This is a genomic window from Flavobacterium suaedae (genome assembly GCF_014642915.1).
Taxonomy (GTDB): Bacteria; Bacteroidota; Bacteroidia; order Flavobacteriales; family Flavobacteriaceae; genus Flavobacterium; species Flavobacterium suaedae.
In genome coordinates this window covers 115344-230686 of sequence record NZ_BMJE01000004.1, presented here as the reverse complement: position 1 = coordinate 230686, position 115343 = coordinate 115344, and the positions used below count along the sequence as shown (strand labels likewise).

The window sequence follows — 115343 nt, the reverse complement described above, 5'->3', positions numbered from 1 at the left end:
ACTTTAATTTTGACTATCAGGTAGCATTATTACAAGGGCAACTTGGCAAAACAGAATTAATGATTGAAAGCCTGCTTGATTATGCCTATAAAAATCAGCGTAACGTGCCTTTAATTCAAAACCAGCTATCCCGTTTTATGAACGAGGATAACCCCGAAGAGTTTAACAGGGCATTACGGAAAACATTACTTGTAAACGCCCAGAAGAATCAGGATATATTCTGGAACCAGTTTTTAAGCTGGTATTTTGTACAACAACGTGATTATGATAAAGCCTTCGCTCAGGAAAAAGCAATTTATAAACGAGACCCAAACAGCTTTTACACCATTGTTAGTTTAGGTCGCCTTGCAGTAGAAGAGGGTGAAAACGAAACCGCCCGAAAAATTATAAACTTTATACTGGAAAACACACAAGATGTAAGCCTGCAGGTACAATCGCAAACTGATTTATTAAGGCTGGATATTAATGATGCCGAACCTAAGGACTATCCTGCTATTAAAGAGCGTATCGATAATCTTATAAACCAATATGGTATAACGCCATATTCTTTAGGAATGCAGTTACTAAAAGCTGATTTTGAAGCCTTTGATTTAAAAGACAGTGAAGCAGGTATTGCAACACTTAATAAGAGCCTTGATTTATCGCTTAACAAATATCAGGAGGCAGAAGTAAAAATGAAGTTATCGGATATTCTTCTGTTAGAAGAAAAATTCAACAAAGCCATTATTTACTACACCCAGATAGAGCAAGATCTTAAAAATGATGCTGTAGGGCACGAAGCCAGCCTTAAAATAGCACAAAGCAGTTATTTTAAAGGTGATTTCGATTGGGCTTTAAAACAACTTAAAGTACTTAAATCATCATCATCGCAACTTATTGCTAACGATGCTTTAGAACTCTTTTTACTTATTAATGACAACACAGTTGAAGACAGTACCCAAACAGCACTAAAAAAGTTTGCCCGTGCTGACTTTAAACTTTATCAAAACAAAAAGGAAGAAGCTTTAAACGAATTTAAAAACCTTATAGCTACTGACAAGGAAACAGAAAGCATACAGGATGTTACCCGCCTGCGCATAGGTAAAATATACGAGGAAAAAGGAGAGTATAATCTTGCACTGCAATACTATCAGGAAATTATAGACAATTATGCCGAAGGTATTTATATTGATGAAGCACTGTTCTTTTCTGCCGAGATTTATAACAAAAAACTACAAGACCCCGAAAAGGCAAAACCGCTTTATGAAAAAGTACTGTTTGAACATGAAGACAGTATTTATTTCGTAGAATCGAGAAAAGAATTCCGAATACTTAGGGGCGACAGTAATACATAACAAAAAAACAAATAACGATAACACACAAAACGCTATGATAATATATAACGTTACTATAAATGTAGATGATACCATACACGAAGAATGGATGAAATGGATGCACGACAAACACATTCCTGAAATGCTTAAAACAGGAAAGTTTGTAAAAGCCAAAATGGTAAAAGTGCTGGTTGTAGAAGAAATGGGCGGTACTACCTATTCGGTACAATTTTTTGCTGAAAACAAGGAAAAACTGGAATCGTATTATAGCGAAGATGCTCCAAAAATGCGTGAAGAAGGCGTAAAACTATTCGGAGACAAAATGCTTGCCTTCCGTACAGAGTTAGAGCTTATAAAAGAGTTTGAATAACACATCGCTGCCCGAAGCCTGTAATGCTGCGGGTTTAAAAACACCATAAATACCATACAAATGGATAAAGTAAAGGCTAAAAAGCATTTGGGGCAGCATTTTCTTAAAGACGAAAATATTGCTAAAAACATAGCAGATACCCTCACACTGCAAGGCTATAACAAAGTACTGGAAATTGGTCCCGGCATGGGAGTACTCACCAAATACTTACTGGAAAAACCTGTAGAAACCTATGTTATAGAAATAGATGAGGAGTCTGTAGAATATTTACAGGCGCATTACTTAAAACTGCACGGTAAAATACTTTCAGAAGATTTTTTAAGGTACGACCTTAGCAAAACTTTTGGCAATGAACAAGTAGCCATTGCAGGAAACTTCCCGTACAATATATCTACCCAAATTGTATTTAAGGTACTGGAACTGCGTGACCAGATTCCTGAGTTTGCAGGAATGTTCCAAAAAGAAGTAGCAGAACGTATTTGCGAGAAAAAAGGGAGTAAAACCTATGGTATACTATCAGTATTAACACAGGCTTTTTACGAAGCTGAATACCTGTTTACCGTTCCCGAAAATGTGTTTATACCACCCCCAAAAGTAAAATCGGGGGTGTTACGGTTAAAACGCAAAGAAAACTACAAACTGGAATGTGATGAAAAATTACTTTTCAGGGTAGTTAAACTGGCTTTTAACCAACGCAGAAAAACACTGCGCAACAGTTTAAAAACACTAAATCTGGATGACAATTTAAAAGAAGATAGTATATTTGGGCTGCGCCCGGAACAGCTATCAACAGAAGACTTTATCGCGCTAACACAAAAAATCGCCGCCTATGGAGTTTAAGGTAAGTAGAGATTTTATTACCCAAATACAGCAGTATATAGAAGAGAATAACGAACAGGAGTTACAAAACCTCCTTAACGAGATTCACTATGCCGATATTGCCGAGATTATGGGTGAGCTGGAAGATTTCGAGTCCATATATATATTTAATATACTGGATAGCGAAAAAACAGCCGAAATCCTGCTTGAACTTAACGAAGAGGTCAGGGAAAAAATATTAAGAGAGCTATCTCCTAAAGAGATTGCAGAAGAGCTTGACGAGCTTAGTACCGATGATGCTGCCGATATTATTGCCGAACTTCCGCAAGACCGGAAGGAAGAGGTAATCTCGGAAATACTGGATGTAGAGCACGCGAAAGACATTGTAGACCTGTTGCGTTATGACGAAGATACCGCAGGGGGACTTATGGGTAAAGAGCTTGTAAAAGTTAACGAAAACTGGAATGTGCTTACCTGTGTAAAGGAAATGCGCGAACAGGCAGTAAACGTTCAGCGAGTACACTCTATTTATGTAGTAGATGATGAAAACAGGCTAAAAGGTCGTCTTTCATTAAAAGATTTACTTACTACATCTACCAAAACACCTATTGGCGATGTGTATATACCCCGTGTTGACTTTGTAAAAGTAAATACTCCTGATGTAGAGGTTGCGCGTATTATGCAGCGTTATGACCTTGAAGCCATACCGGTAGTTGATGAACTGGGCAGGCTGGTAGGGCGAATTACCATTGATGACATTGTAGACGTAATTAAAGAAGAAGCCGATAAGGATTACCAGTTAGCAGCAGGTATCTCGCAAGATGTAGAGGCAGATGACAGTATTTTGAACCTTACCCGTGCGCGTTTACCTTGGTTAGTACTAGCATTACTAGGGGGCTTTGTAACTGTTAGGGTTATGGGGCTTTTTGACGGCGCTATGGAAGAGCATGGCAACCTTTTTTACTTTACTCCGCTTATTGCTGCGATGGCAGGAAATGTAGGGGTACAATCTTCGGCTATTATTGTGCAGGGTCTTGCCAACAACACCCTTAGTGGTTCGTTATGGCAACGATTAATAAAAGAAATATCTCTTAGTCTATTAAACAGCTCTATACTTGCTATAATACTGGTTTTAGGAAGCCATTTCCTGCTTGGTGTAACGTATGATGTAGGTTTTACCGTAAGCATATCGCTAATATCAGTAATTGTTATAGCCTCACTTATAGGTACATTTGTACCTATCCTGCTTAATAAATTCGGTATAGATCCCGCTTTGGCTACAGGTCCTTTTATTACCACCAGTAACGATATTTGCGGTATATTAATCTATTTTTCTATTGCTAAAGCTATACTTGGGTTTTAGGTTAGTTAAAAAAAGTGACCTCTATTCGTTCTACTTTTTTATCCCGAATATAAATAAAAGCAAAGCCTTTACCTTCTGTAAATGAAATTTGATAGTAGTAATTATTATCAGGTTCGCTTAAAGGAGCGCCCCAGTTTCTGAATGTTGTGGAGCATGAATAAGTATCTAGTATTTTTTCTTCACTATCACCCACTCCTATATCTGCAACAGTAAGGTTAAATACTTCAGGGTAGGATATTTCATTATAGTGCATATTAATTTGGCTAAGTTTACCCGAATTTTCAAACTGCGCTTCTATATTATTAACCCAATATTCTTTTGAAACTGTTGCCGGTTTAAAAAAAAGCGAATCAGTTCTCACTAACTGAAATGGAGTCACTTCTTTTTCAAACTTTTTGCGGGTAAAATTATATACTGGCTTATCATTTATTCTTATGCGATTCACGGATATAGAATCATATTCACGAAGCGCTATTTCCTTTTTAAAATCTCTGGATAAAAATGCTCCGAATGTTTTATTTAAAACATCCTGCAGCAAGCTTTCATCATCATAATACTTCATCTGTTCATCAGGAAAAAATAATGCACAATTATCCTGAGTAGTATAAATAGTATCACGATAGTTATTTACCTGCACTATATACATATTAGGAATATACCCCCCTCTTCTTTCACCTTCTTTACAAATACATTCTTCAGCATACCAATTTTTTTTTGCCTGTTTTTTAAGCTGAAGTAGTTTATATACCGTTTCCGAGTCGTAAGACACCGAAGCCTGTATAACATTATTTACTGTAGTCTGCTTTTTTAAATCAGTTATAATATTACAGGGTGGAGAAAAATAATTACTACTTTGTGTACCGTATCTGTAGGCAATTACCTTGGTATTATCTTTAATATCTTGTGCCGAACACATGAGACTTATAAGACAGAAAAATAAAATATATTTCATAATATCAGTTAGTTAGTGGTTATTATAAAACTAATAATTTTATAAAATAGTATTCCCACTACCTTTCTTTAAATTTGTACACAACATAAACAACGCTACAAATGGACATAAACCCTAAAGACATAAAAATTCTGCATATAGACAGCAACCACCCTACCCTATGGAAGCAACTGGAAGAGGTAGGTTTTACTAATGAAGCTGATTACACTTCTACCAAAGAAGAAATTGAAGCGAAAATAGCAGGCTATAATGGTATTGTTATCCGTAGCCGATTTAAGATAGACAAAGCATTTATAGATAAAGCTACTAACCTGCAATTTATAGCTCGTGTAGGAGCAGGGTTAGAAAGCATAGACTGCGAGTATGCCGAACAAAAAAACATACACCTTATTGCTGCTCCCGAAGGCAACAGAAATGCTGTAGGGGAACAGGCATTAGGCATGCTACTGTCACTATTCAACAACCTTAACAAAGCTGACCGAGAAATTCGTGAGGGGAAGTGGATTCGTGAGAGTAACAGGGGTTATGAACTGGATGGCAAAACGGTAGGTATTATAGGCTACGGTAATATGGGGAAATCATTTGCTAAAAAGCTTCGTGGTTTTGATGTAGAGGTATTATGTTATGATATTACCCCAACGGTAGGCGATAACAACGCGAAACAAGTTTCACTTGAAGAGTTACAACGAAAAGCAGACGTAGTGAGCTTACACACGCCCTGGACGCCTGAAACGGACAAAATGGTAAACACTGCGTTTATCAATGCTTTTACAAAGCCTTTTTGGCTTATAAATACCGCCAGAGGTAAGAGTGTAGTAACCGAAGACTTAGTTACTGCATTAAAGTCTAAGAAGGTACTGGGAGCAGGGCTTGATGTCTTGGAGTATGAAAAACTATCGTTCGAAACACTGTTTACAGAAAATAACATTCCCGAAGCATTTCAATATTTACTCGATAGCGAAAATGTATTACTATCCCCACACATAGCAGGCTGGACTTTTGAAAGTCATGTTAAACTGGCTCAGGTAATAGTAGATAAAATAAAGGCTATTTATTTTGGTGATGCTCCTGACACTGAAGAAGAAAAACGAGTAACAGGCATAGGCGGAATATTCTTTAAAGCGGAAGACCCTGCTGGACTAAGGGAGTGGTATAAAAAACACTTAGGAATTAATACCGATAACTACGGCTGGTCTTTTTGGTGGAAAGATAAAAATGGAGATGACGGTATGACGCAGTGGTCTCCTTTTGCAACAGATACTGATTATTTTGAACCATCACAAAAACAATTTATGCAGAACCTTAGGGTACACAATCTTGACAACGTATTACAAAAGCTAAAAGAAGAGGGTATAACTATTGTTGGTGAACCACAGGCATACGATTACGGTAAATTCGGTTGGATTTTAGACCCCGAAGGAAATAAAATAGAACTGTGGGAGCCTATTGACAAGGCTTTTATTTAAACAAAAAATTAGATAAATAACATATACCAAACACCATGTTTTCATTTTTAAAAAAGAAGTCAACTGTAGGTATTCAATCTGTTCAACTACCTGACCTTGAATGGGAAAAAGCAGAAGAATCCTCATCAGTTATTAAATGGATATCACCTAACAAACAAGCTGTTACATCATTACACTATATTAAGCTGGCACCTGATTTACCTACTATTAAAAACGTTGATGAATTAAGGGATTTATACCGTAACCAACTTGGTGAAAAAGGAGGACTTATTCAGGTAGACATTGCTACTGTTCAAAACAAACCTGCTGTAAAAACTATCCTTAAAATTTTTCCTGAACCTAACAGGCTGGTATATACAGCATCATTAACCATACCCTTTGAAAGTTGCAGTTTTGTAGTGAGCGTTCAGGCAGTTGAAGTTGGCATTACAGGAATAAGAGAAACTACTGTTACAAGTAAGCTTTTAAAAGCGGGTGAGTTAACTGTAGTTGACAACAGTATTAAAAACTGGTTTAAAGACCCTTATAATCCTGAACAAACAAAAGGTTTCCTAATGAATGTAGCTGAGGATGAAAAATATGATACTGATTTCCCTGAACACCCTTTAACCTTGATAAGAAATCTTATTTCAAAAATTGAAAATGAGATAATACTTAAACCGGAACTGGATGAACTAAATCCGTTTGATAAGTAAAAAACAGAAATGACCTCAATTAAAAAGCCTAATATTTACAAGAACTTTTGGTTGATTATATAATTATTCTATTTCTCAGAAAACAAAAACAGTATTTATGAAAAAAATTTTTTCGTTACTATTATGTATCGTTCTGCAAAGTTTTTATGCGCAAAATCCAGAAGAATTACTTGTTAATGCCTATAAAGAAAATTCAACCGAAAAACTTGATTTATTTTTTAAGAAATGGGGTAACGATACAAAACCTATAAGTGAGACAGAGCTTAATAAATTTAATGACACTCTGAGAAATGCTTATAAAGTATTTACCGGTTTTTATGATCCCTATAATCTTGATGAAATTTGTCCGCCATCCGCATATTTAGCTGATATAGAAGATAACGCCTATAGAAAATCTAAATATTATATTGTTCAAAACTTTGCCAAAATATACTTTACCAAACAAATATATTATACTGACAGAGAAGTGGACTCTATAACAGCACATGAGGTAAATAAAAACTATATTAATGATACAATTACTAGAGATGAAAAACTCTCTTCTTTAAAAAAAGGAGGGAAGCTTGCCGAATATGTTAGAGAAGATTTTGGTCCTTATGGTTACTTTTATGTAAAACACTCCCAAGTCAATTTTTTTGACTCTATTACAAATTTCAGGCCTAAAATAAAAGGTAATATCAGTCCTGTCTATTTAAATAAAAAATATTATGATATTTTAATAAATTTTATGGGAGTTAATATGGATGATGAACGCCTTATCTATTATAACGATGATAACGAGTTTTGGGAACGATTTACTTTTTTAGGAAATAGCGTTATTATGTCGTGTGATGGAATATTAAAGTCAGACTTTAGACTCCTTACCTACCCAAGAGTTTACGCTATAGTTTTTGATGCTAATATGAAATATGCCAGATTATTTTTTAAAGTACGGGGACGGGCAGGGGAAGCCATAATGAGAAATAACAACGAAAATTGGGAGCTAATTTCAACAAGGTTAACTTGGGGAGCATAGAGATAAGTATCCTATAAAATTAAAAAAGCCCTTTCAATTGAAAGGGCTTTTTAGTGTAATTATAAATGAATTAATCAACCAAAATAATTATTCTGTTATCTTTCATTTCTAATGTACCGGACTTAATAGGTAAAACCAACTGCTTATCTTTAAGCTGAAGTTTAGAAGAGTAGTTTGCATCAGCAAAACTGTTTGCTTCTATTTTTACCGTACCCTCGTTTAATATAGAAACTATATTAGCGTGGTTATCCAGCATTTGAAATTCGCCATCTACACCCGGAACTGTTACTACTGTAACTTCTCCTTTAAACATGTGCCCTTCCGGCGATACTATTTCTAATAACATAGTTTAAATAGTTTTTGCGTTGCGTGTTGTGCATTATAAAACCACAACCCGTAACTATAAATATTACGCTTCAGCAAGCATTTTCTCACCTGCTTCAATTACATCCTGAATAGTACCTTTAAGGTTAAATGCAGCTTCCGGTAAGTGGTCAAGCTCACCATCAATAATCATATTAAATCCTTTAATAGTGTCTTTAATATCTACTAATACCCCAGGTATACCTGTAAACTGCTCTGCTACGTGGAATGGCTGAGAAAGGAAACGTTGTACACGACGTGCGCGGTGTACAGACTGCTTATCCTCTTCACTAAGTTCTTCCATACCAAGGATAGCAATAATATCCTGTAGCTCTTTATATTTTTGTAATATCTCTTTTACTCTTTGTGCACAGTTGTAATGCTCATTACCAAGAATCATTGGTGTAAGTATTCTTGAAGTAGAATCTAACGGGTCTACCGCAGGATATATACCAAGCTCGGCAATTTTACGAGAAAGTACTGTTGTTGCATCAAGGTGGGCAAACGTTGTTGCCGGCGCAGGGTCAGTAAGGTCATCCGCAGGTACGTAAACCGCCTGTACAGATGTAATAGAACCTTTTTTAGTTGATGTAATACGCTCCTGCATAGCACCCATTTCCGTAGCAAGTGTAGGTTGGTAACCTACCGCAGATGGCATACGACCAAGAAGAGCCGACACCTCTGAACCTGCCTGTGTAAAACGGAAAATGTTATCTACGAAGAAAAGTACATCTTTACCTTGTGCTTCTCCGGCACCATCACGGAAATATTCCGCAATTGTAAGACCTGAAAGCGCCACACGAGCACGTGCTCCTGGTGGTTCGTTCATCTGTCCGAATACGAAAGTTGCTTTAGACTCTCTCATCCCGGCTTTGTCAACTTTACTTAAGTCCCAACCTCCGTTTTCCATAGAGTGCATAAAGTCATCACCGTATTTAATAATACCAGACTCAAGCATCTCACGAAGAAGGTCGTTACCTTCACGTGTTCTTTCACCTACTCCTGCGAATACTGAAAGACCACCGTGACCTTTTGCAATATTGTTAATCAACTCCTGAATCAATACCGTTTTACCAACACCGGCACCACCGAATAGACCAATTTTACCTCCTTTTGCGTAAGGCTCAATAAGGTCAATTACTTTAATACCAGTAAATAAAACTTCTGATGAAGTTGATAAATCTTCAAATTTTGGTGCCTGACGGTGAATTGGTAAACCATTATCTCCATCTTTAGGAAGGTTTTCCATACCATCAATAGCATCACCAATAACGTTAAATAAACGTCCGTAAACGTCATTACCAATCGGCATTTGTATAGGGTTGCCTGTACCTACCGCTTCCTGACCTCTACTTAAACCGTCAGTAGAGTCCATTGAAATTGTACGAACAGTATTTTCACCCACGTGAGATTGTACTTCAAGTACCAGTTTAGTACCATCTTTTTTAGTAATCTCTAATGAATCATAAATTTTTGGAAGCTCAGCGTTTTGAGTGTCAAACACTACGTCTACAACCGGCCCGATAATCTGTGCAACTTTTCCTATTACTTTAGACATTGCTTACGTATTTATTAAACAGCTATTTAGTTGTGCGAAAAAACTATTTTTTTCTGAGCGCAAAGATAGTTGTTTCTTATTGATTTATGCAATATTAATTTTGCATTTTTTTTAATAAAAAAGCCCTTATGAGAAAAATCGCTAAAGTATTGTTATTTAAGGGATGTTTGTTTTGAGAAACTTATTTGTTTTACTTTTCTACTCTACAGCAAATTTTACTACCATAGCTTTAAAAAGAGAGCCTTGAAAATTATCGTCTTGAAAAGATGTCATACTTTTTGTTGGAATGGCTGAAAGTAAACTCATCATATTAAAAGAAAAGCCATCTATTTCTTTTACCTCCTTTACTTCAACTATATTTCCTAACTTTAAACCGGATAATGAGGCTATATATCCTGCCTTATCTTTAGCTTCATCAATTAATTTTTTCAGTAGCTTTCTTTCAAACTCTTTGTCACCTTCTCCCTCATATTGTATATTTCCCACTCTTGCACTTATGTAATCTAATACTTTAAGTTCATCTCTAAGTTTTTCAAGCCCCTCTAAACTATATACAGTTACAGTAAAATCATCATCAGGCACAAGGTGTACATAACCGGAATTTATTTCAAAACTAGAGTCGTCAGTTACTTTAAAGTCATACTTTTTTAATTTCAATAGCTTTTTTAATTCTGCTTTCTTTTCCTCTTTATAATTTTCAATAAAATCCTGATTGTAATTTCCTTCTTCATCAAAAACCCCTTGAGGGCTGTTAATACTTATTATATATTCAAACTTTATAGGTTTTAAAGTAATAGTGTCGCGAACTTCAACTTCAATAAACTTCTCTTGACTAAAAGAACCAAACGACACTAAAAAAGTAAATATAAGTAGTATTTTATTCATCATTGGGTAATTTTTATTTCGCTATAAATTTAATTCTAAAACCTTTTGAAAGGCTCCCTGTGTAATTTTCATTACTCCCCTTTTTTTGCTGTAATTTCAATAGCTCAGAATACATACCCATCATATTTGTCATAGGGTCATCATATTCATTAATTTCAGTTATCTCGATAATATCACCAACTTTTAAACCTGAATTAGCAGCCAGTACAGATGCTCTCATTTTAGCCTTATCTATAATTTTCTTGATAAGAAGTGCTTCTGCTTTTTCCTCATCAGCATATTTCAACACTGTTACCGAAGTATCTGCATAGTCTAAACCATCAACTAAATCTTTTAATTTTTGCATTTCTTCAATACCCTCAACAACTACTGTAAAGCCTTCTTTTTGAAGACCTCCAAACCTCCATCCAATCCCTAACAAACCTTCTTCTGAAGCCTGAAGAGGTTTAACCTCATACTTTTTTGATTCTAATTGACTTCAGTTCCTGAAGTTGATTCTCGGCAAGTTCTTCCTTAGCTAAATCATCTTGTTCTTTATCTACAAAACCAGAGAAAACTTCTTCCGGGTTAGTTTCTAAAAAAACATTACACTGGAATGTTTTAGGCTGTAATGTAATAGTATCTTTTACTGCTACTTCTATAAATTTAGTTTGAGCAAACGAGGTTAATGAAATAAGTAAAACAAAAACCGGAAATAATTTTTTCATGATTGGGTGTGTATTAATTTAGTATGTAAACATAACAAAAACCCCGCAAATATCTTGCGGGGTTTTTATTTATAAATATGTAATTCTTTATTCTACAGTAACTGATTTCGCTAAGTTACGTGGCTGGTCTACATTACAACCTCTCATAACCGCTATGTGGTATGACAGTAACTGTAATGGTATTGTAGTTAACAGTGGTGAAAGCGCATCAACTGTTTTTGGTATTTCAATAACGTGGTCTGCAAGCTCTCTTACCTGAGTATCTCCTTTAGTTACCACTGCTATAATTTTACCGCTACGTGATTTTATTTCCTGTATGTTACTTACAATTTTATCATAATGCTCCTGCTTTTGTGCAATAACCACTACCGGCATTTGCTCATCAATAAGGGCAATAGGTCCATGCTTCATTTCAGCAGCAGGGTACCCTTCAGCATGTATGTATGATATTTCTTTTAGCTTAAGCGCACCTTCCAATGCTACAGGGAAGTTAAACCCTCTGCCTAAGTATAAACAGTTAGGCGCATCTTTATAAATACCTGCTATAGTTTCAGCAACATCATTTGTTTCCAGTGCTTTTTCTACTTTTTCAGGAATTAATTCCAGTTCCTGTAAATGTCTGTGGAAATCAGAATTTGTAACTGTTCCTTTTGCCTGTGCTAAACGAAGCGCTATAAGTGCAAGTACTGTTATTTGTGTAGTAAATGCTTTTGTAGATGCCACACCAATTTCAGGACCTGCGTGTGTATAGGCTCCTGCATGTGTTTCGCGAGATATTGATGAACCTACTACGTTACACACACCAAATACAAATGCACCATGATCTTTAGCTAATTTAATAGCTGCAAGCGTATCAGCAGTTTCTCCTGATTGTGATATTGCTATTACTACATCATTTTCTCTTATTACAGGATTTCTGTAACGGAATTCCGAAGCATACTCTACCTCTACCGGTACACGAGTAAACTCTTCAAATATATATTCTGCTACAAGACCTGCATGCCAAGAGGTACCACAAGCTACAATAAGTATTCTGTCAGCATTTAAAAAACGCTGTAGGTTATCTTCTACTCCGGCCATTCTAATTAAGCCCTCGTTTGCATGAAGTCTACCTCTGTATGTATCTTTAATAGCTTCCGGCTGCTGGTATATTTCTTTAAGCATAAAGTGGTCGTAACCATCTTTCTCTATCTGCTCAAGATTCATTTGTAGTTCCTGGACATACGGGTCTACTAATGAATCGTCTTTTATTTTTCTTATTTTAATTGGCTTGTGTAAACGTATTACAGCCATTTCTTCATCCTCTAAATAAATAGCGTTTGAAGTATATTCGATGAAAGGAGAAGCATCTGACGCTACAAAGAATTCATCTTTACCAATACCTATAGCCAGCGGGCTACCTAAACGTGCCGCCACTATTTCTCTTGGTCTTTCTTTATCAAATACTGCTATTGCATAAGCTCCTACTACTTGGTTTAAAGCAATTTGTACTGCTTTACCCAATTTTAGGTTATGTGTTTTCTTTACATCTTCAATAAGGTTAACTAAAACCTCAGTATCTGTATCAGAATGGAAAGTATACCCTCTTTTTATTAGTTCTTTTTTTAATGGCTCATAATTCTCTATAATACCATTATGAACAATTGCCAGGTTTCCTGAATTAGAATAATGTGGGTGTGAATTTACATCGTTAGGAACACCATGCGTTGCCCAACGGGTATGACCTATACCAATATTACCCGTAAGGGAAATTTCACTCTCTGCTTTAGCAGTAAGGTCTGAAACTTTGCCTTTTGTTTTAGAAAGTTTTAATTCGTCGCCATCAAACAGAACAACGCCGGCACTATCATACCCTCTGTATTCAAGTCTGGTAAGACCTTTAATAATTACAGGGTATGCTTCCCTGTGCCCAATGTAACCAACAATTCCACACATAATAATTTAATAATTAATTTGGTTTAGTATAAAAAATTTCGAGTTTAAGGCGTTTATCTTCCGGCACACTGCTGTTACTTCCGTAAAGAACAGTTCCAAACGGATGTATAACTGAAGATACCGGCAGTTTTTTAACTTCGGTCTCGCTTGTAGTAAAAGGTGTTTTAAGTGTAGCGTTAGATACTACATTTATATTCTCTGTTACCACAAGGCCTAATTTTACATTGGTAGAGTCGTTATTGATAATATTATTAATATGGTTAGTTATTCTCAATTTATAGTAATCCCCCCTATCGGAATCATCATAGCTTAATAAACCTCCGTATATATACTTCCCGTATTTAGGGTTGAATGAATTTGAGGTTCCGTCTATCCTGTAATCATACAATATGGTTTCATTTGTAAGATCATAAAGATATACACGCATAGGCTCTTTTGCATTCGCCATAGCATCCTTATCTACATGGAAAACAAGATTCGCTTCATTAACCAGTATTCTTTCAGACTGTAGCTGGGCAATATCTTCATCGCTTAAAATATTGATTATCCCCATAGAGCCTACACCCCCTTTTATATATAAACGGTCATCTCCGTTTACTTCATCACTATTGGTTATAGCTTCTGAGTATGGTGTTGCAAATGTATTTTCAAAAAAGTTTACAGTATTACCAGAAAGGTTTAATGTAAGCTTTTTACTTTCTCTTTGTATCTCTCCGTCTTCTATAACAGCATCTCCGTTTATATCAAGTTTAATGTCATTATACCTGATTGTAATAGTACCTTCATCAAACCTTGGAACAGCTAAAACTGCCTCATCACCTATTTGCTCTACCTGAAAGTATATCCCTCTGAAATATTCTTTAAAAACATTGTTGTTAAGCAGATTCGCTCCACCGTCTAACACCTTTGTTTGAAAGAAATCATTATCAAGATACATAAAAATACCAGGAGAGAATTTTTCTGCTACAGTATTCTCAGTACCATAAGTACGCTTTACCTCTTCTGCGCTAACAGAAAATTCTTCGTTTTGTGAAACATCACTATTGTTATTTAAAACAAGCGTTCCTTTGTTATTCTCTATTAAATCTTTTTGGTCAGAATAATAACGCTGCGTAGCATCATCTTCCGAACCAGGGTTTGTACTTCTTAAATAATAATTATTCTCATATACACGAAGCCTGAAACGGGCATCGGTATTTCCGTAAACAGAATCTAAAGTATAAATATTATTACCCGATGTATCCGTTTCCTCATACCTACTAAAATAGGGCACATATAAATAAACAGAATCTATAACAGGGTCTGTAAGAGTAGGGTTTGCAGTAGAAAGCTCTACCTGCGTTACAAAACTCGCTATAGTTTTACCAAAAACAGGGTTATTGTATATACCAAGCGAATTTAAAGGTAAATTATTTGTTTGTACTGCTCCTGTAGGGGCATCATAAGCCGCAACATTAGCTTCATAGTGTAAAAAATCATGATGTATATCAGCATCAATAATATCGGCACCTACATCACTATAATCACTATCGCAACCAACAAACAGGGCAACACATACTAAAGCAAAGGTTAGTTTTTTCAGAAATAAACTATTAGTCATAAAATATTTTTAACGGTTTACTATAAAACCTCACTTTTATAGAAATTAGTATATGCCTCTGCAAATTTATCTTTAGCAACATACGGCAGGAATGGTTTTCCTGACTCTTCTACTGATTTTAATAAATCTGCTGAAAGGTTTTCTGAAGAAACAATAACTCCGTCAGAATGCGCAATAGCAGTTTTCATAATATTCTCGTAATTTGGCTCTGCAAGCAACTTAATATCCTCTTCGGCAATATCATCAAAAGCTACTTTTTTAAGCATATCCTCATTAAGCGCCCCGTCAAAAGACTGGTTGTATACCGAAGTTACTATTTTAGTATCAGCAAATAATGCCTCATTTTTATAGTAATGCTTCATGTAAACCGGCAGTAACGACGCCATCCATCCATGCACATGTATAATATCAGGAACCCAGTTAAGCTTCTTTACTGTCTCAACCACTCCTTTTGCAAAGAAAATCGCTCTTTCATCATTATCAGGAAACAATGTTCCTTCCTCATCAGAAAAAGTTGCCTTTCTTTTAAAATACTCGTCATTATCTATAAAATAAACCTGTATCCTTTCTTTCGGTATAGACGCTACTTTTATAATAAGCGGCATATCCATATCGTTTACTACCAAGTTCATCCCAGACAATCGGATTACTTCATGTAACTGGTGCCTCCTTTCATTAATATTACCGTAGCGCGGCATAAATATCCTGATTTGCCCGCCTTGATCATTAATCATTTTTGGCACTTCGTAAGACATCAAAGAAACTTCATTTTCTGCCAAATAAGGCACTACTTCAGATGATACATATAATATCCTCTTATCCTCCATCTTCAAAATTTTATTTTTTTAATTGGGTACAAAAAACACGCAAAATTAAACATTTTTACGCAGTTTATAACTAAATAATTAATTTTGCTGTGTTTTTTAATCCAAATTTAATGCTCATTTTCAATAATAAAGCCGATTTAAGAGCACACTTATCACCCTTAGCGCAACAGGGTAAAACCATTGGTTTTGTACCTACTATGGGGGCTTTACACAAAGGACATCTTTCTTTAATAGAAAGATCTGTACAAAATAATGCTGCCACAGTAGTAAGCATTTTTGTTAACCCAACACAGTTTAATAATCCCCATGATCTTGAAAAATACCCCCGTACACCGGAGGCTGATATAGAAAAAATAAAGACTGTAAGTGATGATATTATAGTATTCCTCCCCTCAGTAGAGGAAATGTATGAAGGCAATACAAAATCACAAACTTTCTCTTTTGACGGGCTGGAACACCAAATGGAAGGTGCGTATCGCCCAGGGCATTTTGACGGTGTAGGCACTATAGTAAAAAAGTTTTTTGAATATGTACACCCAACCAGAGCTTACTTTGGTGAAAAAGATTTCCAGCAGCTACAAATTGTAAAAAAACTGGTAAGTAAAAACAATATACCTGTAGAAATTATAGGCTGCCCTATAAGCCGTGAGGAAAACGGGCTGGCTATGAGTTCGCGAAACCAAAGGCTTACTGAAAATGAAAAAGAACAAGCAGCCTTTATTTATAAAAAACTACTGGAAGCCAAAGATAATTTTACATCGCAGAGTATTGAGGCTATAAAGCAGCAAATAACTACTGATTTTAACAATCAGGAAGGATTTGAACTGGAATATTTCGAAATTGCTGCCGAAGATGACCTAATACCTGCTAAAACTAAGGATAATAGAAAATACAGGGCATTTGTTGCCGTTATGTTAAGCAATGTGAGGCTTATAGATAATATTTCATTAAATTAATTACCTTTGCCCCATGCAAATTGAAGTTGTAAAATCCAAGATACACCGCGTAACGGTGACTGGAGCCGATTTAAACTACATAGGCAGTATAACCGTTGATGAAGCATTAATGGAGGCTGCCAATATTATTGAAGGTGAAAAAGTTTCTATCGTTAATATTAATAATGGTGAGCGTTTAGAAACTTATGTGATAAAGGGAAACAGAGGTAGCGGCGAAATAACTTTGAACGGACCTGCTGCCAGAAAAGTACAAAGAGGAGATATTATCATCATTATATCATACGGGTTAATGGAGTTTGAAGAAGCTAAAACATTCAAACCTTCTATAGTATTCCCTAATGAGAAAGACAACTCATTAACATAACAATAGGTTCGTCTTGAAGAAAAAAATAAGCAGAATATTAAGTATAACACTCCCGCTATTGCTGGGAGTGTTTTTAATTATATACTACTATAATAAGTTTACAGAAAAGCAGCTACAGGAAATATACGGCCATATAAAAAGCGCTGATTATACCTACATAGCTATTTCACTGTTTATTGCCATGACAGGGTATTTATCCAGAGCTTGGCGTTGGCGTTATACCCTAAGACATATAGGGTATGAGGCTCCTTTTATCACAAGCCTTTTTGCAATTGGCACAAGCTATCTGCTTAACCTTACCATACCGCGTTCAGGTGAAGTTTCCCGGGCTATTGTATTAAAAAAATACAGCGGAGTTCCTTTTGATAAAGGCTTTGGTACTATTATTTCCGAAAGAATAATAGACCTTATTTTAATGGTAATATGCGTTAGCGGAGCCATGATTTTACAGTTTGAAACGCTAAAGGACTATATTTCAGAAGAAATCCCGCTTAAATTATTACTTTTTTATGGTATTATAGCAGGCATACTGTTTATTTCGGCAGTACTTTTCTTTATATATTCTAAACTACCTATAGTACAAAAAATAAAAATAAAAGTATCAGGACTTATAGAGGGTACACTAAGCGTTTTTAAAATGCCTAACAAATGGCCTTTTATACTTCATTCAATATACATATGGGTTAGCTATGTCGCCATGTTTTATATAACCATATATGCTTTACCCGAAACTGCACAAATGAGTTTTGAGGCTGTTTCTACCGCTTTTGTGATAGGAAGTTTAGTTATAGCCTTTTCAAACGGAGGTTTCGGGACATACCCTTTTGCCATATCAGCAATTTTACAATTATATAACATACCCGAGGCAAGTGGCACAGCCTTTGGCTGGATCGTGTGGGCATCGCAAATTGCATTCATTTTTTTACTGGGTGGGCTCTCTTTTTTACTGCTCCCGCTTACTCATAAAAAAAAATAATTACTACCTTGCATTGCATTCCTAATATGTCCTAACACAATGAATTACAAAAGCTTGCTATTAACCCTATTAATGGCTGCTACAATGTATTCACAACCCAACATTGTAGATGTTCCATCAAAATTTTTCGGTACCCGAACTGTTACCGTGCAGACCCCTACATTCTATGATGAGAATGAAAAAAAGACATATCCTCTTATAATTTTACTGGACGGGGAATACCTTATGGATCCTTTTCGCGGAACAATGTCCTACACCTCTTTTTGGGATGATTTACCACAGGTAATCATTGTAGGGGTAGAACACGATGGTGCTGAAGGAAGACAGGACGATGTAATTACATATAAATCTACAGGGCTGCCACAAGGACAAGGCGACCAGTTCTACCAATTTATAGCCGATGAACTTATTCCGTTTATGGAAAAAGAATACAGGGTTGCACCGTTTAAGGTAGTAGCCGGACACAATGTAACTGCAGGATTTTTAAATTTCTTTTTATATAAAGAGAAACCAACATTTAATGCCTATATATCATTTAGCCCTGTAATGCCCGAGCAAATGGAAGTGCGCGTACCTCAGGTTTTAAATGATATAGATAAGAAAACTTACTATTACCTTGCTACAGCAGATAATGATGTGAAAAGCATAAAAAAGAAAGTTGATACTCTTAACGTAAATATAAAAGCGATTGAAAACCCGAATTTAAACTATAAATTTGAGGAGTTTAAAGGTGCAACACACTATTCGCTTGTAGCAATGGGCATACCTGATGCACTGTATTTTATATTTTCAGAATATCAGCCTATAACCTCAAAAGAGTATGAAGAGGAAATTGTTACGCTTCCATCAGGTTATGTAGAGTATTTAAAGAACAAATACAAAACCATACGTGAAGAACTTGGTATTAAAATACCAATAAGACTTAACGATTTTAAAGCTATAGAAGCTGCTATTATGAAAAATGCAGCCTATGATGAACTGGAAGAACTGGGTAAAATGGCTCGGGATGATTACCCGAAAATGATTATTGGCGAATATTACTTAGGACTTAGGCACGAAATGAAAGGTGAAACCCGGAAAGCAATACGTGCTTACCTTAAAGGATATAATTATGAGGATATTGGTGACTATACCAAAGACCTGATTATAGAAAAAGCAGAACAACTTAAAAAACTGACGGAATAAATTAATGGCAAAAGTAAAAACCTCTTTTTTCTGCCAAAACTGCGGAACACAGTACTCAAAGTGGCAGGGACAATGTAACTCATGTAAAGAATGGAACACTATTGTTGAAGAACTAATACAAAAAGAGGAAAAACCTGTTTGGAAAACCACTGCAACTACTGCTAAAAAAGCACCAAAACCTTTACGCATAACCGAAATAGATACCGCTACCGAACTCCGTATGAACACAGGAGATGGGGAGTTAAACCGTGTATTGGGTGGTGGTATAGTACCCGGCTCGTTAACACTGCTTGGTGGTGAACCTGGTATAGGTAAAAGTACATTACTACTGCAAATATCTTTAAAGCTGCCTTATCGTACACTATATGTATCAGGTGAGGAAAGCCAAAAGCAGATTAAAATGCGTGCGGAAAGAATTGTTCCCGCTGCCGATAACTGCTACATTCTTACCGAGACCAAAACACAAAACATTTTTCGACAGATAGAAGCACTTGAGCCTGAAATTGTAATTATCGACTCTATACAAACACTGCATACTGATTATATAGAATCATCTGCAGGGAGTATATCGCAAATACGTGAAACCACCACCGAACTGATAAAGTTTGCCAAAGAAAGTAACACCCCTGTGATATTAATAGGGCATATTACTAAAGACGGTAACATTGCAGGACCAAAAATACTGGAACACATGGTTGATACCGTGCTTCAGTTTGAAGGTGACCGTAACCACGTATACCGCATATTACGCTCATTAAAAAACCGCTTTGGTTCAACGGCAGAGTTAGGTATTTATGAAATGTTGGGCAACGGGCTGCGTGAAGTAGCTAACCCATCGGAAATATTAATATCGCATAAAGAAGAAGAACTTAGCGGTACAGCAATAGCCACCACGCTGGAAGGTATGCGACCGTTAATGATAGAAATACAGGCACTGGTAAGTTCGGCAGTATATGGCACACCACAACGTAGCACTACGGGGTATAATGCCAAACGCCTTAACATGATACTTGCCGTATTAGAAAAACGTGCAGGTTTCCGCCTTGGCGCAAAGGACGTTTTCCTGAACATAACCGGCGGTATAAATGTAGATGACCCCGCTATAGACCTTGCTGTAGTAGCAGCCATACTATCATCAAACGAAGATATACCGCTAAATAAAAGTTATTGTTTTGCAGGAGAAATTGGGCTTACAGGCGAAGTGCGCCCCGTTAACCGTGTAGAGCAACGTATACTGGAGGCGGAAAAACTTGGATTCTCTGCCATATTTGTATCCAAATACAACAAAATATCATTAAAGAACACAGCTATAGAAATTAAGCAAGTTGCTAAAATTGAAGATGTAGCAGGGTATTTATTTGGTTAATTAAAACCTTAAAAATGCAGAAGAGAAAAATAAAAAAGATACTTGTAACAACCCTGTCAGTACTTGTTTTACTGATAGTACTGGGCTTTGCAGGCTTTTTTATTTTCCGTAATACAGTACTGGAAAAAGCCATCAGTAAAGCATCTCATAAATTTGAGCAGCAATATAATAGCGAGTTTAAAGTAGAGCAAGCACAGTTTAAAGGCTTTTCGGGTATCGAGTTAAAAGATATTACCCTTGTTCCGCAAAATGGCGATACCCTTTTAAATATTAAAACCCTTAATACTTCTGTTAACGTTTCTCAGGCACTTTTTGGCAATATACAATTGGGGAAACTGTATATGCAGGACGGCTACGTTAATTTAGTACGTAATAAAAACGGTAAGAATTTCGATGCTTTTATTCACGCTGCCAAAGACAAAAAGAAAGAAAAAACAGAAAGCAACAAAAACAGCTATGCTGAAAGAGCGCACAGACTGATAAAAACAGCTTTAAACCTTATTCCTACCGATATTTCTCTGCAAAACCTTTCATTACGGTTAAACGATATGGAGCGTAAGGTTACTATCAATTTGGAAGAACTTCATCTTTCAGACAAACAGCTTACCTCATCCTTTTTAGTAAAAGAAGATGAAAAACAGCAAAACTGGAAGGTTAAAGGTATGGCTGACCCAAGGCATGAAGCTGCTGACCTTGATTTTTATAATAATGACAGTACTCATATAGAAATACCATACCTAAAAAAACGCTTAAACCTTACTACCGCTTTTAAAAAACTACACCTCAATTTACAGGAGGTAGATATGAAGGGCGACGAACTTCATGTAAAAGGGTATGCTTCTATAAATGATTTACTGATTAACCACCCGAAAATTGCCAAAAAAGATGTGGTGCTGGACAGTGCAAGATTTGAATATAACTTTATAGCAGGGGAGCATTTTATTACGTTAGACAGCACCTCTGTAGCGCAGTTTAATAAAGTTACCTTTACCCCATTTGCAAAATTCAGTACGGAGCAGGATACTATTTATCAGCTAAAAGCGCACATACCCGAAATGCAGGCGCAGGATTTTATTACCTCGTTACCTAAAGGGCTTTTCTCGCATTTTGAAGGCATGCAGGCAGAGGGTAGCTTTAATTACTCATTAGATTTTGCTTACAACAAAAACAAGCCAAACGATTTGGTTTTTGAAAGCACTTTAAATAAAAAAGGGTTGAAAATAACCAAATATGGTGCGGCAGACCTGAACAAACTCAACGGAACATTTACATACAGAGCTATAGAAAACGGCATACGCCAACGCCCCATAATTGTTGGGGAAGAAAACCCTAACTTCACCCCGTTGGAACAAATATCACCTTATGTTCAAAAAGCAGTATTAACCAGCGAAGACCCTTCCTTTTTTCAGCATAATGGTTTTATAGCTGAAGCATTTCGTCAGTCAATTATTAAAAACATTAAAACTAAAAAGTTTGCACGCGGGGCAAGTACCATAAGCATGCAACTGGTAAAAAATGTTTTCCTGACACGTGAAAAAACGCTTTCCCGAAAACTGGAAGAAATACTATTAGTTTACATACTGGAAAACAACCGTATTGTAAGTAAATCGCGAATGTTGGAAGTATATTTTAATGTTATAGAATGGGGGCCTGATGTATACGGTATTGGCGAAGCTGCACAATACTATTTCCAAAAACCACCTGTAGCACTTTCTTTAGATGAATCATTATTTTTAGCCAGTATAGTACCACGCCCTAAAAAATTTATGTGGCAGTTTGACAAGTTCGGTAACATGAAACCCCATGCGCATCAGCATAATGACTTTATTATGGATTTAATGCTTCGCAGGGAATTAATTACCGCGCAAGACACTATTGGTCAGGATGGGAAGGCAGAGCTTTCCGGCACTGCCAGAACAAGGCTAAACATTACCCAAACGGATACCATACCCCAAAAACAAAGGGACAGTTTAGAAATAGATCGCACTATTTACGACCTGTATAATAAAGCGTACTAAAAAAAATTTACCGCCCTTCCCAACCTTTTTATAAAAAGCATACTCCTTATATATAAAACCATATTATTATGAAAAAGTTACTTTTTTTATACCTGCTATGCAGCAGCGTTGCCTTTGCCCAAAAACCGGTATTTACATCGGCAAAGGTAAAATCAGCCACAGTATATTTTAATGCTGCCGAAATTACACAAACAACATCTGCCAGTATTCCCGCAGGAACATCGGAGATTGTAATTAAAAACGTTGCCGATTACCTCAACGAAAATACAGTACGCATAGGCGCACCCGAAAGCCTTTCGGTACTGTCTGTTCAGTTTACAAGAGATTATATTTCGGAATACGAACCGAATGACAGCTCTCCTGAACTTAAAAAAGTAAGGGACAGTATTACAATAGTAGAAAAAGCCATTAAAACCGTAACCATTAGTAAATATACCGAACAAAAAGCTATTGAATTGCTAGACCGCAACCAACAGGTAGCAGGACAACAGTCAGGGCTTAATGTTGCCGAGTTAATGAAGTTAACAGACTATTACAGGGCAAAGCGAAAGGAAATTGCCTTAAACGAAGAAAAGTTAAACCAACAACTTAATGACTTAAATGATAAGTTAAGTAACCTGAAAAGCAGGCTGCAAACTAACATTAATAAAGAAGAAAAAACATCGAGAGGTAAATTGATACTACAGGTAATGAACGACGTTGCCGGAAAAATACCTTTAGAAATAAACTACTTAACCCAAGGGGCATCATGGGCTCCTTTTTACGACCTGCGTGCTGACAGTACCAGCGAACCTATTAATATGCTGTATAAAGCACAGGTTGTACAAAGCACAGGTATCGACTGGAAAAACGTAAACTTAACCTTGTCTAGCGGTGTACCAAACCAAAACAACGAAGCTCCTCTATTACAAGCATGGTTCCTGCGTTATGGTAATATCCTGCAAAGAGGGTATTATAATAATAGTAATGCAGTAATTAATAATAATTTACAGAGAAAAGATAAGGCAGATGCTACTCAATTAGCAGAGGTAGTTGTTGAAAGCTCTTCTATTACTAATTACACTTCTATTACCGAAAACCAATTAAACATATCTTTTGAGATTGATGTACCGTATGATATTTTAAGTAATGGTAAAAAGCACAGTGTAACACTTAAGGAAATAGAGTTACCTGCCAGCTACAAACATTATGCAGTACCTAAACTGGAAAAAGAAGCCTTTTTACTGGCAGAGCTAAAAGACTATTCCAAATACAACTTACTTAAAGGGGAAGCCAATATTATTTTTGAGAATATGTATATCGGTAAAACCTTTATAGACCCTAACCAAACATCGGACACACTTCGTTTAAGCATGGGCAGGGATAAAAAAATATCTATTAAGCGAGAAAAAATAACCGATAAATCGGGTACTAAATTCCTTTCCTCCTACCGAGAACAAACCTTTACGTATGAAACTACTATACGCAACAACAAAAAAGATGAAGTAGATTTAATGCTTAAAGACCAATACCCATTAAGCACTGATGAAGATATTGAAGTGGAACTACTAAAAGATGGCGGGGCGCAGGTAAACAAAGAAACAGGAATACTAACCTGGGAACTTAAACTAAAACCGGGAGAAACCAAAAAAATACGTATCAGTTATAAAGTACGATACCCTAAAAACAAAGTGTTAGCTAATTTATAACCTTCAACTAACCTACATAACCCTTTGTATGCCCCTGCATTAGCAGGGGCTTTTTTATTTAGAATATCATAACTGTTTTAAACAGACAGCGCTGCTAATATTATGTTAAGCATCTGTTTTATATATAATTATCATTAAATTAGCATAATAATATACAAATCAATCAGCTATGAAAAAAAGATTACTTTCAGTTTTTACACTTCTTTTTAGTTTCGTCTGTTTTGGGCAAACTATAGATTTAGAACTTTTCGCCGATGGCTTTACCGCCCCTACCGAAATAGCTCACGCAGGTGATGACCGTTTATTTGTAGTAGAACAAGGCGGACTTATTAAAGTTTTAAACAGCGATGGTACAACCAATGCTACTCCTTTTCTTGATATAAGTAATAAAGTATCAACAGGAGGAGAAAGAGGACTACTTGGGCTTGCCTTTCACCCTGATTACAGCACTAACGGTGCTTTTTATGTAAACTATACCAACACATCCGGTAATACCGTAATAGCACAATATACTGTGAGCGGAGAGGATGAAAATGTAGCAGACAGTAACAGCGAATTAATATTAATGACAGTTGACCAGCCTTTTGGCAACCATAATGGTGGTTGTATTCGTTTTGGTCCTGATGGCTATTTATACATCTCTATGGGCGATGGCGGTAGTGCCGGCGACCCGAATGGTAACGGACAAAACATTAACACCCTGCTTGGTGCAATGCTGCGTATAGATGTTAACGTTGGTGCGCTTTACGGAATACCTGCTGATAACCCATTTGCAGGAACGGATGGTGCGGATGAAATTTGGGCTTACGGACTACGTAATGCATGGAAATTCTCGTTCGACAGCAGTAATGGTGATTTATGGATTGCCGATGTGGGACAAAATGAGATAGAAGAAATTAATAAAATGCCCGGTAACGCCGCAGGTATTAACTACGGCTGGAGATGTTTTGAGGGTACTCAGGAGTATAACTCTGATGGTTGCTCGCTTGTAGATATGTATACGCCACCTGTAGCAGAATATACCCATAGTGCCACTAACGGATGCTCTATAACCGGCGGTTATGTATACAGAGGTTCTACTTACCCGGGGTTACAAGGTATGTACCTGTTTACTGATTTTTGCCATAACAAAATAGGAATGGTAGATAGTGAATATAACATTACTTATACAGATGCTTTTAGTGGTAACTTTACCACTTTTGGGCAGGATATAAACGGCGAGCTGTATGTAGCAGGAGGTAATTCGGGAGAAATATTCAGTATTGTTGATACAGAGCTAAGTACTACTACCGTAAACACTACTGCATTTAAAGTTTACCCAAACCCTGCTAATAATATTATAACTATACAGTCAGGCAACGCTGCAAATGCAACCCATGCCGAAATTTATGATATGGGCGGTAAACTTTTAATAAGTCAAAACCTTACAGACAGCCAAAGTAATACGTTAAATATTGCTGCACTACCATCAGGTTTATACATACTAAATATTACAGGAAGTAACGGTTACAACAGCAACCACAAACTTTCAGTTGAATAATAAAAACAGAAGCATAGAAAAAGCCCGCTATATAGCGGGCTTTTTTATTTATATAATCAGAGTTACTACTCTGTATTATTCAATATCATTAAGCATTTTAGAAATCTCATCCAGTTTTGGTGTAAGTATAATTTCTATCCTTCTGTTTTTAGACTTTCCTTCTGCCGTTTCATTAGTCGCTACCGGAGAATACTCACCACGTCCTGCTGCGGTAAGGTTTTCAGGGTCTACGCCTTTATTTTTAGTAATAATATTTACTATAGCAGTAGCACGTTTAGTAGATAAATCCCAGTTATCTGATATTTGTCCGTTACCGTTATAAGGCACATTATCCGTATGCCCTTCAATAAGCACGCTAATATCAGGGTTTTCAGCAAGTACTTTCGCTACTTCATCAACAGCTCTGCGCCCTTCGGCACCTACAGTCCAACTACCGGAACTGAAAAGCAGCTTGTTTTCCATACTTACATATACTTTACCATTTTTATGCTCTACGGTAAGCCCTTTACCTTCAAAGCTGTTTAATGCTGCAGAAAGGGTTTCTTTTAGTCGTCTCATGCTGGCTTCCTGGTTAGCAATCATGCTTTCAAGTTCGTCTACACGCTGCGAGCGATCTTGTAAATCTTCTTTCAGCTTGTTTAGCCTTTCCTGCTCTGCTGCCAGTGCTTTTTCTTTAGCTTCAAGCTGGGCTAATAACTCACGATTTTTTTTCATGTTGTTATCCAGCGCCTGGCTACTGTTTTTTTCTAAAGCATCGTAAGAGTCTTTAAGTGTTTTAAGGCTCGATTGCGAAGCTGCATAATCAGCAGCCAGTTTATCGCGCTCTTCTTTTAGCTTATCCAGTCTCGACTGTAAATCTTTACCTTCAAGGTCTAACTGGTTTCTCTGTTGCGAAAGCGATTCGTTTTGGTCTGCCAGTTCACGGTTTTCTTTCTTTAAATCCGCATATTTATCTTCAAGGTCTTTATATACTTTAGACGATACACATGAGGTAGCAAGGGACAGGATTAACAATCCTGAAAAAACTCTTTTAATCATCGTTTACTTTATTGGTTTTTATTTGTGTTTACTTATTCAAAAAATATTTTATTCAAACTCCAGTACTATAGGGCAATGGTCGCTATGTTTTGCCTCGGGTAATATTACCGCTCGGGTAAGCCTGTCTTTCATGGCATCGCTTACCATAGCATAATCTATACGCCACCCTTTGTTATTATTGCGGGCATTGGCACGATAGCTCCACCAACTGTAATTGTGCGGTTCTTTATTAAAATGACGGAACGTATCTATAAATCCGTTATCTATAAACTTACCCAGCCATTCGCGCTCTTGCGGTAAAAAGCCGGATACTTTAGCATTACGGATAGGGTCGTGAATATCTATCGCTTCATGACATATATTATAGTCCCCGCAAATTATCAGGTTAGGTATTTCTTTCTTCAGTTCACTTATATAATCGTAAAAATCGTCCATATATTGGAACTTATGCTCTAATCTTGCAATATTTGTCCCTGATGGCAAGTAAAGACTCATTACAGAGAAGTCCTCAAAATCCAATCTGATGTTACGCCCTTCGGCATCCATATAATCAATTCCTGTGCCGTATACTACGTTTTTAGGCTCATGTTTAGAGAAAATAGCTACCCCGCTATATCCTTTTTTTTGCGCTGAAAACCAGTAATGATAAGGGTAGCCTGCTGCTTCAATTTCATCAATAGCTACCTGTTCTTTCATTGCTTTGGTTTCCTGCAAACAAATTATATCAGGGTTTGCCTGGGTTAACCATTCTATAAAACCTTTATTAAATGCTGCTCGAATTCCGTTTACGTTGTAAGATATAATCCTCATAATATAATTTAACCACCCAAAAGTAGCCAAAAAAGTAAATATATTAAATTGTGATTGCCATATTTAAATATAAACGGCTAAAAACCAAAAATATACTATTAGTAATTGCCCTTAGCGTTAAAAAATGTATTCCTTTTTAACGTTTCATCAGAATTACTATCTTTGTTTCTTGCCGAATCAATCCAATGTAGATGAGTTTAGTTACCGCTAAAGAAGTTGCAAAAGCAATAAAGACTGATAAGTATGGTTTTTTAGGAACTTTTTCAGGCTGGTTACTGATGAAAGTTTTGAAAATATCTACAATGAATAAAATATACGATAAACACAAGCACTTATCGGATATTGAATTCCTTAATGCCCTGCTGGACGAGTTCCAGATAAAATTTGAAATTCCCGAAGAAGATTTTAAACGCCTTCCTAAGGAGGGTGCCTATATAACAGTTTCTAATCACCCGCTTGGTGGTATAGATGGTGTATTGCTTTTAAAGCTGATGCTGGAAAGAAGACCTGACTTTAAAATTATAGCCAACTTCTTACTGCACAGAATAGAACCAATGAAACCATTTATAATGCCCGTAAATCCTTTTGAAACACATAAGGATGCTAAATCCAGCCTTTTGGGTATAAAAGATGCTTTACGCCACCTTAGCGAAGATAAGCCTTTAGGCATATTCCCGGCGGGAGAAGTATCTACCTACAGAGATGGTAAATTGGTAGTAGACAGACCTTGGGAAGAAGGTGCTATAAAACTGATAAAAAAAGCTAATGTTCCTGTAGTACCTATTTACTTCCATGCTAAAAACAGCAGGCTTTTTTACTTGCTTTCCCGAATGAATGATACATTGCGTACGGCAAAATTACCATCGGAACTGCTTACACAAAAAGACCGTGTAATAAAGGTACGTATTGGTAAACCTATATCGGTTGCCGAGCAAAACGAACATGAAAGTATAGAAAGCTACTCTGAATTTTTACGCAGAAAAACGTATATGCTTTCTAACCCTTTTAAGAAAGGCACAAAACTACTTGACACAAGCAACTTCAACATAAAAAGAAGTCCCAGAAACCCAAAACAAATAGCTAAATCTGCTAACCAGGAAGAGATTTTACGTGAGGTAGACAGCCTGCGCGAAGGAGATTACCGCTTATTGCAAAGTAAAAACTATGAAGTGTTTTTTGCTTCGGCAGATAAAATTCCTAATGTTTTACATGAAATAGGCAGGTTGCGCGAAATAACATTCCGTGCTGTAGGTGAGGGCACTAATGAGTCGCTTGACCTTGATGATTACGACAAGTATTACCACCATATGTTCTTGTGGGATGACGATGCAAAATGTATTGCAGGCGCATACCGCATGGGGCTGGGAAAAGATATTTACAAAAAATATGGTATAGACGGTTTTTATCTGCATGACCTGTTCAGGTTTGAGCCGGAACTTTATGATATGATGTCTAAATCCATAGAAATGGGCCGGGCTTTTATTATAAACGAATACCAACAAAAACCTATGCCGCTTTTCCTTTTATGGAAGGGTATAGTACATACCACACTGCGCTACCCTGAACACAAATTTCTTATTGGCGGGGTAAGTATAAGTAATAAGTTTTCTGACTTCTCTAAATCGTTGATGATTGAGTTTATGAAGTCACATTACTACGACCCTTATATTGCACAATACGTACACCCGAAAAAAGAGTATAAAGTAAAACTTAAGGATGATGATAAGGATTTTGTTTTTAATGAAACGGAATCTGACCTTAATAAGTTTGACAAAATAATTGAGGAAGTAGAACCGGGCAGTATGCGCCTGCCGGTACTTATTAAAAAGTACATTAAGCAAAATGCTCGTGTTATTGCCTTTAATGTAGACCCTTTATTTAATAATTCTGTTGACGGACTAATGTACATACGCATTGCTGACTTACCGGAAAGCACCGTTAAACCTGTTATGGAAGAAATTCAGGCGGAACTGGAACGCAAAGCCGAAAAAGGAGAGCATTAATTTATACATCACGTCATTACGAGGAAGAATGACGAAGTAATCTAGTTTATAAAGATTGCCTCGCTCCGCTCGCAATGACGTGATGAAATAAATTACTATCCCTCATTAATATACTCCATTATATCCCCGGGCTGGCATTCCAGCACTTCGCATATAGCTTCTAATGTAGAGAACCTTATGGCTTTTGCTTTTCCCGTTTTCAGTATCGATAAATTTGCTGTGGTAATGCCTATTTTATCTGCCAGTTCATTACTGCGCATTTTACGCTTGGCAAGCATTACATCAAGATTAATAACTATAGCCATAATTATACAGTTAAGTCACTATCTTCTTTGTGTTTTTTTGCCATAGCAAAAACATCACTAAGCACTATAAAAAACAAACCTAAACCAGCCGTTATAAGCGTATCATTCAATCCTATATTAACTTCTAACTCAATAGGGCTTTCTGTAAGCCTTAAAAGGATGGCTGGTATAATCATTATTACAACCCCTATAAGTATTGCCTTACCTGTCTGGTCGAGGTTTTTTATAACACGGTTATCAAAAAATATTCTCTTTCTGAATAATTCCAATGTTTTCCTGAAAAGATAAAGTGCATATACAAAAAAGAGGTAACCTACATATATAAAAAATAAAAAGCCTATAAAATCTATACCTGAGGGACTACGCCCTTCACTAAATGTTATGGGAACCTGTTCGGGTATAATTATCAACATTAAAATTAAAGGCAGTCCAAAAATTACTGCTATCATTGCAAAAACAAATAATATATCAACAATTGTTTTTAAAGTAGAAAGTCGTCGCATAATATTTTAGTTTTATGTTTTACTGATACAAAGGTAATAAAATTATTGAAAAACAATAATTAATAAATGAAAATCAATATTAAAAAATTATAGACTGAGATATAAAACTTGCTTATTTTTGAAATATGCAGCAATTACCAAAATCACTTTTACAGAAACTGGAAGAACGCAATAGTTCAGGAATGCTGAGGAAATTAACCACTCCTGAAGGCTCTTCAAGAAATACTGCCGACTTTGCCTCTAATGATTACTTAGGGTTATCGCAAAACAAAGCAATTTTTAATGCTGCACACCAATACCTTATTAAAAATAATACTATTGCAAACGGAGCTACAGGTTCACGGCTTATAAGTGGTAACTCCCCACTACATGAAGAAACAGAAAAGTTTATAGCTGATTTCCATAATAGCGAAAGTGCTATTATCTATAATTCAGGATATGACGCTAATATTGGTTTCTTTTCGTGCGTGCCGCAAAAAGGCGATATAGTATTATATGATGAGTTTATACACGCTTCCATTCGCGACGGTTTAAGACTATCCCTTGCCAACTCGTATAAATTTACTCACAACAGTATAGATAATCTTGAGAGTTTACTACAACTGCATACTGAAAAAGCAGCTACGGTTTATGTAGTAACCGAATCAGTTTTTTCTATGGATGGCGACAGTCCTGACTTACTTGCTTTAGTAAGTTTAGCTGAAAACTACAATTGTAAACTTATAGTAGATGAAGCACATGCCATTGGTGTTTTCGGCACTAAAGGGGAAGGATTATTACAGCAATTAGGATTAGACAATAAGGTATTTGCCCGCATAGTTACTTTTGGCAAAGCACTGGGTTGCCATGGTGCGGCTGTTTTAGGGAACTCAGCATTAAAGGAATACCTCATCAATTTTTCGAGGAGTTTTATTTATACTACAGCACTACCACCACACGCACTGGCTACTATACAATTTGCTTATAAAGAAATAGCAAAAAATACTACCGCCCGAAAAACACTACACAAAAACATAAGCTACTTTACTGAAACATTACAGCAAGAAGGTGTTGATTGTATAGAAAGTAATTCAGCCATTCACTGTGTCGTAATTCCGGGAAATGAAAAGGTAAAAAGCATTGCGAAATACTTACAGCAAAATGGTTATAATGTGAAAGCCATACTTAGTCCTACTGTACCGTCAGGACAGGAAAGATTACGTTTTTGCCTGCATAGCTATAACACTAAAAATGAAATTGTAAATGCTTTAACAGCACTTAAGGCTGCCCGTTCCCATTATGCTTAGGTTGCCTTCGCCCTCGTTGTTTTCTTTTAAACCAGTTACTATCTTCCTCTCCAAATAAATATGCATAAGGCTCAGTATAAGGGCTCATTTCAAACAGCCTTTTTAATATAGCTATAGTAGGTATTATTAATATCATACCTATTACACCCCATATAGCACCACCTAGTAACAGACCTATAAAGGTAACCAAAGCATTAAGGTTTACATTACTACCTGTTATTTTAGGTGTTAAAAAAGTGCTTTCCAGTAATTGTATAAAAGTAAACGATATTGCTACAGCTATAGGGTAAAAAAGTGTATCCTTAGTTATAAGAGCGAATATAAAAGGGAACATTCCGCCTAATATAGGTCCTAAATACGGTATAATATTAAGTACCCCTGCCAACACCCCGAAAAATATTGCATGCTCTATTCCTAAAGCAAAAAGTACTGCTGTATTAACAACGGCTAATATCAGCATTACCTGCCCCGCCCCTATAATGTAGGCATGCACTATACGGCGTATAGAAGTTAACTTACCCAGTATATCTCCGTTTCTGTGTTTACGGAATATTTTACTAATAAATACTGCCAGGTGATCTCTGTATATTAACAAGAAGAATATAAAAACAGGAAGTAATATAATATCAGAAAGCATATTAACTAAAGAAAATATTAGTTGCATTGGCGATGCTTCTTCCGGCTGTACAATTTCTACTGCTTTTTTAAATTCAAAGCCATTATACATACCCATATCTATACCTAAGTTTTCATATACCCACTGGTTAGCATTAACTGCATAACCATTTATTTTTTCAGAAAGGTTACCTCCCAAATCTTCTACAAACCCTCTTACCTGAAAATAAACAAACACTAAAATTGCAGAGATTAATACCACAAACACCGAAAGACTTATAAAGGCACTTACAACTCGGGGAATTTTACGTTTTTCCAAACGGTTACATACAGAAGTAAGTAACATAGATATATACCCCGAAATAAAAAGCGGAACCAGTATAGTTTTGCCAACTATCATAAAAAAAACAATGATAATTATCAAAATGGCTATAAAAACAGCTTTTATATAAGCCGGAATCTTTAATTCGGTCATAAGTAAACAAGTGTTAAAACTGGTGATTTATTTCAAAAATACAGATAAATCCCTGTGCCTTATGGTAATATTTTATTAAAGTTTTTCTGTAAAAACACTAAAAATCAACTTACAGACACGTAAAGGCATTTTTGGCTAAATGATTAATACCTTTGTATTAAATTTTTTCAAGAATGAAACTATTTATTACCGGAATAGGAACGGAAGTAGGAAAAACAATAACATCGGCTATAGTAACTGAGGCTATGGAAGCCGATTACTGGAAACCTGTACAGGCGGGTGATTTAGATGATTCCGATACGCATAAAATCAAAAAATATATCTCTAATACCAAAACTAAGTTTCATAATAACAGTTATGCATTAAACACCCCTGCAAGTCCGCACCTTGCAGCAGCATTAGATGATATAACTATCGACATTAAAAAAATTAAAGCACCAAAAACTAAAAACCATTTGGTTATAGAAGGTGCCGGCGGTTTACTTGTTCCGTTAAATGATAATGATACTATTGCTGATTTAATGCAGCCGGACTATAAAGTAATTGTAGTATCGCGCCACTATTTGGGTAGTATAAACCACACCCTGTTGACTATAGAGGCTTTACAACAACGCAATATTGACATTGCAGGAATTATATTTAACGGTGACGAAAACAAAGCAACAGAAGAAATAATTTTAAATAAAACAGGAATCAACTGCATAGGCAGAATAGAAAACGAACCCTTTTTTGATAAAACAGTTGTTCGTGAGTATGCTGAGACTTTTAAACCTGAACTGGAAAAACTGAATAAATAAGCATGACTAACAGTAGCCTGAATATACTTAATGGAGAACTAAACCTTACTGAACGCGATACTAAACATATATGGCACCCCTACACGCAGCATAAAACCACTGCCAAACATATTGGTATAGTTCGCGGGAAAGATGCTTTACTTTGGGATGAAGACGGTAAGGAATATATTGATGCCATAGCCTCATGGTGGGTTAACCCGTTTGGGCATAGTAACGATTTTATAGCAGAATCGATATACAAACAGCTTACAACCTTAGAGCATGTTTTATTTGGTGGGTTTACACACGAGCCTGCTGTACAACTATCAGAAACGCTAATAGAAATGCTTCCTGATAATCAGCAAAAAATGTTCTTTTCAGATAATGGTTCCACTACTGTAGAAATAGCTATAAAAGTAGCGTTACAATACAACTACAATCAGGGTAAAAAACGTACTAAAATAATCGCTTTCGAAAATGCTTTTCATGGCGATACCTTTGCAGCAATGGCTGCAAGCGGTATTTCATTCTTTACTGAGGCATTCCGTAATTCGCTTATAGAGGTTACCCGTATTCCTGTACCCGTAAAAGGCGAAGAAGAAGCCAGTTTTAAAGCCCTGAAAGAGCTTACTCAAACCGGTGAATATGCTGCCTTTATATTTGAACCCTTAGTACAGGGTGCTGCCGGAATGGTTATGTATGCACCTGAAGCACTGGACGAACTAATAAAAATATGTAAGGAGAACGAAATCTTTACCATTGCCGATGAAGTAATGACAGGATTCGGGAAAACAGGTAAAACGTTCGCATGCAATTATCTTACCCAACAACCTGATATGATGTGCCTTTCTAAAGCACTAACAGGCGGTACAATACCAATGGCAATTACTACCTTCACTCAGGAGCTTTTTGATGGTTTTTATGATGAAGATGTAAATAAGGCTTTATTTCACGGGCATACCTTTACGGCAAACCCGACAGGGTGTGCTGCTGCTCTGGCTAGTATAGATCTTTTACAACAGCCCGAAATGCAGGAAAACCTGCAAAGGATAAACCAAATGCATCTGGAGTTCAAAACTAAAATTGAACAACACCCAAGGGTAACAACCGTAAGGGTACTGGGGGTAATTTTAGCTTTAGAACTAGCTACCGATGGTAATGACAGCTACTACGGAAGTTTGCGTAATAAGCTATATGATTTCTTTATAGAAAATGGCGTTATACTACGCCCTGTAGGTAATATTATATACATACTGCCACCATACATTATCAGTAACGAACAACTTACTAAAATATACAATACTGTAGAAGCCGCTATTGAAAACGTAAAATAAGCTTTTGCTGTAATTTTGCATAAAAAGAAGAAAAATTGTCATTACCCATATCAATAACAGCCATTAGCTCTTTCTCTCCATTAGGGAATACTCCCGAAAAGGTATGGGAAAACTACCTGAATAACAACACTACTATTAAAAGCATGCATTTTAATGGTAAACAGGCTCTTGGCGCACCTTTACAGGATGATTTACATAAAGAAGTACAGGCTTTAAGAGATGCTGAACCTAAGTATAAAAACTTAGATAACTCTGTACTGTATGCTATTTTAGCCTCCCGAAATGCTGCTAAGCAAGCAGGCTGGAATAAAGGAGATAACTTTGGTATTAATATAGGTTCTTCTCGTGGTGCAACAGGGCTTTTTGAGCAATACCACAGTGAGTTTATACAAACAGGAACATCAAGCACACAAGCCTCCCCTGCTACTACTCTGGGTAATATAGCGTCGTGGGTAGCACAGGACTTGAAAAGCACAGGTCCTGATATTTCCCATTCCATAACCTGCTCCACTGCGCTGCATGCAGTACTTAACGGTGTAGCTTGGTTACGCTCGGGCATGGCAGAAAAATTTTTAGTGGGTGGTAGCGAAGCACCACTTACACCATTTACCATAGCCCAAATGCAGGCAATGAAAATATATGCTTCTAAGGAAAGTGAATACCCATGCCGTGCATTAGACTTAGATAAAAAACTAAATACCATGGTACTGGGCGAAGCAGCAGCATCTGCCTGCCTTGAAATTGGTAAAAATGAAAATGCTTTAGGTTATATTGAAGGCGTTGGCTATGCTACCGAAGAGTTAAAACACAGTGTATCTATTTCTGCGGAAGCTGAATGTTTACAAAAGTCAATGCAAATGGCTTTGGGCAACATCAAACCCGAAGAGGTAGATGCTATTGTACTACACGCACCCGGTACTGTAAAGGGCGACCTATCCGAGTATAAAGCCATCCGGAATATATTTGGAGAAAACCTGCCTTTACTTACTACTAATAAATGGAAAACCGGGCATACTTTTGGTGCATCGGGTTTACTAAATTTAGAACTTGCATTACTTATGATGCAACACAATACGTTTATTAATGTACCTTTTATTGAGAACCAAAAACCAACTAAGCCTATACAAAAGGTGTTGGTTAATGCTGTTGGTTTTGGTGGTAATGCTGTAAGCATATTGGTATGTAAATAATTTATATATTTGAGGTTATGGACAACAAAAACACTAGTACACTTTTCTATATAGGTCTATTGCCTTTTGTTATAGCAGTAGCAAATATGACGCTTTGGATAGTTACTACAACCAGTGAGCATGCTACTTTTGAAGAAACTGTAAACGACTATCTTTCCTATTTCCCTGAAATGTTACAGAATGCTACCCTACTTACACTGCTTAATGTTATGTTTTTAGCATTAGCAGGAGGGTTATTTTATAAAAGCATGAAAAGTATAACACTCAGGACTCCGGCAAAAATATTGGCTATAGTTTCGGCTGTTTTATTATTTTGGAATGTATTTTCGTTAATGTAAATGTATATTCCTGTAGCCTATCACCCCATATACAAACACCCATTACCGGAAGGACATCGGTTCCCTATGATAAAATATGAGCTGTTACCACAACAGCTTATACACGAAGGCACTATTACAGAAGAGTGTTTTTACAGTCCCGAAATTGTTAACACAGAACACGTATTAGCTATACATAACAAAGAGTATGTTGATGATTTACTCAACCTAACACTTGATGCAAGGGCAGCGCGTAAGATAGGCTTTCCCCTTTCGGCAGAACTGGCAGAACGAGAATTACGTATTGCACAAGGTACTATTTGGGGATGTGAGCAAGCTTTACAAAAAGGTATTGCTTTTAATATTGCAGGCGGAACACACCATGCCTACAGCACCCATGGCGAGGCTTTTTGCCTGCTGAACGACCAAGCTATTGCAGCACAATACTTAATCAACAACGGCAAAGCAAAAAGAGTATTAATTGTAGATCTTGATGTACACCAAGGGAATGGTACTGCCGAGATATTTACCAATAATAGTGCTGTATTTACTTTTAGCATGCATGGTAAAACCAATTATCCTTTTAAAAAAGAAACTTCTGATTTAGATATTGCTCTACCTGATAACACAGGCGATGATGAATATCTATCCATTTTAAAAGAAACTTTACCAAAACTAATAGACAGCCATAAACCTGACTTCATTTTTTACCTGAGTGGAGTAGATATTTTAGCTTCCGATAAACTGGGTAAACTCGGCTGCTCCGTAGAAGGCTGTAAAGAAAGGGATGAGTATGTTTTAAGTACCTGCCATAAACTGGGTATACCTGTACAGTGCAGTATGGGTGGTGGTTACAGTCCTGATATAAAAATAATTATAGAGGCACATTCCAACACTTACAGACTAGCAAAAAACATCTATTTTTAGCATTTAACTCTCAAATACTAAATGCATTACAGTAAATACTAATTAATGCCCCCAACATACTCAGCAAGTACATATCTTTGGGTTTTAATATTTTTTTTACAGGTAATTTCCTAAAAATTAAACATTTTGGGGTAAATTGCCCAACCTTAAAACTCAAGCTATGAAAAAGATTTTACTAATTATGGCACTTTTGGTTACAGTGCCTTTCTATGCCCAAAAACGTGTAGCTGCTAAAATTCAGGAACTAAACAACTCCGGTGTTTCTTTTAAAAACTTTAGTCCTTTAACCGTTACAGAAGGTAGTAAAGATTATGATATTGTAGATAACGAAACCTATGCTACAATCAACAATAATATCTTAGAAACTATATACAAAACCAAACCGGAAACTATTGCCCTAACCATTCCTTACCAAGGTAATGATATTACTATAAACCTTTATAAAGTAAATATTTTTGCTAATGGTTTCCATATGGATACTGATAAAGAAAAAGACTACGCCTACAAACATGGTGTTTACTATCGTGGTATTATAAAAAATGATAATAACTCTTTGGCATCATTCAGTTTCTTTGAAAAAGAAATGTCAGGTATAATTTCTAATCAGGAACATAAAAACATTGTAGTAGGCAAACTAGCTAAACGTAACAATTTTTCAGAATACATTATTTATTCCGATAATGAATTAAATGTAGACAATCCTTTTATTTGTTCATCAGCCGATGAAATAGATGAAGAGATTAAAGCGCAAAAGTTTGGAAAAAAATCAGCGTTAAGCCAGCAAAGTACCGAAACTTTAAAATGTGTGGGTATATACTACGAGGTAGATTATGACATGTTTATAGAAAACCTGGGAAGTGAAGATGTTACTGCTAACTGGCTTACCACTTTATTTAATAACATACAAACACTGTATTATAATGATGGTATTGACATATCCTTGAAATCATTCTTTATATGGACTACTCCGGATCCTTATTCAGGTGTAGACTCGGAAGATTATCTTTATGACTTTTTAGAACACTCTCAATCAAACCCTTTTGATGGCGACCTTGGTCAGCTTTTAGCAGAAGATGAAGGCGGATTGGGCGGCTTAGCTCCGTTAAACGGCGTTTGCAGTGCACCTTATAACGGTAGTTATGTAGATGTGAATGACGCTTACCTGCAAGAAGTGCCATTATATTCATGGAGTGTTCAGGCTTCTGCACACGAAATAGGACACCAGTTAGGTTCTCCGCATACACATGCTTGTGCCTGGAATGGGAATAATACTGCTATAGATGGCTGTTATGATGTAGAGGGAAGTTGCAGTACTCCTCCAATACCTTCTAACGGAGGAACGATAATGAGTTACTGCCACTTGACCAATGTACAGATTAATCTTGCAAACGGTTTTGGCGAACAACCTGCACAGTTAATAAGAGATGTTGTAAACAATTCGGGCTGTCTTGCATCAGAATGTGAAAGCGGACTATGTGATACTACAATAATTGATTTAGGAATAGTGGATAATTCAATAGAAAACTTCTCTATTGAATGGAGTGATAGTGGCGAAACTAATGCATGGGAAGTTACTGTTGGTCCGGTTAACACACCGTCAGAAGGAACGTGGACAGAAGTAAACACGCCTAATGTAAATATTACGGGGCTTGAGCCTAATACATATTATACTTTTAAAGTACGTAATGTATGTGAGCAGGGAACTTCTCAAATACAGGAAATAATGTTTGTTACAGATGCCGATTGGTGTACAGGGTATTACTATATGGATACAAATATTGACGGACAAAACTATAGTAACAATCAAAACATTACCCGTACTTTCACTCCATCGGAAGAAAATAAAATAATAAAGGTTGAATTCGTATCTTTTAGTTTAGAAAACGGCTACGACTACTTAACAGTTTATGACGGAGCAGATACATCTGCACCGTTAATAGGAAACTTTACAGGGGCTTTTATTACTAATGAGTTTACTTCTACAGCAGAAGATGGTTCATTAACTTTTGTTTTTTCTTCTGATGATACAGAAACTGATGAAGGCTGGGTAGCTTATGTAGAATGTGTAGATGCTCCTGCTAACAGATTAAACGAAAACTCTTTTAGTAATTTCAGCTATTACCCCAACCCTACTAACAGCGTTATAAACATTAGTGCAGGTGAAGAAATTACAGAAGTAAAAGTATATGCTGTTTCAGGGCAATTATTATTTACCAGAAAGGTAAATGCAACGCAAGCAGCTATTGATATTTCTGCTTTAGCTAACGGAGTTTACTTTTTTAAAGCAACTAACAATATTAAAGAAACTAACTTTAGAGTCGTAAAACAGTAATTAAGTAACATTATTTAAATAAAAAAGCAGCGTTAATAACGCTGCTTTTTATTTTATTGCTTTTCAATACCTCTTCGCAGTATTTCCTTTATACCCTCAATATGCTCGGTAAACTCCATAACCTGCGAAAGCATTTGCGCCATATCATCCCGATTACCAAAACCTTTTAATTTGTTGTTCTTCACAAAGGTTTCTTTAATCGCTGTCCAGCGTTTTTGTTCTTCTTCGGTAAGCGTACCTGTCATTTCTTTATACTTAAGCAGGTTGGCTTCCGCAGCACTGGTAAGCGTTTGAGTCTCATTTTGGTAATGTGAAAGCAGCAATGTGCTAATCTCATCATTATTCATTACAGGAACTATTTTCGCTACCAGTTTGTTCATATCACGATACGAACCCTGTAACCTGAACGGCGGTTCAGTACGGTAAGCATCTTCCATAGCTGCCGAGGCAATGTAAGCGGCATTGGCTTTAAGTACTACATTGCGCACTTTTATTACTTTATCCAGCAGGTTTACATAGGTTTCTATTTCTTGTTTGCTGTGATTACCTTTCAGTTCGAAACCATCACGCTGACCTGTCTCCGCCATTTTTATTAACGGATATAAATCATCCGCATTTTTAGACATCAAACTCGCCAGTATAGGGTTTGCTGTTAAAGCATTTTCAATAAGGCTCAACTCAAATAAATCAGCCTTGTTACCTATTACATCACCCAAGTTGTATATATCGGCACGGTTAGCAAGCATATCCGGTATGCGGAATTTCTCTCCTGTTTCGGTATAAGGGTTACCCGCCATTACTACACAAAACTTTTTCGATTTCATGTCGTAGGTTTTAGGCTGCCCGTTATACACCCCTTCTATTTTACGCGTACCATCGGCAAGCGAAATAAACTTTTGCAATAACTCAGGGCTGCAATGCTGTATATCATCAAGGTAAAGCATTACGTTATTACCCATTTCTAAAGCAAGGTTCAGCTTCTTTAACTCCTCTCGCGCTGCTGCATTAGTAGCCGATGACGGGTCAACCGAAGTAATATCATGCCCAATGGCAGGACCGTTTATTTTCATAAATACAAGCCCGAGTCTGTTAGCAAGGTATTCCATAAGGGTAGTTTTACCATAACCCGGTGGCGATACCAGTAACAACATCCCCGAACGGTCAGTTCGGCGGTTTTCACCCGCACTCCCCAACTGCTTGGCAAGGTTTTCCCCGAATAACGGTAAATAAACCTGGTCTATCAGCTTATTACGTACAAACGATGTTAGTACCTTCGGCATAAACTCATTCAGCCTTAAATCTTCTTTGAGTTGCTGTGTAAGCTTGTGGCGTTCCTCACGGAACGTTTCAAAAGCAGGAACTTCATTCTCAAAGTAATTATTCAGCCGGTTTACAAACGTATGGTAATGGAAGTTATATTTTCCATCCTCAATAGTTTCGTGCGAGCCTGCCAAGCCTGTTATAACCTCATCAGGCTCTATAGCATTTACTTTTTCTGCCGATTCGTGTCTGTATAGTAGCAATGCAGTAATTTCATACAAATACTGATTGTATTGCTGTTGACCTGTTTCAGTCAAGTAAGATGCTACCCATTGCTCTGCCAGTAGTATACTGCTGTTTTTATCCGCGGCGTGGTCTATATTTTGGCGGAAGGTAACAGCAGCATCTTTCTGCTCCAGCATTTTAAAGAAACTTTCTGCCAGTTTTGTTGCCATGTGGCTTACTGTAAAGGCATCGTTACTCCTAAGCTCCTCAAACAAATAAGTTGCAGCTTCTTTTGTATTTATACTTAAGTCCCTATCAAAAGTTATAGTTTCTAAATAGGCTTTTATTTTAGTTCGCAGTTCCGCTACAATATAATCGAACTCTTTACTGTTCGGGAATATTGCCAGCACACTGCCCGATGCTTTTATTTTGTTATTAAGCACCTGTCGGGTTTCATCTTCCAGACTGTACCAAAAGAATTGTGCAATAGCACGGGTAGCCGGCGTATAGCGTAACAATCCTAAATTATGATGTTTTGCAACAAGCATTTTCAGTATTTTAAACGCATCAGCATCGTGAACACCTTTTACATAACCTTCGGTATAGTTTTTAGAAATTTCTTCCGCTACTATCGCCTTTAGGGCTTCATCTTCTTTATTAAAAAGCTCCTCAGGCTTATTATTCCTGAATATTTTATAAGCTAGGTAGGCACCTCTGTATATTGTATCATTTTCAGAAACCAGTTCCTGACTCCAGTATTTTTTAGAGGCTAACATGGTTTCACTTTCCAGTTCCTGATAAAAATCGGTTCCTGTTAAGTGATAGTTTAAGTTACCGTTTCTGTACACTATGGTCAAATCAAGCGGTTGTTTATTTACGGCAAACTTATGCGTACCTAAACGAATGATGTTTTCGCCATCCTCATACAACTCCTGTTTGTCTTTCAGCTTGCGTAAAGCATCCTCACGAGCCGATTTCAATTCCGTTTCAATAGCTTCTGCTTTACCGGTATCATCCAGTTCAATTAATTGCTTTACTAAATCACGCAGTTTGGCAATCATTAAATCAGAAGCAAAATAACCATTTATATCTTCAACCGAATCAAAAGTAAGCGCTTTAGCAGCAACGTTTTTCAGTATTCGTTGCGATGCCTTTTCTATAGCTACTGCTTTTTTGTTACGGCTTTCAACTAAAGCATTTTTCTTCGCTTCAAATGCACTGTAAACCTCTTCGCGTTTCTCCATGATGGAGTTGGTAAACTCCTCATAATCGGCAAAGCGGGCTTCAAGGTCTTCCAGTTGCACGGATATTTTATTCAGCAGTTCCTCCGTTTTTTCAGGAGTGGTGGCTCTGTCTAAAGCATTTACAATACTTTGGTCTATCAGTTTTATTTGGGCTGCAAAATCAGCTTTTGCCTCTTTACTGCCTAAAGATTTTATCTTGTTTTTAATATCTGCCTTAACCCTGTTGAGGGTGGCAAAAATTAACGAGATATTATTAATGATGTGGGTAGACTTAGATGTATCCTCAATTTTAAGGTTCGATACTATGTCTATCAGCATCTCAAGGTCGGCGGTAATTTTACCTACCTCTTCCTGTAATGCTTTCCCTTCGGCTACGGTAGTAACACCTTCTATTTCACCTTTCTTTTCTTCTACTCGGGCATGATAGGGCGATAGTGCCTTATCATCCATAAGGAATACTACACAGTTTTGCGAAATAACCTCGGTATGTTCTACTATCTCGGCTTCCAGTGCATCAATAAATTCAGGGTCAACATAACGCACTTCGCGCAGGCTGATTACCTGTCCTCGCAATGAACGCAATCCGGCAAGGTCGGCTACAAAAACATCAATATCATTAAGAGGTGAACTTTTTATCTGAATAAATAGTGCCTCTGCTTTTTGCCGTACCTCATCGGTTATTTTTTTTGCGTTCTGACGGAGCTGCACAACTTTTTCAAATTCGTCTATAGCAGCATTTGCCGTCTTCTTTATTTCGGTTAGCGGATGGTCTAATTCAAATGTTTCCTCGTTGGTTATCCAGTAATAACCATCAAGAATATTTTGCGATAATCTTGTAAGGTCAGCATACAATCCCTCATAATCATCATCTTTATTTAAAAGGGTAATAATAGCCTGACAGTCTGCCATAGCTTTTACAATATCCTTATTCCCTATTTTGTAAATGTAACTGTCCTGATGTTGCGACGGCATAATATCGCCCTGCACAAATGGCGTTTGCCATATTTGCACCAAGTGGTTTTTAGTCGCTTCGTCTTCTGCACGGAAATAACACAATTCGCCATTTTGCAAAATGGTAAATCCATTACAGATTATAGGCGTCATTACCTGACGGGTAATAAGGTTGTAGGACATTAATACATACTGCCCGTATTGCTCTTCGTAGAAAACATACATAAAGTCCTCCCCGTTTGGCGAAGCAATACGCTCCTCAAACAGCAGGTTCTCTAAGCTGTTTTCAAATATTTTATACTCGCCTGTTTGCAGGTAATACCCGTTAGAGAATATCAGCCCGTGGTCGTCCGGTAATAGTATAGCCGAAGTCTCTAAACTGTCTATTTTACGAACCTCCTGTAATTTGTGGTTGTATATAAAATAGCGTGGCTCTTCCTGAAAGGGTTTTATACGCAAGGCAATAAGGTTACCTAAATCGGCATACTGGAAATTACCATCATCCAGCGTCTGGTCGGGGTGGATTACTTCCTCATCATAAATACCTTTGCCTGTGGCGGTGTTATCTTCTATTTTTATGGTAAGCGTTCCGCCTACGGTTTCTACAAATACTTTATCCAATATAGACACGTGCGGGTGCTTACCGTAACGCTGCATATCGCGGGTGGCTTCCTGCCAACGGAAATCGTGCTGGCGCGGGAATTTATATTCGCTGTCACTCCTGTTGTCTATATAGGTTAGGGTATTTTCTTTTATCAGCCATTTAAAGGTCTTGATATCCGACAACCTGTCGCTGATTTGGAAAACCATGTGCAGGTAATTGCCTGCTATAAAAAACTTACGGAAACTGGTGTCCCTGTAATATTTATATAAGTTAAAAAAATCGGTTTGAAATGTTTCATCATTTATAAAGTCCAGGCTTTCCTGATGGAAATTACCGTCTTTAAAAGTATAGATACTAAATACATCTTCGGTTTTTATATCGGTACGTAACCCGAAGTGTACATTATAGCCCAGTATGCATGTATTGCCTATAGAAACTACATCGGCAGGAATACAGTTGTTTTGGGTTATTATCCTGTTATTGGCTATCAGCTTCGTTTCAACACTACCAAATACTTCCTTTCGCGCTTCATTTAGTTTTTGAAGCCTGCCCAAAAGGTCGTTCTTCTGGGTTTGCAAACGGCTTTGTATAATTTCATAGGTACCGCCTTCCAGTTTACTCATGGTATGGTGTGGTTTTTTAATTAAGATTGAGAATTATAGCAGATAAAAAAACCTTACTGCTTACTATTCTTGTCAACTTCCAGTTCAATGGTTTTTTCTCCGCCGGCTGGTATTTCACCTTCTTTTTTCAAATACCCTTCTCCTTCTATTACAATTTCCATTGGTGGACATCCCCATAGCCCACCTGAAACATCTGATAGTTCAAAAATGCCTAAAGAATCAGTAAGTATTCTTGTATACTCCTTATCACTCTTTTTATATACCAGTATATTTTCTAATGGTTTATTCGTTTCCTTGTCAATTACAGTTCCTCTTATAATTTGATGACAATCGCAAGAAACAAACAAGAATAACAGCCCGTTTAATAATAGCATCTTTTTCATAGACTATATAGCTAATTTGAAAGGAAAAGAAACCTCCGGTGCTGTAACGCACCGAAGGCATTATTTAAAAAAATCAACTAAACTTCGGTTACCCCAGTTTTTTACCTGACAGCCCCATGTTTTTAGCCATCAGTAACAGGTTAGAGAATAATCCTTTCTCTTCTGAATCATCACTGCGTTTTTGCAGTTCCATTAATAAACCTGCTACGGTAAAGTTTTTAATATCTTCTGATGAGATACCATACTTATCAGCAAAACCTTTTACACGGTCTAACAGGTTTTCACCATTTTCTCCGCCGTCACCTAAAATAGCATCTTTAATCTCCGTTGCGTTTTCAGAGTGGTCTATTAATCTGTCAAAGCCTTTCGCTCTGGTTATCTGGTTAACAATCTGGTCGAAGAACATGGTTTCGCCACCCACAATATCAATCTTAGCGGCTTTAAGTGCTTCGCCTATTACGCTAGCCTGAGCATCGGCAATATCTTTTTGGATGTTAATTTGCGCAAGGTCTACCTGAAGTTCTTTGTTAAGGCGTAGTTTAAACTCTTCGTGTTCTTTACCTACACCATCAAGTTTCTTCATTGCCTCTGCTTTTTCTTCTATACCGCTAGCCTCTGCTGTTGCTTTCTCTTTAATAACATTTGCTTCAGAAAGTCCGAACTCTCTCTCGGCTTCTGCTCTTGCTTTAAGACCTGCTGCTTCCGCAAGGGCTTTCTTCTCAATAATAACAGCATCAACAATACCTTGTCTTTCGCTGGCATCAGCTTTAGCGTGCATTACCTGTGCTTCAGATAATCCTAAAGTAGCATCTTCTTTAGCTTTGGCATCTGCCAATATTTTACGTGCTTCCGCTTCTTTTTCGCTGGCAGCCATTCTTGCAGCAGCATCAATGTTGATTTCTTCTGCTTTTTGCTTCATGGCTTCTTTTTCAGCCTCAGCAGCTTTAATGCGCTTAATGTAAAGTTCTTCACTTTCCTTTTCAGCTAATGTAACAGCTACTTTTTTCTGTCTGTCGGCTTCTTTAAATGCCTCAATATCTTTCATGTTTTCCTGCTCCTGAACAACACCTTTTTCCAGCATTACCCTGTCGCGGATTACATTCTGAATATCTTTACGTTCTACCTCAACCGCTTTTTCTTTCTCAATCTGAGCAAGCGTTACTATACGCTCTCTTTCGGTTTGCTCTAACGCACGGTCTTTTTCTACTCTCTCGGTTTCTACAGCAGCAGTACGCTCTTTGTTTTTAGCGGCTACTATAACAAGCCTGTCTTTGTTTTCTTCGGCAACCAGTACTTTCTCGCTGGTATTAATGCGTGCCGTTTCGCTTTTTAATCTTTCTTCTTCGTTTACTTTAGCTATTTCTGCCTCTTCACGGGCTTTAATGTTAGCTATTTCACGCTTTTGTATTTCTTCTTTCTCGGCTAACTGACGGTCTAACGCTAAAATGGCTTCACGCGCTTCAACATCCTGCTTACGAATGGTTTTCTCCTCATCCCTGCGGATAAGGTTCGATTTCATGTTTTGTGCAGCCGTAAGCTCAGTAATTTTCTTGATACCTTCAGAGTCAAGAATATTGTCTGCTTTCAGGTGGCTTAACGATGTCTGTTCCAAGTCATCTATTGCACAGTCGTCCAAAATGTAGCCGTTAAGGTCGGTACCGATGATTGATATAATCTCTTCACGGAATTCACTTCGGGCTTCGTATAACTCGATGAAATCGAATTTTTTACCTACTGTTTTTAAGGCTTCCGAGAACTTGGCGTCGAACAACTGTCTTAATACATCAATTTCTGATGCTCTTTCGCAACCGATAGTCTGTGCTACATTAATAATATCGGAAGTAGATTTATTAATCTTGATGAAGAACGTAACTTTTATATCCGCACGGATGTTATCCTTACAGATAAGCCCGTTAACGCCTGTACGTTCTACATCGAGTTTTTTTACGGAGATATCCATAATCTCCATTTTGTGCAGTACGGGTACTATAAGGCCGGCATTGAAAAACACTTTAGTACCACCGCTACCGGTACGTACTATTACCTTACCCTGTATGGTTTTTTTGTACATGGAAATAATCCATACCAAAAGTCCGATAACTACAACAATTATAGCTATCATGGTAACAAGCAAAGAATCTCCTAACATTTTTTTAAATTATTGGTTGGTTATAAATTAATTGGTTTACAAAATACTTTCAACAATGGTTTGCACGAGGTTTGCAAAAACCTCGACAATAAATATAAATAATGATATCATGGTAGTTGGATTTTTAAGATTTGTTAATAATCAAATTTTTCAACCAGGTAGTATTTTTTGTCGCTGCTTTCAGCAACTATAACTGCCTGTTGTCCTGCAACCAATGTATCTTCTGTATTACTGCGCGCATAAATTTTTATAGGATCTCCGTTTACGGTGAGCTCTACCATACCGGTTCTGTTTTCTCCTAATGAAGACACTATGGTACATCTGCGTCCTAAAAAATCAATTTCAGGTTCGCCTTTGTGGTTTACTTTACGGTACAAATACCCTAAAGGCTTACTTATCAGTTTTACCACAAAAAGGCTGAAAATTAAGTTTGGTATAATTAACAGGAATCCTAAAAACGTACTTTCTACACCCAAATAGTAGGTAATGTTTACCCCTATAAGCCACATACTAAAGAACATAATAGTAACAATGAACATAAGCGGAAGTTCATCAAAATTAAAATACTCCAGTATCCGCATAAAGCTGCTTCCCTGTGCTGCATTTTCTCCTCCGGTAACATCATTGTCAAAATCAGCATCTACATCGGCGGCATCAAAATCTACACTAAAATGGTCAGGATCAAGTCCGGCAATAATTACCAGCACCCAGTATATGACCAAAATAATGGACATTACAGTAAAAAATGCATTAACAGGCGAAAAAGAAACTTCCAGTAATTCCTGCATGGTTGGTTTGTGTTATTATTCTTTTGGGGTAATTCCCATTTGTTCTTTAAGCTTTTCCAGCTCGCTAGTTGCTTTAGACTTTTTTACATCTATAGCACTATCTATTTCAGCATCTACAGATTTTGTTGAATCGGCTATATCTCCATAAGCTTCGGCAAGTGCTTCTTCCTGTATTACTTTTTCTTTCATACGTTCTAAAAGCGATATAGTACCATTACTGTCTATATTAGCCATTTGCTTGTTAAGGTTCTTGGTTGCATCAGCAACTTTAACACGAGAGCGAAGTATTTTAAGTTCGTTTTCCCACTTGTTAATATTCTGCTTAATGGTTTGTACATTACCTTCCATTTGCAGCACATTCTGGTCAAACTTTTCCTTATCGCCCTCTGCACGTGTTTTACCTGCCAGTGCTTCTTCTTTTTTAAGCAGTGCTTCTGTTGCAAGTCTGTCAGCATCTTCCGCAGGCATATCACCCTTTTGGGCTTTTTTAAGCAATAGCATTGCTTTTTCATTATAGTCTTCAGCTTTATTGCTGTAATCTTCCATTTCGTTTTTAGCACGTATGCTCATGGCTTTTACTTGTGCCAGTGCTTCAAGGCTTTTCTCTAAATCCTGCTTCATATCTCTTATACCTTGCTCTGTCATTTTTATCGGGTCCTCTATACCATCTATTGCACTGTGCATCTCAGCCTGCCCGATTTTGAATAGTCTTCTTAAAAATTTCATCATTCTAATGTTTTGAAAAGTTAATAATCTGTTCCGAATACTCATTCAGCAACAAGCTGAGCGAATTTAATGTTGCTCCGAATTCGTTTTGGTCTAAGTTCTCTATTTGAAGTGAATCTCTGAAAATTACTTTTCTGCCTGTATCATCAAGAACAAAAGCACCGTGTATTATATCCCGGTTTTTTTGCAACAGCTCTTTGAATACCGGATAAGCATCGGGCTTAACCTCAAAAAGGTACTGTTCAAAAATAACAATAGGGTACGCTACACAAATAATAAGGTTAACAATACCATCCTGCTCGCTGCTTACTATGAAAACACCATCTTCCTTGCTTTCATGTTTAACTTCCAGCTCGAGTTCATTCAGGTAACTTTTAACCACTGCAAAATAGTCTTTCATGGTACAGGTATTAAATAATTTTATAAAACTCGGTCTTTTTTCGTGCCTTTACAAGTATCAACCTAAATAGTTTTTAACAGCAAAAGCAAACTTTTTAACCTAAAACGGCTCAATATATTAGCATTATTCTTATATTTGCTAATAATGTTAGTACAAATTTACAGAAATTATTTTAATTTGCAAATATTATTAGCAAAATAATTTATTATGGTGTTTGGTAAGAATTTAAAAAAGATACGCAGCGTACACGGAATGAGTCAGCAGGAATTTGCAGAACTATTTGATTTAAAGCGCGCTACGCTTGGTGCTTATGAAGAAGACAGGAGTAACCCTAAGCTGGAAACCATTATAAAAATTGCTAATCATTTTAGCATAGGACTGGAACAACTGGTAACAAAAGAGCTTACCGTTAACCAGCTTTTACGCTTTAATGATGCTTTAACTACCAATCCTGCTAACGATACTAGCCAAAAATTAGAAGGAATACCTTACATAACTGAAGACAAGAAAGAGGTTTTTATTAAAGATTTCAACAATACTAATAATATTAGCAAAGTTGATTTGAATAATATTTATCTCCCTAACGTAACAGGGAAAGATAAGCTGGCTTTTGTGGTTAGCGACCTTACCATGTCGGGCGGGGCAGCAGGTTTTTTACCTAAAGATATTGTTATAGGCAAACAGACACCACTAACTGATATTGAACGAATAAACGGGCAGCTTGCTATTATAACCACTAAGGATGATTTATATTTTAGAAAAGTAAGCTACCAAAACAGCAAAGTGGTTTTAAATGCTAACCATCCCGGTGTAGAGCCTATAACAGTAAATAGTAAAGATATAAAAGGGGTTTGGAGTGTAGTACATATATTTCGCTATACTGTGCCTGCTTCTGAAAACGCAACGGAGCAACGTTTAGCACAACTGGAAAATGCTATAGCTGCATTGCGCCAAAAAACTTCTTAGCAAGAAAAACGGGCTGCTTAAAAAGCAGCCCGTTTTTTATAACTCTATCTATAATAATCATTTATTCTATAGAAATATAACCACTAAAACCTTCACAAGCATAAGTACTATTTGCTGAGAATGTACCGTTTTCGAGTATACTTACATAATTTGCGGCTATTCCCGGCGCATGTACTCCTCCGGCAACCATATCATCTAAAATTTCTCCACCATAGGGGGTACAGTCAGTCCATCCATAAGCTCCCGTAGGTAGCCAAGTATATGAGTTGGAAGGTCCGGTAGAACCATCTTCATATACACTCGTATATGTACCATTCGCATGAAAAGTTACATCTAAGTAATTATTTATCGTAACAGTTGCTCCTACTAAGGTAGCATAACCATTATTTGTTAAAGTAAGGTCGAGCGTAAAGTTTACCGATCTTTGGTTTGTAGCATCATATACTGAAAAAGTATAATCATTCATAATAACAGGCTCAGCAGAAACAGGTACATCTCCAAATGTTACCGATGTCCAAGGTAATGCATTACCACCTACAGCTACAGGCTCTCCATCCAGCAATAAACTTACCATTTGCTTAGTATAATTACCAAATGTTACCGCATCTCCTTGCTGAAGCGTCATTTGTGTTTCTATCAAATCATAGTCAGGATTATAGTTGCCTATCCTCAATTCATAGTTAAATTGCTCCTCTTTAAATATCTCTATAGGAAAACTACCACTAAAGCTATTTAACTCGTCTTGGTAAGCATAGTCTATAGTTGTTTCTAACGAGTCGCCGTTTACAGCATCAGGGTCATCAATAGTAAGTTTCATACTTATGGCTCCATTAGAGAAGCTTACATCACTCATTGTTACATTACTATGAGCTACTGATAATTGCATGGCATCGAAAAATGCGCTATCCCCATCAAGAACTTCAGTTGGTTGGTTACTTGGCATAGTATATACCGGAATAAGGCTAATGTTTGAAAAGAATAAGTTATCATTAACAAACTCAATAGCGTTATTAAGCTGTGTTACTGCTCCTGTAAAAATACCGTGAGAATTAAAGAAAGTAGTAAGCCCGCCTGTTGATGAACCTTCATCGCCCGATGCAATATCACGCCCTTGCACATCAAAAGAAAAACTTTCTTGCTCACCGCTTGTAAATGTTAAGTTCTCCATGTTTCCTCTGTCAAGATCACCTGCTACACTTTGAAAAAGCACATTTAACTTTTTAAGCTTCGCGCTCATAAACTCTGTTAGATAGTCTTTAGATTTTTTCCAGGCAATTACCGCTACCAAAGCTCCTAATGACTTTTCAAGAGGATCTGGGGCTAATACTACAAAAGCAACTCCGCCTCCAAATGCAAGTACTGCCAGTTTATGTTTTAATAGCTGAGTATCAATATTGAAATTAATATCCATTGGGCGACCAGCAGTAAGGTCTCCTGCTACAATACCATTAAACAATTCGCTATTAGCTTTGTAACTAATTGCTAATTGTTCTTTCTCTGCATCTGTAAGCGTATTGTAGTAAGCATTAAAAGAGTCTATATATTGGTTTACAATATCTGCTTCTTCACTTTGCTCGTTACTTATAGATTCAGAAAAATCTGCTACATCAGTAAAGAGTGGAGCTAACTCTTGCTCCGGTGTTGCTGTAAGTACTGTTTCGTTCACATTATAAGGCAAATCGAGCCCTAAATCAGCTACTACTAAATGTGTTTCGCCTAATAATGTTACAGGTACTTTGAACATTACTACATTTTCACCGGAACGTACCAGTTGTATGGCATTTCCGCCTAGTGTTCCTGTATATTGCTGTTCAGGCACTGCATTTGGCATTTCTATGCTTACTACCTGACTTTGGTATACTTCGGAAGGAGTTACTACTTCTCCCTCTTCTTCTGTAGAAGGGCTGTCATCTTTAGAACAACTGTAAAAAAAACCGGCAGCAGTAAATATTAACAATACCAGCGAAAATTTCAAAAACTTCATTTGTAAGATTTTTTTGGTTATAATATAATTTTATAAAAATATAATAATATTCTGCTCTAACAATCTTTTTCTACACTAAAAAACTAAAGTTCAATTTTTTACATGTTTGGCATATTAAAAAAACAAGGGGTTACTCTCCAGCAACCCCTCCTCCTACACTAACTCTTGTTTTAACGAAAAGCACCTTTTTCGCTTAAACTAAAGCACAACACAAATATTAACTATTTTCTAAATTGTTCCCATATAATTGCATAACAGTCTTCTGCTTCCTGATAACTAGCATATACTACACTGTTTGCATTTAATTCACGAAGTTCAAACTCTTCTCCGCTTACCATTATAGCATTTTTATCAGCATCTTTCCACTCCCATTGAAAGTGAGAGTATTCCGTTCCGTTCACTCCCTCTTTGTAATATATTACACCATCATTTTTAAATGCATAATAAAAATTCTCCTGTGCATTATCTATTTTTTCAGATTCTTCGCCACAGTAGTAGTCTACAATACTTTTCTCTATTACCCACCATACTTGGCTCCCTTCATCTATACTTCCATTTTCGACTTCAGGATAGCCGGTAAGGAGTTTATGTCGATCTGCAACAGGAGCTATTTTACCTTTAGGAACACCTGTATATCTGTCTTCTACACCATCATCACCGGAACAAGCTGTAAAAGTCACACTCATGACAAAAAGAACCAGCACCTTTAAGAATAGATGGTTTTTCATAATAAAATAGATTGGTTGGTTTGTATATAGTTGTATATTCTAACTATTTAACATTGACAAAATTAAGCGTATAGGTAATAGCAAAAAATACCTATGTATGGGTAATTTCTTTATTTTTATGCACAAACAGGGCGAAATGAATCATTTTAAAACAATAAGTTATCTTAAACAAGGTAATAAAAAGCAGCAAGAAGCCTACAGGATACTAACTAAATATGGTGTTTGGGAAAAGCTCACTGATTTCAGCCCGCTACTTGCCGGAACAATACCAATTGCAATAGATATTGATAATAGTGACCTTGATATAATATGTTGTTTTAATGACGTTGCTGTTTTTACAGCAACATTAAAAAAAGAGTTTAGCGACTATAAAGGTTTTACAATAAGAGAAGCTGAAGATATTGACCCTAATTATAAAACGGTAGTATGCAATTTTATATTTGATGATTTTGAAATTGAGATATTTGGACAAAACAGAAAATCGGAAGAACAAAATGCTTACAGGCACATGCTTATTGAGTATCAGATATTAGAAAAAGAAGGTGAGCAATTTAGGCAGCAAATAATAGCTTTAAAAAAAGAAGGGTATAAAACCGAGCCCGCTTTTGCCAAATTACTGGAGCTTAGAGGTAATCCATATTATGCTCTTTTAAATTATAGCCTTTAACAACTCATTAACCAAACACTAATAACTACAAACAGAACCTTTTTGTATTTTTAGCAAAAATACAGTACATGCAGATAGAGATTAATAAGGTTGAATTGCGTAACCTTAAAATAGAAGATTACAAACAGCTTAAACTTTCCATGCAACATGCCTACCACGACATGAAAGACATGGATGAACCCTACTGGAGCGAGAAAGATATTGAGCGCCTTTTAAAAATTTTCCCGGAGGGGCAGCTTGTAGTAATTGTAGACGGTAAAGTAGTAGGTTCTGCATTATCATTAATTGTAGATTATAAAAAAGCCATATCTAACCATACTTACGAGAAAATAACAGGTAAATATACCTTTAATACCCACACCTATAACGGTGATGTGTTATATGGTATAGATGTATTTATAGACCCTGAATACAGAGGGTTACGCCTGGGCAGACGTTTATATGACGCCCGTAAAGAACTTTGCGAGCAGCTAAATCTTAAATCTATTGTATTTGCCGGGCGTATACCTAACTATACAGGGCACGCAGATGAATACTCTCCTAAAGAATATATAGAAAAAGTACGCCTTAAAGAAGTACACGACCCTGTATTGTCTTTCCAGTTAAGTAACGATTTCCACGTAATACGTGTAATGCGTAATTACTTAGAGGGTGACAAAAGCTCTCATGAGTATGCTGTACTTATGGAATGGAGCAATATTTATTATGATGAAAGCCCTAAACTAATTAATACCCGAAAAAGTGTCATTCGGCTTGGTTTAGTACAATGGCAAATGCGTCCGCTGGCAAATGTTGAGGCTTTATTTGACCAGGCAGAATTTTTTATAGATGCTGTTTCGGGTTACGGTAGTGACTTTGCTTTGTTCCCTGAATTATTTGTAGCACCATTAATGGCAGATTTCAACCACATGTCTGAAGCTGATGCCATAAGAGAAATTGCCCGCTACACTGAATCGATACAGAAACGTTTTCAGGAAATGGCTATTTCCTACAACATAAATATTATTGCCGGCAGTATGCCAATGGTGGAAGACGGCAACCTTTACAACGTAGGTTTCCTTTGTAAGCGAGACGGAGCCAGCGAAATGTATCGAAAAATACACATTACCCCTAACGAAATACAGCACTGGGGTATGAAAGGCGGTTCGGAAATTAAAACTTTTGATACTGATTGCGGTAAAATAGGTATTATGATTTGTTATGATGTAGAGTTCCCTGAACTTTCGCGCATTATGGCAGATGAAGGAATGGAAATATTGTTTGTACCATTTATGACCGATACCCAAAACGGTTACACCCGAGTAAAGCACTGTGCACAGGCAAGAGCTATAGAAAACGAATGTTATGTTGCCATAGCAGGCTCTATAGGTAACCTGCCGGGTGTAAACAATATGGATATACAGTTTGCACAAACAGCGGTATTTACCCCTTCGGATTTTTCATTCCCATCAAACGGTGTGAAAGCTGAGGCAACGCCAAATACTGAAATGACACTTATAGTAGACCTTGATTTAGATTTGCTAAAAGAATTACACGAATACGGTAGCGTTCGTATTTTAAAAGACAGAAGAGAAGACCTTTACAGTATTAAAAGGGTTAACAAACAAAAAAATAACTAAGCTGTTTAAACCTTCAACATTTATTTAAGTCTAAACTTTTAAAGGGTTTAGTAGCATAGCATAAAGCAATGGAACAAATATCAATATTAGGTTGTGGCTGGCTTGGGCTGCCTTTGGCTAAAGAGTTTTTGGCTAAGGGGTATAGCATAAAAGGCTCTACCACCTCACCTGAAAAAATAAACACATTACAGCAGGCAGGAATAAAACCGTACCGTATTGCTTTACACCCCGACACTATTGAAGGGGATATTACTGATTTTCTAAACGGAAGTAAAATATTGATAATTGATATTCCTCCGAAGTTAAGAGGGAAAGCAAATGAGAATGAAAGTTTTACAGATAAAATAAAAACACTGTTACCACACATAGAAAATTCAGATGTCAGCAAAGTAATATTTATTAGTTCTACTTCGGTATATGGAGATGTTGAAGGGATAATTACCGAAGAAACGACCCCGCAACCAAGCAACGAAAGCGGTAAACAATTGCTGGAAGTGGAACAACTATTACAAAATAACGAGAACTTTACAACTGTTATAGTGCGATTTGGAGGGTTAATTGGTGAGGACAGACACCCTGTGCATTATTTAGCAGGTAAAAAGGATATACCAGACCCTGACACTCCTGTAAACCTAATTCACCGTGATGATTGTATTAATATTATTTTAAAAATTGTAGAAAAAAATTTTGAAGAAGGTATTTTAAACGGTGTGGCTCCTTACCACCCTACAAAGAAGGAGTATTATACAAAAAAGGCAAAAGAAAAAAACCTACCCTTACCTATATTCATCAGCCGGGAAGAAGCTTGTGTAGTTAAGAAAATAGCTGTTAATAAGGTAACGGAGGTTTTTAATTATACTTTTAACCAAAATAATTTATAACTACTAATTTATAAGTGAAAAAATACTGCCCCGGATAAACGCATTACCAAGAGCAGTATATAAATTAGCTGGATGTAATGTAAAATAACAGAATTTAAGTGACTTAAATTTGCGTGTTTTTCGCAATTAACATTTTTTTAAGAAGTGTAAAAAAGGGTTTAAATAATTGTTTTTCAATTATTTAAACCCCTAAAAACATTAAATATACCCTCTGTTTCTTACTTCAGAAATTAGCTCCTCATCGCCTCCTTCAACCTCAAGCAGGCGTTTAATCCTGTATTTACGCTTCTCAATAGCACTCACAGTAAGTGGTATATATTTATCTAAATTTTTATTTTTTATTCCTCTGGAGAGTAATTTTACTATCTTAACATCAAGTTCGTCTAAAAGCATTTCTGTCTCTCTCTTCTTCTGAAACTCTATGATAGTTTTAGAATAGAATTTATCTCCATTCAAAATCTTTTTAAAACCATCAAAAAGTTCATCTGTTGTACAGTCACTTTTATTAATAAATCCTTCCGGTTTTATTTTGCTAAGTACCCTGTTAAGAATATCTATTTCTTTGTGCATACTCATCATTATAATTTTGCATGATGGCATTAACTGTCTTAATAATAAGGCCATGTCCTCTCCGGAACGTAGCCCTTTTTCTTCATAGTCAGGAATACTGTAATCTACTACAGCAACATCAAAAGGCTCATGTTCATTTTCTAAAATAACATCATAAGCTGATTTGCAGTCATTTGCTTTTACAAAATTTAGTGAGTATTTCTCCTGAGTTATGGATTTAAAAATTGCGTGGTATCCTTCTAGGACCACAGCATGATCGTCGATAGCAACTACCTGTAATACTTTTTTCAAGTTGGATGAGTTTAATTTTTTTAGGTGAACAAAATTAATTTTTAAATATTCAAATACACAAAAAGAACGATAAATTAATTACAAAAATCTCGCGCATAGTAAGATGTTGCATAGCGTAACTATACAATACCTTATTCTCTATTTTCTGTATAATGATTAATTTGAGTTTGATGAAATTAGTTAAAAAAAATATTTTAAAACACTTTTTTAACAATTAATATTATTCCAAACAAATATTAATATATTAAATATTAAGCATTTCTGTACTAAATGCAAATTGTATAAGTTTTAGATAAAAACACTTAATTTTAACACTATCAACAAAAAGCCCCGCCAATTGGCGGGGCTTTTTGTTTACCATATTTTAACTCGTTGATCCGGTTCAATGTACATACCATCGCCTTTTTCAATATCAAATGCTTTATAAAAAGCATCAACATTTTGTAAAGGAACATACGCTCTGTACATTCCGGGAGAGTGAGGGTCTGTCTTTACCTGATTTTTAATTGCTTCATCTCTCATCTTGGTTCTCCATATAGTAGCCCAGGAAATAAAGAAACGCTGCTCTGGTGTATAACCATCTATTAACCCCGGGTTTCCGTGCTCTTTTAAATATAACTGCAGTCCGTCATAAGCTGCATTTACACCACCAAGGTCACCAATGTTTTCACCAAGTGTAAACTTACCATCTACATATATGCCCGGCAAGGGCTGTAACGCGCTGTATTGGTCCGCAAGGGCGCCACCAAGACCTGTAAACTTCTCTAAATCTTCATCACTCCACCAGTTTACAAGGTTACCGTTAGCATCATAACGTGACCCTGAATCATCAAAACCATGTGATATTTCGTGACCGATAACAGCCCCTATACCACCGTAGTTTACAGCTTCATCTGCTTTATAATCGTAAAATGGTGGCTGTAATATACCTGCAGGAAATACAATTTCGTTATACGATGGGTTAAAGTATGCATTTACTATCTGCGGAGCCATGTGCCACTCGCTCTTGTCTACGGGCTTGTGTATTTTGTTTATATCCTTCTCAAAGTTAAAGCGGGCAATATTTTTCATATTATCGAAAAGTGTTCCGCCGGCTTCAGGGCTTTTTATAGTCAGTTTCGTGTAATCTTTCCACTCATCAGGATAACCAATTTTTACTTTTAGGTTACGCAGTTTTCTAATGGCATTTTCGCGTGTTGCAGGAGCCATCCAAGGCAATCTTTTAATTCTGTTTTCAAAAGCAAGCATTACGTTTGCAATCATGCTCTCCGCTTTTGCTTTTGCCTCAGCAGGAAATTTTTTCTCTACATATAATTTACCTAAAGCCTCTCCTATTGTACCGTTTACGGTATGCAACGCATTAATATCTCTATTTTCTTCTTGTAATGCTCCACGAAGTGTTTTGCTGTAAAACTCCCAGTTAGCTGTCTCAATATCTGTACTAAGTTGGCTGGTAGAAGCATTAATTAATGTCCAGTTCATGTAATCCTTCCACTTCTGTACATCACCTTCTTCAAGCATTGCGTTTAACGCTTTTATATATTTAGGCTGGGTTACAATAATCTGGTTTACTCCTTTAACGCCTAATGCTGAAAAATACTTTTCCCAGTTAATTGCAGGTGCAAGTTTTTGCAGCTCAGCAATAGTCATTGGGTTATATGTATTTCTGCTGTCACGGCGCTCTACTCTTGTTAGCCTTGGCTCTGCCATTGCTGTTTCAAACTCAAGTACATTAGCTGCTGCTTTTCCGGCTTGTTTAGGCTTATAACCTATATATTGAAGCATTCTTGCTACATGCTCCACATATTTTTCACGCTTTTCTTTAGAGTCCTCATCATCAGAAACGTAATAATCCCTGTCAGGTAAACCTAACCTGCCTACTCCTAAATAAACGGCATTTTTATTACTGTCTTTTTCATCGGCACCTACACCCATACCAAAAAAGCCAAGACCGCCTTCCGGCTCCATTGCTATAAGTAGTGTTTCTAAATCTTTTACATTTTTTACATTGTTTATTTTAGCTATATATGGCTTTAAAGGAGCAATTCCTTCTCTGTTTCTGGCAACTGTATCCATAATAGAACGGTACAGGCTTGCTGCCTTACCTTGGTCTGAATTAGGATTCAGTTTTTTATCTTTAGCTGCTTCTTTAAGAATTTTAAGAGCATCTTGATTTGTATTCTCTCTCAATTCATCAAAGCTACCCCATCTGGTTTTATCGCTTGGTATTTCTGCTTTATCAATCCAAGTACCATTTACATAACGAAAAAAATCATCCGCAGGGTCTACTGATTTATCCATATAGGAAAGATTAATTCCGTGCGTTTCCTGCGTTTTTTCTTTAATCTGAGCCGTACAGACCATAGTTCCTATAGCCAACGCTGCTGCTGTTAAGTTGAGTTTTTTATTTAGTTTCATATAGTTATAATTTAACCGCAATTTTACAAATGTATAAAGTTATCAGAAAAAGCCGTGCCAAAAGTATAAAAACTCGATTTTGTGCTTTTTACTAAGGTCTTAAAACCATTAAATCTTCTGCAAAATAGGCTTTGCTTTCGTAATTTTGCAAAAATATACTTGTACTATGCTTTCATTCTTTAAAAAATATAAAATGTTCTTTATAGTAATGGCTGTACTTTCAGCTGTTATACTATACTTGTTTTACGGTGCTTTAAAACCAAAAAAAACATTAACTATATATAGCCCTGCTGATGTAAACCCGGAACTGGTAGACACTACCGTTCAGCACATATCGCGCCACCATACAATAGCCGATTTTGCTTTTGTAAACCAAAATGGCGATACTATAACTCAGGAGGATTATAAAGGCAAAATTTATGTGGCCGATTTCTTTTTTACTACCTGTCCAACTATTTGCCCTATTATGACTAAAAACATGGTGTGGCTGCAAGACAAAATAAAAGACAACCCAAAAGTAATGCTGTTATCGCATTCGGTAACTCCTGATATTGACAGTGTCCCTGTACTTAAAGCTTATGCTGAAAAAAAGGGGGTTATAGACAGTAAGTGGAACTTGGTTACAGGGGATAAAAAAGATATTTATTATATAGCCCGAAAATCGTATTTGGCAGTAAAAACCAGTACTTCTGACGAGTTATATGATATGGTACATACCGAAAACTTTATACTGGTAGACAGCGAAGGGCGAATAAGAGGTTTTTATAACGGTACCAACCTTGATAAAGAGGTTGAAGGTGAAAAAAACATGCAACAGTTACTGGAAGACATTAACTGGTTATCTCAGCAGGAAAACGAGTAAATTTTTACCTGTTTTTGTTACCTTTGTATTTATAATTATTCTCAATAAATATTGAAAACTACACTCGCCACCCTAAGGAAAGGGCAAAAAGCTATAATTACCGCACTTAATGTAGACGCTATTCCGCTCAAGTTACTTGAAATGGGATGTCTGCCCGGTAATCCTGTTGAGCTTATACAAGTAGCTCCGTTTGGCGACCCAATATACATTAATGTAAATGACAGCCATGTTGCCATAAGAACAGAAACTGCTATTGAAATTGATGTAGAAATAATAAGCGACTGACTTTAATGGCTAACCGAAATATAAAAATTGCTTTAATTGGTAACCCCAATACCGGAAAAACCTCCGTTTTCAATCAACTAACAGGACTTAACCAGCAGGTAGGTAACTACCCCGGGATTACTGTAGAAAGAAAACAAGGTATAGCGCGGTTACCGGACAACATTAAAGGAACTATTATAGATTTACCCGGTACTTACAGCCTAAATGCCAGCTCTATGGATGAAAATGTGGTTATAGAGCTGTTACTAAACCGCAATGATAAAGATTTCCCCGATGTAGCGGTAGTAGTTACTGATATTGAGAACTTAAAACGAAACCTGCTTTTATTTACCCAAATTAAAGATTTAGAGATACCCACCATATTAGTCATTAACATGGCAGACCGTATGGAAAAAAAAGGTATTTCGGTAGATATTCCTTATCTGGAAAAAGAGTTCAATACAAAAATAGCGCTGGTAAGTTCCAGAAAAGGCACAGGTATACATCAGCTAAAAAAACTTATTGTAGATTTTGAAACACTTTCTACAGAACCGTGCCTTAATGCATCATCTATAGACCCTGAATATTTCGGTAATTTAAGAGAAAAGTTTCCAAACCAGTTACTATACAAACTCTGGCTGGTAATTACACAAGATGTAAACTTTGGTAAACTGGAGCGTAACGAACTTAATAATAGTTCGTTTACAAAATCAGAATCAGAGCTTAAACGACTACAACAAAAAGAAACTATAAAGAGGTATCAGTTTATTAATAAAGTACTGCGGGACGGACTAAAGGTTGACACCTCTAAAGCCACTGATTTCAGAACAAGACTGGATACTATATTAACGCATAAAGTATTCGGTTACCTTATTTTCTTTGCCATTTTAATGCTTATTTTCCAATCCATATTCGCATGGTCCAGCATACCAATGGATATGATTGATGAAGGTTTTACATGGCTAAGCGGATACGTATCTGAAAACATGCCCCCGGGAAAACTTACAGAGTTAATAGCCGAAGGTATTATACCGGGCATAGGCGGTGTAGTAATATTTATACCGCAAATTGCCTTTTTATTCCTGTTTATATCCATACTGGAAGAAAGCGGTTATATGAGTCGCGTAGTGTTCCTTATGGACCATATAATGAAACGCTTCGGGTTAAGTGGCAAAAGCGTTGTACCGCTTATATCGGGTACTGCATGTGCCATACCCGCTATTATGGCAACCCGAAACATTGAAAACTGGCGCGAAAGGCTTATAACTATATTGGTTACACCTTTTACTACCTGTTCGGCAAGGTTACCGGTATATACCATATTAATATCGTTAATTATACCAAACCGTATGGTGCTGGGTATTTTTAACCTGCAAGGGTTAACACTTATGCTGCTATATCTTATTGGTTTCGGTAGTGCTATTATTTCGGCAATACTGCTTAATAAAATACTGAAAGTAAGCCGTAAAACATTTTTTGTTGCAGAAATGCCGAGCTACAAAATACCGTTAGGACGAAATGTAGTTATTACGGTAGTAGAAAAAACAAAGGCTTTCGTGTTTGGTGCAGGTAAAATAATACTTGCCATATCTATAATAATATGGTTTTTAGGGTCACACAGCCCTAATGAAGAGTATAACAGGGCTGAAGAAATTATTACCCAAAACCCTGAAAACAGGAACCTGCCTGAAAAAGAAATTAAGCAAAAAATAGCCTCTTTTCAATTAGAACACTCGTACATAGGTATAATGGGTAAAAGCATAGAGCCTGCTATTGAACCACTGGGTTATGACTGGAAAATAGGTATTGCAATAGTGTCATCATTCGCGGCGCGTGAAGTTTTTGTAGGTACACTTGCCACTATTTACACCATAGGCAATGTAGAAGATGAAGCGACTATTAAAGAACGTATGAAACAGGAAGTGGACCCTGATACCGGCAAAAAAATATTTAATTTTGCTACAGGTATATCATTATTACTTTTTTATGCGTTTGCTATGCAGTGTATGAGTACATTGGCAATTACAAGAAAGGAAACAAATTCCTGGAAATGGCCTATGATACAGCTCTTCACCATGAGTGCTTTTGCTTATGTGGTTTCATTAATAACGTATCAGCTGCTAAAATAATTACTATGGACTTTCAAAGTATTATTACATATGTACTGTTAGGTTTAGCAGTAGGATTTCTTATTAAAAAATACTTCTTTAAAAAGAAGAAGAAAAAGAATGACTGCGGTAATGATGACTGCGGATGTCATTAAATAATAGAGCATAATAAGCGACAAGTGAGTATCTTAAATTATCCTAAGGCAACATCAAGTGTCATCATTACTATAAAACCGGCAATAAAACCCAATGTAGCAATATCAGTGTTTTTATCCTGTTGTGTCTCGGGTATTACTTCCTCAACCACAACAAATATCATTGCTCCTGCGGCAAAAGCCAAAGCATAAGGAAGTATTGGTGTAAAAAATGCTACTGCAAAAGCACCGAGCACCCCTGCAATCGGCTCTACTAATGCTGATGCCTGACCATACATAAAGCTTTTACGACGCGTCATACCCATACGGCGTAACGGCATAGACACCGCAATCCCCTCAGGGAAGTTTTGTATACCAATACCTATTGCAAGCGTTAATGCCCCCGCTATAGAAGCTTCGGGTATACCTGCGGCTACACCACCAAACAATACGCCTATAGCAAGCCCTTCGGGAATATTATGCAGGGTTATAGCCAACGTTAGTAATGTGGTACGTTGCCAAGGTGTTTTTATACCTTCTTTTTCACTTTCTTTAAAGTTTATATGTAAGTGAGGGAGTGCCTTGTCCAGCCCAAATAAAAATAAAGCGCCAAGCATAAAGCCTACAGCAGCCGGTATTACCTTGGTAAAACCTTCTCCTTTACTCATTTCTATAGCCGGCGATAATAAACTCCAATAGCTGGCAGCAACCATTACCCCCCCTGTAAAACCAAGCATACCGTCCAGCACTACTCTGTTCATTGTTTTAAAAAGAAACACTGCTGATGCTCCCAAAGCAGTAAGTCCCCACGTAAATAATGTAGCATATAATGCTGCTAAAATAGGGTCTATCGACTCAAAATAAGTTACTATATTTTCAAACATCTATTATAGTATTTTTACAAACAGGTTAGCGGCTATTTTATTGGAAACCGTTATGGGTTTACCGTTTACCTGTATAGTAAGCGAGAGGTCAAAATCTTCTTTACTTATAACTTCCATACCGGAGCCTAAAGCAATTTGTTGTTTATCTAAATATTGTAAAAAGGCAGAAGAACTATCCTTTACCCCTACACATATTACTTTTTTACCTGCAGGTATTTCCGAAAGTAATTTTTTATCAACCTTCTTTATATTTCCTTCACTGTCGGGTATAGGGTCCCCATGAGGGTCTTCAGTAGGAAAATCAAGAAACTCTTCCAGTTTATTTGTAAGTTTCTCTGATTTTATGTGTTCTAATTGTTCTGCTATATCATGCACTTCATCCCACGAAAAGTCGAGCTTTTCAAGTAAAAAAACCTCCCAAAGCCTGTGTTTGCGCACAATCATTAAAGCCTTAAACCTACCCTCATCAGTAAGCGAAACCCCTTGGTATTTTTTATAGCGCACCAAGCCTTTATCAGCCAGTTTTTTTACCATATCGGTTACCGATGATGGTTTACTTTCCATTTGGTTGGCTATGGCATTTGTGGCAATACCTTTACCGGAATTGTTAGACAGATGGTATATTATTTTAAGGTAGTTTTCTTCTGAATAAGTCATTTATAACTAAAAATTTACAAGCAAATATAATGCATATTTAGTTATGGTAAAAATATTTTTAGAGTCCCCTAAAATTAAGTTAGTTAAATGCAATTGTTATTTCTTATTTTTGAGACTACATAACTCCTAAATGAAACACTACCACTATATTTTTTCAGGTTCAGGGCTCGCTGCTTTAATGACGGTTTATCGTATGGTACTTTCGGGTAAGTTTACTGATAAAAGCATCTTATTAATTGACCCCTCCAAAAAAGAAAAAAATGACCGTACCTGGTGTTTTTGGGAAGAAGGCACAGGAGAATGGGACAGGATTGTTTCTAAAAAATGGGATAAGGCTTTATTTGCTGATAACAGCTTTAACAAAGAGATGCAGATAGCACCATATAGTTATAAAATGATAAAAGGAGCGGATTTTTATAACAAAGTTTTAGATATTTTAAAAAAGCAAAAAAACATAACTTTTAGTTACCAAAGAGTAGTTGATTTTAAAGACAGTGGTAATTTAGTAATCGTTAAGAGTGAAACAGAAAGTTACACTTGCAACAAACTGTTTAACAGCATTTACACTCCTGAGTTACCCTTACAAAGTAAGTACCCTTTATTGCAACAGCACTTTACAGGCTGGTTTGTAAAAACCAAGCAAGCTGTTTTCAATAAAGACGTATGCACTTTTATGGATTTCAGCGTACTGCAAAAAGGCAATACCCGATTTATGTATGTATTACCTACTTCAGGAACTGAAGCATTGGTGGAATATACTTTATTCTCACCTTCGCTATTACCCAAACAAGAGTATGAAGAAGCTATAAAGGACTATTTATTAAAACTAGGTGTAACCGATTATGAAATAATTGAGAAAGAAAGTGGTAGTATACCTATGACAGTATATCCGTTTTGGGAAAATAACACCCGCAATAGTATAAACATCGGCTCTGCCGGCGGGTGGACAAAAGCCAGCACAGGGTACACTTTTAAAAACACCTGTAAACTATCGCAACAATTAATAGAATTTCTCCAAAAAGAAAATGACTTTACTAAATTCCACAGTAAAAATCGTTTCTGGTTTTACGATATGTTACTGCTTGATATTCTTTACCGAAACAATGAAAAAGGCAGCGCTATTTTTGCCTCTATGTTCCGTAAAGCAAGCCCGCAGCTTATATTTAAGTTTTTAGACGAAGAAACAACGCTAAACGAAGACCTTAAAGTAATTTTAAGCTGCCCGAAACGTACCTTTATAAAAGCTTTTTTCAGGAGTTTTAGCAGGCTGTAAACAGCCTGAGCAACTTCTTTATTCTTTATAACTGTAGTATTTTTTAGAACAGTTTTTCTTCGTAACTTTGTGAGCTCAATCTCATTAATACAGATAAACTATGTATCCAGAAGAATTAGTAAAACCAATGCGTGCTGAGCTTTCAGAAGCTGGTTTTGAAGAATTATATACAGCCGATGCCGTAAAAGAAGCACTTGGCAAAAAAGGAACAACGCTTGTAGTAGTAAACTCAGTATGTGGGTGTGCTGCCAGAAATGCAAGACCGGGCGCTAAAATGAGCCTTGAAAACGCTAAAAAACCGGACAGCCTTATTACTGTTTTTGCAGGTGTTGATAAAGAAGCGGTAGATACTGCACGTGAGCTAATGTTCCCATTCCCGCCGTCATCACCAAGTATGGCTTTATTTAAAGATGGTGAATTAGTACACATGCTGGAGCGTCATCACATTGAAGGTCGTCCTGCTGAAATGATTTCAGAAAACCTTAAAGGTGCTTATGACGAATTTTGCTAAAAAGCAAAAACCATAAAAATAACATAAACCTCGCCCTAAAGCGAGGTTTTTTTATTATCTTAGTAAATACACCGCTTTTAATAGTATGCAGGCATATTAAATAGTTTTAGTATCTTATAAAAAGATAGTACTTTTACGGGAATTTTTGAGAATCATATATGGAAAAGATACTATCGTATCCTATATCTGTAGTATATTACATCTTTTTTCTGCTTACTCTGGTTGTATTTCACCCTGTTCAGTGGGTTTGCCTTAACCTTTTTGGATATCAGGCACATAAAAAATCTGTAGATATACTTAACTGGTGTCTTGTACGATGCACTCACATATTGGGGACTACGTACAAAGTTGAGGGGGTAAAAAAAGTACCTAAAGGTGTACCCCTTATTATTGTGGCAAACCACCAAAGCATGAACGACATACCGCCTATCATCTGGTTTATGCGTAAATTTCATCCTAAATTCATAAGTAAGAAAGAATTGGGGAAAGGCATACCCAGTGTTTCTTATAACTTAAGACACAGTGGCGCAGCACTTATCGACAGGAAAGACCCTAAACAAGCCTTGCCTGCTATTAAAGAACTAGCGCAATATATAGAAAAGAATAATCGTTCTGCCGTGATATTCCCCGAAGGAACACGCAGTAAAACAGGTGCTCCGAAGAAGTTTTCGGAAAACGGGCTGAAAATATTATGCAAATTTGCACCTTCTGCATACATAGTGCCCGTTAGTATAAATAACTCATGGAAGCTGTTTAAGTTTGGGCAGTTCCCATTAGGATTAGGCAACCATCTGACTTTTAATATACAAGAACCTTTTGCAATTAAAGGTATTCCTTTTGATGAAATAATGGAAAGGACTGAAAACGAAGTAAAACAAGGAATTAAATATTAAAATATGTCTATAAAAAACATTAGGCTGGAAGTAATGCAGTTATTAGAAAAAAGCGTTGACAGCTTTGTTGATAACTACCTTATTCCGGTAGAAAAAATATGGCAACCAACAGATCTGCTTCCTGATTCTCAAAGCGAGACTTTTCAGGAAGACCTAACAGAACTGCGCGAAATTGCCAAAGATCTCCCATATGACTTTTGGGTAACACTGGTAGGCGATACCATTACGGAAGAAGCCTTACCAACCTACGAATCTTGGTTAATGGATGTAGAAGGTGTAAATCAGGTGGAAGAAGGCGGTAATGGTTGGGCTAAATGGGTACGCCAGTGGACAGGTGAAGAAAACCGCCATGGTGATGTACTAAACAAGTACCTATACCTTTCGGGACGTGTGGATATGCGTGAAGTAGAGATTACTACGCACCACCTTATTAACGATGGTTTTGATATAGGTACAGGTCGCGACCCGTATAAAAACTTTGTGTACACCAGCTTCCAGGAGTTGGCAACCTATGTTTCGCATAACAGAGTAGCACAAATGGCTAAGCAATTTGGCGATAAAAAGCTGGCGAAAATGTGTAAGATGATAGCGGGCGACGAAATGCGTCACCATATGGCTTACAGTGAATTTGTAAACCAGATTTTTAAGGTAGACCCTAGTGAAATGATGAAGGCTTTCCAGTACATGATGAAGCTGAAAATTACCATGCCGGCACACTTCCTTAGAGAATCAGGTGAGAAAATGGGTGATGCTTTTGAGAAGTTCTCTGACTCTGCACAGCGTATTGGTATTTATACTGCTATGGACTACATTGACATTTTGAAAAAGCTGATTGATAAATGGCAGATTGACAAAATAACCGGACTTACCGAGGAAGCTGAAAAAGCAAGAGATTTCCTTATGAGGTTACCGGACAGAATGACAAGAATATCTGAAAGGATTGTAATACCGGATGACCCTTATACTTTTAAATGGGTAAAACCGGCATTAATAAAATAAAAAAATAAAGCTGCTCAATCGAGTGGCTTTTTTTATTCCTTTTAATTCGTCTGCCGTATATTTGTTTTTACTAAATTTTAAATATGAATTACTTTTTAAAAGTATGGCTCACCACTCTGCTTGTATCTCCCTTTATCATATTTATATCTCTAAGTATTATAGATAACAATAACTGGTTGGATATTGAGCAAACAGGTCCTTTAGCGTTCCTGTTTATACTCGCGGGAATAATATTCTCTTTGCCATCAATAGGTTTATTTTACTTATTGGGAAGAAAGCTTCAACAACATAACATAAACAATAAATCAATTAAAATTACTTTGAGCATATATGCAGTTATATCAATATTTGTAACCTTTTCACTTTTAGGTGATGCTTTTACAACTGTTTATAATAAAGATTTTGTTTTTCCTTTATCATATAGTATAATAATGGCAATTTCGATATTTCTTTTTAACCTAAATTTTAACGACCACAAAACCTCTTACATAAATAAAAATGAGTAACCCTGCCCTTATCCATAAAACTATAAACTTTGTAAAACAACAACTTGAAAATGCTGAAGGAGGACATGACTGGTTTCATATTGAAAGGGTTTACAATAACGCTATGAAAATAGCCGAAACAGAAAACTGTGATTTAGTAATAGTACAACTGGGTGCTTTACTTCATGATATTGCTGATAGTAAATTTCATAATGGCGATGAAACCGTAGGACCTAAAGTTGCTACAACCTTTTTAGAGGGAGAAAACGTTGCAGCAACGGTTATAGACCATGTGGTAAAGATTATAGAAAACATTTCTTTTAAAGGTGGTAATTTTGAAAAAGCATTCAACTCTAAAGAGCTGGAAATAGTACAGGATGCCGACCGCCTTGATGCAATTGGCGCAATAGGTATTGCCCGTACTTTTAATTACGGCGGGTTTAAAAACAGACCTTTATACAACCCTGATATTGAACCAAACCTTAACATGAGTAAGGAGGAGTATAAAAAGAGTAACTCGCCTACTATCAATCATTTTTATGAAAAGTTACTATTACTAAAAGACCGCATGAATACCGAAACAGGTAAAAAATTAGCGCAAGGCAGGCATAATTATATGGTAAACTTCCTTGCTCAGTTTTATGCCGAATGGGAAGGTGAAAAATAAAGTAATACTACTTTTTATTGAGTAGTTCTAAAATTGTTGTATAAACAGGTGCTTTGTTTACTTTAGCCATTAACCAACCCACAAAACTTGTTGTAAAAACATCATGCTCTGCTTCGCTTTCCTGTAGTAGTGTTTGCAGTTGTATTTGGAATGTTTCAGATGTTGCCAGTTCCGGTTTGGCAATGTACTTTTCCACAAATTGCAGGTAGGCTAAAACCCTTTCTTCATTAACCTCAACAAGGTACTTTTTATAGCGCCTTTTAAAACTCTTTATGCGGTAAAGCGCCTGCTCGGTATTATCAAACTCGGCATATAATAATATTTCTACCAGTACTTTTTTAATAGTCCAATCCATACCCATACGTTTTTCATACCAGCTATCCGTATGGGCAAAAGCTCTTATATATTTAAAAGCTGTTTTATCACTATGCTGCAAATAAAAAACTACTAAACAGAACTTTAAATCATTACTATCAACAGGATCTGCGCTCTTTTGCTGCGATAATGCCTTTTTGGCTATTGTAATAGCTGCATCAGCATTACCGGAGTAATGTTCATTTAATGCCCGCAAAAGCGACCACCGTAAAAAGAACCGTTTTTTATATTTTCCGTTTTGCGCCTGCATCTGGATATCCATTTGATTTAAATAATCCATCGAAACACTGAAATTTCGATTCCTGAAATGAATATTAGCTATAAAGTACAGTATGTATATATGATAATATAAATGCCTGCCTGTAAGTTCCTTTTTATTGCTGATAAAGGTTAAACTCCTTTCTATAAATGGGGCAATTAGCCCAAAGTTATTGTTTATAGAAGCATACTCATTAGCTATAAAAAGTATTTGATAAAGTGATTTAAAAGTAAGCACATCATTTAGCGATACCCCAAGCGACTCCATAGTATTTTTTATAACACCTCTAAAATCAACTATTTTACCTTTATGCTGAATTTCGGAAAGTTCTTTACGCAGTATAGCATAGCCTAAATTAAGCTGCTCCTCCCTATGTAGCTTTTCTCTGTTTTGTTTAAACTTTTCTGTTAGGCTTTCAAGCTCCGGTGCTCCTTCTATATGCGCATACTGAATTTGCGTATGGTAAATTTCATTCAGCAGGTTAAACTGCTCTAATGCTGTAGCTTTTACTTCTGCTTTACGCAAACATTTAAAGGCAGTTTTATATAATTTATGTTCTAAAAACAAACGGGCTACTACTATTAACTTTAGCACTTCATGCTCTTCCGATGTATCATTTGCAAAAGCACGGTTTGCCATAAAAGCGATAAGGCTGTCGTAAATTCTTTTACGCAAGGCATGGTAAACATCTGCCGATTTTTTATCCTTATACTTATTTTTTAACCTGTTTATATCATCAGTTTCTAATATTTTAAAGAAATCAATATTGTGAACATCACTTCTTTTATTTTTTCTGTCAAGATACGAAATAAAGGCTTTTTTATCTGATATTGACATTATTGAAACTACCTCATCAATAGCATTCATAGCACTGTAAATTATATACTATAAAAGTAATAAATATAAAATATATCATCAGTTTATTATAAACTATAGTTTTTTTTACTTGCTTTTTAACCTGAGATTTGTCCCTGTAATCTTAAAATCAACTTTATTATGAATCCGCTAAAAACACAGGAAGAAAACGAAACTTCTAAAATCTTTAAAAAAGAAAAAAGTACAAATGTACCTCCGCTTAAACCCAGTAATGCTTTTGTAGGAGCATCGTGGGTAGCACTTTTGGCAGGAATGGTTTCCTATTGTATCGGGCTGTTTAATGCCGATATGGAGCTTAACGAAAAGGGATATTACTTTACTATATTATTGTTTGGCTTGTTCTCGGTAATATCCGTACAAAAAAGTGTACGCGACCGACAAGAAGGACTACCCGTAACCGATATGTATTACGGTATAAGCTGGTTTACAACCCTTGCATCAGTAGTGCTGTTGGTAGTAGGTTTATGGAATGCTACTTTAGCACTAAGTGAAAAGGGCTTTTACGGAATGGCATTTACATTAAGTTTATTTGCTGCTATAGCAGTACAAAAAAACACTCGCGATTTAAAACATTTTGAAAGTACTAACGCTTAGCGGATACCCCGATGCTACAATGCAATATTGCATGTGGTTTCGGGGTTATAGTATTAACCAACAACAATAATTATGGCTTCATCAATTATAAAACAGTTGCCTGAACTTGTAAAAGAGAAGGTAATAACTCCTGATACAGCAAAAGATATTGAACACTATTATGTTACTAAACAGCGTGATAATGGTACAAACCCCTTAGCAATATTTGGCTCTATAGGCGGAATACTAACAGGACTTGGTATAATATTACTATTTGCCCACAACTGGGATAATTTTTCCCGACCTGTAAAAACAGGTATAGCATTACTGCCTTTAATTTTATTCCAGATAAGTACAGGGTATGCTCTGGTAAAAAAGAAAAGTCAGGTATTTAAAGAAATTTCGGGAATACTTTTATGTTTTTCTGTAGGGGCATCTATAGCATTAGTCGCCCAGATATACAACATACCCGGAGATATTGGCAGCTACCTTTTTACCTGGACGTTGCTTTGCATTCCGTTAGTATACTTATTACAATCGAACACTATCGCGGTACTGTCTTTAATTTTAAGCACCTACTATGTTACACAAACAGGCTATGTTACGTTCCAGTCAGGCAGCCCTTGGTTCTATGTAATGTTTATTGCTGCACTTCTGCCATACTACTTAAACTTACTAAAAGTAAAACCAAACCACAACGCTACTAATGTTTTTAACTGGCTCCTACCGTTAAGCTTAATTATAGCTTTTGGCGCTTTTATAGATGGAGTGCAACAACTTACTATTATACTTTACGGCTTGTTGTTGTGTATTATTTACAATATAGGTATGCTACCCATTTTTCGAAGACGATGGTTTTTAAATGGCTACAGCCAACTGGGCGCTTTAGGAATTACAACATTGCTTATTATTAGTTCTTTCCGATTAGTATGGCAGTTCGACATTGCCCAGTCACCTGAAGAAACTGTATATTACATTTTGGCGTTAGCTTTATCTTCAATAAGTGTAGGGCTTAGTTACATAGCACACAAAAACGGAGAAAAGCTCACTGTTTTCAACTTAGCAGCATTAATTTTCCCTTTAATTTATTTTGGTTATTTAGTTGATTATAACATTGCTTTCTGGCTAAGTAATTTAGCTGTACTGGCTGTAGGGGTTGGTTGTATTCAACGAGGTATAAATACTATCGACTTTAAAATACTCAATTTCGGTCTGGTTACTATAACAGTACTTATACTCTGCCGCTTTTTTGATACCCAGATTTCTTTTGCTGTGAGAGGACTTTTATTCCTGGCACTAGGCGTTAGCTTTTTTATAGGCAACTACTTTTTAGCAAAGAAGAAGAAAGAAACACTAAACATTACAAACCATGAAAACTAAACACCTATTTATAGCTTTTATAATCACTGCTATTGCTCAGGCATTTGTACCGCTAAAAATGGTATATGATAGTGAAGTGACCGAAAGAACGGGTACTGTATACAAGTTTAAAACAGCACCTATAGACCCCGAAGACCCTTTTCGTGGTAAATATGTAAGGTTAAATTATGATATGAGTTCTTACCCTACAAACGATACTACTTGGGTATACGGAGAGCCTGTTTATATAACACTAAAAACTGACAAGGAGGGGTTTGCTGATATAGCGAGCATAAGCCACCAAGCACCTGATGACGGAACAGATTACGTGGTTGGAAACTGTCGCTACAGTGCTAAGGACAAAATATTTTTTTCACTGGAGTTTGACCGTTATTACATGGAAGAAAGTAAAGCCCCGGAAGCGGAAACATTCTATCGGTCGTATAACCAAAATGCCGAAAATAAAAAGCCTGCTTATGCATTGGTAGCAGTAAAAGATGGTAATGCTGTTTTAAAAGATGTTATTATAGATGACATACCAATACGTGAATACGTTTTAAAAGAAAGAGATAAACAATAAAAAAAGCCCCAATATTGGGGCTTTTTTATTTATAACACATTGTGTAATTACTTACCTGTAAACTGCGGTTTCTTTTTCTCTAAAAACGCAGTAGTACCTTCTTTAAAATCTTCGGTACCAAATGATTCTCCGAAAGCTTTAATTTCAGCTTCATATCCGTTTACACCATCTTCGTAATTAGCATTTACTGCTTTTATAGCTTTGCTTATCGCCATAGGAGAGTTCTTCATTATTTTCCCTGCTATATCTTTACAAAACTCCAACAGTCCTGTTTGTGACACTACATGATTTACAAGTCCGTATGTTTTAGCTTCTTCAGCATTTATCATACCTGCAGTCATTATCATTTCCATAGCACGCCCTTTGCCTACAAGTTGCGGTAAGCGTTGTGTACCACCATAACCCGGTATAACACCAAGCGAAACTTCAGGAAGTCCCATTCTTGCGTTATCCGACGCTACACGAAAGTGTGCTGCCATGGCAAGCTCTAAACCACCACCCAATGCAAAACCGTTTACGGCTGCAATTACAGGGGTAGAAAGGTTCTGTACAAAATCAAATAACAACTCCTGCCCTTTTGCTGCAAGCTTACCACCTTCTTCTTCCGAAAAATTAGCAAATTCTGATATATCAGCTCCCGCAACAAATGCTTTTTCTCCGCTACCGGTTACAATAATTACTTTTACTGTGCTGTCACTGTCAAAAGCTTTAAAAGCTTCGTGTAGTTCCTGTATAGTAGCTTTGTTTAATGCGTTTAGTTTACTAGGTCTGTTAATGGTAATTAAACCTAATCCGTCGTTAACTTCTGTAAGGATATTTTCAAATGCCATTTTATGTACGTTTATTGTTTTTTTATGTAGTTTGTTGATTGTTATTGTTTTCTGCCAGCGGAAACTCTACTATAAACACCGTTCCTTCACCCTGTTCACTTTCAAAGGTAATCATACCGTTATAATTCTCCACTATATTTTTAATAATAGCTAAACCAAGCCCCATACCACTTGTTTTAGTAGTAAACTTAGGTTCAAAAATACGGCTCTTATTTTCTTCACTTACACCTTTACCATTATCTTTTACGCATATTTTAGCTTTATCGCCTTCTCTGTAAACCCTTACAATTACCTGAGGGTTTGGGTGGTCTTCCGGCATTGCCTGTATAGCATTTTTAACCAAATTGGTTATAATACGTATCAGTTGCGTACGGTCCATATAGATTATAACCTCCGGCTCTTCACTGCTAAAGTTTATATAACCTTCGTTAAATATTTCCAGTGCAAGCCTTATTATCTTAACCATGTTAAGAGTTTCGTTTTGCTGTGCCGGCATAGATGCAAAACTTGAAAAAGCCGAAGCTACCGAAGTCATGGTATCTATTTGTTGGATTAATGTTTTAGAATATTCATCTAGTTTTTTAGTAATCTCAGGGTCATTCGGGTCAAACCTTCGCTGAAAACTTTGTACCGTAAGACGCATTGGCGTTAACGGGTTTTTAATTTCATGTGCCACCTGTTTTGCCATTTCCCTCCATGCCTGCTCGCGCTCGCTTTGTGCCAGTTTTGCAGCACTTTCATCAAGCTCATCCACCATAGTGTTATATGCCTTTACTAACTGGCTTATTTCCTGCGGAGAGTCTTCCTGATCTATTTTTTCATTCGCACTACTTAAACGAATCTCTGTAATTCTTTCACTAATAGTTTTTAATGATTTAGTTATATAACTGGAAAGGAAATAAGCTATAATTACCGAAAGTATAAGCATAAAGGCATACACCTGAGTAAAACGTATCATAAAGTTGTTTATCTCCCTTTCGTAATAACCATCATCCTCAATGTAAGGCAAGCTGAGTATGCCTAATGGTTTAAACTTAGTATCTTTTATATAACTGTATGATGAGCGGTATTTTTTACCGTTTTCACTGGTTTGTAAGTCTATAAAACGCTTTTCGGCAGTAGAGCGAACAAGACGTAATATTTTATCGGGTATTTGCTGACTGATAGTATCTACTGAAAATGCTGATTTAGATGACTTTAATAAATGCCCGTTAAGGTCATAAATATTAATTTCCATCCCATGAATATCTGCCAGTTCATGTATACGTTCACGGAAGATTAATGGTAAATTCTCAGTAGAAAGCGGATAGGTAGTAGTAGCCAGAATGTAATTAATATGCTCCTTTATAGCTTTTTCTTTACGGTCTACCCTGTCCTGATGGTAATCTTTCGCTTCTTTTTTAAACTGATAAATAGATACGGCAGCTATAAGTAAAGAGGCTACAAGTGTAACGAATATCATAGAAACAAATATCCTTACCCTTAATGACCATTTCTTTATCTTAAAACTTTCCTTCATGCAATCAGGAATTGTTCTTTTCTCGTATTCGTTTATAAAATTTAAAGCCTAACATAAGCAGTATGGCAAAAACTATAAGTCCAACCAGACCAAAAACCCAGTTTATAGCGTTTTTTAAAATTACTAAAAAAACAACGGAGAAAAGTATAATTGTAGCACCTTCATTCCACAAACGCATAAAGTTTACAGTATATTTTACCTCATCGTTTCGTAATTGCTTATATATCTGATGGCACTTTAAGTGGTATAAGTACAATAAAAACACAAAAAGCAGTTTTACGTGCATCCAAGAGAAATGTAACCATGTCATACCCCTTGCTGTACCAAATAACATAAGGAAGGCAAAAATACTCGCCAATACTGCTGAAGGCCATGTAATAATGTACCATAGGCGGTAACTCATCAATTTGTATTGCTTGGTTAGTATCTCTTTTTCGGGAGAAGGTTTTTCATTAGCCTCTATATGGTATACAAAAAGGCGCACAATGTAAAATAACCCCGCAAACCATGTTATTACAAATATGAGGTGTAATGATTTTATATAGTCGTAATACTGTTCCATCAATCTTCTTTAAGCTGGGTATCCAGTTCCTTTTTAAGGAATATACCCGTAATTAGTGTTGAAAGCACATCGGCAATAGGGAACGAAACCCATACACCAAAAATACCAAAAAAGTGAGGTAAAACCAGCACCAGCGGAATTAAGCAGAACCCCTGCTTGGTTAGTGTGAGTAATAATGCCTTTGTAGCTTTACCCGCTGCCTGAAAATATGCCGAACCTATAAGCTGAATAGCAATAATAGGCGAAGCACCAAAAACCCAGCGCAAAGCATAGGGAGTATCTTCTATTACCTGAGCATCTTTAGTAAAAACGGAAACTATAGGGCGGGCAAAAACCAGTATTACTATAAACACTACAATAGCCAGTGCCGTAGCATATTTAATCGCTGTAAAGATAGATTCCTTTACTCTTCCGTAATTTTCTGCTCCGTAATTGTAACCCGCAACAGGCAGAAATCCCTGTGTAATACCCAAAACAGGGAAAAGCATAAACATTAGCATCCGGCTTATAATACCGTATACAGTAACGGCGTGTTCGCCTCCTTCGGCAAAAAGGGTATTGTTAAGCAGTACTGCCAGTATAGCTATTACCCCCTGGCGGGCAAATGTTACAAAACTGAGCGAAACTATTTCTTTTGCCAGCTTATTGTGCCATACAAAATCCCTGAAATGTAGTTTTAGTTCTGTTTTATAAATAAAGAACCAAAGCACATATAAAAAACAGATAAGAAATGACAATGCGGTTGCCAATGCAGCACCAAACATTCCCATATCTAAAACCTTAATAAAAAGAACATCCAGTAAAATATTTCCTATTGCAGGAATAATCATGGACAGCATTGCAAAACGAGCTTTATCTTCGGCACGTATTACTGTATTTCCCATCATGCACAACGCTTGCAATGGTACTGCCAGCAATACAGGTAAAAAGAATGTTTTGGCAGGTTCGGTAATATCTCCCTTACCACCAAAAGCATACAGCATATCTTCCCCAAAGAAAAGTCCGAATATTACAAAAAGGGAAGAAAGCCCGAAGGTCATCATTATTTGATGGGCAAAAGTGGCAAGTGCTTTGTCTTTATTACCTGCTCCTAAAGCACGCGATAAAACCGAACTACCCCCTATACCAATACCCAGCCCTAATGATGATATAAAAAAGGTAAGCGGCAATACGACCGAAACTGCTGCTATAGCCAGCGAACCAATCCATTGCCCTACAAAAATGGTATCTACCAAAATGTTGAGCGACATAAAAAGAATGCCTACTGATGCCGGCACAGCTTGCCGTATCAGTAGGCTTTTAATACTTTTTTTTGCCAGTTCGGCAGATGATACAGACATTAGGCTACAGGAATTTCAGCTTTTTCCCACTCGCTAATCCAGCCTGCAACAACATCTACCCACTCATCATTATCGTTAAGGCATGGTACGGCTAAAAATTCTTCTCCGCCATGTTCTTTAAAGTCATCTCTGGCACGCATTGCTATTTCTTCCAGTGTTTCTAAACAGTCCGAAACAAAGGCAGGCGTTACCACAGCCAGTTTTTTAATGCCTTTGTTTGGCATTTTGTTTACCTCAATATCGGTATAAGGTTCAAGCCATTTGTCGCCGGATAACCTCGACTGGAATGTAAGCGAATATTTATCTTCTGGTATACCCAGTTCTTCTACAACCAGTCTTGTAGTTTCGTAACACTGGTGGCGGTAGCAGAATTTATGTGCTGCCGATGGTGTAGAACAACAGGTATCGTTTATCTTACAGTGTGATTTTGTTACATCGGTTTTCCTGATATGTCGTTCAGGAATACCATGATACGAGAATAATAAATGGTCGTAATCAAAATTCGCTATTGATGATTTTATAGAGTTTGCCAATGCTTTAATGTAATCCGGCTTATTGTAAAAAGCAGGTACATCGGTAAACTTCATTTGCGGGAATTTCTTTTTACGTATCTCTTCTGCCTGCACTAATATAGTTAGTGTAGAAGCCATTGCATATTGCGGGTATAACGGAAACAACAATACATCAGTCACTCCTTTATCTGCCAGTTCCTGCAAACCTTGCTCAATAGAGGGCTTACCGTAACGCATAGCTAAAGCTACAGGCATTTCTGTTTTTTTAGCTACTTTTTTGTGCATTCTTTCGCTTAACACAATAAGCGGAGAACCCTCATCCCACCATATTTGTTGATAGGCATGTGCTGATTCTTTCGGTCGCTTGCGTAATATAATACCTCTTACTAATAAAGCTCTTAGCAGGAATGGTACATCTATTACATATTTGTCCATCAGGAACTCATCCAGGTATGGTTTTACGTCTTTCGGGGTCGGACTTGCCGGAGACCCAAGGTTAACCAGTAATACTCCTTTCATTTTCTGTCTTTATAATTGTATTTGCTGTTGTTGGCTTGTATTTGCAATGTAAAGCAAAAACCATACAACATACTATTGTTTTTATAACTTTATGAATTGTTTAAGCCTAAAAGTCATATACAGTTACCTGAATATCATTCTCGCTTAACGCTGTATGAATTAAAGATTCTATCTCCTCCCATTTTCCTCCTGCTAATCCACAACCTATTCTTGGCATATGTACAGAAGCTTTATTTTCTACAGCAAAATTGCAAACGTGTTCTAATGCTTTTTTAACAGCATCATACCTAATAGGCGGATTACCCTCTTTACTTTTATGTATTTTATGCTGCGCTATCATGTTTCCAACCCACAAATCATCTTCTACTTTCACAAACTGTACCTCTCCCAGTTCAAAATTGTCGTTAGACTTATACCATTCTCTATATTCAACTTCAGGTTTTTCCCAACGTTTAGAAATCGCCATTACAAAACCTTTACCCCAGCCACCAATATCATTACATATATGAACAATTATTTTATTGCCTTCACCTATAGGTTGTGTAGCGTCTCCTTTTATATAATTTATATCTTTCATTTAATAACTGTGCTAAATTTTCTCGTTTATACTCATTAAATATTTCTTTGGGGTTGTGCCGAATTTCTTTTTAAAAGCAGCTATAAAATGGCTCGATGTACTATAGCCTATTCGTAACCCTACTTCATTTACATTATATGAACCACTATCCAGCAACTTACGGGCAAACTCCATTTTATAGTCAAACAAAAAGCTGTACACGCTGTCGCCATATATTTGGCGGAAACCCATTTTCAGCTTTTTGAGGTTAATACCCACTTGGTCTGCCAGTTCCTGTAGCCCCGGCGGTTCTGCCATGTTGGCAATTACAATATCTTTTGCCTTTCTTATTTTTATTACGTTTTCCTCATCTATCAAAAACGGGCATTGTTCCGCATTCGGATCTTCTTCCCTGTTAAAGTAAAGGCTCAGTAATTCATACACTTTACCTTTAAAATATAACTTCTTTATAGACTGATGCAGGTTAAAATGGAATAACTGACTGAGCACTATAGCCATAGAAGGGTTTATTTTCTCTTCCTTGTAATACTTTTTGTCTTTATTGTCTTCACTTAAAAACGGAATATAATCTGCCTCTTCCGAAAAAAAGCTATGAAACTTTTTTATAGATATAAGTACCGAAAGTGCCCACGAGTGCGGAGCAACCTCCAAGTGCATAGGCAACTCTTTTTGAGGGTTGTATAAAAACAGAGAAGCCTCCTCTTTAAGCCCCAGTGCATAACGACCTTCATTAAAAATAAACTTAGCATTTCCCTTCACCCCAAAGTGAAACTGTATTAACCCCGTATTCACTTTTCGCTCAAAATGAGTAGTCTCATCACTATCATTCTGAAAGCGAAAAACGAAAAAATCTTCTTCAATTTGTAACTCTTCGGGAGTACCCATAGCGTTATTTTTTTAAGTTGCTTTTTTCAACATTTAAAGTCTTTTATTTAGAATAGTTCCAAATAAAAACCATCTAAAGCATTGATTTCATTACAAAAATAGTGTATTTATAAATATTAAGGCTTTTTCTGTGTAAAATCTCCGTAAGCGATATAAAAAGAACCTGCAGCGTTACTTTTAAAAAAATGTTAATAATAATTTTGTAATACTTTTAGGAGAGTGAATTATCATGGAGCATCATATCGGAGTTAAACATCAATCTTTTTACGCCATTGGCTTAAGTTATAAAAAGGCTGATGCTGAGATAAGAGGGAAATTCAGTTTAGACGCAGAGGGCAAACAAAACGTTTTGTTACAGGCAAAGCAGGAAGGTTTGAAGAGCCTTATTGTTGTTTCTACATGTAACCGTACAGAAATATACGGTTTTGCAGAGCACCCTTTTCAGTTAATCAAATTACTTTGCGATAACAGTAACGGAACCGTTGAAGAATTTCAACGCGTTGCTTTTGTATATAAAAATAAGGAAGCCGTCAACCATATGTTCCGCGTAGGGACAGGATTAGACAGCCAGATTTTAGGTGACTTTGAAATAATAGGACAAATAAAATCAGGGTTCATAGCTTCTAAAGAGGCTGATATGGCGAATGCCTTCCTTGAAAGATTAGTAAACTGCACTATACAGGCAAGCAAAAGAATTAAAAATGAAACAGACCTAAGCTCGGGAGCTACTTCTGTTTCCTTTGCCTCTGTACAGTATATTATGAACAATGTTACTGATATTCAGGATAAAAACATACTCCTTTTCGGTACCGGTAAAATAGGGCGCAACACTTGCGAAAATTTAGTAAAACACACTAAAAACGAGCATATAACCCTTATAAACCGTACTAAAGATAAAGCTGAAAAAGTAGCCGGTAAATTTAACCTGATAGTTAAAGATTACGACTTATTACCGCTTGAAATACCAAAAGCTGATATACTGATTGTAGCTACAGGAGCGCAGCAACCTACTATTGATAAAGACATTTTAAAGCTGGAAAAAGACCTGCTTATTTTAGACCTTTCTATACCTAAAAACGTACATGATAATGTAAAAGAGATGGAAGGCGTAACGGTTGTTCACCTAGATGACCTTTCCAGAATAACAGATGAAACGCTGGAAAACAGAAAAAACCATATTCCGGCTGCCGAAGCTATTATTTCCGAAATAGAAGAAGAGTTCTCTAACTGGATGAATGCCAGAAAGTTTGCCCCTACCATCAATGCACTTAAGGATAAACTTAACACAATAAAAGACACCGAATTAAATTTCCAGCGCAAAAAAATCAGTAATTTTGATGAAGAACAGGCTGAAATCATAAGCCAGAGGATTATTCATAAAATTACGACGCACTTTGCCAACCACTTAAAAGACAGTGAAACAGTGGTAGATGAAAGCATCGAATGGATTGAAAAAGTCTTCCGCATTGAAAACCCCACAAAATGAGTAAAGCCATAAGAATAGGCACACGCGATAGCGAACTGGCGCTATGGCAAGCACATACTGTACAAGAAAAACTGGAAGCACTGGGCTATAAAACGGAAATAGTTGCAGTAAAATCTGCCGGTGATGTAGTGCTGGACGTACCCCTGTATGAATTTGGTATAACAGGCATATTTACCAAAATACTGGACGTTGCCATGATTAAAAACGAGGTAGATATTGCCGTACACTCTATGAAAGATGTACCTACTTCACTACCGAAAGGCATGGTGCAAGGTGCCGTTTTAGAACGTGCCAATACAAATGATATACTTGTCCATAAAGGAAATCTTGATTTTTTAAATACTACAGGAACTATTGCTACTGGCAGTTTACGCAGGCAGGCACAATGGTTAAACCGTTACCCTGAACATACTGTAACAGGGCTTCGCGGTAACGTAAACACCCGCCTTAGAAAACTTGATGAAAGCAACTGGGGTGGTGCTATTTTTGCACAGGCAGGTTTACACCGTATTAACCTGTTACCGGAAAATCATTTAAAGCTGGACTGGATGATTCCTGCACCCGCACAGGGTGCTATGGTTATAGCTGTTATGGAAGAAAATGAATACTGCCGTGAAGCAGTAGCAAAGCTAAACCATAAGGAAACAGAAATATGCACCTATATAGAACGTCAGTTTTTAAAAACACTGGAAGGTGGTTGTACTGCTCCCATAGGGGCATTGGCACAATACCAAAATGACAGTATCGTTTTTGAAGGTACACTCCTTTCTATAAACGGGAAGCAAAAAATAGATAGTAAGAAAATAATTCCTATTGACTCAGATTATAGTAAATTTGGCGAGGAATGTGCAGAGGAAGTGCTTAACAATGGAGGTAAAGCACTAATGGAGGAGATTCGCAAAGCGCTTAATAAAAAAGAACAATAGGTAATGTTTAAAAATATATCAAATGTATTATCAAAAATATACGGTTTTGTTGACATACTGTTAATTACCTTCCTGATTTTTGATTTTGGATTTGAAGACACTGTTTCAACGTGGTTTGACCATAAAACATTGTTTTTTACGCTGATTATTATAAGCCTTATTATTTTTAATGTGCTAAGGTTTATATACAGCCATAACATGTCCCTGAAAAAGATGCTTAAGGCTAACATCCTTATACTGGTTATAACCTTAATAGCGTCGGGCATTACCTTTTCCTATAGTGATGATTTTGACAGGCTTTATAACACTAACCTTGTTATAGATACCGGGCTTATACTGTATTTTTTCCTGCGGCTTACCAGCTTATTACGAAAACTATATGCACTCTATTACAACCCCACCATTCTGTTTGTGGGGAGTTTTGCCGTTACAGGCTTTATAGGTGCTTTTTTACTAATGCTTCCCAATGCCACAACACATGGTATTAGTTTTATAGATGCTTTATTTACCTCTATAAGCGCAGTATGTGTAACGGGGCTTATAGTGCTGGACACAGCTACTGATTTTACCTTTATGGGTAAAACTGTTATAATTTGCCTTATACAACTGGGTGGTATTGGTATGCTTACTTTTACTTCCTTCTTTGCTTTTTTCTTTAAACAAGGAGCCAGTTTTAGAGAGGGGATGAATGTGGGTAGCTTTATGGACAGCGAAAACCTGCAAAATGTAATGCGATTTGCTATGCGTGTAGTAGCCTTTACCGTAGGTATAGAAGTTGTGGGAGCATTGCTTATTTACTGGTTTATTGCCGATATTCCTGAAATAGAAAACAAAGCTTTCTTCTCAGTATTTCATTCCATTTCGGCATTTTGTAATGCGGGATTCTCTACCTTTTCTCAAGGTTTGAGCGATGCTGCTATAAGCCATGCTTACGGTTTCCAATGGATTATAATGCACCTTATTATATTGGGCGGATTGGGTTATAATATAGTATTCAACTTTCTTAAATACGTAAGTGACTTTGTCATCAATAGTATTACCCATCGCCGGATACACTCCCCTGTCAGGGTACTAACCTTAAATTCCAGGATTGTAATTATTACCACGGCAATATTACTTACAGTAGGTTCTTTTTTCTTCTTTTTTACAGAAGCACACAGAGCCTTTGCTCACGAAAGTACACTGGGCCGAGTAACCTCGGCAGCATTTACATCAGTAACCGCAAGAACAGCAGGTTTCAACACCTACGATTTTGCTTCGCTTTCTATGCCGGCAATACTTTTTGTAATTTTTCTTATGTGGATTGGTGCCTCTCCCGGGTCTACCGGTGGTGGTATAAAAACCAGTACCTTTGCATTGGCTACGCTCAATATAATATCAATAGCCAAAGGAAAGGAACGTATAGAGTTACGAGGCAGAAAAATTAACAACCAGTCCGTTAAGCGGGCATTTGCCATTATATGTATCTCCCTTATGGTAATAGGTTCAGGAGTGTTAATGATATTATTTTTTGAAGAAGATTATTCGCTTATACAAATAGCTTTTGAGGTATTTTCGGCATTTAGCACAGTAGGGCTAAGCCTTGGTATTACCGCAAGCCTTAGTATAGGCAGTAAATACGTTTTGATAGTAGTAATGTTCCTGGGCAGGATAGGTTTACTCAACTTATTAATAGGTATGCTTAAACATGTGGAAGCACATAGTTATGAGTACCCGGAAGAGAACATTTTAATAAACTAAATTTTTCAGTGTTATGAAAATCATCATATTCGGTTTAGGAAACTTTGGAATGTCATTGGCAATAAACCTTACAGAAACCGGAAATGAAGTTATCGGTATAGATAACAACATGAACAAGGTAAATCTGGTTAAAAATAAAATATCGCATGCTATTTGCATGGATGCTACTAATGAGCTTGCTTATGGAGCGCTACCTATTAAAGATGCCGATATAGCCGTAATTGCTATTGGTGAAAATGAGGGTGCTGCCATTATTGCTACCGCAGTAGTTAAAAAACTTACCAAAGCCCGTATTATAGGGCGTTCATTATCGCCAATACACGACACCGTGTTAAATGCAATGGGTATTGATTTTGTTATACACCCTGAGCAGGATTTTGCAGACAGATTGGCTAAGAAAATTAACCTGAAAGGTATTGTAGACAACTTTAGTATTGATAAAAACTACAGTATTTCGGAGATAAAGGCATTACCTGAATTTGACGGTAAAACACTGGAAGAACTGAAGTTTAGACAAACTTTCGATTTGCATGTAGTAACTATTGTGCGCAAACAAATGAGAAAGTCTATAATAGGTACTAACAGTATGGTAGACCGCTCCGAGGGGTTTGTAACTAAAGACAGTGTAATATTAAGCGGAGACTTACTGGTTGTTTTTGGGCTTAATAAGGATATTAACAGATTTTGTAACCGCTATCAGCAAAAAATGCGTTAAATGTGAAAGAACCTGCACGCATATTATCAACCAAAAAGTTACGCCCCGGTCAAAGGCAATATTTGCTTAATGCAGGTTTTTTAGTAACTGAAGCTGATTTTATTGCGGTTAGCCCAATAAGCTTTACATCTGAAACAATAAGTAATAACTTAATTTTTACCAGTCAAAACGGGTTTAAATCATTTGTAAAAGAAGTTGGTAAAGAAGGTATTGCCAACCGTAATATATTTTGTGTAGGTAAAAAAAATGCCGAAGCTATAGAGCAGCAAGGCTATACCGTAACTGCTTTTGCCGATTATGCCGAAGATTTAGCAGCTTTACTTATAAAACAATATGCTAATGAGGTTTTTACTTTTCTTTCAGGCAGTATGCGTCGCAACACATTACCCCAAACCTTAACCGAAGCAGGAGTTGACTTTAATGAAATTGAAGTATATACCACTAAGCTAACACCACATAAAATAAACACGCCACCTGATGGTATCTTGTTTTTCAGCCCTTCAGGAATAAAGAGTTATTTAAAAGAAAACCGTATACAAAATGAAGTATGCTTTTGCATTGGGAAAACCACTGCCGAAGCACTTGCAGGAATTACAAGAAACATAGTTACAGCAACACGCCCAAGTATAGATAATGTAATTATTCAGTGTATAAAATATTATAAAGATAACCATTAGTCATTGCGAGAAACGAAGCAATCGTAAGATTGCCACGCTACGTTTCACTTCGCTCGCAATGACATGATAAAAGAACAAAAAGAAATGAGCATAAAAAACGATCTTTTCCTAAAAGCATTACGCAACGAAACCGTAGAACGTCCGCCGGTATGGATGATGCGTCAGGCAGGTAGGTATTTACCTGAATTTATGGCATTAAAAGATAAATATGATTTCTTTACCCGTTGCCAAACGCCGGAGCTTGCTGCCGAGATAACCGTACAACCTATTCGTATAGTAAAACCGGATGCTGCTATATTATTTTCGGATATATTGGTTATACCGCAAGCTATGGGAATAGATGTAGAAATGAAACCAAATTTTGGTCCGTATTTACCTAACCCTATCCGTACTGCTCAAGATGTAGAAAAGGTACGTGTTCCTGAAATTAATGAAGAACTGGGCTATGTAATGGATGCCATTAAACTGACCAAAGAAATGCTGAATGATGAAGTTCCGCTTATTGGTTTTGCAGGCTCTCCCTGGACAATTATGTGCTATGCGGTAGAAGGAAAAGGCTCAAAAAGTTTTGATACGGCAAAAGGTTTCTGCTTTTCGCAACCTGAGGTAGCTCATGCACTATTGCAAAAAATAACCGATACTACTATTGCTTACTTAAAAGAAAAAGTAAAAAATGGTGTAAATGCCATACAAATTTTTGACAGTTGGGGCGGCATGCTTAGCCCTGTAGATTATCAGGAGTTTTCATGGAAATACATTAATCAAATTGTTGAGGCATTAGCGCCGGAAACTCACGTTATCGTGTTTGGTAAAGGGTGTTGGTTTGCGCTTGATGAAATGGCAAGAAGTAAAGCTTCGGCACTTGGGGTAGACTGGACGTGTTCACCTCGCAATGCACGTTACCTGACTGGTGGTAACATTACCCTGCAAGGTAACTTTGACCCTAGCCGATTATTATCGCCAATACCAACCATTAAGAAAATGGTACACCAAATGATTGACGAGTTTGGTAAAGACAATTATATAGTAAACTTGGGTCACGGTATACTGCCAAACATTCCTGTAGACCACGCCAAAGCATTTGTAGAAGCGGTAAAAGAATATAAATAGTAAAATGAAAACAGTAAACTGGAAAACAGAATGTATATCTGCCATTACTCCTGATGAGTTTTTCAATCTTGTAGAGCGAAACAGGCAGCACATATACAAAACGTTTCCGGTTACAACTGTAAATTGTGCTGATTTTGAGAAAACAAAAAAACATATAGAGAATAATAGCACTATTGAAAAAGACAATAATGGTTATTATTTCTACCTGCGGGATGTTACAACCAAACTACTGATAGGCTACATAGTTATAAAAAACATTGACCGAAAAATAATGAAATGTGAACTTGCCTATTTTATTGATCAAGAGTATCAGGGACAGGGAATAACATCGCAAGCGGTTGCTAATACCGTTACGTATTGTTTTGAGGAATTGGGCATGAATAAAGTTTTCATCTGTACTTCTACAACAAATATAGGCAGTCAAAAAGTAGCCTTAAAAAATGGTTTTATTCAGGAAGGCATTCTGCGTAAAGAGTTTAAAAATGGCGAAGGAACGTTAGAAGACATTGTTTACTTCGGATTGATAAAATCGGACTATAAAAATGAAAGATAAATTTTACCAATACATACAGCAATTACAAGATACTATAACCGCTAAACTGGAAGCTGTTGATGGTAAGGCTAAATTTCGTCAAGACCTTTGGGAACGTAACGAAGGCGGTGGCGGAAGAACTCGCGTTATAGAGAACGGAAATGTTTTTGAAAAAGGCGGGGTAAATATTTCTGCTGTACACGGGCCATTACCTAAAGCCATGCAGGCTTATTTTAATGTAGGCGATGTAGATTTCTTTGCTTGCGGACTTAGCTTGGTTATTCACCCTAAAAACCCTTTTGTCCCAACAGTACATGCCAACTGGCGTTACTTTGAAATGTACGATAAAGAGGGTAATACTGTAGATAACTGGTTTGGCGGTGGGCAAGACCTTACACCCTATTATCTTTTTGATGAAGATGCCGTACACTTCCATAAAACATGTAAAACAGCTTGCGACAAACACAATCCTGAGTTTTATCCGCTATATAAAAAGCAGTGTGATGAGTATTTTTGGAATGCACACCGCAACGAAGCACGTGGTATAGGCGGTTTATTTTTTGACCATTGTAAAGCTACCGACGATTTTAGTATGGAACAGTGGTATAACTTTGTAACCGAAGTGGGCAACAGCTTTCTTGAAGCATACGTACCTATTGTAGAGCGAAGAAAAAATATAACACATACCCCTGAAAACAGGACTTGGCAGGAAATACGTCGAGGGCGCTATGTAGAATTTAACCTTGTGCATGACAAGGGTACACTTTTCGGACTGAAAACCAACGGACGTATAGAAAGTATATTGATGAGTTTACCACCCAATGTACAGTGGGTTTACGACCATCACCCGGAAGCGGGAAGCGAAGAAGAAAGACTAATTAAAATTTTAGAAACACCAAGAGAGTGGGTATAAAAAACTCAATATGGGCAATACTATTTATCTCGGTAAGCGGAATCGCACAGACCGACACAATAAGTAATGCTTATTATAAAGAGTTTAAAAATATGCTTTCTGTTCAGGCTTTTACCTTTAATGCATTTAATAACTTTACTTTAGAATATAAAGAAGAAAATACCGTTTTAGACATTATTCCAAACGAAAAAACTACTGTTGGGATAGCTTTTCAATACGGTATAATAGGATTCAGTCTTGGTTTTGCACCCAAAATTTTTGATGACAATCGGGATAACGAAAACTCAAAAATGACATCATTTAGTTTTAATATGTTTCCCGGCAGGTTTATGTTCAATTTCGATTTATATTCTCAAAAGGGAGTAACCGTACAAGAGCAAGGGGGCAGTTCAGTTTACCTACAGGATTTTAAAACGTTTAAAATTGGTGGTAGTACTGCTTATTTCTTCAATAAAAACTTTTCTTATTCTGCTTCGGCATTACAAAATACTAAACAACTGAAAAGTGCGGGCAGTTTTGCACCTACCATATCTTATTATTACACTGAGTTTAATGCTAAGAATGAACCCCTTATAGAAAGTGAAGAAACCAGTTTTATTTACACGTCTATAGGACCTGCTTATTATTATAACTGGGTAATTAACGACAATTTTTTATTATCTACCGGTGGCTCGATAGGCGGAGGAATAGCTATAACTTCGGAAGAAAATACTACCTCCAGATTTTTGGTTAGTGCTTCTGTACTACTTGCAGCGGGATATAATTTTGAACATTGGTATGGAGGGTTAAATATTAGTGCAAAATCTTTTAACCATGGAGAAGAAAGCAATGTACAAATGAACGATGCCATAGGGCACGCTACACTTTTTATAGGGTATCGGTTTGATGAACCTGCATTCCTGAAAAGAAAAAGAGAAAAAATTGAAGCGAAAGTAAAACGATTATTATAAACCAACAAAGTCAACTATATAATCATGACAAAAGTCATACACTATGTAATTGATAATTTGCAACTTTGATTAAAATATAAGAACCATGTTCCCAATACACAGAGACAGACGATTAAGAACCAACGAATCTATCCGCTCATTAGTTCGTGAAACCATACTTACACCAAACGATTTTATGTTCCCTATGTTTATTGCAGAGGGTACTAACGTGCAGGTAGAAATTCCGTCTATGCCGGGTATATATCGCCGTTCTATCGATTTAACGGTTAAAGAAGTTAAAGAACTGTGGAGTTTAGGCATAAAAGCTATTAATATTTATGTAAAGGTTAGTGATAACCTGAAAGACAATACCGGTAAAGAAGCATGGAATCCTGATGGGTTAATGCAACAAGCCATTAAAGCTATTAAAGATGCTGTACCGGAAATGATTGTAATGCCCGATGTAGCACTAGACCCTTACAGTATTTACGGGCATGATGGTATTGTGGAAAACGGACAGATTATAAATGATGCTACTGTTGATGCTCTTACCCGAATGAGTGTAAGCCATGCAGATGCCGGAGCTGATTTTGTGGCACCAAGCGACATGATGGACGGGCGTGTGCTTGCAATTCGTAAAGCTTTGGAAGAAAGCGGACACCCTAATGTGGGGATAATGAGCTATAGTGCTAAATATGCTTCATCATTTTACGGGCCGTTTAGAGATGCTCTGGACAGCGCTCCGAAAGAATCGGGCGTACCTGTGCCAAAGGACAAGAAAACCTACCAAATGGACTATGCTAACCGTATAGAAGCTATTAAAGAAGCAATACACGATGTTGAGGAAGGTGCAGATATGGTTATGGTAAAACCGGGGCTTGCTTACCTTGATATTGTGCGCGAAGTGAAAGATGCCGTAAACGTTCCTGTTTCGGTATTCCACGTATCAGGTGAATATGCTATGGTTAAAGCGGCTGCCGAAAGAGGCTGGCTGGATCACGATAAAATTATGATAGAGCAGCTATACTGCATTAAGCGCGCTGGGGGAAGCCTCATTTCAACTTATTTTGCTAAAGAAGCTGCCATTTTACTAAATAAATAAGTCATGAAATATGTAGTAACCCTTTTAATTGCCCTATCGCTTTTGGCGTGTAAAGGCAATGACAAACAGCAAGAACCTTTCGGGAAACGATCTGAAACAGGTTCAGAAGAAACAACCTCGCCCTATACTCCGTCTCAAAAAACAGGACTGGAGATTTTTAACGGTAAGGGAAACTGTTATACCTGCCACAAACCGAAACAAAAATCGGTAGGACCAAGTATAGAAGATATTGCTAAAATATACAGTGAGAAAAATGGTGATATGACTGCTTTTTTAAAAGGGAAAGCAGACCCTATTGTAGATCCTTCTCAGTATGAAGTAATGAAAACAAACTTTTACATAACCAAAACGTTTACTGATGAAGAAATGCAGGGAGTGGTTGACTATGTAATGAGTTTTAAACCTTAATAGCTTTTTCAGGCTCGGTTTACAGTCACAGTATTCAGTTTTTTTACTGCGACTGTAAACTTTGACTGCTACTAAAAACTGTTCACTGAAAACTAATCAGGAGCAACAAGTTTAAAACCTACACGGGGTATATTCTCTATATTAATACGCTCATCATTTTTAAATATTTTACGCAGGCGCGATATAAATACATCCATACTGCGCCCCATAAAGTAATCATCTGTACCCCATATTGAAGTGAGTATTTTTTCACGCTTTAATATGGTGTTTTTATTTTCAATAAACAATTGCAGCAGCGCTGCTTCACGCTCGGTTAACTGGGTGCTGCTACCGTTACGCTCAATAGTATAATTAACGGCATCAAAAGTATAATCGCCCAACGTATAAACACTGGTTTTTTGTGACCCGTTTTTTTGGCTGCGTTGCAGGAAAACTTCAATTTTTAAAACAAGCTCTTCCATGCTGTAGGGTTTCACCAAGTAATCATCTGCTCCCAGGCGTAACCCTTTTATCCTGTCCTCTTTTAATGTCTTTGCTGAAAGAAATATTATAGGCACCTCAACATCGCGCTCCCGTATGGCAGCAGCCAGTTCAAAACCGTCCATTTCGGGTAGCATTACATCCAGCACACAAAGGTCAAAATCGTCTTTGGTAAAAGCATCAAATGCCTCTTTTCCGTTGGTAAAATGGCAAACATCATAAGTTTGTTCCAAATTATCGGCAGTAAGAAACGCCAATGTGCTGTCGTCTTCTACATAAAGTATTTTTTTATTCATTTGCTACTGCTTTAAGTAATACTCTTTTTAGGGATGGATATGGTTATAGTAACACCGGTAGGCTGGTTATTTTTTATATTGATTTTCCACCCGTGGTGCTCACAAATTTTCTTTACATAAAACAACCCGATACCAAAGCCTTCGACCTCTTTTTTGTTCTCTCTCGGTACTCTGTAAAACCTATCAAAAACATACTCTATATGTTGCGATGGTATACCAGGACCATTATCACTAAACAACAGGTCTAGCCCTTTATTGGTTTCTTGTATTGCAATAGTTATCTGCGGAGTGGTATTGTTATATTTTACTGCATTTTCTACAATATTATACGCTATGTTATAAAAGTGGAAAGCATCGGCTACTACCTTATATTCCTGTTTTGGTGTGCTGAATATTATAGCAGCGTCAGGATATTTAAGCCCGGCGTTATCTTTAACCAGTTCCAGCGTATCTACAATATTAAAGGCTTTCTTTTCCAGCGTCATTAAATTGTTTTCTGCTTTTGCAACATTTAATATCCGCTCTATATGCTGGTTGAGTTTATTACTCTGCTCAATAATAATTTGCAGGTATTTATGCAGCTTGGGGTGTTTTTCTATCTCCTCTTGCTTTGCTGCATAGTTAGAGGCTATTAAAATAGATGACAGTGGTGTTTTAAACTCATGTGTCATGTTATTAATAAAGTCCTTCTGTAGTTCGGTATAACGCTTTTGCTTTAACAGAGTAAATACAGAGTATACATATATTACCAGCACTAAAAACAATACCCCGGTATATATCCAGTATTGCTGTAACGATTGTATATAATTATACGTAAGGTGCGGAAAACGTATAGCAAAATAATATACCAGACCTTCTTTTTTGGTAAAGCAGTTTTCACATTTTTCTCCTTCATTCTGTTCATCGCCCTCTACATCAATATAATTACCATATACCATTTCATCCGAAGCACAATCGTATATAGCATATTCATAATCTACATCAAGCTGTACTTTTTGGAATTCGCTTTTAAGGTAGTATTCCAGTATTTCTGCCTCAAAAACATCGTTTACATTTACAACATAATAATCGTCTGATACTTTTTTAATAGGTGTTGCAGAAGGAACATCATTAACATTATCGCCATATATTTTGTTAACTACATCCTGCAGGGCAAAATGTATTTTATCGCCTATTTCTTTCCGCTCAAACATAAACGCCTGTTTAAGCATTACCAGTTGCATGGTAATAACACCTATTATAGCAATAAGCCCTATAAAAACTATTATATTTAGTTTGTTGAATTTCAAATTTTGGAATATTGTTTGCAATTAACTAACCGATATTACTATAAAAAAGCATTTACAGCAAACCGTTAACAAGTCATTAACAAGAGTTTGAAATCGGTTAACAAATTTCCGAATTTTAGTAAATATATTTGTAATGTTCAGAAACAGAATATAGTATTAACCCATATAATTAATTAAACTATGAAATCTTTAAAATTTACATTTTTTGCAGCAATTGCATTATTTTTATCTTTTGCAGTTAATGCACAAACAAACGAAAAAAGCGCTGAGCCTTCTAAAATCACTTGGAATGAAGACTCTTACAACTTTGGTGAAATTGAAAAAGGAGTTCCTGCATCGCACGAATTTACATTCAAAAACACTACAGACCAAACAATACTTATTACTAACGTAAAAGCTTCTTGTGGTTGTACTGCTACCAAGTATACTAAAACTCCTATAAAGCCGGGAGAAACAGGAAGTATTACTGCCACTTATAACGCACGTAACCCAGGTAACTTTAACAAAAGCGTTACTGTTACTACAAACGACAGCGATGTGAAAAAAGTACTTAGAATTAAAGGTAAAGTAGTAGCTACAGAAGATGCTTCTGCTCCTACTAAAGGTTCTAAACAATAATGAAAAAATAATTTTCTGTTTAATAGTAAAAGCCACTTTTAATTTAGTGGCTTTTTTTACGTTATAAAAAGTAAAGTTTATTTTACATATTGGAAAAATTATTTTACATTTGAATTGTTATTAAAACCATAACCTTATGAAAACAAACTTCTTATTTCCGTATAAGCTAAAAATGCTTAGTGGCATCCTGTTTAGTATATCATTTATTTTATTGGCATTGTTATATTCTGTTTCCGAGTATTCAGATTTTGAGATAAAAGCAAAAGTGTTTGCTATACTCGGTGATACCGGGCTGTTAGGAGACAATGAAAGCTTTTTTTGGCTCGAAACCTCTGTTACTGATGAACTGCTTATGCTGTTTGTAATTCCTTTTGGAATTATCTTCGCCTTTTCAAAAGAAAAACATGAAGATGAAATGGTAGCGGCAATGCGCCTTAACAGCCTGGCATGGGCAACTATTATTAACTATGTAATTATACTTTTGGGCTACCTGTTTGTATATGGTATAGTATTTTTAAATGTTTTAATGGTAGCTATGATATCGCAACTGCTTATCTTTATAGTATTATTTCGCTACAGAATATATCGTTTCTATAAAACTGCTGCACATGAAGAATAATATAAAAGTACAGCGTGCCATATATAACCTGACGCAGCAGGAACTGGCAGAAAAAACAGGAGTAAGCAGGCAAACCATTAATGCACTGGAAGCAGGAAAATATGTCCCTTCTACTGTATTAGCACTAAAACTCTCAAAACTTTTTGAAAAGCCTGTTAACGAAATTTTTGAACTTGAAAAAGAAGATTAAATAATTATGGTTCAGGCATACATTAAAACACCGTTAGGCACTACCGCCATAAAAGGCGACACACAGGGCATCATCAAAATAACAGTACTTGATGAAAATGTGCCTGAATCTGATACTATTCCGGTTGAGTTAAAGGAAGCTGTTACACAACTGAAAGAATATTTTGCGGGTAGCCGAAATCACTTCACTTTTAAACTTAACCCGCAAGGAACCGATTTCCAAAAAAGAGTTTGGAATGCATTGCTTGAAATTCCCTTTGGCACTACCACAACCTACCAAAAACTATCGGTTAAACTAGGCGATGTAAAAGCCATACGCGCCGTAGCATCTGCTAATGGTAAAAACCCGCTATGGATTGTAGTGCCTTGCCACAGGGTTATAGGCTCCGATGGTTCACTTACAGGTTACGCAGGCGGACTTTGGCGCAAAAAATGGTTACTGGAACATGAAAATCCGCCAATACAACAAAGCCTTTTTTAACCCTTCCGAAGCAATTTTTTGTTTAAATTCGTAGCATATCCTTTAATTGCTTACTATGAAATTTATAAAGAAGTTCCTGCTTTGGTTTGTTATTATACTTTCGGGTATAATAATCCTTATGTATATTTTTGATGTAGATTACCTGCTTCGTGCCGTTCGCACCATATACTTTAGAGGAGAAACCACTGCTTTTTTAGATGATTACAAAGAATTTCCTAATCGCACTATAGCAAACGGTACACCGCAACCCTGGCCACTACATGAAGATTATAATACCGTAGCACCTACCCAAAGGCTTGAAGAAGTACATAAGGAACTGGAAACAGTAGCCTACCTCATCATAAAAAATGACAGCATTTGGTATGAAGCCTATTATGACGGTTATGGTAAAGACAGCAAGTCTAACTCCTTCTCTATGGCAAAAAGTGTAGTTTCGGCTGCATTATTTAAAGCAATTGAAGAAGGTAAAATAAAAAGCCTGAACCAAAAAGTAGGCGACTTCTACCCTGAATTCAGCGAAGGGCTTGCTGCAAAAATGACGGTAGGCGATTTATCGTCTATGGCATCAGGACTTAGCTGGGACGAAAAATATTACAGCCCGTTCTCTATAGTTACCCGTGCCTATTTTGATGATAATCTTGAAAAAGTAATATTGGGGCTTGACGTGGTGGAAGAACCGGGTAAAGAATTTAAATATCTTAGTGGCGCAACCGAACTGCTGGCAATGGTAATAACCAAAGCTACAGGGCAAACACTATCAAGCTATGTGTCAGAAAATTTTTGGAAACCCATGGGTATGGCAAACGAAGCACTTTGGCAGGTAGACAATATGGATGGTATAGAAAAAGCCTACTGTTGCATTGGTAGCAACGCACGTGATTTTTCGAGATTCGGGAAGCTGTTTTTACACGAAGGGAACTGGAATGGCAAGCAAATTCTTGACAGCACAGCAGTAAATAAAATGGTATCGCCACGTTTTGACGACAGTCCTTTTTACGGTTACGGTTGGTGGATAAACAACTACTTAGGCAAAAAAATGTACTACATGCGCGGGCATTTAGGGCAGTTTGTAATTGTAATACCGCAAGATGATATTATTATTACCCGATTAGGACACCTGAAAGGACTGCAAACCAGTGATGACATACACAGCAACGACTTTTATGTATATGTTGATGAAGCCTATAAAATGATGGGCATGATGAAACCCGAAGAAGGCGAAGGCAATTCAAAACAAATGAAGTAACCCATGCTTGAAAAAATTAGGCTAGACAATATATTATTTCTCGATATAGAAACCGTTCCCGAACAGGAAGCATTTGATGCACTGGACGAGGAAACCCAAAAACTTTTTGACCTTAAAACCCAATACCAGCGCAGGGACGGCGAAACACCCGAAGAATTTTACGAGCGTGCGGGTATTTGGGCAGAATTTGGTAAAATAGTATGCCTTTCGGCGGGATTCTTTACGTTTAAAGGCGATATTAGGCATTTTAGGGTGACTTCCTTTATTGGCGATGAACCTAAAATACTACGTGATTTTAATAACCTAGTCAACAACCATTTTAGCCAACCGCAACATATTATGTGTGGCCATAACGCTAAGGAGTTCGATTTTCCTTTCCTGGTAAGGCGAATGGTAATACACGGCATACCGTTACCTAATAAACTAAATCTTTTCGGGAAAAAGCCTTGGGAAGTACCACACCTCGACACTATGGAGTTATGGAAATTTGGCGATTATAAAAGTTTTACCTCGCTAAAACTGCTTACCAAAATACTGGGTATACCATCCCCAAAAGATGATATAGACGGCAGCGAAGTAGGGCATGTATATTATGTGGAAAAAGACATAGACCGTATTGTTACCTATTGCGAAAAAGATGTTATTGCCGTAGCGCAAATACTGCTTCGCTTCCGCAGAGAAGATTTACTGATTGAGGATGAGATTATACATGTGATATAATTACCTTTACTTTTAATGAATACACCCTTACTCCAAATACAAAATGTTACCATTTCGGCTAAAAAAGAACGCCAGTTGACACCCATTGTAAAAAACAGTTCGTTTACGTTGCATAAAAACGAAATACTGGGCATTGTAGGGGAATCGGGGTCTGGTAAGTCAGTTACATCATTGGCGGTAATGGGATTATTACCCAAAGGTATTTTAGAAGTAACGGAAGGCACTATTGAATTTGAAGGTAAAAACATACCCAGCCTATCACAAAAAGAACTGCGTAAGGTCAGAGGAAACGCTATAAGCATGATATTCCAGGAGCCTATGAGTTCGTTAAACCCATCATTAAAATGTGGCTTTCAGGTTGAAGAAATATTAAAAGAGCATACTACCCTATCACAAAAAAAGATTAAAGAAACGGTGCTTTCACTATTCGAGAAAGTAAAACTCCCTAACCCTGACAAAATATACAACCGCTACCCGCACGAAATATCAGGCGGGCAAAAGCAACGGGTAATGATTGCCATGGCTGTTGCCTGCAAACCCAAAATACTAATTGCGGACGAACCCACTACCGCACTGGATGTTACCGTACAAAAGGAAATCATTTTACTGCTGAAAGAACTGCAACAGGAAACAGAGATGAGTATTATTTTCATTTCGCACGACTTGTCGTTGGTTTCGGAAATTGCTAACCGCGTTTTGGTAATGTATAAAGGCGAAATTGTAGAGCAGGGCGAAGCACAACAGATTTTTGAGAATCCAGAGCACCTATATACCAAAGCACTTATTAACTCCCGCCCCTCGCTGGATGTACGTTTAAAAAGATTGCCTACTATACAGGACTATCTTGCAAATAAAGTAGATAATACCGAAATACCTCCCGAGCAGCGCAAAGCGGAACATAATAAACTATATAACCAAGCCCCATTGCTGGAAGTAGTGAATGTAGAGAAAGAATACGTTTCTTCGGCAGGGCTTTTTGGTAAAGATGTAAAATTTAAAGCCGTAGATGACGTTAGCTTTACAATATATGAAGGTGAAACGTTGGGCTTGGTAGGCGAATCCGGTTGCGGTAAATCGACACTTGGTAATGCCATATTACAACTGGATAAACCCACCGCAGGGAAAATTCTCTACAGAGGTACTGATTTAACCAAGCTATCAGGTACGCAACTGCGCGAACTGCGCAAAGAAATACAAATCATCTTTCAGGATCCTTATTCTTCATTAAACCCACGTATAACAGTTGGCAAAGCCATATTAGAACCTATGGAGGTACATGGCTTGTACAAAAACAATAAGGAACGAAAAGAAAAAGTACTGGAAATACTAAACCGAGTAGGACTAAGTGAAGAACACTACAACCGCTACCCACATGAGTTTTCGGGTGGACAAAGGCAACGTATAGGCATAGCACGAACCGTAGCCCTTCAACCCAAGTTAATAGTTTGTGATGAATCGGTTTCTGCACTGGATATATCCGTGCAGGCTCAAGTGCTTAACCTGCTGAATGAATTAAAAGAAAACTTTGGATTTACCTATATTTTTATTTCGCATGATCTTGCTGTAGTGAAGTACATGAGCGACCAAGTGTTGGTAATGAATAAAGGTAAAATTGAGGAAATGAATGAAGCCGATGCACTTTATAAGCATCCGCAAAAGGAATATACTAAGAAACTAATTGACGCTATCCCAAAGTAGATAGTTCTCAATGCTCAGTCACAGTTGGCAGTAGTAAAATAATCAAAGTTTACAGTCGCAGTTGGCAATTTATGCTCTTACTGAACACTGCGACTGTAAACTGATAACTCAATACTGTATTAAATTGCCATTTCAGGAATCTCACCTTCTACAATAAGGTTTCCTTCTGTGGCTTTTTGTATCTCTTCAACGGTTACGCCCGGTGCTCTTTCCAGTAGTTTAAAACCACCATCAACAATTTCAAGAACGGCTAGTTCCGTAACTACTTTTTTAACGCAGCCCACACCTGTTAATGGTAATGTACAACGCTTTAATAGTTTAGACTGCCCTGCTTTGTTTACATGCATCATTGCCACAATAATATTCTCGGCAGAAGCTACTAAATCCATAGCGCCACCCATACCTTTTACCATTTTACCCGGAATTTTCCAGTTGGCAATATCACCGTTTTCGGCAACTTCCATAGCACCAAGAATGGTAAGGTCTACATGCTGCCCGCGTATCATTCCAAAACTGGTAGCCGAGTCAAAAAATGATGCTCCCGGCAGTGTAGTTATTGTTTGTTTCCCTGCATTAATGATGTCGGCATCTTCCTCTCCTTCAAAAGGGAAAGGTCCCATGCCTAAAACACCATTTTCACTTTGAAACTCAACTGATATATCGTCACGAACAAAGTTAGCTACCAATGTAGGTATACCAATACCTAAGTTTACATAGTAACCGTCTTTAACTTCTTTCGCTATTCTTTTCGCGATACCTTCTTTATCTAACATAATGTATCAATGTATTAATGTAACAATGTGCCGACTTGTATCTGTAACACACCCTCATTCTCATTTAATCAGACTTGCTACAATGATTAATTTCAATATTGAAAAATTACTTTTTTCTTACGGTTCGTTGCTCAATTCTCTTTTCATACTGCTCTCCCTGGAAGATGCGCTTCACGAATATTCCCGGTATGTGTATCTCGTTAGGGTCAAGTTCGCCTGCTGGTACAAGTTCTTCTACCTCAGCAACTGTAATTGTTGCAGCACCTGCCATACATGAGTTAAAGTTACGTGCCGTACCTTTAAAAATAAGGTTACCTGCCTCATCGCCTTTCCATGCTTTTACAATAGCAAAATCAGCTTTGTAGGCTTCTTCCAGTATGTGCATTTTACCGTTCCACTCGCGTGACTCTTTCCCTTCAGCTACCTCTGTACCAAAACCTGCCGGAGTATAAAATGCAGGAATGCCTGCTTGTGCGGCACGGCATTTTTCGGCAAGTGTCCCTTGTGGCGTAAGCTCTACTTCCAGCTCTCCACTAAGCATTTGCCTTTCAAACTCTGCATTTTCTCCTACGTAAGAAGAAATCATTTTCTTTATTTGCTTTTTCTGTAGCAATAAACCAAGACCAAAATCGTCTACGCCTGCATTGTTAGAAATACAGGTAAGGTTTGTAGTACCTTTTTTAACTAACTCAGCTATACTATTTTCGGGTATGCCACAAAGACCAAAACCACCAAGCATTATGGTCATGCTGTCTTTTACACCTTGCAAAGCTTCTTCAGCGTTTTGTACTTTTTTATTAATCATACAATTTATTTTAGTTTTCTGCTATAAATATATAAAAAAAGCACCTTTTAAAAGGTGCTTTTGTAATTATCTTCTATTCCTTTCAGAAATCAAAAAAGTCGCTTAGTTCTTTATCTTCAACAGCTGTACTGTCCTGCTTTTGTTTAGCCAATTCTCTACAGTCTACAGGTATCGAAAGGTTTTCAGGACGTTCAAATTCTTTTTTTGAAATATCGAGACTTTTATCCTCATAACATTTCTTCATATATATACCCCATATCGGCAGTGCCATTGTAGCACCCTGACCGTAGGTTATACCCCTAAAGTGTGCCGAACGGTCATCATTACCTACCCATACTCCTGTAGCAAGGTTTGGTACCATACCCATAAACCAACCATCACTTTGGTTTTGTGTTGTTCCCGTTTTACCTGCAATAGGGTTTGTAAATTTATACGGGTGTCCTGTTACCCTGTCGTAACCTACTCCGTGCCATGTTGACCTAAGCCTGTAACCTGAACCTGATTCCGTTACGCCTTCCAATAGTTTTATTACTGCATAGGCTACATCTTTACTCATAACCTCTTTAGTCTGCGGAAGGTTTCTATATAACTCTATACCGTTTTTATCTTCTATACGAGTTATTACTATAGGTTTTATATACATCCCTTTATTAGCAAAGGTACTGTAAGCTGCTACCATTTCTCTTACTGTAAGCTCAACAGCACCAAGTGCAATAGCAGGTTGCTCCGGTATATCATTAGTTACACCCAGCTTATGTGCCATATCAACTACTGCTTTTGGTCCTACACGATCTATTAATCGTGCAGAAGCGGTGTTAATAGAGTGTGCAAGTGCATACCTTAATGGTACAACGCCTTCGTACTTATAGTTAGAGTTTTGCGGACTCCATGCTGCTTCTATACCATGCTTGCCTTTTGGCATTGTAAAAGGTGCATCTAGTATAGAGTCGCAAGGTGAAAGGTGCAACTGTTCTATAGCTGTTGCGTATACAAACGGCTTAAATGTAGAACCTACCTGTCTTGCCCCTTGCTTTACGTGGTCATATTTAAAGTATTTATGGTTTATACCACCCACCCAAGCTTTTACTTCTCCTGTTTGCGGTGTCATAGACATTAAACCTGCCTGAAGGAAGTGCTTATAATAACGGATAGAATCCATAGGTGTCATTACCGTATCACGCTCCCCTTTCCAGGTAAATATTTTCATTTTTCTTTCTTTCTCGAAAGAAGCTGTTATAGCATCCTCACTCTTACCTTCCTCTTTCATCATTCTCCAACGGTCAGAGTTTTTCATTGCTCTGTTTAATATTGCATCCGTTTGATCTTTTGAAAGCTTTATAAAAGGAGCATTTTTATTATTTTTCTGATCTATAAAAAACTGTTCCTGAAGGTTAGCAAGGTGCTGGTGTACTGCATCTTCTGCGTAGCTTTGCATTTTAGAGTCGAGGGTAACGTATATTTTAAGCCCGTCACGGTATATATCATATTCCTCTCCGTTATCTTTAGGATTTTCTTTAGCCCATTCACTCATAAACTCCCTAAGGTACTCTCTAAAATAAGTAGCAATACCTTCATTATGGTCTTCCGGGTTATAGTCAAGCTCTATAGGCTTTTTCTCCAGTTCTTTTTTAACTTCCGGTTTTAAAAAGCCGTTTTTAACCATTTGCCCTAACACTACATTTCGTCTCGCCCACGAATCGTCAGGATACGATTTAGGGTTCAATCTGGAAGGGTTTTTAAGCATACCTACAATAACAGCAGCTTCTTCTGTTGTTAAGTCTTTAGGTTCTTTCCCGAAATATGTTTTGGCTGCCGAACGTATTCCCACTGCATGATGCACAAAATCAACCGTGTTTAGGTACATGGCAATAATTTCCTGCTTGGTATACTGTCTTTCAAGCCTTATTGCAATTACCCATTCTTTCGCTTTTTGTGCAACACGCTCTACAATGTTTTTAGACCCCTCTCCGTGAAAAAGGTTTTTTGCTAACTGCTGTGTAACCGTACTCGCTCCACCATTGCGACCAAGGTTGGCCACGGCTCTTATTGTACCTCTGGCATCAATACCCGAATGTTCAAAAAAGCGTTCATCCTCTGTTGCTACTAATGCATTTACAAGGTTTTGCGGTAAATCAGAATATTTTACCGGTGTACGGTTTTCGGCAAAGAATTTACCAATAGTAACACCATCAGAAGAAATAATTTCTGTAGCAATATTATACTCAGGGTTTTCTAACTGCTCAAATGATGGCAGCTTACCAAAAACACCCCATGATGCCATTAGGAAAAACAGAATTACAGACAAAAAGCCTGCAAGGAAAATTCCCCAAAATATTTTAATGTACTTAGAAAAACCGGACCCCTCCTTCTTTTTCGTAGTATTATTTTTTCGTGGTGTTGCCATAAATTACTCTTCTGTTGACTCTATTCTGAAACCTACATCTATTATACCCGGCAGTTCTTCTACTCCCGGTATTTTATCTGCTTCCCGTACTGCCTGCTGTATGTTTACTTTATACGTACCCTGCACAGGAAAACGCTGATTTTCTTTATACCAAAGTTTACTTTCCTTAACATCAGTAAAGCCTTCTCCCATTAAAGTACCGTCAGGATATGCCATTTGGTATTCCAGTGTGTCTACTTTTGCTCGCTCATTACCGGGCTCCAGCATTTCCACTATCAGGAAGATGTTATTATAAGGATAATCGTTATTATTCCTTATATTGATGAACATATTGTATAAAGAGGTAGTATCCTGCTGTTCAAATTCAAACGAAGCAATACTGTCTTTATTCCATGTTCCGTCAAACGATTTATACTCATCAAAAACCCTCTTCTCATCGCAGGAACACAATAAAAGCGTTGCACAAATAATAAAAATACTATTTCTTACCCTCATTATTCCCATTATTCCCAGAATTATTAGGCTTTCTGTTTCTGTTATTTTTAGGGTTTTTGCCCTTGTTGTTATTTCCTCCTTTGCCTTGAGGGTTATTGCTATTTCGGTTACCACCTTTATTTCCGCTATTACCACCTTGACCTGCCTTAGCTTGTCTTGGTTGCTTTTCATTAGCATTGGTGTTACCTCCCTCTTTAGCAACAGGTTGCTTTTTCTTTTTGTTGTTGGTTGGTCGTTTCTTACGCTTAGGTTTATCAAAACGGGTAAGGCTATCCTGACCAACAGCATTTTGGAAGTTCTTCTCTATGTTTTCATCTTCGCTTACTGTTTCCACAACAAACTCTTCAAGAGAAGCCACTTTCTTTTTAGTCTTGTTAATCTCTATAATTTCCTTTACCTGTTCGGCATCAATCATGTGCCAGTGTGCCGTATCATTAGCATAGGCAAACCACATTTTACCTTTAAAAATATCAACCTTTTGGCAATACGCATCACCTTTCTCGGTATACAGTTTTGTATCCATGTCCGGTAATTCCTTTATTGCATCAAGATACGTATCTAATTCATAGTTAAGACAACACTTAAGTTTACCACACTGTCCTGCGAGTTTTTGCGGATTTAACGACAACTGCTGATAACGCGCAGCAGAAGTATTTACACTACGGAAATCTGTTAACCAGGTAGAACAACACAATTCGCGCCCGCATGAACCTACACCACCTAAGCGTGCAGCCTCCTGACGGAAACCAACTTGTTTCATTTCTATCCTGATGCTGAATTCCCTTGCGTAGTCTTTTATCAACTGACGGAAGTCAACCCTGTCATTTGCGGTATAGTAAAAGGTAGCTTTTGAAGCATCGCCCTGAAATTCAATATCCGATATTTTCATTTCAAGGTTAAGGCGTATAGCCAGTTCACGGGCTATTACCTTCATAGGCTCTTCCCTGTCACGTGCTTCGCGCCAAATGTCTATATCTTTTTGAGTTGCTTTGCGATATATTTTTGCAATTTCCTCGTTGTCAGGAACATTCTTTTTACGCATTTGTATTTTTACCAGTTCGCCGGTAAGGCTTACAATACCTATGTCGTGCCCCGGAGAAGCTTCCGTTGCCACAATATCGCCAATGCTAAGCGTTAATTTATCCGTATTTCTATAGAAATTTTTACGTCCGTTTTTAAATCGAACCTCCACACAGTCAAAAACTTCCTGTCCTGCCGGTAAGCTCATATTCGAAAGCCAGTCAAAAACACTAAGTTTATTGCAACTATCTGTTCCGCAGGTTCCGTTATTTTTACATCCCTTAGGCGCTCCTCCATTAGAGCCCGTAGAACAATTTGTACATGCCATAATTTAAAATATATATAGTGGTCGTGGCCGTAGCCACTACTCTGTTGTAATAACGTTTTAATCGGTAAAGATAGTATATTTTTATGTGAAAAGAAGTAAATACACCGTTGAAGCCCCAACACACAACCCTAACCCTTTATAACACAGATTTTCAACCTATTAAACATCTGTAAATTCAGTATTACTTTCACAAAAAAAGCCCGCATAAAAGTGCAGGCTTTCTATATTTTAGTAAAATATATTACTTTTTAGTACTCAATATCTGTATATCTTTTACCAACTTGTCAATATTCTTGGTTATGTTTTCTTGCAACTCTTCATAACTTTCCATACTATCTGCTCCAATAGATATTTTTTGCTCCATTGTTTTAGTATTTAATAACTTTAACTCGTATCCCCAGTTTGTAGCTTTACCACGGCGTTCAAGAAAGTCGTCGGCAAACCTAGTCATAATATAAATATCAGCATCTATTTTCTCCATTATGGGCTTAGCATATTTTTTATCATATACTCCCTGATAAATACTGCCCATAAGTTTTTTATATGAAAACTCAACTATCTCAAAATCATCAATTTTTCTTAATTCTTTTTCTAGTAAAGGGTTAAAATCGTAACCTCCGCCAGAATAATTATAACCGTTACTACATTGTATAACTAGTATAGTAGTTTTTTCTTTTACAACTTCAGGTTCATTTTCAGTTGTGTTTACTGATAGTGTATCAATAACCACATTGGTAGAGTCTGGCTCAGAAACATCCTGTTTAATGGTTTGCCTGTCACTTGTTTTTACAGGTGTATTGTCCTTACAGCCTGTTATAAGGAACATGAAAATTATTAGGGGTAAAAGTCTATACATTATCTTATAACAGGTTTGATTTTCAGCTACTAAAATAAACATTAATTATTTTTCTAGTAACAAAAAAAGCCCGCACAAAAATGCAGGCTTTTTATATTCAGTCAAAGTATAATACTTTTTAATACTTTGCTATCAGAAGTTTATTCTTGCGGAAGTTTATACAACCTGTCCGAAAGGCGCACTCTAAACGATGTGTTTATAGTAACCCTGTCGCCTTTTTGAGCAACATCAGCCTGATTACCGTTTACACGCATGTTTTCCACTACAAGCTCCTCTCTGCCTGTAGTAGGACCCATTATTACTATTTTATCGCCGGTTTTTAACTCATTGTTTTCAATAGTAAACTGAGCCACACCTGCTTTCGGGTAATAATGCTCGCCTTTACCTACCAATATTTTGCGTTCTCTTTTACGAACGCTTTTAACCTTCTTTACAGGTTCGGCAGTAGCTAATGGTACTCCTGAAACCGATTCACCAGATTTTTTATAGGTAAGTGCTTTCGATTTCCCTTTTTTGAAAATCATATTACCATTCATAATACCGCGACGGCGTGCAATTTGCTCTTCTTCCGGCAAGTGAATCACCTCAACACACTCGGCAGAACAACAGCCTTCCATTTTAGAAGCACACTCCTCACACTGAATAAACAACAAGTGACATGCCTCGTTAGCACAGTTAGTGTGCGTATCGCATGGTTTACCGCACTGGTGGCATTGCGCTATAATATCATCAGTAATACGCTCGCCCAAACGGTGGTCGAACACAAAGTTTTTACCGATAAACTTACTATCCAGCCCCTCAGCTTTTACCTGACGGGTATATTCTATAATACCACCCTCAAGCTGGTATACTTTTTTAAAGCCTTTATGTTTAAAGAATGCCGATGCCTTTTCACAACGGATACCCCCTGTACAATACATCAACAGGTTTTTGTCCTCTTTATGCTCGGCTAGCATATCCTCAATAATCGGTAACGACTCACGGAAGGTATCAACATCCGGCGTGATAGCGTTATTAAAATGCCCCACTTCGCTTTCGTAGTGGTTACGCATATCTATAACTACCGTATCAGGGTTGTCCAGCATTTCGTTGAAGTCCTTAGCCTTTAAGTGAACCCCTTTATTGGTAACGTCAAACGTATCGTCGTTAAGTCCGTCGGCAACAATTTTGTTACGCACTTTTACCGTTAGTTTTAAAAACGAATGGTCGTCCTGCTCTACCGCTACATTAAGGCGAATGCCTTTCATAAACGGATAGGTTTCCAAATGGTCTTTAAAGGTGTAAAAGTTATCGGCAGGTAACGAAAGTTGTGCGTTAATACCTTCGGTAGCTACATAAATACGCCCCAGTACTTCCAGCTTGTTCCAGGCTAAAAAAAGTTCGTCGCGAAATTGTTGTGGGTCTTCTATTTTTGCGTAGGTGTAGAAAGACAGCGTTAATCGTTGCTTACCGGATTGGTCGATAAGCTCTGCTCTTTCTTCTGCGCTTAAAGTGTTGAACAGTTGCATGCTATACAATTTTAAGTGAGAATAGTATTTTCAATATAACTCAACCCCTATTGGCGGAATTGAGGGTGCAAAGGTATGATTTTTATAGAATTGCGCAAATTAGTGCTTTAACCAATCGGGCTCTAATGCTTTTAACTCCTCTTCGGGTATTAATCTACCTGCTTTTATGTCTTCTTCTGACATTGTTAACATTTCGATTTGTTCAGGAGTAAGTTCTACTTTGCATGATTGCTTCGATATATTCATAATCTGATCTGTTGCAATAACTCTAAAACGCATACTTTATCAAGTATTAAAATTACCTCTGCTTACATATTCACTTTCAATAGTTTTAATCCTTAAATCTGGAAAATGTTTATGATAACTAAATAAAAAATATCTTCCTAATATGCCGCTTAAATAAAATATAGTTAACGCTACAAAAACAGGAATCCATATAAATTCGATATAACTTAATAACAAGTTTAAAACATTTTTTAAGACCTTATAAAAAGAATCACTTAAACATTTTTCCAAAAAAACATCTAAACATTTTTCCTTTGACAACTTTAATAACAATGAATAACAATGCCTTAATAACATATAAAGAAAATAAAACCCAAAAAACCAGGAAAAGAAAAATGATAAAAGAATAGAAATCTTTGAAGTTGAAAAATTTGCACCACTAATAGGACTCAAATAATTATTTTGAGTCGATTTATTCGCAAAAACAAAGTATACCCTTTCGTGTGGAGCAAATTTTAAAAGTTTTTCTTCGTAATAATTAATTAAAGTTATAAAATTAATATTCCAATAATAATACCCTTTATTAGCCCAATACCATAGTAAACTAATTATAAATCCAGCAAGAGACAAAACTAATAGTTCACTTTTAAGCTTTTCTTGATAATTAGGGTTTCCTTTAGATATTATATATGAAAATCCTAATATTATAGACGCAATCATCACATAAAAATAAGACATCCATTTATTAAAATTCTCATAATGAAAATTTCTTGCTGCTATAAGTATTTTATAACGCTCTTTAATACTTAAAGTATCATTTGAATCAGTATTAACATAAGTATTATTATATGAAACTGAATTTTTATTAAACATTATACTCAATAATTTAAAAGTTAGATTTCCTAAAACTAAACAAAAAAAATTAACATTTGGATTTTAAATTATAAGATTATTTTCTTACATTGCACCCGTAAAACAAAAGCAGTATTTTTACTAAAAAATAATAGCAAACTACATGAGTGCAGATAAAGAAGCAAAACTAAAAGCATTACAGCTTACGTTAGATAAATTAGATAAAGCCTACGGCAAAGGAACGGTAATGAAAATGGGCGACCGCGCTGTAGAGGAAGTAGAAGCAATACCTTCGGGCTCGCTGGGGCTTGACTTGGCGCTGGGTGTAAACGGTTACCCTCGTGGCAGGATAATAGAGATATACGGGCCGGAATCATCGGGTAAAACCACGCTAACCCTGCACGCTATTGCAGAAGCACAAAAGGCTGGCGGTATCGCTGCGTTTATTGATGCCGAGCATGCTTTTGACCGTTATTACGCTGAAAAACTGGGCGTAGACGTAGAAAATCTTATTATATCGCAACCTGATAACGGGGAGCAGGCTTTAGAAATTGCTGAGAACCTTATCCGCTCTGGTGCGATTGATATTGTGGTTATTGACTCGGTTGCGGCACTTACGCCAAAAAGTGAAATTGAAGGCGAAATGGGTGATAGCAAAATGGGGCTTCATGCACGTTTAATGAGTCAGGCACTAAGAAAATTAACTTCTACTATAAGCAAAACACACTGTACGGTATTTTTCATTAACCAGCTTAGGGAAAAAATCGGTGTTATGTTTGGTAACCCTGAAACGACTACCGGTGGTAATGCACTAAAATTCTATGCATCGGTACGTCTTGATATTCGTCGTTCTTCTCAAATAAAAGACGGTGATAATGTTATTGGTAACCGCGCTAAAATAAAAGTGGTTAAAAATAAAGTGGCACCTCCGTTTAAAACGGCTGAATTCGACATTATGTATGGCGAAGGGGTAAGCAAAACCGGAGAAATACTAGACCTTGCTGTTGAATTTGAGATTGTGAAAAAATCGGGTTCATGGTTTAGCTACGGCGATACTAAATTAGGTCAGGGTCGCGATGCGGTTAAGTCGCTTATTAAAGATAATCCGGAGCTTGCCGAAGAGCTGGAATACAAAATTAAAGATGCTATTAAAGAGCAAAATGCACAGTAAATTGCTCTTTAAATAGTTACAAAAAATATAACTTCTTGGAAGTACGCATAAAAACCCGATTTATTTCGGGTTTTTTTATGCCCGAAAAACGCAACCTTTCACGGATTTTTGTATCTTTTCTATAAATGAATTTATATGAAAAGGTTGTTGCTGATACTTTTAGTAGCTACTGTATTTAGTGGCTGTTCTCTTAACGACGATGATTATCTTGAATTTCAGGTTGAATTTTTACCTATAGAAAGGGTTGAGTTCCCTGACGAAATACAGACTAATCAGGTAAATAAAATTAAAATTTATTACCGAAGACCTAACGACTGTTATTACTACGACGGGATATACGTTGAAAAGAATGAATTAAGCCAGACACTTGCCGTTCAAAGCCTTGTGGTACAGGATGCTAATTGTAAGCCTATTGAAAATGAAAATCCTGAAATGGTAATGTATGATTTTTCGTTTTCAGAGTATGTTGACACTACAAGTCCTTACACTTTAAAAATATTTAAGGGTAAAGATGAAGAGGGCAATATGATATTTGAAACAATAACAATTCAATAGTAACGTAACTAATACAGGAAACCACAAGTTTGGGGTTAGATCAGCTCATAAAGGAATGTCAGCGCGACAACATAAAGGCACAGGAGCAGTTATACAGGCTTTTTGCCCAAAAGCTATTTGCTGTATGCCTTAAATATTCGCGTGATTATGCTGATGCCGAAGATAATTTACAGGATGGTTTTATATTACTGTTTCGCAAAATAGGGCAGTTTAAATTTAAAGGTTCTTTTGAAGGGTGGGCAAAACGAGTAATGGTTAACAACATTTTACAAAAATACCGTACCAGCGGCAGGGTTGTAGAGTTGGTTAACGAGAACATTCCTGATGAGGAAGAGGTAGAAGTGGAAAGCGATGCTATTAGCATGGATTTTCTGTTGACAATAATACAAGAATTACCGGACAGGTACAGAATGGTTTTTAACCTGTATGTAACCGATGGGTTTTCACACAAAGAAATTGCCGAAATGATGGATATTTCGGTAGGAACATCAAAATCTAACCTTGCGAGGGCAAGAATGATTTTAAAGGAAAAAATAGAAGCGCAACAAGGTAATTTTAAAAATACCTACAGCAAATGAAAGAGAAAAAAAACATAGACAGGCTATTCCAGGAGCAATTCAAGGAGTTTGAAGCCAACCCGCCGGAACATGTATGGGAGAACATCTCGGCAGAGCTTAAAAAGGATAAAAAGCGCCGTGTTATACCAATATGGTTTAAACTATCGGGTGTGGCGGCTGTATTTATTATCGGGTTACTACTGGTTAACTTTTTTGGCAATGAAGATGACTTTAACCAAAACAGTGTAGTAAATGGTAATGTTAACGCTACAGATACTACAAACACTATTGCTAACGACAATATCTTACCGCTCCCTACTACGGAAGATGCTGTTGTTAATAATGATGATAACAATTCGGTAATTGAAAGTGAAAATGGTAGTACTGCGGGTCCCAAAAATGAAAACAGCAGCAATATTTTATCCAGTGAAGAAGCTGGCAGCAATGATTATAGCCCTGCAAGCAGAAACTCCGGTAATAACAACTTAAACAATCAAGATAATGCTGTGGTTATTAACAGCAAAACACAAAGTAACAATACTCTTAAAAACGAAAAGAATAACCGAAACAGCAAAATAAAAGGGGTAATTACTAACCCTAATACTGCCGTAGCTAACTCTGAGAAATCTGAAAAAGAAGAAAATTATCTTAGTGAGAAAAATAAAGCTGATAATTCTGTTATTAAACGAAAAGATAACGGTTTTATAAACCCTAACGCTGAAAATAACAACAGTATAGCAGAAGTTAATACAGATGATAATTCAGGAGAAGAAAATGAACCTCAAAGTTCTCAACAGGAAGAGGCTGAGCTATTAGATAAAACACCTCATGCTATTATGAGTGCAAGTGATGATGCCATTGCATCAGAAGAGATTAACAGCGAAGTTGTTATTGACAGTGCCAGCATAATAGTTCCTGAAAATGAACTGGAAAAACTATTACAGGAAAAACTTAACGGGAAAGATGATGACGAAGAGAAACTTTTAGCTGAAAATGATAACCTTAAATGGAATATACGCCCGCAAATGGCGCCTGTATTTTATAACTCGTTATCGCAGGGTTCTCCTATAGACTCTCAATTTGCAAGCAATAGTAAAAGCTATGATAATAATATGAGTTACGGGGTTGGTATTGATTATAATATAACCGACCGTTTAGCCGTGCGTTCAGGTGTAAATGCTGTTAACTTAAGCTATGAAACACGAGGTGTTGAGTTTTACCCTGCCATGACTAAGCCTGCTGTAGCGAGCAGGAATGTTGGGGAAAACAGCAACTTAGTAGTTCAGTCAGAAGCAAATGTTGCATCGTCACCCGGTCCTGAAGGTTTTGCTTCTACAACTTCTATACAATCATTCAAAGGCTCTATGGTTCAGGAAATGGGTTATATTGAAGTTCCTGTAGAGCTATCGTACGCTCTGTTAAACAAAAAATTCGGTATAGATGTTATTGGCGGGGTGAGTACATTATTCCTTAATAATAATGATGTTCGTGTAATAACAACACAAGGCTACAGTTCTAACCTGGGGGAAGCACGAAACCTAAATAATGTGAACTTTAGTACCAATATTGGTATTGGTTTTAAGTATAAGTTTTTAAAGTCATTCAAGGCTAGTTTTGAGCCTATGTTTAAATATCAGGTTAACACCTTTAGTGAGAACTCGGGTAATTTTAAGCCTTACTTTATTGGGCTATACTCGGGTATAAGTTTCAGTTTTTAGAATTTTTAATTGGTTTGTTGAAGTTCCTTATTTAAGTGTAAGGAAACATATAAGGCGCCCATGCAAATAGGGGTGCCTTATTTTTTTAAATACTTCAACAACTGGTAGTATATTACCTGCCTTGTTTCATCTTTCAGGGCTTTTTTATCCTCCAGTGTCATTCCTTTAGTTGCTATAAAACTATGCACTTTGGCACGCATCAACCCGGGGGTACCGCTAAAAAAATTAAACGAAAATCGTTTTTTATTATCGGCAAACGTCATAGGTACTATAGGTATCTGGTGTTCTATAGCCAAACGGAAGGCACCATCTTTAAAAGCATCCAGAACAACAGTTTCATCATCGGGCACACCGCCTTCGGGAAATATGCAAACACTCAGCCCCTGATTAAGCCTTTCCTGAGCACGCTTAAAAACTTCAAGCCTGCTTTTGGCATCTCCTCTGTCTACCAGTATACTGGTACGTTTATAAAAGAATCCGAAAACAGGTATTTTAGCAAGTTCTTTTTTACCTACAAATACAAATGGGTTTTTAGATATTATCAGCATCAGCATAATATCTGTCATAGAGGTATGGTTGGCAACCAGCATATAGCTTTTACCTTTTTCCATTTTTTGTTCCCATTCTATTTTATAGTAAAAGCCCATACCAAAAAGTATAAGCTTAGCCCAAAGCCTCGCCAATAAAAAAAACTGCGGATATGTTTTTTGCGATAGTATAGAAAGTATTAAAAGTGGAGAAAGTACAATTATGGGTACACCCATAAGTATGTAAAACCAGATACGCCAAAGCGTCCATAAAACCATTTTTATCACTTTCATAATGCCAAATGTAAGGATTCGCCGATAATGTTTATACCAAAAACCGTTACCTTTGCAAAAAAACATAATAAGTTACATATGGCAAAAATACTAACCGGTATACAGAGTACAGGCACGCCTCACTTAGGTAACCTTTTGGGTGCAATACTGCCTGCTGTAGAAATGGCAAACAATCCGGATAACGAATCGTTCCTTTTTATTGCTGATTTACACTCTACTACGCAAATTAAAGATGGTAAAACACTTCGTGAAAACACGTATAGCGTTGCTGCTACCTGGCTTGCGTGCGGACTGGATATTAACCGTGTTATATTTTATCGCCAAAGTGATGTACCACAAGTAACAGAACTTTCTTGGTACTTAAGCTGCTTTTTCCCGTACCAGCGTTTAACGCTGGCGCACTCATTTAAAGATAAGGCTGACAGGCTGGAGGATGTAAACGCAGGTTTATTTACGTACCCTATGCTTATGGCTGCCGATATACTTTTGTATGATGCGGAAAAAGTACCTGTAGGTAAGGACCAGATACAGCATATAGAAATTACGAGAGATGTAGCTTCTCGTTTTAATCACCAAATGGGTGAAACCTTTGTATTACCGGAAGCTATTACCAGCGATGTGACTAAAATTGTTCCGGGAACTGATGGTAATAAAATGAGTAAGTCGGCTAATAATTATATTAATCTTTTCCAGACCGATAAAAAGCTGCGCAAGCAAATAATGGGTATTGAAACGGACAGCACTCCGCTTGAAGAACCTAAAAACCCTGATACGTGTAATGTATTTACACTATACAAATTGCTTGCTACCGAAGCACAAACCGAAGAAATGCGAGAAAAATATCTTGCAGGTGGTTTTGGGTACGGACATGCTAAACAGGCATTGTTTGAACTTATAGTGGAGAAGTTTGGAACTGTAAGAGAAAAGTACAACTACTACATGGAAAATCTTGAAGAAGTTGATGCTGCTCTTAAAGTAGGTGCTGACAAAGCCTCTGTTATAGCAAATGGTGTTTTAGCCAGAGTAAGAGAGAAATTAGGTTACCTATAAATCATTTTACAGTCGCAGTTTACAGTATAAAAAGCCACGTATTATTTACAGTAATAATACGTGGCTTTTGTATTATTCTTTTTCTTATTTTAGTAGCTCTAAACAACTGAAAAACAATTGCTATGAAAGCACTTAGCCTATTACTATTTCTATCTGTATTTTTTATAAATAAAAGTGATTCTGCTCTTACACATAAAGAGTACGACTTAACAAAGAAAACAGTTGTTGCCAAAATAAAAAACAACACTATTGATATTGTTGTAAATAAAGATGCTTTTATACAGGCAATAAACAACTCAATGCTTGTTGACATTAACGAGAATCCTGTAAACAGTATGCAGGTTTTAAAAGGCACTGCATTTAATGATAGCAAAAAAGAGTTTTATTACATGCTTTTTTCTTCAGATGTTACAAACTTCAATTTAGTACGCCTTCTGCACAATAAAAACGGAAAGCTTATAATGAAGAATGAAAATAGTCTCGGAGAAGAAGATTACCTTAGTTATAGCTATTTTGTAAGTTGTGAAGGTGTTGATAGTTGCAAACCTACAATGTTTTACGAAGAAGGAAAACTTATGTGGGCGTGCGGAGAGTCTCGTGCTTGCCTTACTCCCGAAGAAGCAAAGAAAAACCCATGTACAAAATCTACAAGTATTATTTACTAAACCGCTTCAAACATTTTACCCGGTAGTGGCCGTATTACACCTTTAAGCTCCATAGTAAGTAATATAGACGATAGTTTAAAAACAGGTATTTCGCATTGCAATGCTATAATATCGAGTTGTTCTTTACCGTTACTTTGCAGGTAGTCGTATATCTTTTGCTCATCGGCTTCAAGTGTTATAAACAGTTGCTTTTGCACTGTTTTTTCTTTTTCTTGCGCTGCCTCCCAGTTCATCATATAAATAAAATCTTCAGCACTGGTTAGCAAGTTCGCACGTTGGGTTTTTATCAGGTCGTTACAACCTTTACTATATTTATCCGTAACACGACCGGGTACGGCAAACACATCTCGATTATAATCGTTAGCGACATTAGCCGTTATAAGCGAGCCTCCTTTTTCGGCACTTTCTACAATAATTGTTGCATCGCTAATGCCTGCCACTATACGGTTACGGCGCACAAAATTTTCCCTGTCCGGTTTTGATGTACTCCAAAACTCAGTAAAGAAACCTCCGTTAGCCTCTATATCCGCCATGTATTTTTTATGCGTCTTCGGGTAAACCTGATTTAAACCATGTGCAAGCACCCCAATGGTTTGCAGGTTATGCTCAACAGCAGCAAGGTGTGCCTGTATGTCTACACCATAGGCAAATCCACTAACAATAACAGGGCTTAGCGGTGCTATATCTTTTATAAACTTCTGAATAAAATCTGTACCGTAGCCTGTTACCTGCCTTGTACCTACAATACTTATCGTTTTCCTGTTAGTAAGATTTATATTTCCTAAACTAAATAATACAACAGGGCTGTCAATACAGTGTTTTAATTTTTCAGGATAGTCAGTGTCTTTATAATAAGTAACCTTAATATTATTAGTCTGTATAAATTGCAGCTCTGCTTCTGCCAGTTTAAAAACAGCTTCATTTTTCAGGTTTTTATACAGCACCTCACCTACCCCTCCAATAGCAAGAATTTGCGAACGACTTGCAGTTAAAACTGCCTTTGCACTACCAAAATGATTAATCAGTTTTTTAGCTACAACATCGCCTACCCCTTCTACGCGAAGTAAAGCCAGTATATTAAATAATTCAGTATCAGTCATTAAAAAATAGAAGCTAAGCTGTTAATTTGATTAACCTTTTGTTAATAAATATTGTAAAATTTAATTTTACTTTCAATCGCTAATAACTAATTTTGCCTTTATGATGATAGAAAAACACATATCTGCACTATTATATCGTTACCAGTGTGTAATTATACCGGGATTCGGTGCTTTTTTAGCCGAAACTAAATCGGCACAATTAAATACTGATACACATACTTTCTATCCTCCGGAAAAGTCAATTTCTTTCAATGCGAATTTAAAGAATAATGACGGGCTTTTAGCCAATCATATCGCTTTACAGGAAAAAATTTCTTACGAAGACGCATTAGGAAAAATTAAATATGATGTTAGCCATTGGTTTGATGAACTTCAAAACAATAAAAGCATCACTATTAAAGACTTAGGACATAT

General features: G+C 36.9%; 112 protein-coding genes and 1 pseudogene (2 of these 113 cut by a window edge). 66 read left to right on the top strand and 47 right to left on the bottom strand.

The annotated features are described in order from the left end of the window. The 4 genes in view from IEW45_RS09385 to mgtE are tightly spaced (at most 60 nt apart) and all read left to right on the top strand, a layout consistent with a single transcriptional unit that may run on beyond the window. Nucleotides 1–1334, top strand: the 3' portion of a protein-coding gene (locus tag IEW45_RS09385; RefSeq protein ID WP_188620989.1) for a tetratricopeptide repeat protein. The gene continues 451 nt to the left of window position 1, outside the view; only the last 1334 of its 1785 coding nucleotides appear in the window; its start codon lies beyond the left edge, outside the window; its stop codon occupies nucleotides 1332–1334. A 34-nt stretch (nucleotides 1335–1368) separates the two neighbouring features. Then, complete coding sequence (locus IEW45_RS09380) at nucleotides 1369–1683, top strand: DUF4286 family protein (RefSeq protein WP_188620988.1); 315 nt, start codon at nucleotides 1369–1371, stop codon at nucleotides 1681–1683. Nucleotides 1684–1743: 60 nt separating this feature from the next. Then, nucleotides 1744–2523 carry a 16S rRNA (adenine(1518)-N(6)/adenine(1519)-N(6))-dimethyltransferase RsmA gene (gene rsmA / locus IEW45_RS09375; protein ID WP_188620987.1) on the top strand — a complete coding sequence of 260 codons (780 nt, stop codon included), beginning with the start codon at nucleotides 1744–1746 and terminating at the stop codon, nucleotides 2521–2523. Beyond that, nucleotides 2513–3865, top strand: a complete 1353-nt coding sequence (gene mgtE, locus IEW45_RS09370) for a magnesium transporter (RefSeq protein ID WP_188620986.1) — start codon at nucleotides 2513–2515, stop codon at nucleotides 3863–3865. The genes rsmA and mgtE overlap by 11 nt, the downstream gene beginning before the upstream one ends. Before the next feature lies 1 nt (nucleotide 3866). On the opposite strand, the gene IEW45_RS09365 is transcribed toward mgtE, so the two are convergent. Then, the gene (locus IEW45_RS09365) at nucleotides 3867–4817 is read right to left on the bottom strand and encodes a hypothetical protein (RefSeq protein WP_188620985.1); all 951 of its coding nucleotides are present in this window, start codon (nucleotides 4815–4817) and stop codon (nucleotides 3867–3869) included. 101 nt (nucleotides 4818–4918) lie between these two features. Here IEW45_RS09365 and IEW45_RS09360 point away from each other — a divergent pair. The 4 genes and pseudogenes from IEW45_RS09360 to IEW45_RS09350 form a co-directional block, all read left to right on the top strand. Continuing rightward, nucleotides 4919–5878 (top strand): annotated as a pseudogene (locus IEW45_RS09360) (2-hydroxyacid dehydrogenase); the annotation flags it as partial. Nucleotides 5879–6046: 168 nt separating this feature from the next. Beyond that, nucleotides 6047–6283 (top strand): VOC family protein, encoded by a 237-nt coding sequence (locus IEW45_RS14895; protein ID WP_373283183.1) that lies wholly within the window; start codon nucleotides 6047–6049, stop codon nucleotides 6281–6283. Nucleotides 6284–6318: 35 nt separating this feature from the next. Continuing rightward, on the top strand, nucleotides 6319–6978 hold the full coding sequence (locus IEW45_RS09355) for a hypothetical protein (protein ID WP_188620984.1): 660 nt from the start codon (nucleotides 6319–6321) through the stop codon (nucleotides 6976–6978). Between the two features lie 97 nt (nucleotides 6979–7075). Then, nucleotides 7076–7993, top strand: coding sequence for a hypothetical protein (locus IEW45_RS09350; protein ID WP_188620983.1), 918 nt, complete (start codon nucleotides 7076–7078; stop codon nucleotides 7991–7993). Between the two features lie 70 nt (nucleotides 7994–8063). On the opposite strand, the gene IEW45_RS09345 is transcribed toward IEW45_RS09350, so the two are convergent. From IEW45_RS09345 to IEW45_RS09310, 8 genes are all read right to left on the bottom strand, one after another. Further along, a complete protein-coding gene (locus tag IEW45_RS09345; protein WP_188620982.1) occupies nucleotides 8064–8339 on the bottom strand; it encodes a F0F1 ATP synthase subunit delta/epsilon in 276 nt (91 codons plus the stop codon). A gap of 63 nt (nucleotides 8340–8402) precedes the next feature. Further along, nucleotides 8403–9914 (bottom strand): F0F1 ATP synthase subunit beta, encoded by a 1512-nt coding sequence (gene atpD, locus IEW45_RS09340; protein WP_188620981.1) that lies wholly within the window; start codon nucleotides 9912–9914, stop codon nucleotides 8403–8405. 198 nt (nucleotides 9915–10112) lie between these two features. Beyond that, a complete protein-coding gene (locus tag IEW45_RS09335) occupies nucleotides 10113–10802 on the bottom strand; it encodes an SIMPL domain-containing protein (RefSeq protein ID WP_188620980.1) in 690 nt (229 codons plus the stop codon). A 10-nt stretch (nucleotides 10803–10812) separates the two neighbouring features. Further along, nucleotides 10813–11220 carry an SIMPL domain-containing protein gene (locus tag IEW45_RS09330; protein ID WP_188620979.1) on the bottom strand — a complete coding sequence of 136 codons (408 nt, stop codon included), beginning with the start codon at nucleotides 11218–11220 and terminating at the stop codon, nucleotides 10813–10815. A gap of 31 nt (nucleotides 11221–11251) precedes the next feature. Next, nucleotides 11252–11506 carry a hypothetical protein gene (locus IEW45_RS09325; RefSeq protein ID WP_188620978.1) on the bottom strand — a complete coding sequence of 85 codons (255 nt, stop codon included), beginning with the start codon at nucleotides 11504–11506 and terminating at the stop codon, nucleotides 11252–11254. Between the two features lie 87 nt (nucleotides 11507–11593). Beyond that, a complete protein-coding gene (gene glmS, locus IEW45_RS09320; RefSeq protein WP_188620977.1) occupies nucleotides 11594–13441 on the bottom strand; it encodes a glutamine--fructose-6-phosphate transaminase (isomerizing) in 1848 nt (615 codons plus the stop codon). Nucleotides 13442–13454: 13 nt separating this feature from the next. Beyond that, nucleotides 13455–15041: a BamH family beta-barrel-assembly machinery protein gene (bamH, locus tag IEW45_RS09315; RefSeq protein WP_188620976.1), complete on the bottom strand. Its 1587-nt coding sequence runs from the start codon at nucleotides 15039–15041 to the stop codon at nucleotides 13455–13457. A 20-nt stretch (nucleotides 15042–15061) separates the two neighbouring features. Beyond that, the gene (locus tag IEW45_RS09310; RefSeq protein ID WP_188620975.1) at nucleotides 15062–15868 is read right to left on the bottom strand and encodes a glycogen/starch synthase; all 807 of its coding nucleotides are present in this window, start codon (nucleotides 15866–15868) and stop codon (nucleotides 15062–15064) included. 110 nt (nucleotides 15869–15978) lie between these two features. On the opposite strand from IEW45_RS09310, the gene panC reads away from it, so the two are divergent. The 8 genes from panC to IEW45_RS09270 all read left to right on the top strand — a co-directional run bounded on the left by panC (nucleotide 15979) and on the right by IEW45_RS09270 (nucleotide 25961). After that, nucleotides 15979–16824 carry a pantoate--beta-alanine ligase gene (gene panC, locus IEW45_RS09305; protein WP_188620974.1) on the top strand — a complete coding sequence of 282 codons (846 nt, stop codon included), beginning with the start codon at nucleotides 15979–15981 and terminating at the stop codon, nucleotides 16822–16824. A 13-nt stretch (nucleotides 16825–16837) separates the two neighbouring features. Next, the gene (gene panD, locus IEW45_RS09300; RefSeq protein ID WP_188620973.1) at nucleotides 16838–17188 is read left to right on the top strand and encodes an aspartate 1-decarboxylase; all 351 of its coding nucleotides are present in this window, start codon (nucleotides 16838–16840) and stop codon (nucleotides 17186–17188) included. A 13-nt stretch (nucleotides 17189–17201) separates the two neighbouring features. Continuing rightward, the gene (locus IEW45_RS09295; RefSeq protein ID WP_188620972.1) at nucleotides 17202–18164 is read left to right on the top strand and encodes a lysylphosphatidylglycerol synthase transmembrane domain-containing protein; all 963 of its coding nucleotides are present in this window, start codon (nucleotides 17202–17204) and stop codon (nucleotides 18162–18164) included. Nucleotides 18165–18203: 39 nt separating this feature from the next. Continuing rightward, the gene (locus IEW45_RS09290; protein ID WP_188620971.1) at nucleotides 18204–19349 is read left to right on the top strand and encodes an alpha/beta hydrolase; all 1146 of its coding nucleotides are present in this window, start codon (nucleotides 18204–18206) and stop codon (nucleotides 19347–19349) included. Nucleotides 19350–19353: 4 nt separating this feature from the next. Next, nucleotides 19354–20715, top strand: a complete 1362-nt coding sequence (gene radA / locus IEW45_RS09285) for a DNA repair protein RadA (RefSeq protein WP_188620970.1) — start codon at nucleotides 19354–19356, stop codon at nucleotides 20713–20715. Between the two features lie 14 nt (nucleotides 20716–20729). Continuing rightward, nucleotides 20730–22733 (top strand): biosynthetic peptidoglycan transglycosylase, encoded by a 2004-nt coding sequence (locus tag IEW45_RS09280; protein ID WP_188620969.1) that lies wholly within the window; start codon nucleotides 20730–20732, stop codon nucleotides 22731–22733. A gap of 68 nt (nucleotides 22734–22801) precedes the next feature. Continuing rightward, on the top strand, nucleotides 22802–24421 hold the full coding sequence (locus IEW45_RS09275; protein WP_188620968.1) for a DUF4139 domain-containing protein: 1620 nt from the start codon (nucleotides 22802–22804) through the stop codon (nucleotides 24419–24421). Nucleotides 24422–24590: 169 nt separating this feature from the next. Continuing rightward, a complete protein-coding gene (locus tag IEW45_RS09270; RefSeq protein ID WP_188620967.1) occupies nucleotides 24591–25961 on the top strand; it encodes a PQQ-dependent sugar dehydrogenase in 1371 nt (456 codons plus the stop codon). A gap of 75 nt (nucleotides 25962–26036) precedes the next feature. Here the strand turns inward: IEW45_RS09270 and IEW45_RS09265 are convergent, their stop codons facing one another. Then, nucleotides 26037–26999, bottom strand: a complete 963-nt coding sequence (locus IEW45_RS09265; RefSeq protein ID WP_188620966.1) for an OmpA/MotB family protein — start codon at nucleotides 26997–26999, stop codon at nucleotides 26037–26039. 48 nt (nucleotides 27000–27047) lie between these two features. Next, entirely contained in the window at nucleotides 27048–27809 is a 762-nt protein-coding gene (locus tag IEW45_RS09260; protein ID WP_188620965.1) for an exodeoxyribonuclease III, read from the bottom strand. Between the two features lie 191 nt (nucleotides 27810–28000). On the opposite strand from IEW45_RS09260, the gene IEW45_RS09255 reads away from it, so the two are divergent. Further along, nucleotides 28001–29812 carry a GNAT family N-acyltransferase gene (locus tag IEW45_RS09255; RefSeq protein ID WP_188620964.1) on the top strand — a complete coding sequence of 604 codons (1812 nt, stop codon included), beginning with the start codon at nucleotides 28001–28003 and terminating at the stop codon, nucleotides 29810–29812. Nucleotides 29813–29907: 95 nt separating this feature from the next. Here IEW45_RS09255 and IEW45_RS09250 read toward each other — a convergent pair whose 3' ends face one another. Together IEW45_RS09250 and IEW45_RS09245 are read right to left on the bottom strand one after the other, a co-directional pair. Next, nucleotides 29908–30117: a helix-turn-helix domain-containing protein gene (locus IEW45_RS09250; protein WP_188620963.1), complete on the bottom strand. Its 210-nt coding sequence runs from the start codon at nucleotides 30115–30117 to the stop codon at nucleotides 29908–29910. Nucleotides 30118–30119: 2 nt separating this feature from the next. Further along, nucleotides 30120–30620, bottom strand: a complete 501-nt coding sequence (locus IEW45_RS09245; RefSeq protein WP_188620962.1) for a DUF2975 domain-containing protein — start codon at nucleotides 30618–30620, stop codon at nucleotides 30120–30122. Between the two features lie 125 nt (nucleotides 30621–30745). Between IEW45_RS09245 and IEW45_RS09240 the strand changes: the two genes are divergently transcribed. Further along, nucleotides 30746–31906, top strand: coding sequence for an aminotransferase class I/II-fold pyridoxal phosphate-dependent enzyme (locus tag IEW45_RS09240; protein WP_188620961.1), 1161 nt, complete (start codon nucleotides 30746–30748; stop codon nucleotides 31904–31906). On the opposite strand, the gene IEW45_RS09235 is transcribed toward IEW45_RS09240, so the two are convergent. Further along, a complete protein-coding gene (locus tag IEW45_RS09235) occupies nucleotides 31878–32996 on the bottom strand; it encodes an AI-2E family transporter (RefSeq protein ID WP_188620960.1) in 1119 nt (372 codons plus the stop codon). The two genes, IEW45_RS09240 and IEW45_RS09235, sit on opposite strands and share 29 nt — an antisense overlap. Before the next feature lie 173 nt (nucleotides 32997–33169). On the opposite strand from IEW45_RS09235, the gene bioD reads away from it, so the two are divergent. From bioD to IEW45_RS09205, 6 genes are all read left to right on the top strand, one after another. After that, nucleotides 33170–33793 (top strand): dethiobiotin synthase, encoded by a 624-nt coding sequence (bioD, locus tag IEW45_RS09230; protein ID WP_188620959.1) that lies wholly within the window; start codon nucleotides 33170–33172, stop codon nucleotides 33791–33793. Nucleotides 33794–33795: 2 nt separating this feature from the next. Then, nucleotides 33796–35106, top strand: coding sequence for an adenosylmethionine--8-amino-7-oxononanoate transaminase (gene bioA, locus IEW45_RS09225; RefSeq protein ID WP_188620958.1), 1311 nt, complete (start codon nucleotides 33796–33798; stop codon nucleotides 35104–35106). A gap of 35 nt (nucleotides 35107–35141) precedes the next feature. Continuing rightward, the gene (locus IEW45_RS09220; RefSeq protein WP_188620957.1) at nucleotides 35142–36296 is read left to right on the top strand and encodes a beta-ketoacyl synthase N-terminal-like domain-containing protein; all 1155 of its coding nucleotides are present in this window, start codon (nucleotides 35142–35144) and stop codon (nucleotides 36294–36296) included. Nucleotides 36297–36313: 17 nt separating this feature from the next. Beyond that, nucleotides 36314–36634, top strand: a complete 321-nt coding sequence (locus IEW45_RS09215) for a hypothetical protein (protein WP_188620956.1) — start codon at nucleotides 36314–36316, stop codon at nucleotides 36632–36634. Then, nucleotides 36635–37540, top strand: a complete 906-nt coding sequence (locus tag IEW45_RS09210; RefSeq protein WP_188620955.1) for a histone deacetylase family protein — start codon at nucleotides 36635–36637, stop codon at nucleotides 37538–37540. Nucleotides 37541–37700: 160 nt separating this feature from the next. Next, nucleotides 37701–39872, top strand: a complete 2172-nt coding sequence (locus IEW45_RS09205) for a M12 family metallo-peptidase (RefSeq protein ID WP_188620954.1) — start codon at nucleotides 37701–37703, stop codon at nucleotides 39870–39872. A 53-nt stretch (nucleotides 39873–39925) separates the two neighbouring features. Here IEW45_RS09205 and IEW45_RS09200 read toward each other — a convergent pair whose 3' ends face one another. The 6 genes from IEW45_RS09200 to IEW45_RS09175 all read right to left on the bottom strand — a co-directional run bounded on the left by IEW45_RS09200 (nucleotide 39926) and on the right by IEW45_RS09175 (nucleotide 49225). Beyond that, on the bottom strand, nucleotides 39926–44779 hold the full coding sequence (locus IEW45_RS09200) for a DNA repair ATPase (RefSeq protein ID WP_188620953.1): 4854 nt from the start codon (nucleotides 44777–44779) through the stop codon (nucleotides 39926–39928). Between the two features lie 53 nt (nucleotides 44780–44832). Beyond that, nucleotides 44833–45162 carry a peptidase associated/transthyretin-like domain-containing protein gene (locus IEW45_RS09195; protein WP_188620952.1) on the bottom strand — a complete coding sequence of 110 codons (330 nt, stop codon included), beginning with the start codon at nucleotides 45160–45162 and terminating at the stop codon, nucleotides 44833–44835. A gap of 88 nt (nucleotides 45163–45250) precedes the next feature. Next, nucleotides 45251–47284 carry a flotillin family protein gene (locus IEW45_RS09190; RefSeq protein WP_373283182.1) on the bottom strand — a complete coding sequence of 678 codons (2034 nt, stop codon included), beginning with the start codon at nucleotides 47282–47284 and terminating at the stop codon, nucleotides 45251–45253. Between the two features lie 161 nt (nucleotides 47285–47445). Then, on the bottom strand, nucleotides 47446–48099 hold the full coding sequence (locus IEW45_RS09185; RefSeq protein WP_188620950.1) for an OB-fold-containig protein: 654 nt from the start codon (nucleotides 48097–48099) through the stop codon (nucleotides 47446–47448). Nucleotides 48100–48114: 15 nt separating this feature from the next. Beyond that, nucleotides 48115–48825: a PspA/IM30 family protein gene (locus IEW45_RS09180; protein ID WP_188621139.1), complete on the bottom strand. Its 711-nt coding sequence runs from the start codon at nucleotides 48823–48825 to the stop codon at nucleotides 48115–48117. Between the two features lie 4 nt (nucleotides 48826–48829). After that, entirely contained in the window at nucleotides 48830–49225 is a 396-nt protein-coding gene (locus IEW45_RS09175; RefSeq protein ID WP_188620949.1) for a type III secretion system chaperone family protein, read from the bottom strand. A gap of 207 nt (nucleotides 49226–49432) precedes the next feature. Here IEW45_RS09175 and IEW45_RS09170 point away from each other — a divergent pair, with 207 nt between their 5' ends. Beyond that, on the top strand, nucleotides 49433–50191 hold the full coding sequence (locus IEW45_RS09170; RefSeq protein ID WP_188620948.1) for a helix-turn-helix domain-containing protein: 759 nt from the start codon (nucleotides 49433–49435) through the stop codon (nucleotides 50189–50191). 61 nt (nucleotides 50192–50252) lie between these two features. Here IEW45_RS09170 and IEW45_RS09165 read toward each other — a convergent pair whose 3' ends face one another. Next, a complete protein-coding gene (locus tag IEW45_RS09165) occupies nucleotides 50253–52175 on the bottom strand; it encodes a hypothetical protein (protein WP_188620947.1) in 1923 nt (640 codons plus the stop codon). Between the two features lie 221 nt (nucleotides 52176–52396). After that, complete coding sequence (locus tag IEW45_RS09160; protein ID WP_188620946.1) at nucleotides 52397–52903, bottom strand: hypothetical protein; 507 nt, start codon at nucleotides 52901–52903, stop codon at nucleotides 52397–52399. Nucleotides 52904–53039: 136 nt separating this feature from the next. On the opposite strand from IEW45_RS09160, the gene IEW45_RS09155 reads away from it, so the two are divergent. From IEW45_RS09155 to IEW45_RS09145, 3 genes are all read left to right on the top strand, one after another. Then, the gene (locus IEW45_RS09155; RefSeq protein WP_188620945.1) at nucleotides 53040–53570 is read left to right on the top strand and encodes a DUF4269 domain-containing protein; all 531 of its coding nucleotides are present in this window, start codon (nucleotides 53040–53042) and stop codon (nucleotides 53568–53570) included. A 68-nt stretch (nucleotides 53571–53638) separates the two neighbouring features. Next, entirely contained in the window at nucleotides 53639–55189 is a 1551-nt protein-coding gene (locus tag IEW45_RS09150) for a bifunctional GNAT family N-acetyltransferase/carbon-nitrogen hydrolase family protein (protein ID WP_188620944.1), read from the top strand. Between the two features lie 68 nt (nucleotides 55190–55257). Continuing rightward, the gene (locus IEW45_RS09145) at nucleotides 55258–56070 is read left to right on the top strand and encodes an SDR family oxidoreductase (RefSeq protein ID WP_188620943.1); all 813 of its coding nucleotides are present in this window, start codon (nucleotides 55258–55260) and stop codon (nucleotides 56068–56070) included. Between the two features lie 198 nt (nucleotides 56071–56268). Here IEW45_RS09145 and IEW45_RS09140 read toward each other — a convergent pair whose 3' ends face one another. Together IEW45_RS09140 and IEW45_RS09135 are read right to left on the bottom strand one after the other, a co-directional pair. Then, nucleotides 56269–56931 carry a response regulator gene (locus tag IEW45_RS09140; RefSeq protein ID WP_262891430.1) on the bottom strand — a complete coding sequence of 221 codons (663 nt, stop codon included), beginning with the start codon at nucleotides 56929–56931 and terminating at the stop codon, nucleotides 56269–56271. Nucleotides 56932–57285: 354 nt separating this feature from the next. Beyond that, nucleotides 57286–59349, bottom strand: coding sequence for a M13 family metallopeptidase (locus tag IEW45_RS09135; RefSeq protein WP_188620941.1), 2064 nt, complete (start codon nucleotides 59347–59349; stop codon nucleotides 57286–57288). A gap of 166 nt (nucleotides 59350–59515) precedes the next feature. Here IEW45_RS09135 and IEW45_RS09130 point away from each other — a divergent pair, with 166 nt between their 5' ends. From IEW45_RS09130 to IEW45_RS09115, 4 genes are read left to right on the top strand one after another with little or no spacing between them, the layout of a single operon-like run. Then, entirely contained in the window at nucleotides 59516–60211 is a 696-nt protein-coding gene (locus tag IEW45_RS09130; RefSeq protein ID WP_188620940.1) for an SCO family protein, read from the top strand. 51 nt (nucleotides 60212–60262) lie between these two features. Continuing rightward, on the top strand, nucleotides 60263–60496 hold the full coding sequence (locus IEW45_RS09125) for a FeoA family protein (protein ID WP_188620939.1): 234 nt from the start codon (nucleotides 60263–60265) through the stop codon (nucleotides 60494–60496). 5 nt (nucleotides 60497–60501) lie between these two features. Further along, nucleotides 60502–62604: a ferrous iron transport protein B gene (gene feoB / locus IEW45_RS09120; protein ID WP_188620938.1), complete on the top strand. Its 2103-nt coding sequence runs from the start codon at nucleotides 60502–60504 to the stop codon at nucleotides 62602–62604. A gap of 5 nt (nucleotides 62605–62609) precedes the next feature. Then, nucleotides 62610–62738 carry a FeoB-associated Cys-rich membrane protein gene (locus IEW45_RS09115; RefSeq protein WP_188620937.1) on the top strand — a complete coding sequence of 43 codons (129 nt, stop codon included), beginning with the start codon at nucleotides 62610–62612 and terminating at the stop codon, nucleotides 62736–62738. 38 nt (nucleotides 62739–62776) lie between these two features. Here the strand turns inward: IEW45_RS09115 and IEW45_RS09110 are convergent, their stop codons facing one another. Further along, on the bottom strand, nucleotides 62777–63601 hold the full coding sequence (locus IEW45_RS09110; RefSeq protein WP_188620936.1) for a ZIP family metal transporter: 825 nt from the start codon (nucleotides 63599–63601) through the stop codon (nucleotides 62777–62779). A gap of 3 nt (nucleotides 63602–63604) precedes the next feature. Continuing rightward, complete coding sequence (locus IEW45_RS09105; protein WP_188620935.1) at nucleotides 63605–64258, bottom strand: metal-dependent transcriptional regulator; 654 nt, start codon at nucleotides 64256–64258, stop codon at nucleotides 63605–63607. A gap of 130 nt (nucleotides 64259–64388) precedes the next feature. Here IEW45_RS09105 and IEW45_RS09100 point away from each other — a divergent pair, with 130 nt between their 5' ends. From IEW45_RS09100 to IEW45_RS09075, 6 genes are all read left to right on the top strand, one after another. Next, the gene (locus IEW45_RS09100; RefSeq protein ID WP_188620934.1) at nucleotides 64389–65531 is read left to right on the top strand and encodes a lycopene cyclase family protein; all 1143 of its coding nucleotides are present in this window, start codon (nucleotides 64389–64391) and stop codon (nucleotides 65529–65531) included. Between the two features lie 100 nt (nucleotides 65532–65631). Beyond that, nucleotides 65632–66042 carry a BrxA/BrxB family bacilliredoxin gene (locus IEW45_RS09095; protein WP_188620933.1) on the top strand — a complete coding sequence of 137 codons (411 nt, stop codon included), beginning with the start codon at nucleotides 65632–65634 and terminating at the stop codon, nucleotides 66040–66042. Between the two features lie 158 nt (nucleotides 66043–66200). Then, entirely contained in the window at nucleotides 66201–66935 is a 735-nt protein-coding gene (locus IEW45_RS09090) for a lysophospholipid acyltransferase family protein (protein WP_188620932.1), read from the top strand. Between the two features lie 3 nt (nucleotides 66936–66938). After that, nucleotides 66939–67934: an acyl-ACP desaturase gene (locus IEW45_RS09085; RefSeq protein WP_188620931.1), complete on the top strand. Its 996-nt coding sequence runs from the start codon at nucleotides 66939–66941 to the stop codon at nucleotides 67932–67934. A gap of 83 nt (nucleotides 67935–68017) precedes the next feature. Continuing rightward, nucleotides 68018–68440 (top strand): hypothetical protein, encoded by a 423-nt coding sequence (locus IEW45_RS09080; protein WP_188620930.1) that lies wholly within the window; start codon nucleotides 68018–68020, stop codon nucleotides 68438–68440. After that, on the top strand, nucleotides 68433–69086 hold the full coding sequence (locus tag IEW45_RS09075) for an HD domain-containing protein (protein ID WP_188620929.1): 654 nt from the start codon (nucleotides 68433–68435) through the stop codon (nucleotides 69084–69086). Before IEW45_RS09080 ends, IEW45_RS09075 begins: the two co-directional genes overlap by 8 nt. A gap of 7 nt (nucleotides 69087–69093) precedes the next feature. Here the strand turns inward: IEW45_RS09075 and IEW45_RS09070 are convergent, their stop codons facing one another. Further along, nucleotides 69094–70587, bottom strand: coding sequence for a hypothetical protein (locus IEW45_RS09070; protein WP_188620928.1), 1494 nt, complete (start codon nucleotides 70585–70587; stop codon nucleotides 69094–69096). Between the two features lie 129 nt (nucleotides 70588–70716). Here IEW45_RS09070 and yiaA point away from each other — a divergent pair, with 129 nt between their 5' ends. The 3 genes from yiaA (at nucleotide 70717) to IEW45_RS09055 (ending at nucleotide 73108) form a co-directional block, all read left to right on the top strand. Beyond that, nucleotides 70717–71190: an inner membrane protein YiaA gene (gene yiaA / locus IEW45_RS09065; RefSeq protein ID WP_188620927.1), complete on the top strand. Its 474-nt coding sequence runs from the start codon at nucleotides 70717–70719 to the stop codon at nucleotides 71188–71190. Nucleotides 71191–71262: 72 nt separating this feature from the next. Continuing rightward, on the top strand, nucleotides 71263–72549 hold the full coding sequence (locus IEW45_RS09060) for a DUF2157 domain-containing protein (protein WP_188620926.1): 1287 nt from the start codon (nucleotides 71263–71265) through the stop codon (nucleotides 72547–72549). After that, nucleotides 72539–73108, top strand: a complete 570-nt coding sequence (locus tag IEW45_RS09055; RefSeq protein ID WP_188620925.1) for a GDYXXLXY domain-containing protein — start codon at nucleotides 72539–72541, stop codon at nucleotides 73106–73108. The genes IEW45_RS09060 and IEW45_RS09055 overlap by 11 nt, the downstream gene beginning before the upstream one ends. Nucleotides 73109–73155: 47 nt before the next feature. Here the strand turns inward: IEW45_RS09055 and IEW45_RS09050 are convergent, their stop codons facing one another. The 7 genes from IEW45_RS09050 to IEW45_RS09020 all read right to left on the bottom strand — a co-directional run bounded on the left by IEW45_RS09050 (nucleotide 73156) and on the right by IEW45_RS09020 (nucleotide 79852). Further along, on the bottom strand, nucleotides 73156–73938 hold the full coding sequence (locus IEW45_RS09050) for an enoyl-CoA hydratase/isomerase family protein (RefSeq protein WP_188620924.1): 783 nt from the start codon (nucleotides 73936–73938) through the stop codon (nucleotides 73156–73158). A gap of 22 nt (nucleotides 73939–73960) precedes the next feature. Further along, entirely contained in the window at nucleotides 73961–75457 is a 1497-nt protein-coding gene (locus tag IEW45_RS09045; protein WP_188620923.1) for a sensor histidine kinase, read from the bottom strand. A 4-nt stretch (nucleotides 75458–75461) separates the two neighbouring features. Next, on the bottom strand, nucleotides 75462–76019 hold the full coding sequence (locus IEW45_RS09040; protein ID WP_188620922.1) for a CopD family protein: 558 nt from the start codon (nucleotides 76017–76019) through the stop codon (nucleotides 75462–75464). Beyond that, complete coding sequence (locus IEW45_RS09035) at nucleotides 76019–77359, bottom strand: MATE family efflux transporter (protein ID WP_188620921.1); 1341 nt, start codon at nucleotides 77357–77359, stop codon at nucleotides 76019–76021. The genes IEW45_RS09040 and IEW45_RS09035 overlap by 1 nt, the downstream gene beginning before the upstream one ends. Next, complete coding sequence (gene hemH / locus IEW45_RS09030; protein ID WP_188620920.1) at nucleotides 77359–78390, bottom strand: ferrochelatase; 1032 nt, start codon at nucleotides 78388–78390, stop codon at nucleotides 77359–77361. The genes IEW45_RS09035 and hemH overlap by 1 nt, the downstream gene beginning before the upstream one ends. Before the next feature lie 106 nt (nucleotides 78391–78496). Next, a complete protein-coding gene (locus tag IEW45_RS09025) occupies nucleotides 78497–78967 on the bottom strand; it encodes a macro domain-containing protein (RefSeq protein ID WP_188620919.1) in 471 nt (156 codons plus the stop codon). Nucleotides 78968–78979: 12 nt separating this feature from the next. Further along, the gene (locus IEW45_RS09020) at nucleotides 78980–79852 is read right to left on the bottom strand and encodes a helix-turn-helix transcriptional regulator (RefSeq protein ID WP_188620918.1); all 873 of its coding nucleotides are present in this window, start codon (nucleotides 79850–79852) and stop codon (nucleotides 78980–78982) included. Nucleotides 79853–80081: 229 nt separating this feature from the next. On the opposite strand from IEW45_RS09020, the gene hemA reads away from it, so the two are divergent. The 11 genes from hemA to IEW45_RS08965 all read left to right on the top strand — a co-directional run bounded on the left by hemA (nucleotide 80082) and on the right by IEW45_RS08965 (nucleotide 90390). Next, entirely contained in the window at nucleotides 80082–81338 is a 1257-nt protein-coding gene (gene hemA, locus IEW45_RS09015; protein ID WP_188620917.1) for a glutamyl-tRNA reductase, read from the top strand. After that, nucleotides 81335–82264, top strand: a complete 930-nt coding sequence (hemC, locus tag IEW45_RS09010) for a hydroxymethylbilane synthase (RefSeq protein ID WP_188620916.1) — start codon at nucleotides 81335–81337, stop codon at nucleotides 82262–82264. The genes hemA and hemC overlap by 4 nt, the downstream gene beginning before the upstream one ends. Nucleotides 82265–82267: 3 nt before the next feature. Next, nucleotides 82268–84004, top strand: a complete 1737-nt coding sequence (locus tag IEW45_RS09005) for a TrkH family potassium uptake protein (protein WP_188620915.1) — start codon at nucleotides 82268–82270, stop codon at nucleotides 84002–84004. 13 nt (nucleotides 84005–84017) lie between these two features. Next, nucleotides 84018–84719 carry a potassium channel family protein gene (locus IEW45_RS09000; RefSeq protein ID WP_188620914.1) on the top strand — a complete coding sequence of 234 codons (702 nt, stop codon included), beginning with the start codon at nucleotides 84018–84020 and terminating at the stop codon, nucleotides 84717–84719. A gap of 2 nt (nucleotides 84720–84721) precedes the next feature. Next, nucleotides 84722–85396 carry a uroporphyrinogen-III synthase gene (locus IEW45_RS08995; protein ID WP_188620913.1) on the top strand — a complete coding sequence of 225 codons (675 nt, stop codon included), beginning with the start codon at nucleotides 84722–84724 and terminating at the stop codon, nucleotides 85394–85396. 84 nt (nucleotides 85397–85480) lie between these two features. After that, on the top strand, nucleotides 85481–86506 hold the full coding sequence (gene hemE / locus IEW45_RS08990) for a uroporphyrinogen decarboxylase (RefSeq protein WP_188620912.1): 1026 nt from the start codon (nucleotides 85481–85483) through the stop codon (nucleotides 86504–86506). 4 nt (nucleotides 86507–86510) lie between these two features. Then, a complete protein-coding gene (locus IEW45_RS08985; protein WP_188620911.1) occupies nucleotides 86511–87059 on the top strand; it encodes a GNAT family N-acetyltransferase in 549 nt (182 codons plus the stop codon). Continuing rightward, nucleotides 87049–87951 (top strand): oxygen-dependent coproporphyrinogen oxidase, encoded by a 903-nt coding sequence (hemF, locus tag IEW45_RS08980; RefSeq protein ID WP_188620910.1) that lies wholly within the window; start codon nucleotides 87049–87051, stop codon nucleotides 87949–87951. The genes IEW45_RS08985 and hemF overlap by 11 nt, the downstream gene beginning before the upstream one ends. Further along, a complete protein-coding gene (locus IEW45_RS08975; RefSeq protein ID WP_188620909.1) occupies nucleotides 87942–88901 on the top strand; it encodes a DUF4421 family protein in 960 nt (319 codons plus the stop codon). Before hemF ends, IEW45_RS08975 begins: the two co-directional genes overlap by 10 nt. Before the next feature lie 85 nt (nucleotides 88902–88986). Beyond that, nucleotides 88987–89982 carry a porphobilinogen synthase gene (gene hemB / locus IEW45_RS08970; RefSeq protein ID WP_188620908.1) on the top strand — a complete coding sequence of 332 codons (996 nt, stop codon included), beginning with the start codon at nucleotides 88987–88989 and terminating at the stop codon, nucleotides 89980–89982. Nucleotides 89983–89985: 3 nt separating this feature from the next. Next, on the top strand, nucleotides 89986–90390 hold the full coding sequence (locus IEW45_RS08965) for a c-type cytochrome (protein WP_188620907.1): 405 nt from the start codon (nucleotides 89986–89988) through the stop codon (nucleotides 90388–90390). 92 nt (nucleotides 90391–90482) lie between these two features. Here the strand turns inward: IEW45_RS08965 and IEW45_RS08960 are convergent, their stop codons facing one another. Both IEW45_RS08960 and IEW45_RS08955 read right to left on the bottom strand, forming a co-directional pair. Beyond that, nucleotides 90483–91166 (bottom strand): response regulator transcription factor, encoded by a 684-nt coding sequence (locus IEW45_RS08960; protein WP_188620906.1) that lies wholly within the window; start codon nucleotides 91164–91166, stop codon nucleotides 90483–90485. Nucleotides 91167–91177: 11 nt separating this feature from the next. After that, nucleotides 91178–92455: a sensor histidine kinase gene (locus IEW45_RS08955; protein ID WP_188620905.1), complete on the bottom strand. Its 1278-nt coding sequence runs from the start codon at nucleotides 92453–92455 to the stop codon at nucleotides 91178–91180. Nucleotides 92456–92635: 180 nt separating this feature from the next. Between IEW45_RS08955 and IEW45_RS08950 the strand changes: the two genes are divergently transcribed. From IEW45_RS08950 to IEW45_RS08920, 7 genes are all read left to right on the top strand, one after another. Next, complete coding sequence (locus tag IEW45_RS08950) at nucleotides 92636–93073, top strand: DUF1573 domain-containing protein (RefSeq protein WP_188620904.1); 438 nt, start codon at nucleotides 92636–92638, stop codon at nucleotides 93071–93073. 136 nt (nucleotides 93074–93209) lie between these two features. Continuing rightward, entirely contained in the window at nucleotides 93210–93692 is a 483-nt protein-coding gene (locus IEW45_RS08945; RefSeq protein ID WP_188620903.1) for a hypothetical protein, read from the top strand. Then, entirely contained in the window at nucleotides 93682–93882 is a 201-nt protein-coding gene (locus IEW45_RS08940; RefSeq protein ID WP_188620902.1) for a helix-turn-helix transcriptional regulator, read from the top strand. The genes IEW45_RS08945 and IEW45_RS08940 overlap by 11 nt, the downstream gene beginning before the upstream one ends. A gap of 6 nt (nucleotides 93883–93888) precedes the next feature. Then, on the top strand, nucleotides 93889–94362 hold the full coding sequence (locus IEW45_RS08935; protein WP_188620901.1) for a methylated-DNA--[protein]-cysteine S-methyltransferase: 474 nt from the start codon (nucleotides 93889–93891) through the stop codon (nucleotides 94360–94362). Nucleotides 94363–94417: 55 nt separating this feature from the next. Continuing rightward, nucleotides 94418–95608: a serine hydrolase domain-containing protein gene (locus tag IEW45_RS08930; RefSeq protein ID WP_188620900.1), complete on the top strand. Its 1191-nt coding sequence runs from the start codon at nucleotides 94418–94420 to the stop codon at nucleotides 95606–95608. Nucleotides 95609–95611: 3 nt separating this feature from the next. Further along, complete coding sequence (locus IEW45_RS08925; protein WP_188620899.1) at nucleotides 95612–96328, top strand: 3'-5' exonuclease; 717 nt, start codon at nucleotides 95612–95614, stop codon at nucleotides 96326–96328. Between the two features lie 15 nt (nucleotides 96329–96343). Further along, nucleotides 96344–98026 carry an ABC transporter ATP-binding protein gene (locus tag IEW45_RS08920; RefSeq protein WP_188620898.1) on the top strand — a complete coding sequence of 561 codons (1683 nt, stop codon included), beginning with the start codon at nucleotides 96344–96346 and terminating at the stop codon, nucleotides 98024–98026. A 119-nt stretch (nucleotides 98027–98145) separates the two neighbouring features. Here the strand turns inward: IEW45_RS08920 and IEW45_RS08915 are convergent, their stop codons facing one another. From IEW45_RS08915 to IEW45_RS08875, 9 genes are all read right to left on the bottom strand, one after another. Next, nucleotides 98146–98799 (bottom strand): CoA transferase subunit B, encoded by a 654-nt coding sequence (locus IEW45_RS08915; protein WP_188620897.1) that lies wholly within the window; start codon nucleotides 98797–98799, stop codon nucleotides 98146–98148. Between the two features lie 106 nt (nucleotides 98800–98905). Continuing rightward, a complete protein-coding gene (locus IEW45_RS08910; RefSeq protein ID WP_188620896.1) occupies nucleotides 98906–99604 on the bottom strand; it encodes a CoA transferase subunit A in 699 nt (232 codons plus the stop codon). 82 nt (nucleotides 99605–99686) lie between these two features. Further along, entirely contained in the window at nucleotides 99687–102008 is a 2322-nt protein-coding gene (locus IEW45_RS08905) for a penicillin-binding protein 1A (RefSeq protein ID WP_188620895.1), read from the bottom strand. A gap of 3 nt (nucleotides 102009–102011) precedes the next feature. After that, complete coding sequence (locus IEW45_RS08900; protein WP_188620894.1) at nucleotides 102012–102503, bottom strand: gliding motility lipoprotein GldH; 492 nt, start codon at nucleotides 102501–102503, stop codon at nucleotides 102012–102014. Then, nucleotides 102487–103851 carry a PSP1 domain-containing protein gene (locus IEW45_RS08895; RefSeq protein WP_188620893.1) on the bottom strand — a complete coding sequence of 455 codons (1365 nt, stop codon included), beginning with the start codon at nucleotides 103849–103851 and terminating at the stop codon, nucleotides 102487–102489. The genes IEW45_RS08900 and IEW45_RS08895 overlap by 17 nt, the downstream gene beginning before the upstream one ends. A gap of 241 nt (nucleotides 103852–104092) precedes the next feature. Beyond that, entirely contained in the window at nucleotides 104093–104707 is a 615-nt protein-coding gene (locus tag IEW45_RS08890; protein ID WP_188620892.1) for a hypothetical protein, read from the bottom strand. Nucleotides 104708–104847: 140 nt separating this feature from the next. Continuing rightward, on the bottom strand, nucleotides 104848–106215 hold the full coding sequence (trhO, locus tag IEW45_RS08885; protein ID WP_188620891.1) for an oxygen-dependent tRNA uridine(34) hydroxylase TrhO: 1368 nt from the start codon (nucleotides 106213–106215) through the stop codon (nucleotides 104848–104850). Nucleotides 106216–106314: 99 nt separating this feature from the next. After that, entirely contained in the window at nucleotides 106315–106461 is a 147-nt protein-coding gene (locus IEW45_RS08880; RefSeq protein WP_188620890.1) for a hypothetical protein, read from the bottom strand. Between the two features lie 39 nt (nucleotides 106462–106500). Continuing rightward, entirely contained in the window at nucleotides 106501–107313 is an 813-nt protein-coding gene (locus IEW45_RS08875; protein ID WP_188620889.1) for a RipA family octameric membrane protein, read from the bottom strand. Nucleotides 107314–107455: 142 nt separating this feature from the next. Between IEW45_RS08875 and recA the strand changes: the two genes are divergently transcribed. The 4 genes from recA to IEW45_RS08855 all read left to right on the top strand — a co-directional run bounded on the left by recA (nucleotide 107456) and on the right by IEW45_RS08855 (nucleotide 111293). Then, nucleotides 107456–108463, top strand: coding sequence for a recombinase RecA (recA, locus tag IEW45_RS08870; protein ID WP_188620888.1), 1008 nt, complete (start codon nucleotides 107456–107458; stop codon nucleotides 108461–108463). 135 nt (nucleotides 108464–108598) lie between these two features. Further along, nucleotides 108599–109018 carry a hypothetical protein gene (locus IEW45_RS08865; protein WP_188620887.1) on the top strand — a complete coding sequence of 140 codons (420 nt, stop codon included), beginning with the start codon at nucleotides 108599–108601 and terminating at the stop codon, nucleotides 109016–109018. A 29-nt stretch (nucleotides 109019–109047) separates the two neighbouring features. Then, a complete protein-coding gene (locus tag IEW45_RS08860) occupies nucleotides 109048–109596 on the top strand; it encodes an RNA polymerase sigma factor (RefSeq protein ID WP_188620886.1) in 549 nt (182 codons plus the stop codon). After that, nucleotides 109593–111293, top strand: coding sequence for an outer membrane beta-barrel protein (locus tag IEW45_RS08855; RefSeq protein WP_188620885.1), 1701 nt, complete (start codon nucleotides 109593–109595; stop codon nucleotides 111291–111293). Before IEW45_RS08860 ends, IEW45_RS08855 begins: the two co-directional genes overlap by 4 nt. Nucleotides 111294–111370: 77 nt before the next feature. On the opposite strand, the gene IEW45_RS08850 is transcribed toward IEW45_RS08855, so the two are convergent. After that, nucleotides 111371–112114, bottom strand: coding sequence for a lysophospholipid acyltransferase family protein (locus IEW45_RS08850; protein WP_188620884.1), 744 nt, complete (start codon nucleotides 112112–112114; stop codon nucleotides 111371–111373). Between the two features lie 78 nt (nucleotides 112115–112192). On the opposite strand from IEW45_RS08850, the gene trpS reads away from it, so the two are divergent. Both trpS and IEW45_RS08840 read left to right on the top strand, forming a co-directional pair. Continuing rightward, nucleotides 112193–113164 carry a tryptophan--tRNA ligase gene (trpS, locus tag IEW45_RS08845; protein WP_188620883.1) on the top strand — a complete coding sequence of 324 codons (972 nt, stop codon included), beginning with the start codon at nucleotides 112193–112195 and terminating at the stop codon, nucleotides 113162–113164. 122 nt (nucleotides 113165–113286) lie between these two features. Next, nucleotides 113287–113829: a hypothetical protein gene (locus tag IEW45_RS08840; RefSeq protein WP_188620882.1), complete on the top strand. Its 543-nt coding sequence runs from the start codon at nucleotides 113287–113289 to the stop codon at nucleotides 113827–113829. Here the strand turns inward: IEW45_RS08840 and dprA are convergent. After that, nucleotides 113826–114929: a DNA-processing protein DprA gene (gene dprA / locus IEW45_RS08835; RefSeq protein ID WP_188620881.1), complete on the bottom strand. Its 1104-nt coding sequence runs from the start codon at nucleotides 114927–114929 to the stop codon at nucleotides 113826–113828. The two genes, IEW45_RS08840 and dprA, sit on opposite strands and share 4 nt — an antisense overlap. Nucleotides 114930–115029: 100 nt before the next feature. On the opposite strand from dprA, the gene IEW45_RS08830 reads away from it, so the two are divergent. Further along, nucleotides 115030–115343 carry the beginning of an HU domain-containing protein gene (locus IEW45_RS08830; protein ID WP_229665927.1) on the top strand. Its footprint extends 625 nt past the window's final position, so only the first 314 of its 939 coding nucleotides appear in the window; its start codon is at nucleotides 115030–115032; the stop codon falls past the right edge of the window.

Excerpts from the sequence above, each read along its gene's own strand:
- IEW45_RS09380 (WP_188620988.1), top strand. The coding sequence starts at position 1,369 with ATGATAATATATAACGTTACTATAAATGTAGATGATACCATACACGAA.
- rsmA (WP_188620987.1), top strand. The coding sequence starts at position 1,744 with ATGGATAAAGTAAAGGCTAAAAAGCATTTGGGGCAGCATTTTCTTAAA.
- mgtE (WP_188620986.1), top strand. The coding sequence starts at position 2,513 with ATGGAGTTTAAGGTAAGTAGAGATTTTATTACCCAAATACAGCAGTAT.
- IEW45_RS09365 (WP_188620985.1), bottom strand. The coding sequence starts at position 4,817 with ATGAAATATATTTTATTTTTCTGTCTTATAAGTCTCATGTGTTCGGCA.
- IEW45_RS14895 (WP_373283183.1), top strand. The coding sequence starts at position 6,047 with ATGACGCAGTGGTCTCCTTTTGCAACAGATACTGATTATTTTGAACCA.
- IEW45_RS09355 (WP_188620984.1), top strand. The coding sequence starts at position 6,319 with ATGTTTTCATTTTTAAAAAAGAAGTCAACTGTAGGTATTCAATCTGTT.
- IEW45_RS09350 (WP_188620983.1), top strand. The coding sequence starts at position 7,076 with ATGAAAAAAATTTTTTCGTTACTATTATGTATCGTTCTGCAAAGTTTT.
- IEW45_RS09345 (WP_188620982.1), bottom strand. The coding sequence starts at position 8,339 with ATGTTATTAGAAATAGTATCGCCGGAAGGGCACATGTTTAAAGGAGAA.
- atpD (WP_188620981.1), bottom strand. The coding sequence starts at position 9,914 with ATGTCTAAAGTAATAGGAAAAGTTGCACAGATTATCGGGCCGGTTGTA.
- IEW45_RS09335 (WP_188620980.1), bottom strand. The coding sequence starts at position 10,802 with ATGATGAATAAAATACTACTTATATTTACTTTTTTAGTGTCGTTTGGT.
- IEW45_RS09325 (WP_188620978.1), bottom strand. The coding sequence starts at position 11,506 with ATGAAAAAATTATTTCCGGTTTTTGTTTTACTTATTTCATTAACCTCG.
- glmS (WP_188620977.1), bottom strand. The coding sequence starts at position 13,441 with ATGTGTGGAATTGTTGGTTACATTGGGCACAGGGAAGCATACCCTGTA.
- bamH (WP_188620976.1), bottom strand. The coding sequence starts at position 15,041 with ATGACTAATAGTTTATTTCTGAAAAAACTAACCTTTGCTTTAGTATGT.
- IEW45_RS09310 (WP_188620975.1), bottom strand. The coding sequence starts at position 15,868 with ATGGAGGATAAGAGGATATTATATGTATCATCTGAAGTAGTGCCTTAT.
- panC (WP_188620974.1), top strand. The coding sequence starts at position 15,979 with ATGCTCATTTTCAATAATAAAGCCGATTTAAGAGCACACTTATCACCC.
- panD (WP_188620973.1), top strand. The coding sequence starts at position 16,838 with ATGCAAATTGAAGTTGTAAAATCCAAGATACACCGCGTAACGGTGACT.
- IEW45_RS09290 (WP_188620971.1), top strand. The coding sequence starts at position 18,204 with ATGAATTACAAAAGCTTGCTATTAACCCTATTAATGGCTGCTACAATG.
- radA (WP_188620970.1), top strand. The coding sequence starts at position 19,354 with ATGGCAAAAGTAAAAACCTCTTTTTTCTGCCAAAACTGCGGAACACAG.
- IEW45_RS09280 (WP_188620969.1), top strand. The coding sequence starts at position 20,730 with ATGCAGAAGAGAAAAATAAAAAAGATACTTGTAACAACCCTGTCAGTA.
- IEW45_RS09275 (WP_188620968.1), top strand. The coding sequence starts at position 22,802 with ATGAAAAAGTTACTTTTTTTATACCTGCTATGCAGCAGCGTTGCCTTT.
- IEW45_RS09270 (WP_188620967.1), top strand. The coding sequence starts at position 24,591 with ATGAAAAAAAGATTACTTTCAGTTTTTACACTTCTTTTTAGTTTCGTC.
- IEW45_RS09265 (WP_188620966.1), bottom strand. The coding sequence starts at position 26,999 with ATGATTAAAAGAGTTTTTTCAGGATTGTTAATCCTGTCCCTTGCTACC.
- IEW45_RS09260 (WP_188620965.1), bottom strand. The coding sequence starts at position 27,809 with ATGAGGATTATATCTTACAACGTAAACGGAATTCGAGCAGCATTTAAT.
- IEW45_RS09255 (WP_188620964.1), top strand. The coding sequence starts at position 28,001 with ATGAGTTTAGTTACCGCTAAAGAAGTTGCAAAAGCAATAAAGACTGAT.
- IEW45_RS09250 (WP_188620963.1), bottom strand. The coding sequence starts at position 30,117 with ATGGCTATAGTTATTAATCTTGATGTAATGCTTGCCAAGCGTAAAATG.
- IEW45_RS09245 (WP_188620962.1), bottom strand. The coding sequence starts at position 30,620 with ATGCGACGACTTTCTACTTTAAAAACAATTGTTGATATATTATTTGTT.
- IEW45_RS09240 (WP_188620961.1), top strand. The coding sequence starts at position 30,746 with ATGCAGCAATTACCAAAATCACTTTTACAGAAACTGGAAGAACGCAAT.
- IEW45_RS09235 (WP_188620960.1), bottom strand. The coding sequence starts at position 32,996 with ATGACCGAATTAAAGATTCCGGCTTATATAAAAGCTGTTTTTATAGCC.
- bioD (WP_188620959.1), top strand. The coding sequence starts at position 33,170 with ATGAAACTATTTATTACCGGAATAGGAACGGAAGTAGGAAAAACAATA.
- bioA (WP_188620958.1), top strand. The coding sequence starts at position 33,796 with ATGACTAACAGTAGCCTGAATATACTTAATGGAGAACTAAACCTTACT.
- IEW45_RS09215 (WP_188620956.1), top strand. The coding sequence starts at position 36,314 with ATGGACAACAAAAACACTAGTACACTTTTCTATATAGGTCTATTGCCT.
- IEW45_RS09210 (WP_188620955.1), top strand. The coding sequence starts at position 36,635 with ATGTATATTCCTGTAGCCTATCACCCCATATACAAACACCCATTACCG.
- IEW45_RS09205 (WP_188620954.1), top strand. The coding sequence starts at position 37,701 with ATGAAAAAGATTTTACTAATTATGGCACTTTTGGTTACAGTGCCTTTC.
- IEW45_RS09200 (WP_188620953.1), bottom strand. The coding sequence starts at position 44,779 with ATGAGTAAACTGGAAGGCGGTACCTATGAAATTATACAAAGCCGTTTG.
- IEW45_RS09195 (WP_188620952.1), bottom strand. The coding sequence starts at position 45,162 with ATGAAAAAGATGCTATTATTAAACGGGCTGTTATTCTTGTTTGTTTCT.
- IEW45_RS09190 (WP_373283182.1), bottom strand. The coding sequence starts at position 47,284 with ATGATAGCTATAATTGTTGTAGTTATCGGACTTTTGGTATGGATTATT.
- IEW45_RS09185 (WP_188620950.1), bottom strand. The coding sequence starts at position 48,099 with ATGCAGGAATTACTGGAAGTTTCTTTTTCGCCTGTTAATGCATTTTTT.
- IEW45_RS09180 (WP_188621139.1), bottom strand. The coding sequence starts at position 48,825 with ATGAAATTTTTAAGAAGACTATTCAAAATCGGGCAGGCTGAGATGCAC.
- IEW45_RS09175 (WP_188620949.1), bottom strand. The coding sequence starts at position 49,225 with ATGAAAGACTATTTTGCAGTGGTTAAAAGTTACCTGAATGAACTCGAG.
- IEW45_RS09170 (WP_188620948.1), top strand. The coding sequence starts at position 49,433 with ATGGTGTTTGGTAAGAATTTAAAAAAGATACGCAGCGTACACGGAATG.
- IEW45_RS09165 (WP_188620947.1), bottom strand. The coding sequence starts at position 52,175 with ATGAAGTTTTTGAAATTTTCGCTGGTATTGTTAATATTTACTGCTGCC.
- IEW45_RS09160 (WP_188620946.1), bottom strand. The coding sequence starts at position 52,903 with ATGAAAAACCATCTATTCTTAAAGGTGCTGGTTCTTTTTGTCATGAGT.
- IEW45_RS09155 (WP_188620945.1), top strand. The coding sequence starts at position 53,040 with ATGAATCATTTTAAAACAATAAGTTATCTTAAACAAGGTAATAAAAAG.
- IEW45_RS09150 (WP_188620944.1), top strand. The coding sequence starts at position 53,639 with ATGCAGATAGAGATTAATAAGGTTGAATTGCGTAACCTTAAAATAGAA.
- IEW45_RS09145 (WP_188620943.1), top strand. The coding sequence starts at position 55,258 with ATGGAACAAATATCAATATTAGGTTGTGGCTGGCTTGGGCTGCCTTTG.
- IEW45_RS09135 (WP_188620941.1), bottom strand. The coding sequence starts at position 59,349 with ATGAAACTAAATAAAAAACTCAACTTAACAGCAGCAGCGTTGGCTATA.
- IEW45_RS09130 (WP_188620940.1), top strand. The coding sequence starts at position 59,516 with ATGCTTTCATTCTTTAAAAAATATAAAATGTTCTTTATAGTAATGGCT.
- feoB (WP_188620938.1), top strand. The coding sequence starts at position 60,502 with ATGGCTAACCGAAATATAAAAATTGCTTTAATTGGTAACCCCAATACC.
- IEW45_RS09115 (WP_188620937.1), top strand. The coding sequence starts at position 62,610 with ATGGACTTTCAAAGTATTATTACATATGTACTGTTAGGTTTAGCAGTA.
- IEW45_RS09110 (WP_188620936.1), bottom strand. The coding sequence starts at position 63,601 with ATGTTTGAAAATATAGTAACTTATTTTGAGTCGATAGACCCTATTTTA.
- IEW45_RS09105 (WP_188620935.1), bottom strand. The coding sequence starts at position 64,258 with ATGACTTATTCAGAAGAAAACTACCTTAAAATAATATACCATCTGTCT.
- IEW45_RS09100 (WP_188620934.1), top strand. The coding sequence starts at position 64,389 with ATGAAACACTACCACTATATTTTTTCAGGTTCAGGGCTCGCTGCTTTA.
- IEW45_RS09095 (WP_188620933.1), top strand. The coding sequence starts at position 65,632 with ATGTATCCAGAAGAATTAGTAAAACCAATGCGTGCTGAGCTTTCAGAA.
- IEW45_RS09090 (WP_188620932.1), top strand. The coding sequence starts at position 66,201 with ATGGAAAAGATACTATCGTATCCTATATCTGTAGTATATTACATCTTT.
- IEW45_RS09085 (WP_188620931.1), top strand. The coding sequence starts at position 66,939 with ATGTCTATAAAAAACATTAGGCTGGAAGTAATGCAGTTATTAGAAAAA.
- IEW45_RS09080 (WP_188620930.1), top strand. The coding sequence starts at position 68,018 with ATGAATTACTTTTTAAAAGTATGGCTCACCACTCTGCTTGTATCTCCC.
- IEW45_RS09075 (WP_188620929.1), top strand. The coding sequence starts at position 68,433 with ATGAGTAACCCTGCCCTTATCCATAAAACTATAAACTTTGTAAAACAA.
- IEW45_RS09070 (WP_188620928.1), bottom strand. The coding sequence starts at position 70,587 with ATGAATGCTATTGATGAGGTAGTTTCAATAATGTCAATATCAGATAAA.
- yiaA (WP_188620927.1), top strand. The coding sequence starts at position 70,717 with ATGAATCCGCTAAAAACACAGGAAGAAAACGAAACTTCTAAAATCTTT.
- IEW45_RS09060 (WP_188620926.1), top strand. The coding sequence starts at position 71,263 with ATGGCTTCATCAATTATAAAACAGTTGCCTGAACTTGTAAAAGAGAAG.
- IEW45_RS09055 (WP_188620925.1), top strand. The coding sequence starts at position 72,539 with ATGAAAACTAAACACCTATTTATAGCTTTTATAATCACTGCTATTGCT.
- IEW45_RS09050 (WP_188620924.1), bottom strand. The coding sequence starts at position 73,938 with ATGGCATTTGAAAATATCCTTACAGAAGTTAACGACGGATTAGGTTTA.
- IEW45_RS09045 (WP_188620923.1), bottom strand. The coding sequence starts at position 75,457 with ATGAAGGAAAGTTTTAAGATAAAGAAATGGTCATTAAGGGTAAGGATA.
- IEW45_RS09040 (WP_188620922.1), bottom strand. The coding sequence starts at position 76,019 with ATGGAACAGTATTACGACTATATAAAATCATTACACCTCATATTTGTA.
- IEW45_RS09035 (WP_188620921.1), bottom strand. The coding sequence starts at position 77,359 with ATGTCTGTATCATCTGCCGAACTGGCAAAAAAAAGTATTAAAAGCCTA.
- hemH (WP_188620920.1), bottom strand. The coding sequence starts at position 78,390 with ATGAAAGGAGTATTACTGGTTAACCTTGGGTCTCCGGCAAGTCCGACC.
- IEW45_RS09025 (WP_188620919.1), bottom strand. The coding sequence starts at position 78,967 with ATGAAAGATATAAATTATATAAAAGGAGACGCTACACAACCTATAGGT.
- IEW45_RS09020 (WP_188620918.1), bottom strand. The coding sequence starts at position 79,852 with ATGGGTACTCCCGAAGAGTTACAAATTGAAGAAGATTTTTTCGTTTTT.
- hemA (WP_188620917.1), top strand. The coding sequence starts at position 80,082 with ATGGAGCATCATATCGGAGTTAAACATCAATCTTTTTACGCCATTGGC.
- hemC (WP_188620916.1), top strand. The coding sequence starts at position 81,335 with ATGAGTAAAGCCATAAGAATAGGCACACGCGATAGCGAACTGGCGCTA.
- IEW45_RS09005 (WP_188620915.1), top strand. The coding sequence starts at position 82,268 with ATGTTTAAAAATATATCAAATGTATTATCAAAAATATACGGTTTTGTT.
- IEW45_RS09000 (WP_188620914.1), top strand. The coding sequence starts at position 84,018 with ATGAAAATCATCATATTCGGTTTAGGAAACTTTGGAATGTCATTGGCA.
- hemE (WP_188620912.1), top strand. The coding sequence starts at position 85,481 with ATGAGCATAAAAAACGATCTTTTCCTAAAAGCATTACGCAACGAAACC.
- IEW45_RS08985 (WP_188620911.1), top strand. The coding sequence starts at position 86,511 with ATGAAAACAGTAAACTGGAAAACAGAATGTATATCTGCCATTACTCCT.
- hemF (WP_188620910.1), top strand. The coding sequence starts at position 87,049 with ATGAAAGATAAATTTTACCAATACATACAGCAATTACAAGATACTATA.
- hemB (WP_188620908.1), top strand. The coding sequence starts at position 88,987 with ATGTTCCCAATACACAGAGACAGACGATTAAGAACCAACGAATCTATC.
- IEW45_RS08965 (WP_188620907.1), top strand. The coding sequence starts at position 89,986 with ATGAAATATGTAGTAACCCTTTTAATTGCCCTATCGCTTTTGGCGTGT.
- IEW45_RS08960 (WP_188620906.1), bottom strand. The coding sequence starts at position 91,166 with ATGAATAAAAAAATACTTTATGTAGAAGACGACAGCACATTGGCGTTT.
- IEW45_RS08950 (WP_188620904.1), top strand. The coding sequence starts at position 92,636 with ATGAAATCTTTAAAATTTACATTTTTTGCAGCAATTGCATTATTTTTA.
- IEW45_RS08945 (WP_188620903.1), top strand. The coding sequence starts at position 93,210 with ATGAAAACAAACTTCTTATTTCCGTATAAGCTAAAAATGCTTAGTGGC.
- IEW45_RS08940 (WP_188620902.1), top strand. The coding sequence starts at position 93,682 with ATGAAGAATAATATAAAAGTACAGCGTGCCATATATAACCTGACGCAG.
- IEW45_RS08935 (WP_188620901.1), top strand. The coding sequence starts at position 93,889 with ATGGTTCAGGCATACATTAAAACACCGTTAGGCACTACCGCCATAAAA.
- IEW45_RS08930 (WP_188620900.1), top strand. The coding sequence starts at position 94,418 with ATGAAATTTATAAAGAAGTTCCTGCTTTGGTTTGTTATTATACTTTCG.
- IEW45_RS08925 (WP_188620899.1), top strand. The coding sequence starts at position 95,612 with ATGCTTGAAAAAATTAGGCTAGACAATATATTATTTCTCGATATAGAA.
- IEW45_RS08920 (WP_188620898.1), top strand. The coding sequence starts at position 96,344 with ATGAATACACCCTTACTCCAAATACAAAATGTTACCATTTCGGCTAAA.
- IEW45_RS08915 (WP_188620897.1), bottom strand. The coding sequence starts at position 98,799 with ATGTTAGATAAAGAAGGTATCGCGAAAAGAATAGCGAAAGAAGTTAAA.
- IEW45_RS08910 (WP_188620896.1), bottom strand. The coding sequence starts at position 99,604 with ATGATTAATAAAAAAGTACAAAACGCTGAAGAAGCTTTGCAAGGTGTA.
- IEW45_RS08905 (WP_188620895.1), bottom strand. The coding sequence starts at position 102,008 with ATGGCAACACCACGAAAAAATAATACTACGAAAAAGAAGGAGGGGTCC.
- IEW45_RS08900 (WP_188620894.1), bottom strand. The coding sequence starts at position 102,503 with ATGAGGGTAAGAAATAGTATTTTTATTATTTGTGCAACGCTTTTATTG.
- IEW45_RS08895 (WP_188620893.1), bottom strand. The coding sequence starts at position 103,851 with ATGGCATGTACAAATTGTTCTACGGGCTCTAATGGAGGAGCGCCTAAG.
- IEW45_RS08890 (WP_188620892.1), bottom strand. The coding sequence starts at position 104,707 with ATGTATAGACTTTTACCCCTAATAATTTTCATGTTCCTTATAACAGGC.
- trhO (WP_188620891.1), bottom strand. The coding sequence starts at position 106,215 with ATGCAACTGTTCAACACTTTAAGCGCAGAAGAAAGAGCAGAGCTTATC.
- IEW45_RS08880 (WP_188620890.1), bottom strand. The coding sequence starts at position 106,461 with ATGAATATATCGAAGCAATCATGCAAAGTAGAACTTACTCCTGAACAA.
- IEW45_RS08875 (WP_188620889.1), bottom strand. The coding sequence starts at position 107,313 with ATGTTTAATAAAAATTCAGTTTCATATAATAATACTTATGTTAATACT.
- recA (WP_188620888.1), top strand. The coding sequence starts at position 107,456 with ATGAGTGCAGATAAAGAAGCAAAACTAAAAGCATTACAGCTTACGTTA.
- IEW45_RS08865 (WP_188620887.1), top strand. The coding sequence starts at position 108,599 with ATGAAAAGGTTGTTGCTGATACTTTTAGTAGCTACTGTATTTAGTGGC.
- IEW45_RS08855 (WP_188620885.1), top strand. The coding sequence starts at position 109,593 with ATGAAAGAGAAAAAAAACATAGACAGGCTATTCCAGGAGCAATTCAAG.
- IEW45_RS08850 (WP_188620884.1), bottom strand. The coding sequence starts at position 112,114 with ATGAAAGTGATAAAAATGGTTTTATGGACGCTTTGGCGTATCTGGTTT.
- trpS (WP_188620883.1), top strand. The coding sequence starts at position 112,193 with ATGGCAAAAATACTAACCGGTATACAGAGTACAGGCACGCCTCACTTA.
- IEW45_RS08840 (WP_188620882.1), top strand. The coding sequence starts at position 113,287 with ATGAAAGCACTTAGCCTATTACTATTTCTATCTGTATTTTTTATAAAT.
- dprA (WP_188620881.1), bottom strand. The coding sequence starts at position 114,929 with ATGACTGATACTGAATTATTTAATATACTGGCTTTACTTCGCGTAGAA.